This window comes from Altererythrobacter rubellus, assembly GCF_030284385.1.
Taxonomy (GTDB): Bacteria; Pseudomonadota; Alphaproteobacteria; order Sphingomonadales; family Sphingomonadaceae; genus Erythrobacter; species Erythrobacter rubellus.
Genome location: NZ_CP127221.1, coordinates 340888 through 453744 on the forward strand (window position 1 = coordinate 340888; position 112857 = coordinate 453744).

A 112857-nucleotide genomic window follows, 5' to 3' on the forward strand; every position below is an offset into this window, starting at 1 on the left:
GGCCGGGAAAATCCGATTTGCTGTCGGCTAGACGGGCGGAGGCGAGCGTCAGGGACATACGCTCTTCGTCCATTGACCAGCGTCTTCGCCACGCGCGCACTTGCGTCGCATGCCGGCTTCGACAGCTTGCCATTGCCCATTGGAAAACCTGACGCCAAGGCGCCATTGGACACCTGTAACGGAGTGGTTTTCCACCTCGTCGGCCGTCACAATCAGAATGCGCATCGAGCGATTGCCTGGATGGCGAACCTCGTGCACATCGGCATCGTTGCGATCGAGACCAAACTGTTCGAGATAGAATTCGGCAATGTCGCGCGGCTTGTCATAAGTGATGCCATAGCGCTCAATTGGCGTGAATGCGTCTTGAGGCGGGACCGCCCCCTCCTCTGGATTGCTGGCTGAAAGTGCAACTGCACCACCCACAAGAAACAAAGAGAACGCCAGCGCTGAAACTGACTTTGCTGAAATCTTCATAAATTCCCCTCCAGTTCATCAAGTGCTAGGGCGATCATACGCTCGGCTTCATCCTGGTTTCGCATTTCCACAAAAGCATCGCCAATAAACGCCTGCACTAACAGCTTGCGCGCTACATCCGGCGCGATGCCACGCGCCGCCATATAGTATCGCGCCATCTCGTCCATTTGGCCGATCGCAGCGCCATGCGCGCATTGCACATCGTCTGCGAAAATTTCGAGCTCCGGCTTGGTGTTGGCGGTGGCACCCTTTTCCAGCAACAAAGCGCGGAAATTCTGCGCCGCGTCGGTCTTTTGCGCACCCTTCACCACATCAATGCGGCCCAGGAAATTTCCGGTAGAACGGCCCCATTGCACAGCGCGCACAGTCTGGTTCGATGTGCCATTGGGCCTTGCGTGGATTGTGCGCGTGACAAATTCCTGGGTCGCATCGCCGCCGCCCACTGTCACGCCGCCGAACTCAAAATGCGCGCCGTCTTCCAGCGTCACTTCAAGCTCGAGCCGTGCGTAAGGACCCGCCGCGTTCAATGCGAACATCGCATAACGCGCGCCCTTGCCCAGATGCACACGCAAGCGTTCCACTCCAGCCGCGACAATGCGCGTGTCTTCGCGCTCTTCGCCCGCTGCGACGGTCAATTCCCGCCAGTCGGTCAGCGTGGATAGCTCTGCATCCCGAAGGTAACCCGCGTCGGCATAGCGCCATGCCTCTTGCGAGTTGGTAGGGCGTTCAAGGGTTGCCGCTTCAGGCATCGGCCATCACCACATCATAACCCTCTTCTTCAAGTCTGAGCGCCAGCTCAGGCCCGCCGGTCTGAACGATCCGGCCCTTGGCAAGAACAGACACCTTGTCCGGCTTCACGACGTCAAGCAGGCGTTGATAATGCGTAATCAGCAGCACGCCCTTGGCAGGATCGCGCATGATCGCGTTGATCCCTTCACCCACAACACGCAGTGCATCGATGTCCAAACCGCTGTCGGTTTCATCGAGCACCGCAAACTTGGGATCAAGGATGCCCATCTGCACCATTTCCGCGCGTTTCTTCTCTCCGCCGGAAAAGCCGACATTCACCTGCCGTTTCAGCATCTCCATATCCATGCGCAGCAGGCCTGCCTTCTCTTTGGCGAGCTTCAAGAATTCGCCGCCCGAGAGCGGTTCTTCGCCGCGCCCCTTGCGCTGCGAATTCAATGCCTCGCGCAGGAACTGGACATTAGATACGCCGGGTATCTCGACCGGATATTGGAAGCCCAGGAACATGCCGGCCGCCGCGCGCTCATGCGGTTCGAGCTCGAAGAGATCTTCCCCGTTGAAGGTGACGGACCCTTCGGTCACTTCATAGCCTGGCCGGCCGCCCAGCACATAGGCGAGCGTCGACTTGCCAGCGCCATTGGGCCCCATAATGGCGTGGATTTCACCGGCGGCAACTTCAAGCGTTAGCCCGTTCAATATCTGCTTGCCGTCAATCTCGGCGTGGAGGTTCTCAATTTTCAGCATTGGGTAACGAAACTTCCTGTTGAGCTTGCTGTTCAGGTTGATCAAGCGGCGCCTGGGATGGCGCATGGGTGGTGGTGTATCGTGCGAGCCTTTGTTCACGATGACGCAAACTGTCATCAACGAAGCGGCCGCGCTGCACGTGGATATAGCCAATCGTGTCGAATGCCCGGGTCACATCTTCGGGTGTGAACAGTTCTTCACGGCCACGACGCTCCATCATCCGGTTAGAGGCCTCGATCGATTCCTGGTAAACCTTCGTGCAACGCGGAAGATCGCTGCGGTGCTGCTGCTCGAAATCCGGGAGCCCGCGCGCAATACGATTGCCGTAGTTGAGGCAACGCCGATAGTCTTCGACAAATGGCGTGATCGCCACGTCATAGGCCAATTCCCAGGTCTCGCTGATCACCGCGTCCTGCGCTGGCACGGCGGTCGCCGCCTGCAATGACAGCGCAACAACGGCCGAAGACAAAAGCATCAGAAGACCTCCATGAACTGCGGAAAGAAATAGATCGAGATCGCTGCAAACAGCACCATCATGAACTTGCCCGGGATCGAAAATCCTCGTGTCAGATTCATCACCATCATCGAAAGTGCAGCCAATTCCGGGACCAGGAAGAACAAGATCTTCTGCATGTCCGGCGCATACAGGTCATTAAGTCCAGGTATCATTCGTCGCCCCCATTTTGCTCGTTGGTGCGACCCGATGATTGCGTGTTGTCGTTGTGTCGATCTTGGCGCGGCGTAGAGCGCTCGAAATGTTCGCGGCGCGCATCACGCTTGTCCGCAATCCGCATGCGCATACCGGCGCTGATCCGCTCGAGCACAGCGTCCATATTCTCCAGGATATCCGAAGCCTTGATCCGCATCACGCGGATATTGACCACCTCCAGGCTTTTGTCGCGGCGCTTCGCGATGGCATCGTTCTGCCCCTCTTCGTCAATCGCGATCGCCATGCCGAGATTGTGGCAATTGAAATCGACAATCGCGCTGCCAACCACGGCAAAGCGTTTGAAGGTGTAGCGGCCAAGATCGGCCTTGGCGAAGCGCGCGGCGAGCGCCTTGTGCGCAGGCGAGGCAAACCGCTTCATCTCGCGCGCTTGATCGTGCAGCGCATCGAGACGCTTCTCCGAAATCTCCCAGCCGCGGCCCTTCTTCTTGAGATTGGGCGCGTCGGTGGCGGGTGCATCAGATAGCTTGAGGGTTCTTCGTTCAGTCACCCCACACTCCCCTCAAGCGAAATCGCAAGCAGCTTTTGCGCCTCGACGGCAAATTCCATCGGCAGCTCTTTCAGCACGTCCTTGGCAAAGCCGTTCACGATCAGTGCCACCGCCTCTTCTTCATCCAGCCCGCGCTGCATCGCGTAGAACAGCTGGTCGTCGCTGATCTTACTCGTAGTCGCCTCATGCTCGATCTGAGCTGAGGGGTTCTTCACTTCGATATAGGGCACGGTATGCGCGCCGCATTCCGATCCGAGCAGCAGGCTGTCGCATTGCGTGAAATTGCGCACCCCATCGGCATTGGGGCCAACCCGCACCGATCCGCGATAGGTGTTGTTAGACTTGCCCGCCGAGATGCCCTTCGAGATAATCGTCGAGCGCGATCCCGCGCCGTTATGTATCATCTTGGTGCCGGTATCGGCCTGCTGGTAATTGTTGGTCAACGCCACCGAGTAGAACTCGCCCACACTGTCTTTGCCATTCAATACGCAGGAAGGGTATTTCCACGTCACCGCGCTGCCGGTTTCAACCTGAGTCCAGCTGATCTTGGAACGATCGCCCTGGCACAGACCACGCTTGGTGACGAAATTATAGATGCCGCCCTTGCCCTCTGCATCGCCAGGATACCAGTTCTGGACGGTCGAATATTTGATCTCCGCATCTTCCATTGCGACCAGTTCTACGACGGCCGCGTGCAACTGGTTCTCATCGCGCATCGGCGCGGTGCAGCCTTCGAGATAGGACACGTAAGCGCCCTTCTCGGCGATGATCAGCGTACGCTCGAATTGGCCCGTGTTTTCGGCATTGATGCGAAAGTAAGTGGAGAGTTCCATCGGGCAGCGCACGCCCTCTGGAATGTAAACGAATGTGCCATCTGAAAAGACCGCGCAGTTCAATGTCGCGAAGAAATTATCGCGCTGCGGCACAACCTTGCCGAGCCACTTCTTCACCAGGTCTGGATATTCCTTGATCGCCTCGCTGATCGAAAGGAAGATTACGCCCGCCTTTTTCAGCTCTTCACGGAAAGTGGTCGCCACAGAGACACTGTCGAACACAGCATCAACCGCAACCTTCTTCGCACCCTTTACGCCGGCCAGAACCTCTTGTTCGCCGAGCGGGATACCAAGCTTGTCATAGACCGCCTTGATATCGGGATCGAGATCGTCGAGCGAATTCAGTTCCACCTTCTTGGTCGGTGCGGCGTAATAATAGGCGCCTTGATAATCGATCTTGGGATAGCCGACCTTGGCCCAATCGGGCTCTTCCATGGTCTGCCAGAGACGGAATGCCTTAAGGCGCCATTCGAGCATCCATTCAGGTTCACCCTTCTTGCCCGAGATAAACCGTACGGTATCTTCGGTCAGGCCTTTCTCGGCAAACTCGGTCTCGATGTCTGCCGACCAGCCGTGCTCATAGTCCGCCGCTTTCGCCGCAGCATCGCGAGCTTCGCGATCTTGAATGTCAAGTTCTTCGCTCATGCTATCTCTTCAATTCGGGTGAGGCTCGTCAGCGAAATGTCTGCCAGAGCGCCGCGCAAAGCATTGTTGATCTTCGGCCAATGGGGTTTGACCGAGCAATTGTGGTCCATCGCGCAATAGGGCCCTTCGATGCACGCGGTCAGCGCAATCGGGCCTTCGACCGCTTCGACTATGTCTGCCACACTGATCGCGGCGGCAGGGCGCGCCAACTGCAAACCGCCGCCGGCGCCGCGCACCGATCGCAGCAAGCTTGCGCCAGTCAGTTTACTGACGACTTTCTGCACTGTCGGCCCAGGGATTCCGGTTTCCGCAGCCAATTCTCCTGCGGACACGCGACCGCCGCCACAATGACGCGAAGCGGCGCACATGATGACCACGGCGTAATCAGCTAGATTGGACAGTCGCATACTAATCCTATGAAAATTGGACTGATTCGTTCCAATTTGGGAGATAGGGGAGGAATTCTGCAGATTCAACGCCAAAACCTTAGTTGCGAGTCATTAGCGCTTAGCGCTAGGCCTACAAGCGGGCTCCCGCAGCCAGACGACTAATGCTTCGGCCTCGACAGGCCTGACGCACCTTGTCATAGGCGCATCACCATGTTGTTTCGTCTTCTGCGCCCCGCCATTTTCGCTTTAGATTCCGAATCAGCTCATCGCATGGCAATCGAGGGGCTACGCCTGATGCCGCACCGCGCACCCGCAAGAGCCGGGCAACTGGCCGTGGAGCTTGCAGGAGTCGCCTTTCCTAACCCGGTGGGCGTCGCTGCAGGCTTCGATAAGGATGCCGAAGTCCCTGACGCGCTGTTGGGGCTGGGATTTGGCTTTGCAGAGGTTGGCTCCATCACGCCGCGGCCGCAGGCGGGTAATCCCAAACCGCGCCTGTTCAGACTGGTTGAAGACAGGGCTGTGATCAACCGGATGGGGTTTAACAATAGCGGTGCAGAAGCGGCACTGAAAAGGCTGAAAAGGCGCAGAGGGCGGTCGGGCGTTGTAGGAATCAACATCGGCGCGAACAAGGACTCTGATGATCGCATCGAAGATTATGCGATCATGACACGGATGATGACGCCGCACGCAAGCTATCTGGCGGTAAACATCTCCAGCCCCAACACGCCGGGACTGCGCGCGCTGCAGGACGAAGGCGCATTGACCGAATTGCTGGACGCCGTGATCGAAGCGCGCGGCGCGGTGTCCGAAGCGGAGCCGCCACCTATCTTTCTTAAAGTAGCGCCTGACCTGGAGCCGACCGATATTGACGCAATCGCCCGGATCGCTCTCGACAAGAAACTAAGCGCGCTGATCGTTTCGAACACGACGATATCGCGGCCAGAGCTGCGCTCGCACCACGCCGGCGAAGTCGGCGGGCTTTCTGGAGCACCTTTGAAACCGCTGGCGACTCAGCGCGTGCGCGATTTCCGTTCAGCGACCGGCGGCACGATTCCGCTGGTTGGCGTTGGCGGCATCGCCAGTGCAGAGGATGCGTGGGAGCGGATCAAAGCGGGCGCGAGCCTGGTCCAGCTGTATAGCGCCATGGTCTATGAAGGGCCGGGCCTGGGCGCGAAAATTGTTCGCGGGCTGGAGCGTCTGATGAAACGCGAAGGCTATTCCACCATTGCCGAAGCGGTCGGAAGCGAATAGCCAGCCCGTATGAGACCCAATCGACTGACAGCGCTGATCGCGCTTTCGCTAATGGCCTCTTGCACAGGGGCATACTCCTCGCCGCTGGAAATGACTTTCCACGCACCGGACGTGGCCGAACAAGGCGCTGTCAGTGCGGCTGATCCGCGCGCGCAAGCAGCAGGTGAAGAGATTCTCGCTAAGGGTGGAAGCGCGACCGATGCTGCAATCGCAGTGATGCTGGCACTTACAGTGGTTGAGCCGCAAAGCTCTGGAATAGGCGGTGGTGGATTTCTGCTCCGCGGAGCCCCTGATGGCAAGGTCATTTCCTACGACGGCCGCGAAACAGCTCCGGCGGGTGCATCGCCCGAATGGTTCTTGAACGAAGACGGTTCGCTGCCGGGATTTCGCGAGTCAGTTGAGAGTGGTTTGAGCGTCGGCGTGCCGGGCAATATCCGCATGGCTGCACTGGCGCATAACAATCATGGCAAGCTTTCTTGGGCTGAATTATTCGAGCCCGCGATAAAGCTGGCCCGCGACGGTTTCGGGATGAACGAGCGGATGTACAACTCGCTCAACCAGCGCCCTGAATTTGTAGCAGGAACGCAGGCAGGGCGGGACCTTTATTACGATTCCGATGGCAAAGTCTTGCCCGCAGGCTCCTGGATCAAGAATGAAGCGCTGGCGCAAGCTTTTGAACGGATTGCAAAGCAAGGCTTCCAGGCTTTCTACGGAGCTGAGCTTGGCGAAGAAATTGTGGCAACCGTCGCTTCCGCCACTCCGAGCGAAGGCGCAATGACAACCGAAGATCTGGCCGGTTACGAACCCAAAGTGCGCGATGCAGTATGTGGCAGCTATCGCCGCTACCGGGTGTGCAGCATGGGGCCGCCCAGTTCTGGCGGTGTCGCTGTGATCCAGATGCTGGGTCAGCTGGAGCGGTTTGATTTGGCCGCCTTGGGCGTTGAGAATCCTGTCACCTGGCACCTGTTCCTCGAATCCCAACGGCTCGCCTATGCCGACCGGGAAATCTATATGGCCGATTCCGACTTCGTGCCGGTGCCGGTCGCCGGGCTGATCGATCCATCCTACATTGCGCAACGAAGCGCGCTGATCGATGCGTCAATGCGCGCCGAGAGCGTTAGCCCGGGCAAGCCCGAAGGCGCGGACATCGCCTGGGCGGATGGTGACGAACCTGAAGAGCGCGGCACATCTCACTTCTCCGTGGTTGATCGCGCCGGCCATATGGTCAGCTATACCTCAACCATTGAAAGCTCTTTCGGTTCGGGCCTGATTGCCCATGGCTTCTTCCTCAATAACGAGCTGACCGACTTCAGCCGCGCTCCAGAGGTGGACGGAAAGCCTGTCGCCAATCGGGTTGAAGGCGGCAAACGCCCGCGCAGTTCCATGTCGCCTACGATCGTTTGGGACCCGGATGGCGAACCTTTCATGATCGTTGGTGCAGCAGGCGGCCCAACAATACCTGTGTCGACAACCCGGGCGATTATCGGCGCGATCGACTTTGGCCTGACAGCTGAGCAGGCGCTCGCCCTGCCCTTCACAATGGCCTTTGGCGACCGGATCATTTTTGAAAGCGGCACTTGGCTGGAAGATCAAACCACGGCATTCGAAGCGCTTGGCCATAGCCAGTTGATCGCGCGACCCGCCCCGATCAAAGTCAACGCGATTCTGCGCGAGAATGGCAGTTGGGTTAGCGTGCGCGACCCCAGAATCGAAACCCTGTTGATCGTACCCTGATGCGGCTTGGACTTGCCGCTACATTTGCAGGACTTTAGAGCAGCAAAAACAGATATAACAAAACAACCTTCCCCTGGAGCAGGAGCAAATCAGTGGCGCTGGCCGAAATCGATAGTGCAAACACTCTGGTTGAACTCTTTCTGTCGCGAGCCGACGAGAAAGGCGATGCGCCGTTTCTGGCCGCGAAGAAAGATGGTGAATGGATAACCAGGAGCTGGCGCGAAACAGCTGAGCAAGTCTGCTTGATCGCCGAAGGCCTACGCAGGCTGGGCCTCAATGATGGTGACCGCGTCTGCATCGTCAGCGAGAACCGGCCGGAATGGTGCATAGCCGATCTGGCGATCATGGCTGCGGGCTGTGTGTCGGTTCCAACCTACATTACCAACACCCCGCGCGACCATGCGCATATCTTTGATAACTCGGGCGCGCGCGCTGTGTTTGTCTCGACCGAGAAGCTGCTCGCTCCGGTTCACAATGCAATCCAGTCCACCGGCCTGATCGAACATGTGATCGGGATTGAAGACCTTCGCCGCCATCAATCGGGGCCGTTCGACTATCACGGCTGGGACACATTGACTTCGGGCGATGCCGCTGAAGCGCGTGCCGTAGTGGATGCGCGCATGGCCGGTATCGGACGCGATACAACCGCGTGCATCATCTACACCAGCGGAACCGGCGGCGCACCGCGCGGTGTGTTGCAGCATCATGGCGCGATCCTGTGCAATGTGGCGGGCGCGGCTGAAATCCTGCTCGAAGATTTCGGAATCAAGGATGAGCGTTTCTTGAGCTTCCTTCCTGCAAGCCACGCCTACGAACACACAGGCGGCCAGTTCCTGCCGATCGGGGTGGGGGCGGAAATCTATTATTCCGAAGGGCTGGAGAAGCTCGCCAGCAATATCGAGGAAACCCGCCCCACGATAATGGTCGTGGTCCCGCGTCTGTTCGAGGTGCTGCGCACGCGCATCATGAAGACGGTCGAGAAGCAGGGCAAACTCGCAAATTACCTGATGGATAAGGCGCTGATGATCAGCGAGGGTGATCGCAAGCGCAAACGCGACAAGCCGATGGACTTCCTGATCGAGAAGACCCTGCGCCCCAAGATTCGCGCGCGGTTCGGCGGACGGATCAAGGCGATGGTGTCAGGTGGTGCGCCGCTGAACCCTGATGTCGGCAATTTCTTCGAAGCCATGGGGCTCACCATGCTTCAGGGCTATGGCCAGACCGAAGCCGGGCCGGTTATCAGCTGCAATCGCCCCAAGACAGGGCTCAAGATGGACACTGTCGGGCCGCCCATGCGCGGGGTCGAGGTGAAGATTGCCGATGATGGCGAGATCCTGGTGCGCGGTGAGCTGGTGATGCACGGTTACTGGCGCAATGAGGCCGAGACTGCCCGCACAATCGTGGATGGCTGGCTGCATACGGGCGACATTGGCCATTTGGACGAAGCCGGGCGGATCGTGATCACTGACCGCAAGAAGGACATGATCGTCAATGACAAGGGTGACAATGTCGCCCCGCAAAAGATCGAAGGCATGCTGACACTGCAGCCCGAAATCGCGCAAGCCATGGTGAGCGGTGACAAGCGGCCCTATGTGGTCGGTCTGATTGTGCCGGATCCCGAATGGGCGGTCGAATGGTGCAAGGCAAATGATGAAAAGTTCGACATGGCCACGTTGCAAGACTTGCCCGCATTCAAGAACGCAGTCCGCGCCGCGGTTGATCGTGTAAACAAGGATCTGTCAGTCATCGAGAAGGTGCGGCAATTCGCGTTTGCGGATGAGGGCTTCACAATCGAAAACGAAGAAATGACGCCGAGCATGAAGATCCGCCGTCACAAGATCCGCGATCGCTATCAGGAGCGGATCGACGGGCTGTATCGGGGTTAGTCGCTAACGTCTGATATTGGGTTGAAAGCGGACGTTCGAGCGGCTCTCTAAGATATCCGGAGTTGGTTCGATTGCAGAAAGTCCGATTTCGGTGGCATTGAGAAGCGGAGCAGACATCCGGCTAACCGCCAAGTAGCAGACATTGAACGGCCGCAATGACCGACGATTTGCATTGTGCGGCCCGCGCCCTATGCTTTGAGCTCATCCCATGCAGAGAGACGCACTCTGGCTCGTTGAGCGAGCATGCGAACATTTGCCTGAAAATACATGGACGCAGCAGCTTCAGACATGCAACCAAGCAACGACCTACCGATTGATCCGCCCATAATTGACCTACCCATCGAAACCCATGACCAGGGATTCTATGATGGCTTCAGCCGTGAAGTGACGATCCCGGGCAAGATCATAGTCTCACTGCTGATCATGTGGGCGATCTTTTTCCCGGTGCGTGCCAATGAGACTTTGAGTGCCGCGAATGAGAATATCATATCGAGTTTCAGCGGATGGTATGTCTATCTGGTAGCGCTGCTGATGGTAATCGCACTGGTCCTTGCTGCGCTGCCGCAATCGGGGCGTTTGCGGATCGGGACGCCCGGTGACAAGCCCGAATTCTCTCGCTTCTCATGGTTTGCCATGTTGTTTGGCGCCGGGATCGGGATCGGCATGCTAACCTACTCGACAGGCGAGCCTCTGGCACATTTCTCTAACAATCCGGAGATCATCCGTGGCGCTATCGAAGCGAGTTCTGCAGAAGCCGTTCGGCCGGCCTATGTCTACACCTTTCTGCACTGGGGCTTTGCGGCTTGGGCAACCTATGCGCTGGTCGGGCTGGCGATTGGTTATGTCTCCTATCGCCGGGGATTGCCCCTAACAATCCGTTCTGCACTGGTGCCGCTGTTCGGAGAGCGGTTGTCCGGCACTGCAGGCCACGTGGTTGACGTGGTTGCAGTAGTCGCCACGATATTGGGTGTCGCGGTGACCATGGGTCTGGGCGTAGAGCAATTTGTGGCAGGTCTTTATCGGGTCGGAATGGGCGATTGGCTTGTCAATTCGGAGGGGACGGCGAGCACAATCGCGATTGTTGCCGCCCTGCTGGTGCTGGTGGGTGCGTCAACAATCAGCGCGTTGTCGGGCGTCGGGCGAGGCATCAAGTGGCTTTCGAACCTCAATATGGGTTTGTCGTTCTTGTTGCTCGCCTTGTTCGTGATCGTTGGTTCCGATCTGTACGGGTTGGAGCTGATGTGGACTGGACTGACCGACTACCTTGTTGCCCTCCCTGCCAAGACACTGACGCTGTTTGCGAGCGACGGAAGCCAAGTGTCGGAAGAGCTGATGCAGTGGCAACTCGACTGGACCATCTTCTATTGGGCTTGGTGGATCGCTTTTGCGCCATTCGTCGGCATGTTCATTGCCCGGGTGTCACGCGGCCGTACAGTGCGCGAATATGTTCTTGGCGTGATCATGGTTCCCTCGCTGATGTGCTTCTTCTGGATGGCGATTGTTGGCGGCACCGCGATCGATCTGGAGTTGAGCGGTGCTGCGCAAGGCGCGATTGCCGAAGCGGGCATTTCTGACCAGCTATACGCAACGCTCGCAGTGCTGCTTGATCCGGCCGCAGCCCAGATCGTCTCGATCCTAGTTGTGGTGTTGCTCATGACTTACCTCGTAACATCTGCGGACAGCGCGATTCTGATCGTCAACACAATCAATGGTGCTGGCGAGGATGAAGGGCAGCGCCGCTATCACATTTTGTTTTGGGGTGGGGCGTTGGCGTTTATGGTCGGCAGCATGCTCGTGCTGGGTGGAATTGATGCGATCCGGATAACGATGATGATCGGAGCATTGCCATTCTCATTCGTGCTCGCATTAATGGCTATCGCGATCATTAAGGCGATCATCTTCGACCTTATCCGCAAGAAGCACGGTGTTCCGACAACCGCAGAGGCTTGCGAGGAGTGGGAAGCAGCCAAGTAGAGGTAAATGATTAAAATCACTGGGACTTAGCCATTCCATAGTACTGATTTCTAGATATTTGAGTATTCTTGGTTATACTATAAAATATACAATGGCTTATATAGTGTAAAATAATTATAGATTACCTCGACTTGATAGAACTGTGTAAATATTTGAATAATATTTGAATCGAAGATTCAATGTTGCGTTAGGGCAACATTGGAATTATTTCTAAAAAATATCTCTGCCGCTGCTGTGGTGGAATCCCCCGTGCATTGCTACCGCGGGCATCCAGAGGCATGACTTCATTCTATTTCCTTCCGTTTTGATCGCGAATATTGGCGATGTGCGTTTCCGCGCATCCCTTTCGTGCGTCCAATCGGGTAAAACAAAGGGGCAGCAATAATGAGAAAATTCGCAAGCAGTGTATCGCTTGGCGCGGTTGCAGTTGCCATGGCCACGCCAGCCATGGGGCAAAATCAGACACAGCCAGAACAGCAAGAGACACAGCAGCGCACCAGCGGTGTTCCGGTAATCGTGGTTACCGCGCAGCGCCGCAGTGAAGACCTGCAGGACGTTCCAGTCTCTGTCCAGGCGCTTGGACAGGAAGGTCTTGAGCAGCTCAATATCGATACGTTTGAAGACTATCTTGAGCAACTTCCGACTGTGACCGCTGGCGGTTCCGGGCCGGGTCAGAGCACCATCTACATCCGCGGCTTGGCTTCAACGACACCAAACCTCACAACCGCTGGCGTTGCCGGCCTTGCACCAAACGTCGCACTTTATCTCGATGAGCAGCCGCTGTCTCAGCCAGGCCGCAACCTGGACGTATATGCGGCCGATCTGGAACGGATCGAAGTTCTGTCCGGTCCGCAAGGCACGCTGTTCGGCGCAAGTTCGCAAGCCGGTGTTGTGCGCCTGATCACCAACAAGCCAAGCCTGTCGGGTTTTGATGCCAGCGCCTCGGCTGGCGTCTCGTTCACTAAAGGCGGTGAGACCAGCTACAAGGCCGAGGCCATGGTCAACGTGCCGGTCACTGACACGATTGCGCTGCGCGGCGTAGTCTATCTCGACGATCAGGGCGGCTACATCGACAATGTGGCTGGCACTCGCAATGCCGGCGAGAGCGGACGTTTCCGTACCGCGGGCACCGTGCGCGACAATGGCGTGCCGGTCAGCGCAGGTCGCGCCGGTTTCCAAGCCGGGGCGGACCTTTCGGCTGTCAATCTGATCAACGCCGACAATGCGTCGCTTGTTGAAGAGGATTTCAACGACACCCAGTACTCCGGTTTTCGCGCCACTGCACTCTGGGAAGTGACGCCTGATTGGAAAGTCACTTTAGCGCACTCACGTCAAAGCGTTGAGAGCGACGGAGTATTCTTCGCCGATCCTGAGCTTGATGGTCTTGATGATCTGGAAATCCAGCGCTTCGAAGACGATCGTATCGAAGATGATTTCTCCAACACCAGTTGGACCGTCGAAGGTCGCTTGGGCGCGCTCGATATTGTTTATAGCGGCGCATACACTGACCGGGAAACGCAGCAGAAGGTCGACTACTCAGACTATCTGTTTGTCGGCCAATACCTGCCATACTACATCTGTGACACAGCCGTAGTCTATTCCGGCTATGTGACCAATGCTCCGGCTGATCCGACCTGTCAGGCACCAAACCTGTTCGTCGCATCGAATACGGATACCACTGTGTTCACGCAGGAATTCCGCGTCAGCACGCCGCAAGATGCGCGCATCCGCGCAACCGCGGGCGCGTTTTATAGCGATCTGGAGCTCAAGGAACTCAATGACTTCGCCTATCCCGGCTCGCAATTTGTGCGCGGTTCGGATGGCGTGACGACTGGCTTCCTGCCCAACTTCCCGCTGACCAACACAAGCGCGGCCGGCGGCGGCAATTCGTCGACTGGCTATTTCCAGGAAGCTGGACCATTTCCGACTGGTGTGATTTTCCGCAACGATATCCGCCGCACGGACGAGCAGCTGGGCATCTTTGGTGAAGTTGCTTTCGATATCATTCCGGATAGGCTCACGCTCGCAGGTGGCGCGCGCTATTATGATATCGAGGTTGGCCTGGAAGGCAGCGCGAACTCGTCCTTCTTCAACCTTAATTCTGCTATTTTCGGTCCCAATGCGGGTGCGGCACCTGGCACAGGGGCAGATGCCCAGCTTGCTGGTACCAACATCAGCGCTCAGTTTGAGCCAGACAATGCGGTGGGTGCGCCCGACACGGCTTCGACTGATGGTTTCATATTCAAAGGCACGCTCACATACACGCCGAACAGCGACCTGATGTTCTACGCGACCTATTCGGAAGGCTTCCGCCCTGGTTTGCTCAATCGTCCAGGTGGTGCAAGCAACGGCGCAGGCTTTACCGTGCCTTATGCGCTCGATACCGATGAGGTGAAGAACTATGAAATCGGCTGGAAAACCGATCTGGCTGACGGCCAGCTGCGATTGAACGGCAGTGCATTCTTCGTTGATATCAGCCGCCTGCAGACCACTATCTTCGATCCAAGCATCACTAACCTGTTCTTCTCGGACAATGCGGCCGACGCCGAGATTATGGGTGTGGAAGCAGACTTCACCTTCGCACCTTATGCGGTGCCTGGCTTGACCGTAGCCGGTGCATTTTCTGTTCTCGACACAGAGATCACGGATGTGCTTACGCCAACCAATGACGTTGTTGTCGGTGAAGAACTCGCCTTTGCACCGTCATTCCAGGGCAACATCCGCGTGCGCTATGAATGGGATCTCAGCAACACGCTGGAGGCCTTTATACAGCCGCAAGTGTCGCATTCGGCATCGAAGTTCACGGACATTATCGAGATCAACAAGCTAGAACTGGAAAGCTACACTGTGTTCGATCTTTCGGCTGGCGTTAAGAGCGGCCCGTGGAAGTTCAACGTCTACGGAGAGAACCTGTTCGACACACGGGCACAGATTTCTGGCAACTTCGTGTTCGACCGCGCACGCATTTCCACCAACCGTCCGTTGACAATCGGCATGAGCGTCAGCTTCGACTACTGATCCAGCAGTTTGGCATAACGAGCGGTGGGGGTGAGCCTGGACGGGTTCACCTCCACCGTTTTGCTATGTAGGGACAAGCAATGGCAACACGCGAAGAACAGCTCAAGGCAGCCCAAACGGCATTGCAAGCCAGCGAGTTCGCAAAAGGGCTGGCTCTAGCTGAAAATCTGCTGGCAGAGCAGCGGAGAGATCCAGAAGCGCTGTATCTTGCCGCTGTCGGAAGTCGCTATCTCGGTAAACATAGTGATGCTGAGAAGCATCTTGGTGCTCTCCATCAGGCAATGCCCGAATATGGGCGCGCGTGGCAGGAAGAGGGGCACCTGGCACTCGCCCTTGGGGACAAGACCAAAGCGCTGGAGGCTTTTGCCCGGGCAACGCGCTTCAATCCGGCGCTAACCGCCAGTTGGCGTGAACAGGCCAAGCTGCTGAGTGCGGCAGGTCGCAATGCCGAGGCGGCCGCAGCCAACGCGCAGCTGGAGCGGCTTTCCTCGCTCCCGCGCGAGCTGATCGCGGTGACCAACCATCTTCACGAAGGGCGGCTTCTGAGAGCAGAAGAAATCTGCCGCCATTTCCTGCGCAGCAGTCCCAAGAATGTCGAAGGGATGCGACTGCTCGCCAAGATCGGAATTGAACTTGGCATTCTCGATGATGCCGAATTCCTGCTCGAAAGCGCAGTCGCGTTCGAGCCTGACAACATTCAGCTCAAGCTCGACTACACCGATGTGCTGCGCCGCCGCCAGAAGTTCGGCAAGGCGCGAGCGCAAGCTCAGGCGCTGCAAGATAGCGACCCCGGCAATCCCATTTTCCAGTCGCAACTTGCAATCGAAAGCATGCAGACCGGTGATTACGATCGCGCATTCGAACTGTTTGACGCAGTGCTTGAGAAGCTGCCGCGAGATCCGGCAACGCTGACGAGCAAGGGTCACGCACTCAAGACGTTGGGCCAGACGGATGAGGCGATCACGAGTTACCGCGCGGCAGTTAGTGCGAAGCCTGATCACGGTGACGCCTATTACGCGCTCGCCAATCTCAAGACTTACAAGTTCGAGAATTCAGAGATTGACGCGATGCGCGCGCAAGCTGCGCGGCCTGATCTTGCCTTTATGGACCGGGTCCACCTGTCCTTTGCGCTTGGCAAAGCGCTGGAAGATCGCGAAGACTACGAAGCGAGCTTCAAGCATTATGATGAAGGGAATGCCTTGAAGCGCGCGCAAACCCGCTACAGCGCCGATGCGATGAGTCGCGAGCTGGCGGCACAGAAATCGGCATGCACAGCAGACCTGTTCGCAAAGCATGAAGGCGTGGGATATGATGCGCATGATCCGATATTTATCCTTGGCCTGCCGCGCGCAGGCTCGACATTGCTCGAGCAAATCCTTGCCAGTCACTCGCAGATCGATGGCACGCTCGAGCTTCCCAATATCCTCGCGCTCGCGCACCGGTTGCGCGGACGCAAGGCAGGCCAGTCACGGTACCCGGAAATCTTGCATGAACTCACGGCTGAGCAACTTACGACTTTCGGTGAGCGATTCATCGAGGAAACGCGTATCCACCGCCAAGGCGCGCCATTCTTCATCGACAAGATGCCCAACAATTTCAGGCATATCGGGCTGATCAATCTGATTCTGCCGAATGCAAAGATTATCGACGCACGCCGTGATCCGATGGATTGCTGTTTCTCCGGCTTCAAGCAGCTTTTTGCCGAGGGGCAGGAGTTCACTTACGGCTTGGAAGAGGTTGGCCGGTACTATGCCGACTATGTCGATTTGATGGACCATTGGGATGCGGTTCTGCCAGGCAAGGTCTTGCGCGTGCAACATGAAGATGTGCTCGACGATGTCGAAGCGCAGACGCGCCGCATGCTCGATTTTATCGGTGTCCCGTTCGAGGATGCCTGTCTTGAATTCCACAAGACTGACCGCGCTGTTCGTACCGCGAGCAGCGAACAGGTGCGCCAGCCGATCAATCGCAAGGGGCAGGATGCCTGGAAGCCGTTCGAGCCTTGGCTTGAGCCGCTTAAACAGGCTTTGGCCGGAAGGCATTGACCACACTCGATCACTCACGCGCATCAAGGAATATTTTGATGCTGGCCGATAAGGGCGTTATCTGGCCGGAATGATTGCATCTGCTCTTTCAGTGCGCGCATTGCTCAGCGCGATCTTCATCCTGATGGCGGGCAGCGGGTTTCTCTCAACGCTTGTTGCAGTTCGTCTTGAGAGCGCGGGCGTCCCTTCGCTGATCATTGGCCTTGCAGCGACGAGCTATTTCACCGGACTAACTCTCGGATCACTTAGGGTTGAGCCGCTGATCGCGCGCATCGGGCATATTCGCGCCTTCGCTGCATTTGTGACGATCTTTTCTGCCAGCAGTCTGACCTATGCCATCATTGAACAGCCAATTGTCTGGGTCGTGCTGCGCTTTATCGATGGCTTTGCCATGGCCGGCGTGTTTGTTTGTCTTGAAAGTTGGCTCAATCGGCAAGCGACACCTGCCAACCGGAGCACGGTGCTCGCCTCCTATATGATCGCGTTATATTGCGGGCAGGCTGCTGGTCAGTTCCTGCTCAATTTGGGCGACAATGCACCAGACCTTCCCTTCATGATCTCGGCAGTTTTGCTCTCCATCGCATTGCTGCCAGTGCTGCTCACTCGCATGGAGCAACCGCAGGTGGAGGCGTTCACGCCATTTTCCATCCGCAAGCTCTATACAGCTTCTCCGCTCGGGATCGTTGGAACGCTTGCCACCGGCGCAATGTTGGGTGCATTCTACGCCATGGGCGCGGTCTACGTTCAGCGGATTGGAATGGATCTGTCGCAGGTCGCGCTGTTTACGTCATGTGTGATTGCAGGCGGAGTAGCGCTACAATATCCGTTGGGAAGACTTTCCGACAGGTTTGACCGGCGGCGCGTGATTATCGCATGTTTTGCCATAGCCGCGGGCGTTAGCGCTACGATCGCAGCATTAAAGCTGCCAACCGTCGGAACCATCGCAATGGGCAGCATCTTTGGCGGCTTCGCTTTTGCGCTCTATCCGCTCTGTGTCGCGCATTCGAACGACCATCTTGAAGAGGAAGAACGCGTGGGCGCGAGCAGCGGCCTGGTGCTGACATACTCCGCCGGCGCGATGGCTGGGCCGATGATTGGGTCAAGCGCGATGAGCGCGTTCGGTCCGGCCGGTTTATTTGCGATGATCGGCGTACTTGCGGCTGGCGCAGCGATTTTCGGTATCTGGCGCACCGTGGTGCGTTCGGCTGTTCCGGCAAGCGAACAGCAGGTCTTCCAAAGCCTGCCGCGAACAACACCCATGGTCGCCGTGCTGGAGACAGAGGGCAATATCGAGGGTTCGAAATCTCGCTAACTGACATTAGTATGGGAAGCTTCGCCACCAATCTCAGAGGTTTGGGCGATTGAGTTCGCCTCCCGAAGGCGGTCAGTCGGCCTGCAGAATATTCAGAGCCGAGCCGGAATTTCCGCAATTGGTACGCTGTCCTGCCGTTGGGACGAACTTCCGCAATTGGGTCGTTAGCAGACCTTTGCCTCAGGCCGCTTCGGCTGCCTCGATATATTCGGGATAGAACGCCGGTTCGCGGTCTGACCAGCCTGGCGCGGTGGCGGCCGCTTCGCTCAGGGACTGCAGCAGCTCCTTACGACACTCCGGGCGAATCTGCGGCAAGGCAGCGGCCGCGCAGAAAGCGCTCGGCAGCCATGAGCGGACATCCGCGCCCAGCAGGCGCTCATAGAGAAAGCGAAACGCGGAGAAACATGTGATGCGTTCTTGCGAGAGGTCAAACGCTGCGAGGCGCACCAGCTTGCCGATAAAGGCTTCGGTGTCATTGATGGTCGCTTCGTGCGGGATCGTTTCGCGCAACGTCTTCAATTCCTGATAGGCGACATACTGGCTACGGATCGCGGCGGACTCGCCTTCGTTGCGGGCCCACAGCTTGAACGCATCCTGACGGCCAAGCCCGATATCAAGGCTGCGCTTGATGTAGCGTTGCTCACCAGCGGAAAAGCTCGCGAATTCGCGCATTTCGTTGATCGTCATCGATGCAGTGCCGGTTACGGCCATGGCAAATGCTCCCGTGTTGCAAGGGGCAGTTTCGCCGAGTGTGGTTAATTATCGGTAAATATACCTAGATTACTTGTGCGGAGTGGGGCGTTCTTGTTGTGTTTGCAATGCCGCCCACACCAAGCGCGCCTAGATCAATCCCGCAAGCGGGCTGGAAGGATCGGCATACATGCGCCGCCCCATCCGGCCTGCCAGATAGGCTTCACGGCCAGCCTCCACTGAGAGCTTCATCGCGCGGGCCATACGGATCGGGTCTTTCGCTTCGGCAATCGCGGTATTCATCAATATGCCATCGCAGCCCAGCTCCATGCCTACCGCCGCATCGCTCGCCGTGCCAACGCCTGCGTCGACCAGCACCGGCACATTCGCGCCTTCAACGATCAGGCGGATCGTAACCTGGTTCTGAATACCCAGACCTGAGCCGATCGGTGCGCCCAATGGCATCACTGCCACCGCGCCCGCGTCTTCCAACTGCTTCGCGGCGATCGGATCATCAACGCAGTAAACCATCGGCAGGAAGCCCTCCTTGGCGAGCACCTCGGTCGCCTCCAGGGTTTCCTTCATATTGGGATAGAGCGTGCGCGCTTCGCCCAGCACTTCGAGTTTCACCAAGTCCCAGCCGCCCGCTTCGCGCGCCAGGCGCAAGGTGCGGATCGCATCATCTGCGGTGAAGCACCCGGCGGTGTTGGGCAGGTAAGTGACCTTCTTGGGGTCGATATAATCGGTCAGCATCGGCGCCTTCGGGTCGCTGACATTCACCCTGCGCACTGCCACGGTGACGATCTCTGCGCCTGCCGCTTCAACCGCTGCGGCGTTTTGTTCGAAATCCTTATACTTGCCAGTCCCAACGATCAGGCGAGACTTGAATGTGCGGCCCGCAACCGTCCATGTATCGTCCGCTGCCTGAGAGCCGCCACCCACGAAGTGGACGATCTCCAGCACATCTCCATCATTCAACGACGCCTGCTCCAGAGTTGATCGCGGCGCGATTTCGCGATTGCACTCGACCGCAACCTTGGCCGGCTCAAGTTCGAGCTCGCGCACGAGGTCCGCAATAGTGGCCGCTGTGGTCTGGCGTGGTTCGCCGTTCAAAGTGATTGTCTTCGTGTCGCTCATGTCTGCGCGACATAAGCGTCATTGCTGCGCTGGCAAGTGGCTTCGCATATTAAGAAAGTGGCCCGTGGCAACCAGGGCCACACCGATCATGGTGAAGATCACTTCATAGAAGCCGTGCGGCATCGCCAGGGCGCCGCCCATAAAGGTCAGGCCCACCATAGCCATAACGAAGGGTGCAGCGCGGCGATGACGCAAGGCGCCCCAGCCAATCGCAACTGCCGCGATAATCAATGCAATCGCCAGACCTACGCGATGGATTTCCGGCGAAAGCAGGAAGTGGCTGCCGGCGCCCAACACCGAAACGACCAGAATCGTCAGCACGCAATGAAGCAAGCACAGGCTGGAAAGCCAGATACCAGCGCGGTCCATCCGCTGCCGAATCGAGATGCTGTACTCAGTCATACTGTGGAGTGCCATCTATGTTATGGTGTATCATCTTTCAAGTCGCAGTTTTGGCAGGCATGCCGATTTCTCAATTGGTGTTGCATCGTTTGGACTTGCACTTTGATGCCGTGCTGCGCAGTTAGCGGGTATGGCGAACTCTGCTGCACCTGTTCCGGAAAGCGATTATTCTCGCGCCGTCAAAGGGCGGCCGCTGGTGCTGGCCAAATGGCTTTACGTAGTGGCCTTGATGGTCATCATCATTGTCATGGTAGGCGGGATCACGCGCCTCACGGAAAGCGGGCTATCCATCACGCATTGGAGCCTCGTCACGGGCATTTTGCCGCCGCTGACCGATCAAGCGTGGCAGGCAGAATTCGATCTCTACCGTCAAACCGGCGAGTATCGCTTCGAAAGCGGGCCTACGGGAATGGATCTGGCTGCATTCAAGTTCATCTATTTCTGGGAATGGTTCCACCGCATTCTGGGGCGGCTGATCGGGCTCGCCTTTCTGCTGCCAATGTTGTGGTTCTGGATATGCCGGGCAATTCCTACCGGTTACAAGGGGCGGCTGCTGGCATTGTTCGCGCTGATATGCGGACAGGGCGCGCTGGGTTGGTACATGGTTGCATCGGGCGTTGGCACTGATCTCACCGATGTCAGCCATTTCCGGCTATCAGCGCATCTGCTGACAGCGCTGTTCTTGTTGGGCGGTTTGGTATGGACCGCGCGTGACTTGCAGATGCTCGGGCGCGATTCAACCGCGCAGCCTGCTGGTCTGACTGGTGCCTCGACGATCATAGCCGCCATACTGTTTATCCAGTTGCTGCTTGGCGCGTGGGTGGCGGGGCTCAATGCGGGACATGCCGCCTATGACTGGCCCCTGATGAACGGGCAGTTCCTGCCTCAGCCAGACCTGTCGCGCGGCTGGCTTTGGGCGCTGACACATGATCCATTCCTGCTGCATTTCCTCCATCGTTGGTGGGCCTGGGTGGCGGTGGCGGCGCTGGTGTGGCTCGCGCGGCGTATACGCAAGAGTGATCGCCCGGCTTCAATCGCAATCCACAGCGCATTCGGGACAATGTTCCTGCTCGGCATCGCAACCGTACTTACCGAAGTCTCTCTGTGGGTGGCAGTGTCGCACCAATTGGTCGGCGCCCTGGTGGTTGCGAGCGTTGCCTGGGGCATGCATTCGGACGGTCTGCGCAAAGCACACAAGGCATGAGCGCGCTTATTTACTGCCCCTTCCCTGATCGCGAAGCAGCGCGTGCTGCGGCCAATACCTTGTTAGATAGGAAACTGATCGCCTGCGCCAATCTATTGGGTGAAGTTGAATCCATTTACAGTTGGAATGGTGAACGCGGCGATAGTTTCGAGATTGGCGCACTATTCAAGACTAGCGCTGCTTTACTTGACGACGCGATACAATGTTTGGCCGAAATGCATCCCTATGATACCCCTGCAATCATGGGTTGGCGTTGTGTTTCCGTTTCGGAAGCAACTGCAGCATGGCTCGGCGAACTAGATCGAGGGGGTTAGTTCTCATGACAGGGGTTTCGCGGCGCATTGCGCTGGGTGGCAGCTTTGCCGCGCTGATTGGTCTGGCTGCTCCGGTTATGGCGACTTCCTAACTGCATGTGCCACGAGAACCAATGCGTTTGAGCCGGACACTGATCCGCGGCCTTTCGGATGGTAACAGGATTGAGATCAGGCGCGACTGGCAAGTTGCGTTTGCTTCGCAAGGTAGCGGGCTTGCGATCATAGGGCATCAGGGCATCAGATCAACGTTGAAGTAAGCGTGCCCGCGATGCTTGAGCCGATCGCAACGATCGAACGGAACCGCGTAACCGATGGCAGCAAGGAACGGCGCATCAACAACACAGCAAGAGCAATTGCGCGCCGCGCTTGCACAAGTGCAGGCCGCCGGCAATTCCTTGCTTGATCGCCTGCCACGCGACCTTTTCTTTCCGCGCAACAACGGCTTTGCGGACAGGCGCCCGATCACTCTGCCTGACGGGCGCAGCGGAGTGTTCGAAGTAATCTATTCAGTCACGTCCCAGCCATTGAGTGGGCTGCTTGATCGGGCTGAAAGACAGGTTGTGACGCGGATTGGCGACACCGAACAAATCTCGTCCGAGCACTGGGAGTTGCGCGCAATCTGACACTCAGGGAGGTGGTGGTATTATTTTACCTCCCCCGAAAGGTGCGGTTTTGCTTGACTTGCGCGCCTTCACGCGACATTTGCGCCATGTTCTCGCAACCGCAGCATAAGTTGTCAGTGCGATTCGAAGCCGCGGCATTTGGTTGCGACTTGTTTTATTTAGGAATGTGAACCCATGAAGGCGCTTAACAAGCAGACTCAGTCGGCAAAGCCGGCAGAGGTCGAAAAGAAATGGCACCTGATTGATGCAGACGGGCTGGTTGTTGGCCGCGTCGCTTCGATCATTGCCAATATCCTGCGCGGCAAACACAAGCCGAGCTACACTCCGCATGTTGATTGCGGTGACCATGTGATCGTCATCAATGCCGACAAGGTGAAATTCACCGGCAAGAAGATGTCTGATAAGGTCTATTACAAGCACACCGGCCACCCGGGCGGTATCAAGGAAACCACTCCGGCGAAGGTCCTGGAGGGCCGTTTCCCAGAGCGCGTGCTTGAAAAGGCTGTCGAACGCATGATTCCGCGCGGCCCGCTCGGCCGTCAGCAGATGCGTGCACTGCACCTCTACAATGGCACCGAGCACCCGCATGACGGGCAGCACCCTGAAGTGCTCGACGTTGCTTCCATGAACCGCAAGAACAAGGTCACCGCATAATGGCTGACGAAACCAAAAACGAAACCGTTTCGGATCTGGCGGATCTGAAGGAAATCGCTGGCGACGCACCAGCAGGTGATGCAGCCGAGATCGCAGCTGTTGCTGAGGTTCCATTGCGCGAGCAGGAACTCGATCAGTATGGCCGCGCATATGCAACTGGCCGTCGTAAGGATGCGGTTGCCCGCGTCTGGTTGAAGCCGGGCACTGGCAAGGTGACCGTCAACGGCCGCGATCAAGAAGTGTACTTTGCACGCCCTACGCTGCGCCTGATCATAAACCAGCCGTTCGCGATCACAGAGCGTGAAGGCCAGTACGACATCGTCGCTACCGTGCGTGGTGGCGGGCTTTCGGGCCAGGCCGGTGCGGTAAAGCACGGCATCAGCCAGGCTCTCGCCAAATATGAGCCTGCACTGCGTTCAACTGTGAAGGCCGCTGGCTTCCTGACCCGCGACAGCCGCGTGGTCGAGCGTAAGAAATACGGCCGGGCGAAAGCACGCAAGAGCTTCCAGTTCTCGAAGCGCTGATTCCCAGCTCTTTGGCTCAAAGCAAGAGGGCGGCCTGTTCAGGTCGCCCTTTTTTGTTTCTGCGCTCAGAGAGCAAAATCGCGTTTTTCAACGTCGATCAAACCGGTCTGGTCGATCCGCAAGACATTGTAGGATGGCGGTGCGCCTTTGCGCAAACGCGTTGATAAGGTGCCAGCCCCGATCATCCGCATGGCGAAATTGTCACGCGAGCGGATCTGGTCAAACGGGAAATGAACGTGCCCCGTCAGCACAACCGTTGCGCCCGCTGCGGCCAGCTTCTTGAACGCCAGGTCTCCACGAATTGTCGGATTTTTCGCCCCGTCGCGCTCTGGCAAAAGCGGGTGATGGCACGCGATAATCTTGGGTCTGGGGTCATCGCGTAATTCTGCTAGCCGGTTGAGGGCTACATCGAGTTTCTTGCGTGTGACAACCCCGTCAGACCATGGCCAGCGCATTTGTGCGGGCACATTGGTATCAAAAGGCACGATCAATGCGTGCTCAAGCTCTAGCTCGGCCCCTACCGCCTTGTCCAACGCGCCAAAGCGCGCAAATGGACTGCGGAAGCGCTCCCACAAATTGTAGTAGGGCATGTCATGGTTGCCCGGCTGCAGCATGATGGGGGTGTTGAGGCCAGCAAACCACTCAGCCGCCACTGCATATTGCTGATGTGTCGCGCGCTGAGTGAGGTCACCGGTGCAAACAAGCGCGTCAGGCCGCTCTTCCCGCACTGCATTCTCGAACCAAGCCATAGCCGCGCGGTCCTCGACGCCGAAATGCGTGTCACTGACATGGAACAAAGTGGTGCTTGCGTGAATTGGCATAATCCCACGCCTAGCAGATCGGCAGCGCGGGTGAAGATGCTAAACGCGGTCCGTCAGGATCAGCCAGGCTGCAATCGCGTTGAGACCGGTATAGGCAAGATACGCCCAGGCGAGCCCAGGCCAGCCGTTCGCTGCGATTAGCAAAGCTGCCAGCAGAACAAGGAATTCGGTCACCAAGGTTATCCGACCGCCGAGCTTGTGAACAATCCATGGCATTTGCCCAAGCAGTGGGTGGCCGCCCTCAAGCACCGCCTTATGCAGCGCGAAATTGCCAATCCCCATTAGAAAGATGAACACTAAAGCCATTGTCACATTGTTACGTAATCACCCGTCGGTTGGAAATAGCTGTGCGTCGGTTGGTTTATGCAATCGGTCCGGCCACCCTCGCACCGATCGGACTGCTTGCTTCCATCGTCGAGCTTGCGCTGATGCCTCCTCAGCAGCTGGTATAACACAATCACACAGCGCGGGCTCACCCCCTTTTTATGCTCGGCTGTGAAAGGAGGATAGCATGAGACAAGGCATACTTGCAGCGGCAGGTGTTGGCGCGATGTTGATCGCAGCCCCTGCCTTGGCTGGCGCTGACAATCAGACCAGCCAGTCCAATGTCACCTACGAGGATTTGGATCTTTCGACCGAAGCTGGTCAGAAAGAGCTCGATCAACGCATCACAATCGCGGCACGCAAGACTTGCGGTTTGGGCAGAGACACGACCGGAACCCGCACAGTATCGCGCGACCAACGCCGTTGCATCGCATCGGCCTAGCGCCAAGCGAAAAGCACCCTGGCGGCAGTAATTGAAGAACAAAGGCGGGGCGGCTGACCCTGCCAAACAGACCTGCACAATTCTGTGCAGACTAGCGGCCTGAACCCATACCAGTCCCGGGGTTCAGGCCGCTTCTTTTTTGAGGAACCGCAAGGAGAGCCTAGCGGCCGGCCATCGCCTTTACTTTCGGCAGATATGTTCGGCCGATCCGCAAGGCATCGCCGTTTTCCAGTTCAGCTGACCACACCCCCAAACCATCATGGCACAAGCCCCGAATACGGTCCTTGCGCAGAATCGTTGAACGGTGGATGCGGATGAATTCGGTTGGGTCGAGCCGTTGCTCCAACCCGGCGATAGTTTGCAGCAAGAGATAGCTGCGTTCGCCTACATGCAAGCGAACATAGTCTCGCTCGGCATCGATCCGGCTCACTTCGGTTACCGCGATACGCAACAATTCAGAGCGGTGCGGCACCCAAAGTTCTTCGAGCCATTCGCCCTTGCTTGCGCCGTTATTGCCACGACGCGAAGCCGCGCGTTCGATAGCCCGCGCAAGCCGATCCGATGCAACCGGTTTCAACACATAGTCGATTGCATCGAGATCGAACGCTTCGACGGCGAAGTGATCATGCGCGGTGACAAAGATTACTGCGGGGGGATTGCTGTATTTGGCAAGCTCCTTCGCTACTCCCAACCCGTCAAGTTCCGGCATGGTCATATCGAGCAAGACCAGATCGGGCGACAGCTTCTCGGCCAAGCGCAGCGCGGCGGCGCCATCGCTAGCGGTGCCAACAACATTGATAGTCTCGACCTCGGCGCAAATCACTTGGATGCGCTCCACCGCGAGTGGCTCGTCATCGACGATCAATGTGCGCAGCGGCGCTTCGGGGGATTCAGTGTCTGCCATTGCGGGTCAACGGTATGCGCATTTCGGTGCGATAGCCACCAGGAACAGGGCCGGATTCGAGCACAATGTCCGAACCAAAGCGAGCCTCCAGACGGTCACGGACATTGGCCAGACCAATACCGAAACCGTGTTTGGCGCTCTCGGGAACACCGGGCCCATCGTCGCGGACAACGATAACAAGCCGGTCAAATTCTTCGCGAGCTTCAACCGTGATCGTCACAGGGCGGTTCACTGGCGAGACCGCATATTTGACGGAATTCTCGATCAATGGCTGGAGGATCATGCCGGGCACTCGAGCGTCGGCAAGATCTGCCGGCAAATCGAAGATGCTCTTGAGGCGCTCGGGGAAGCGAACAGCCTCGATTTCAAGATAGAGCTGCTGCAAGTCGAACTCGTCATCGAGCGGAACGTCGCAGGTCGGATCGTCAGCCAGACTATGGCGATAGAAGCGCGACATGGTCTGGATCATTTGCTCGGCTGCTTGTGATTTGCCTGTCATCACCATGGATGACAGCGAGTTCAATGTATTGAACAGGAAGTGCGGGTTGACCTGATAGCGGAGTGATCGCAGCTCGGAAGCCTTCGCAACTTCGCGGAATTCGCTCGCGCGCCGTTCCGCCACGCGCACTTTCTCGCTGGTCAGCAGGGCCAGATATATCGAGCACCATGCCAGCATCAGAAAATAGCGGCTGAAGGCGATATCTGCGAGCGGTCCAATAAACGCGAACAACCCAAGAGACGCTTGCTGCCGCTCAAAATAGGCATCGCGTTCCTTGAGAAGGTTCGCTTCCACGTCAGCTCGTGCGATCGCCTCTGCTTCGCTTTCTTCGCTATATTCGCTTTCATCCAGCTCATCGTCGCCACCGATGATGTCGATGAACACTTCCTCCATCCGCTCATTCATGGTTGAGAAGACAAGATTGTTCATCTGCGCCAATACAAGCGCAGCAGGGAGCGAGAGAATCAGCGCCGCAGTCACTTTGGCCCAGAGCGGTTTCGCATCAAAGAAACGCAAGAACAGCCACAAAGCGATAGTTACAGCCACGCCGCCGATCACGACGATAGCGCGCAACACCATCATTTCGCCCGACATGCCGAAGCCAAGAATCTCCCAGCGAAGCGAAGCCAAGGCGTAATAAACCGCCCACAAGACGATGATGGAAATCAAGACCAGCTTGAATGGAACCCTCACGGGCTTGCTTTTTGCGACTTTACTCATTGGAATCGCCACTACCCGCGCCCGTTCGGAAAGGCGAATCCGTCATCGGGCATGATATGCCGTTCATCGAAAGTTCATCGAGTCAGCAGGTTTTGCCGATCAGCTGTTTTCGAGCAATTTTTCCTTTGCGATCCGTGCCTTCCACTGCGCCGGTGCCAATTTGTGGACGTTGGTCCCATGACTATCGACAGCGACGGTCACAGGCATGTCTTTCACGGTGAACTCGTAAATCGCTTCCATGCCGAGGTCTTCAAATGCAACCACTTTGGCCTCTTTGATCGCGCGGCTGACGAGATAAGCCGCCCCACCAACCGCCATCAGATAGGACACTTTGTACCTGCTGATGACTTCAACCGCGTCATGTCCGCGCTCTGCCTTTCCGATCATGGCAAGCAGACCGAGATCGAGCATCATCTCGGTGAATTTGTCCATGCGGGTCGCGGTGGTCGGGCCAGCTGGGCCGACGACTTCGCCCATGACGGGGTCAACCGGGCCGACATAATAGATGGCGCGGCCCTTGAATTCGACCGGTAGCTCTTCGCCCTTGTCCAGCATGTCCTGAATGCGTTTGTGGGCCGCGTCGCGCCCGGTCAGCATCGCGCCGTTCAAGAGCAAGCGATCGCCGGCTTTCCAGCTCGCAACCTCTTCGGGGGTAAGATTATCGAGATCAACCCGCTTGGCTTCGCTATCAGGCGTCCATTCAACCTTGGGCCAAGCGTCCAGATCGGGTTGCGGCAGAAAGGCCGGGCCAGAGCCATCCATAGTCACATGGGCATGGCGGGTGGCGGCGCAGTTCGGGATCATCGCCACAGGCTTGCCCGCTGCGTGACACGGCCAATCAAGAATCTTCACATCGAGAATAGTCGAAAGGCCGCCCAGGCCCTGTGCGCCCACGCCTTGCGCGTTGACCGCATCGAAGATGTCAATCCGCAGCTGTTCGATATCGTTCTGGGCCCCGCGCTGCTTCAGCTGCGCCATGTCGATCGGGTCCATCAGACTTTGTTTGGCCAGCTTGATGCAATGCTCTGCTGTGCCGCCGATCCCGATGCCCAGCATGCCTGGAGGACACCAGCCCGCGCCCATCGAGGGGATCTGTTCGACCACCCAATCGACGATATTGTCCGATGGGTTCATCATTTTGAACTTGGACTTGTTCTCGCTGCCGCCGCCCTTTGCAGCCACATCAATGCTGATAGTGCTGCCCGGGACCATCTCTATAGAAAGCACGCAGGGTGTGTTGTCGCGCGTATTGCGCCGCGTGAACGCCGGGTCAGCCAGAATCGAAGCGCGCAGCTTGTTTTCAGGGTGATTGTACGCGCGTTTTACGCCTTCATCGACGACATCCTGCAGGCTCTTGGCCGATTCGAGGCGGCAGTTCTGGCCCCATTTGATGAAAACATTGACGATGCCCGTATCCTGGCAAATCGGGCGATGCCCCTCTGCGCACATCCGGCTGTTCGTCAGAATTTGGGCGATCGCGTCTTTGGCGGCTCGCCCTTGTTCCACCTTGTAGGCTTCACCGAGCGCCTGAATGTAATCCATCGGATGATAGTAAGAGATATACTGCAGCGCGTCCGTGATCGTTTCAATCAGATCGTCTTCGCGGATAATTGTCATGTCGCTCATCGAAGCTGTGCTCCTGTCGGTCGATTCCCGTACCCTTTGGCTCCGTGGCACTTCTAAGTCCATCATCCAATTGCAAACAATAGCGCATGAGTTGCAAAGAACTTGGCTGACGAGCGCACAAAGGCTAGAGATGTTTGACGTAGTGTATTGTGTATGTAATACAGCCGGTGAATGCCATGACAAAGACTGATTCCTCCGCCGCCCGCAGGGCAATGATTGACAGCCAGCTGCGCACCAGCGGCGTGAACGAGCCGTTCGTAATCGCGCGAATGGGCAGCGTTGCTCGCGAAGATTTCGTGCCAGCCGGCGCCAAGTCCATTGCCTATATGGACCGCGCGATTCCTCTGGGTGATGGCGCATTTCTCGCCGCACCTATAGTTCACGGCAAGATGCTAGCCGAAGCGCGTCCGGGCCTGGATGACAATGCGCTCGTGGTCACGAGTGGCTCGGCCTTTCTTGCTGAGTTGGTCAAGCCATTGGTCGGCAAGCTCGACACCAAATCGGTCAAAGAGATTGTCGACGGCAAGAAGGGTCGCAAGACCTATTCACTAATCCTGATCGATGGCGCGATCGAGGAACTGCCCGATACGCTGGCTAAGCGCCTCAAAGATAATGGCAGGATCGTAACCGGTGTGGTTGAGCGCGGCGTCACCCGCCTCGCAACAGGGCGCAAAGTGGCTGGAAACGTCGTGCTACAGCCGCTTGCCGACATCGGAATTCCCGTGCTGCACGCTTTCGACAAACCCAAGGAATGGAGCTTCTAATCTGATGATGCGGAGCAAGACCTGCCGGCGCACAGCCGCGTTACTCGTTCTAAGCTCCGCAATGGTTCCGGCCACTGCGCAGGCTGATACGCTGCGCGAAGCATTGGCGGCAGCTTACGAAGCAAACCCTTCATTGGAAGCTGCGCGCGCGCAGCAGCGCGCAACCGATGAAGATGTCCCGATTCAAGCATCGCGAGGCGGCATTGATGTCAGCGCGGTCGCCAATCATATCGAGTTCACCAAGGTCTCGCCCAACAGCTTCACTGCGCCCGAGCGGCGTTTTTCGGCTGGATTGGATTTGACGGTCCCGATCTACTCTGGCGGCGCGGTCAATAATGGCATCAAAGCCGCCAAGGAACGCGTGGCTGCAGGTCAGGCTGATCTCCGTGGGACGGAAAGTTCGGTTTTCAGCCAGGTGGTCGCGGCCTATATGGATGTGCTGCGCACTGAAGCGCTGGCTATGCTTGCCGGCAACCAGGTCGAAGTGCTCACGATCAACCTTGAAGCGACCAATGACCGTTTCGAGATCGGCGAGCTTACGCGTACCGACATTGCGCAATCACAATCGCGGCTGGCCCTGGCGCAAAGCGATTTCCGCAATGCACAAGCAAATCTGATTTCTGCACGCGAGACATATATCCAGCTGATAGGTCGAGCGCCGCAGGATCTTCAGGCGCCGCCACCGCTGCCAGGCTTGCCCGATACTGTGGGTGAAGCTGTGGTCACCGCGCTCGACAACAACCCCGATCTGATCGCGGCAAAGGAACGTGCGGACGCGGCGGGCTATGATTCGGAAGTGGCGGGTGCTGGCCGCCTGCCGACGATCGGCGGCTTTGTGAATTACGACTATACCGATTTCTATGGCACTTTGGGCGGCCCGATCTCAGCCAATTTTGCGCAGGATGAAACCACCGCCAACATCGGTGTTCAGGTGACTGTGCCAATTTTTCAGGGTGGTCGCCCCGCAGCTCAGCAACGTCAGGCCTTTGCACGCGAGACCGCTGCTCTTGAGAACGTGATCGCCACAGAGCGTAGCATCATCGCGCAAACTCGCGCCGCCTATGCCAGCTGGCAAGCGTCGCGGGCGGTGATCGAAAGTTCCGAGGCGGCGGTTTCCGCAGCCGAACTCAGTCTGGAAGGTGTGCGGGCCGAAAACTCGATAGGCAATCGTACGATTCTGGACGTTCTCAACGCCGAGCAGGAATTACTTTCTGCCCGCGCGCAATTGGTGACAGCCCGGCGCAATGCCTATGTCGCGGGATTCAGCGTGCTGGCGGCGATGGGCCGGGCTGAAGCACGCGACCTCAATCTCGATACTGGCGGCGTTCTCTATGATCCTCAGGTCAATTACGACCGGGTCAGGAGCAAGATCTTCGATTGGCAGCGCGACCCGGAGCCAGAGGCAAATTCAACCAGAACCGTTGACATCCCGGCTGCTGACGCGATGATTGGGCCGCCTGATGAATCGGGTGACGTCACAAATTATTGACGTCACAGAGACCTTGGGCCAACTCGGCAGTTGAGAAATCAGGGGTGTACGGCGCAATGGCGCACAGCAATAACGAAGCATCGGTCGAAGAAATTCTTGAATCAATCAAGAAGGTTATCGCGCGTGACAATCGCGAGATTCCACCTGCTGTGCGTATCCCGGAAGAAGGTGGCGCGATTGCGGACGAGGATGATGTCCTCGATCTGGGCGAAATGGAGTTCGCCGATGACGGCGAGATTGCTGACACTTCGCTGACGACGGACGCGGTCCAAAAATCGATGCGCGACAATTTCGAAGCGCTGGCGATGCTGGCAGAGCCCGGTGCAAGACCACAGATCGTCCGCTCGGGCGAAACATCGCTCGAAGGCATGGTCCGCGATATGCTGCGCCCGATGCTGGCCGAATGGCTCGACACAAACCTGCCTGGAATGGTCGAAAAGATGGTTCAGGCCGAAATCGCCCGGATTGCCGGCAAGCGCCGCTAGCCAATCCGGCAACGCATCAATGCCTGATCGCAGCCCTCTGGATGACGCCCGACTGGGCCTCGCAAAGCTAGGCGGCGAAACGATCGACCGGCATGTCTTTTTGTGTGCGATGAGCGAAAAGCAGAAATGTTGCGCGCGTGAAAAAGGTGTGGCCTCGTGGCAGTTTCTCAAGCGCCGATTGAACGAGCTGAAATTGGCCGGGCCCAAACGGATCAATCCCGAAGGCCGGCCTTGCGGTGGGGTTCAGCGCACCAAGGCAGATTGCCTGCAGGTTTGTGCCGCCGGGCCCATCGCTGTAGTCTATCCCGACCGCGTCTGGTACCACTCGGCAAGCCCTGACGTGCTGGAGCGCATTATCCAGGAACATCTGGTTGGCGGAACGCCAGTCGAAGAGTTCCGGCTTTCGAACGACTGACCGCAGTCGCCATCAACCTTCAACGTGGGCTAGTCTTCGTCATGTCTTGGCAGGTTGTTGTCGACCGATGCGTCATGACCGGTGCCGTTTGACAGGAAAACCAACCCCATCAATGCACTGGTTAGCAGCATGGTGAAGCCGATCCCCAAAGCGACGGCGATGTAGAAATGGATCGAGACTGCACCGTTGAATTTGTAGAGTAGCGCGATTGCAATCAGCACCACACCCACGGTCAGCATGAACATGAATCGCATGATCCGGTGGTAGCGTGCCCAGGCGTATGCGGCGTTCTCGGGATCATCAAGCGGCGATTTACTGACCATGTGCTGCGACATGGGGCCTCGCAAGCCGCGATGCAATGTCCATTGTGAACCGATAGATTCGCCTTTTCGCAAAGAAGGTGGCATGTTTTACAAGGAATAAGACAAGAGAGGAGAAAACCCATGACAATCGCGCGGATCATTGAGGGACGCCGCGGCGCCGAAGTCATCTCCTGCGACTCAAACGACACTATGCGAGAAGCCGTCGCCCTGCTCGCAAAAAAGCGGATTGGCGCTGTGCCTGTGATGCGCGGTGGTTCGGTTGTCGGGATATTTTCCGAACGTGATGTGATCTACAAGCTGGCGAACGAGGGTGAAGCCTGCCTCAATCGCCCACTCACAGATGTGATGACTGCGCCGCCCATCACCGTCGAAACAACAAGTCTGATCAACGAAGCATTGGCGCTGATGACAAGGCGCAGGATCCGTCACCTCCCCGTAATGGAGAACGGTGCCATGGTCGCGTTTATTTCGATCGGCGACCTAGTGAAATACCACACCGATGAGGTCGAGCACGAGGCAGAGGCCCTGCGCGAATATATCCAAACCGCCTGATCGGGCGCGCGGAGCTTGCTGTTTGGGCATTCGCACCCTAAATTTGCTCCATCATGGCTGAAACACTCACTCTGACACCGGCTGCGGCAAAGCGCGTATCCTGGATTGCCGAGAAGCAGTCCAAACCCGCAATCCTGCGCCTTTCAGTCGAGGGGGGTGGATGTTCAGGCTTTCAGTACAAATTCGATCTGGCTGATGCCGCCGAGGAAGACGATTCCATCAGCGAGACCGCTGGTGTGAAGTTAGTGGTTGATCCGATCAGTCTTGATCTGGTTTCCGGCAGTGTGGTCGACTTCGTAGAATCTCTCGGGGGTGCGGCCTTCAGAGTCGAAAACCCACAAGCGGCGGCGGGTTGCGGCTGCGGGTCCAGCTTCGGGATATAGGGTTTGGGCCTTTGTGGTCAGCAGGATCACTCGCAATAAAGGTGTTTGATCGCGCGTGATCTTCGGGCACTAGTCGCCTCATGAAAATCGCGACCTACAATATTAATGGCATCAAAGCGCGGCTGCCGCGGTTGAAGGAATGGCTCACGGAAACCCGGCCAACCGTCGCATGCCTGCAGGAAATCAAAAGCATGGACGAGAATTTTCCGGCCCATGAATTTGAAGACGTTGGCTATCACGCAATCTGGCATGGTCAGAAGAGCTTCAACGGTGTCGCCATTCTGGTCGACAAAGAAGCTGGCCTTGGTCAACCCGCAGAGGTTCAGCGCGGCTTGAGGATCGACGGCCCGAACGATGGCGAGGGCGAACAGGCCCGCTATCTTGAGGTCGATGTTGGCGGTGTACGGATTGTTTGCATTTACCTGCCAAACGGCAATCCGCAGCCTGGGCCGAAATTTGACTATAAGATTGCCTGGATGGCGAAACTGCGCGAACGCATGGCGCAAATCTGGGCTGAGGAGGTGCCAGCGGCTGTGCTGGGCGATTTCAACGTTATTCCGGAGGATAATGACGTCTGGGCAACCAAGGCCATGGCCGAAGATGCGCTGATGCAGCCGGAACCTCGTGGGGCCTATGCACGTCTACTAGCCTATGGCTGGACGGATGCGCTGCGCACCCACAATCCGCGCGGTGGCGTTTGGACATATTGGGATTATCAAGCGGGCGCATGGCAGCGAGATCATGGATTCAGGATCGATCACATTCTGCTCAACCCGGAAACTGCAGACAGGTTGGAGGCTGTAGGAGTCGATAAGGACCATCGCGGGCGCGAAAAAGCCAGCGACCATGCACCTGTTTGGGCAGTGTTGCGGGACTAAAGCGCTCAAAAACTAAAAGGGCCCGCCTGTTCCCAGACGAGCCCTCTCAATATTATGAATGCGGGAATTCCTCACCGATAGAAGATATGCTGGTTGATTGTAGCGCGGGCCGTTTTCTTCCGGCTCCAGCTTGGACTCACATATTTCGCGTGGAAATAGAGCGCGTCTTCAGCCTCTGATTCCCACATACCTTCATGCGCGATGCGAGCGATTGCCTTCGCGCGTTTCCAAGCTTTCGAGCCTGTATTGATACGGGGCATAGCACCGCCACGAACGAATGAGAATTGGGCGCGCTGATAAACAACGCCGCAATAGCTTGATGGAAAGCGCGAACTGTCCGCGCGGTTGATCACAACTTGTGCCACAGCCAGCTGACCGGAAAGCGGCTCGCCGCGCGCTTCAAAGTAGATCGCGCCGGCGAGGCAGCGCATCTGCTCTGACAGTGTAAAATCGGTTTCAGTTTCGGAAACAAGTTCCCGCAGCGAACTTGCGCGGGTTTCAGAGGAAACCTCTTCGCTCGGCTCGGCGAGTGGCTGAACCACTTCTTGTGCGACGAAAACAGGGAATGATGCCGGTTCGGCATCAGCAGCGACATCGATGGCCACCGCAGCCTCAGGATCCGTGTCCTGAGCTAAAGCGCTTGAAAGTTCAGCACTTGCGAATGTCAGGGTGAGAGCCGCTGCCGCAGCAGCAATCCCGAGCCCATGGCTCCTTCGGGTCATATTGTCCGTTATTTTAAGCGGTGAGCTAGCTCCGTCGCAGGCTGGGACCGATACCTTTTGGTATTCAATAAGTGGTCCAATTTCATGGCCTGCCGGCCGCCCCCCGTCTGCGTGCTAGCGAGCTCGACCTCATTGCCGAGTATACGCCGCCTACGCGCCTAGAAGCTGGCGGGGCAAATAGGCGACTTTCCACGGAGGTCAAGTTAACGCGGCAAGGATGCGATGAACTGTGCGCCATCAGCGATATCTGCCTCCAAAACCCAGGTATCGGGGTCTTGTTGCTTGCGTCGCTCAATGTATTCGAAAATTTCTTTATGGTTTTCAGGGTTTTGCTGCTTTGCAGCAAGAAACGGTCGCGAACCATCCAATTGCGGCATCTTTTCGAAAAGAACTGCATTCTCACCGCGATAGAAAGTTAAGATAAGGATCGTTCCGGCATCTCTTTCGCCCTTGGCGGTAACCACTGCGAAACCTCCGGCGGCCTCGACCAGGCGAATAATGGCTGAAACTTCCAGATGTGCTGGTAGGCGCGCGTCCAAAGTGCTTAATCCGCCCCCGCCGAATATCCTGGCAAGCCGGACAAGGCGATGCGTGATCGCATGAATGTGCCGGTTCCGCGGCCGATTTCCTCGCCCTCTGCATCGATCAACCGCGATTCAGCCACGAAAACGCGGCGTTTCCCACTGATCCAGAGCCCTTCGGCCACCACTTCGCCCGACCGCACAGGCTTGGTGAAGTGCAGGTTGAACGAGGTAGTCAGAAGAAAGCGATCCGTCGTGCGGGAATTCGCAGCGTAGAACGCCGCGTCATCGAGCATCTTGAAATAAATGGTGCCATGTGCAGCGCCAGCCGCATGAAAGACACTTTCGTCGATCTGGAATGTAATCCGTGAACGACCTTCACCGGGGATCTCGAGCCGAGAGTTGAATGTCTCGTTGATCGGTGCGGAAGCGTATAGGCGTTCCAATGCGCGATAATGCAAGTCGGCGCCTATGCCGACGCCCCCTGCTTTGGCGCGCCCCTCAGGCGGCATCACGCTCTAGATGGCTGGCCAGAAGCGCATACATGGCTTCCGTATTGGGCGCTTCGATCAAAGCCTCACGCGTATGTTCATCACGCGCCAGACGCGAAATCGCCGCCAATGCATGCAGGTGAGCAGCACCGGCATATTCTGGCGACAATAGTCCGAACACCAGCTCGACGGGCATGCCGTCTGCCGCTGCGAAATCAACAGGACTTTCCAAGCGCAACAAAACCGCCACAGGGCGCTTCACCTTCAAAGAGCGAGCATGTGGAATCGCAACGCCATTGCCGAAACCGGTTGAGCCGAGTTTCTCGCGCTCTTCCAACCCTTCAAGCACATCGGATGCGTTCGCATTATAGCAAGCCGAAAAAAGCTCGCTCACGCGCTCAAGCACCAAATCTTTGGATTCCAGACAGGCAGCAGCAATCGCCTCTGGAAGTAATTGAAAATTCACATTCATTTTAAGCTGTTTTCAACCCGATATTCTATTTCAGCGACTTCAAAATTCGGTACACATCCCATGCAGGATGAATATTTCCAAATGGTGTTCATCTTCTTCAGGCTGACCGCTGTAAACTAGCGGTTCACCCCTTAGCGCGGCTCAACCCACCCGATCGAACCGTCGGATCGGCGATAAACCATATTGTGACGCCCGGTTCCAGCATTTTTGAAGAATAGCGCGTTGGTGTCTCGCAAGTCGAGCATCATGACAGCATCAGCTGCACTGGCCTCGGGAATATCAACACTCGTCTCTGCAATGATCGGTGGAGCATGATGAAGGAGCTCCTCCTCACCCTCGTCACTGGCAAAGATGGTGTAGCCAGCCTCTTCGAACGTATAGGCTGCGGCTTGTTCGGCACGGGCGAAATCGGCTTGCTCATGGCGGTCATTCAAGCGCCTTTTGTAACGGCGCAATTGTTTGTCGATCTTGGCAGACGCCGCGTCCAGAGCCTGATGTGCATCAGCTGCATCGGCATGTGCTTTTAGAATCAGGCCCTGCATAACGTGCGTGACAATATCGCATGCGAACATGCCAGCAGGCGCTTTGCCAAAGGTGACATGCGAAGAGATAGCACGGTCAAAGTACTTCTCGACTATCCCGCCCAGCCGGCTGTCCACATGCTCCCGCAAGGCATCGCCGGTTTCGATCTGATGGCCCGATACGCGAATATCCATATGTGGGATCTCCTCAAGATTGGTAGGGGACATAACCCCCGGTACTCAATTCAACCAGATCGGTTTTTCGATCCGTTCGAGAAACTTCTTGTGGCGTGCAACCTCGGCATCACTCGCCGCATGCGGCCTGGCCTCGCGCCGCGGTCCAGATGCTTTGGTCGGGCGGGTTGAATCTAGTGCGGCGACACGATCACACTGGCTGTCAGCCGCCAGTTCCAAACCGATCTGGCGCCCACCCATCAGCTCTACGTAAACCTGAGCCAGCAATTCAGCGTCAAGCAGCGCGCCGTGCTTCACGCGGTGGCTGCGATCAACGCCATAACGCGTACACAGGGCATCAAGTGATACTTTTGCGCCCGGGTGGCGTTTGCGCGCGATGGCAACGGTGTCGACCATTCGGTCCATGTTGATAGGTTCGCGACCGATGAGCTTCAGCTCGTTATTAAGAAAGCCAAAATCAAAGCCCGCATTGTGCGCAACCAGCGGTGCATCCCCCAAAAACGCGATCAGTTCATCGATCTGCGCAGAGAAAAGCGGTTTTGTTTCGAGGAAGGAAATCGACAATCCGTGCACCGCTTCAGCGGCAGCAGGCATATCGCGTTCGGGATTGTAATAGGCGTGGTAGGTGGCCCCGGTCGGCACCCGGTTGATTATTTCTACACATCCCATTTCAACCATCCGGTCACCCGAATCAGGGTCCAGGCCGGTGGTCTCTGTGTCGAAAACAATTTCCCGCATTGGTGTTACTATCGGACTCGCATTCTGATTTGGCAAGCGATTCCGGAACACGGGCAGAGCTTTATCTCTCCGCACTCAATTGTGCGATCAGATCGGTAACCGCAGCTTCAGTTTCAGCCAGAGTAACGCCAGTATCGATCACATGGTCAGCGCGCTCGCGCTTCTCTATATCAGGGGTTTGCAGTGAAAGAATATGCGCGAACTTCTCAAGCGTCATCCCTTCACGGCCAAGCACTCGCTTTCGCTGGATTTCGGCCGGCGCCGACACAACAACAATCGTATCCACGCTTTCATGGCCGCCCTTTTCGAACAGCAAGGGAATGTCGAAGACCACCATCGGCGCACCGCCGTGTTCGATCATGAACTCTATGCGTTTGGCCGCGACAGCAGGATGGACGATCGCCTCCAGCCGGGAGAGGGCATCTGGGTCCCCAAAAACTAGCTGACCAAGGGTGTCACGCTTAACCCCCTTGGGACCGGTTGATCTGGGAAAAGCAGCTTCGATGGCCTCGAGCAACTCGCCACCCGAACCCTGCATGGAACGGACTTCTTTATCGGCGTCAAACACAGGCACACCGTGTCGCTCGAACATTTCTGCGACTGTCGATTTACCCATTCCGATCGAGCCGGTAAGACCTATGATGAGAGGCTTTGTCATCGCGTTAGAAGCTCCCGAAGCTGCGCATCGTGCTCGCGCGGCGCGGCTTGCCCGAAGAACTTCTCGAATGCAGCCGCTGCCTGCCCGATTAGCATATTGAGACCGTCCAATGTTTGATGTCCGGCGGCGCGGGCGTTCCTCAGGAGTGCAGTATCGAGCGGATCGGTCACGATATCATAGGCAATCGCACCTGGTGGTGCGTGGCTCCAATCAAATGCGAGTTCGGATTGCCCGCGCATACCCAGTGCCGACGCGTTGACCACCAGATCCAGGCACCCATCACGATCATCGAAGGCAAAGTCGGTCGGCTCTGCAAAATGATCGAGATGTACTGCGTGATGCTGGCCCTTTGGAGCAACCTCTTCGAGAATAGACCTTGCCTTGTCGGAGTTGCGTCCTGCAAGAACTATCGTGAAGCCTTGTCCGGCAAGGCCGGCAACAATGGCCCGAGCCGCACCACCTGTGCCCAGAACACGAGCCATCCGAAAATAGTGTTCTTGCGATAATTCGCCACGGAGCGGTTCAAGGAATCCGACCGCATCGGTGTTGTAACCGATGAGCTGGTCACCTTCACGAACCAGAGTGTTGATTGCTCCGATTTGTGTAGCGACCGGGTCCAGCCGGTCAGCCAGATCAATCGCAGCCTGTTTATGTGGCATCGTAATGTTGCAACCCCGCCATTCAGGGTCACTGCGGCGCGATTTGATGTAATCGCCAAGTTTATCGCTCAACACATGCTGGGCACGATAGGTCGGTGCAGCCCCCAATTTTTCGAGCCAGAAATTGTGGATTGCAGGAGACTTTGAATGAGCGATTGGGTCGCCAATGACTTCAGCATAGGGCTTGATCATGAAACCAACCCACCCAGGTCGCGCAGTGCGCCAAGTACACCCAGCAGCGGCATTCCGAGTACCGTGAATTGATCACCGTGGATCCGTTCAAACAATTGCGGGCCCATGGCTTCAATCCGGAAAGCGCCTGCGCAATAGCCGATCTCTGGCCATTCAGCATCGAGATATTGCTCGATAAATTGCTCGCTTAATTCGCGCACATGAAGCTCGGCCAGAGATGTAGTGCTCCATTCACACGTATCATCGCGCACGATCGCAGCGCCGCTATGTAGCTCCATGACCTTACCTGAGAAGAAACGCAGATGCTCGGCTGCCTGTTCGCGACTTTGCGGCTTGTCGAAGCGCTGCCCGTCGCACACGACCAGGCTATCACTGCCCAACACCAGCCGTGCGGCATTGTCTGCCGCCACAGCTTGGGCCTTTGCAACACTCAGAGCCTCGGCAATCTCCTCCGGGGAACAGCCGGAAAGCGCCGCTTCGACGGCGCGCTCATCTATATGTGCCGGCATGGCTTCATACATGACCCCTGCTGCATCCAGCATCGCCCGCCGTGACGCACTTTTGGAGGCCAGGATGATCATATCGCGCCTTCACCACTTTCATCCGGCGCTGCCGCTTCGTCTTTCCGCTCTTGCATGAACCGGATCACCGCCGCTGCTGTCTCCTCAATCGAACGCCGGGTTACATCAATCACGGGCCAACCATTGTCGGCAAACATCCGCCGCGCAAACTGCACCTCTTCGCGCACCCGCTCATCATCGACATAGGATGTCTCTGTTGCTTCGTTGAGTGACAAGAGCCGGTTGCGACGCACCTGGACCAGCCGTTCCGGAGCGGTCGTCAAACCCACCACCATGGGGTGACGAAGCCCGAACAAAACCTTTGGCGGCGGCGATTCAATTACCAAGGGGATGTTCGCAACCTTATACCCGCGATTGGCAAGGTAGATGCTTGTTGGCGTTTTCGAGCTGCGCGATACACCAGCCAGAACAATGTCCGCTTCTTCCCAATCTTCCCAGCCAATCCCGTCGTCATGGGCAATCGTATAGTGAATTGCATCGACACGGCCGAAATAAGCTTCGTCCATCAGGTGTTGGCGGCCAGGCCTGCCATGCGCCTCTTCACCCAGCTGCACCTCGAGTGCGGCGGTTACCGAATCCAACACGGGCACGGCGGGCAGACCGATCTGGCGACAGTGCTCCTCCAGACGCGCTCGTGTGTCTGGATTGACCAGGGTGAACAGGACCAGACCGGGGCTATCCACCAGCGAAGGCACAATCCGGTCCAGGTGCTGGCGCGAGCGCACCATCGGCCAGAAATGATGAACAACCTCGGGAGTGTCGAATTGCGCCAATGCCGCCTTGGCGATCATCTCCAGTGTTTCACCGGTCGAGTCAGAGACAAGATGTAGGTGCATGTTTGCTATTCCGGTTGAATACGATCTCTGTCGATTAGAGCTCTGTGGACGAAAACCGGCATAAACCACGGGAGAAGTCTGAGGACAAGTTCGTGGAGCCAATCCATGCCCGCCATCAAGTGTTTCACCAAGGGGTCTGTAAACATCTAGCTAGAGCTGTCCCCAGCCTGTTGATAGCAAGCAAAAGTTTGACTCGACTCCCGCAGAGTCGCGAGTCGAGGTCAATCACAACCTTTGCAATAACGGGAGAAATTGGGCAGGAGTCACTTGTTCCCGATATTCACAGGGCCAACAGATTCTACAATCTTTATATATAATATAATTATAGTTGATTGGACTTAGACCTATGCCTGGTTTGCTTCTCGATACTTTACGCGGTCATAAGGCTTCCCGACCACCTATGTGGCTGATGCGCCAGGCTGGGCGCTACCTTCCTGAGTATCGCGAATTGAGAGCGGAGAAAGGCGGTTTTCTCGATCTGGTGTATGACAGCGATGCGGCTGCGGAAATCACGATCCAACCATTGCGCCGGTTTGGGTTTGATGGTGCAATCCTGTTCTCCGATATCCTGATTGTGCCACATGCGATGGGCCAAGGGCTGGAGTTTCTGGCTGGCGAAGGACCCAAACTTTCGCCGCGCTTGCTTGATGCAAAGCTTGAGAGTTTCACGGCGCAACCCGAGCGTTTCGAGGCAATTTACGAGACGGTATGCAAGTGTCGCGCGATGATCGGTGATGATGTGACCATGCTGGGCTTCGCGGGAAGTCCGTGGACGGTCGCGACTTACATGGTGAATGGCGAAGGCAGCCGCGATCAGCACGCGACGCGCGAGCTGGCTTACACGGATCCGGCCCGTTTCCAGTCGATCATTGATGCGATAGTAGATGTCACCATCGGCTATCTGCGTGGTCAAATCGATGCAGGCGCTGAAGCAGTGCAATTGTTTGATAGCTGGGCTGGCAGTCTGGCGCCTGACCAGTTCGAACGCTGGGTAATTGCGCCCAATGCGACAATCACCGCAGCAATCAAACAATCGCATCCTGACGCGCCGATTATCGGTTTTCCAAAAGGCGCCGGTGCAAAGCTGGCGCAATATGCCAAGGAAACCGGTGTCGACGCGCTGGGTCTGGATGAAACGGTTGATCCGGTCTGGGCAAACAGGGAAGTTCCACAAGGCATGCCGGTGCAAGGCAATCTTGATCCCTTGATGCTGATGGCAGGCGGCAAAGCGATGACCGATCGGATCGAATTCATCATCGATACCTTTGCTGACCGCCCGCATATCTTCAATCTGGGTCATGGCATCGGCCAGTTTACACCGATCGAGCATGTTGAGCAGTTGGTTGCCGCGGTTCGCGGCGCTTGAACCAAATGCGGGGGTGACGGACCGATGAGGGATACCTACATATCCATGCGATGCAGGACATCATTGCTGTGACTTACCTTTGGCTCAAGGCCGGCCATATCATCTTCGTGGTGTTCTGGATGGCTGGCCTGTTCATGCTCCCGCGCCAGCTGATCTATGTGCATCCTTCAGCGCCGGGATCAGAGGAAGAAGCGCTATGGGTCAAACGTATGGACCTGCTACGCAAGATAATCCTGACGCCGAGTATGATCATTGCTTGGGCGTTTGGGCTGCTTATGAGCGTCCAGCTGGGCTTGTTTAACGGTTTACCCGGATTAGGGTGGTTACACGCCAAAATCCTCTTTGTTGTCCTTCTGACGGGCTTTCACGGGTATTTGATCGCGCAGACGAAGAAGGTTGCCAAGGGTCAGCGACCTTTGAGCGAAAAGCAGCTTCGCATGATTGGCGAGTTGCCAGGGCTGCTGCTGGTTATCATCGTAATTCTAGTGGTGGTTTTTCGTGCTATGTAAAATCGGTAACAATTCCTGATTGACGATAGCGTGGCGCAATTCTATCCCGAACTCATCTAACCGGCATCAAGGCATCGCGTTCAAGCGACGCCAAGGTCTGCTTTCTCCAAGCCCAAACGCCTCCGGACCCAAACGAGGCACTGACCTGTCGGCCAACATTTTCCAACACGGACAAGAATCGAAATGCATCTTAAAGACTTGAAAGAAAAAACCCCGGCCGAATTGGTCGCGATGGCGGAAGAATTGGGCGTTGAAAGCGCAAGCACTATGCGCCGTCAGGATCTGCTGTTCAGCATCCTGCGCGAGCTTGCTGAAGATGACGAATACGAAGAAAAAATCATGGGCATCGGCACGATCGAAGTGCTGCAAGATGGCTTTGGATTTTTGCGCTCGCCCGAGGCAAACTATCTAGCTGGGCCGGACGATATCTATGTCTCGCCTAACCAAATACGCAAATGGGGTTTGCGCACCGGGGACACTGTCGAAGGTGAAATTCGCGCACCCAGAGAAGGCGAACGCTATTTCGCGCTGACAAGTCTGACTACCGTCAACTTTGACACGCCGGACGCAGTGCGCATGCGCACCAATTTCGACAACCTTACTCCGCTCTATCCCGACAAGAAGCTCAACCTCGATCAGGTTGACCCGACAGTCAAAGACAAGTCTGCACGAGTGATCGATATTATCGCGCCCCAGGGCAAGGGCCAGCGTGCATTGATCGTGGCGCCGCCACGTACGGGTAAAACGGTGCTGCTGCAGAACATCGCAAAGGCGATCACGGACAACCACCCCGAGGTTTTCCTGCTGGTTTTGCTGGTTGATGAGCGACCCGAGGAAGTTACGGACATGCAGCGCAGCGTTAAGGGCGAGGTGATCTCCTCTACCTTTGACGAGCCTGCCAATCGCCACGTCCAGGTCGCTGAAATGGTGATCGAGAAGGCGAAACGGCTGGTTGAGCACAAGCACGATGTTGTCATCCTGCTCGATTCGATCACACGTCTGGGCCGTGCCTACAACACGGTGGTTCCAAGCTCAGGCAAGGTTCTGACCGGTGGTGTGGATGCCAACGCATTGCAGCGCCCGAAACGTTTCTTCGGCGCTGCGCGTAACATCGAAGAAGGTGGATCGCTGTCCATCATCGCAACCGCGCTGATCGATACCGGCAGCCGCATGGACGAAGTAATCTTCGAAGAATTCAAGGGCACCGGTAACTCGGAAATCGTGCTTGATCGCAAGGTTGCTGACAAGCGCATCTTTCCGGCGCTCGATGTCGGCAAGTCCGGCACCCGCAAGGAAGAGCTGCTGGTCGACAAGGACAACCTCTCGAAGATGTGGGTCCTGCGCCGTATTCTCATGCAGATGGGAACAGTCGACGCGATGGAATTCCTGCTCGACAAAATGAAGGATTCGAAGACCAACGAAGACTTCTTCGAAACCATGAACCAGTAATTTCTAGCAGATTCAGGGCGGGTTTTCAGCAGCGAGAGCTCGTTAACCCGCCTTCATAAGCTCCAACTGCGCGCCCATCATTTCCCAGACCTTGTTCACCGCTTTCAGTGGGCGCACCATTACCTTGAAATCGGTGATCAAACCCTCGTCGTCAAAGGTTATCATGTCGATGCCGTTGACCTGAATACCGTCCATCTCTGTCTGGAATTCGAGCACCGCGGTGTTCCCGTCCACAACTTCGCGCAGATATTGAAAACTGTCATTGCCGAGCGTTTGTCCGGCGGCGGTTAGATAGGCAACGACGATCGGGCGCCCTTTTTGCGGTGTGTGTACAACCGGAGAGTGAAACACAGCGTCTTCGCGCATGACGTTTGTTAGGGCGGCTGGTTCACTTCCACCTTCGATCACTTCATGCCAGCGTTTGAGGCCTTTGGCAGCCGGGCTCATGACAGATGCTCTGCAAAAAATGCTTTGGTGCGGCCATCAGCCAGCTGAGCGCCTAGTTCATCTCGCCGGTTTCCACTCTCGGTTGCGAAACCGTGGTCCAACCCTTCATAGTCGTACAAGGTCACGCGTGGATGGTCATCAAGACCTGCGTGCATTGCGGCCTGCGCTTCGGGGCCAACGAAATGGTCAGCGGTTGGAATGTGTAATAGCAATGGGTTGGCTATTGCGTGTTTTTCACCCAGCATCTGGTCGATCATCACACCGTAGTAGCCGACAGAAGCATCAATGTCCGTCCGTGCGGCGGTCATGTAGGCAAGCTTCCCTCCAAGGCAGTACCCCACACAACCAACCTTGTTCACGCCGGCATCTCTACGGATCCAATGTATTGTTGCCTCGATGTCCTTGACGCCATCGTCCGGATTATATTTTCCAAAATAATCAAGAGCTTCGTTAAACTCCGTCTCAACGTCAGGGTCGAGTTCGAGTCCGGGCTTCATACGAAAGAACAGATCAGGTGCAACCGCCAGATATCCTTCCGCAGCCCAGCTATCGCATTTGCGACGAATGCCCTGGTTCACGCCAAATATCTCCTGGATCACAATAATCGCTGCTTTAGCTGTGCCTTCAGGACGCGCGACATAGGCGTTGAAATCTGCATCGCCGGCAAGAGTGGAAATTGTAGCCATATCGGACATTTGGGCGCTGCTCCTTTGATTCTTGGTGAAAGCGGCTTATCGCTTGGCAAGCGGGTTTGCCAAACCCAAATTTGAGAGGATGCTCGCCTGATAAGCGCGAGGCAAAGGAGGAATCGCGATGAAGGTCAATATCGAGATCGACTGCACACCCGAGGAGGCGCGGGCATTCATGGGTCTGCCCGATGTGTCGGAGGCAAACAGCGTCTATGTCGACAGCCTGACGAAGGCGATGAAGGGTGTCTCGAGCCCAGACCAATTGCAGGATTTTGCCAAGCACCTTGCGCCGATGGGGCAGATGGGGATGCAGATGTTCCAGAATTTCATGAGCGGCGGAATGGGCTCTGCGGGTGACAGAAAGAAACCTAGCGACGACTAGGATCGGTGCAGCCGCAAATGACTGACACAATTTTTGCATTGTCTAGCGGTGCGCCGCCGGCCGCAATCGGCGTAATCCGCATCAGCGGCCCTGCAGCCGGAACCACCCTTGAATCGATGGTGGGTCGCGACATCCCGGCGCGCAAGGCAAGTTTGGCGAGGTTGCACGCTGTGGATGGCACTGTGTTGGATGAGGCCTTGGTATTGTGGTTTCCGGGTCCAAAAACAGCCACCGGCGAAGATCTGCTGGAATTGCATTGTCATGGCGGGCGCGCAGTAGTTGCTGCAATTGAGAGCGAGCTTTCCTCCTTCAAAGGTCTTCGTAAGGCTGAACCTGGAGAGTTCACTCGCCGCGCTTTTGCAAACGGACGGATAGATTTGGCCGAGGCGGAGGGCCTGGCTGATCTGCTAAGCGCGGAAACCGAGCTCCAGCGCAGCGCAGCTATGGCAATGGCAGGAGGAGGGTTGTCGCGGCAGGTTGAAGAATGGCGCGATGCGCTCCTGCGTTTGGCGGCTGAAGTCGAGGCTGCGCTCGATTTTTCCGACGAGGCTGATGTAGGCGGCCTTGCAGATGATTTTTCCGCGCGCGTACAGCTGCTTTCCGATCAATTGGATGATTTTCTGCAGCGTCCACGTTCTGAGCGGTTGAGTGAGGGGTTTCGTGTTGTGTTAGCGGGGCCGCCAAATACAGGGAAATCCACTCTTTTCAACGCGTTGGTTGAGAGTGAGGCCGCTATAACCTCGCCGATTGCGGGCACAACGCGTGATGTGATTGAACGGTCTGTGGCGATCAGCGGTGTACCCTTTACCTTTGTGGACACTGCGGGCCTTCATGATGGTGGTGACGATGCAATCGAAGCAATTGGCATCGACCGTGCGCGCAGCCAGCTGAAAAGTGCCGATTTGGTGTTGTGGTTGGGGCCTGATCACGAGGAGCCGAATGGTGCTTGGGGGATTGAAGCCCAGGTGGATAATCCAACGCATTTGGTTAAATCGGCGCCCATGTTTCAGGTCTCTGCTCTCACAGGAGAGGGGGTGGGTGAACTCAAGTCAGGATTGCTCGAACTCGCTCGAAATACATTGCCCAAACCGGGAGAGGCGGCTCTCAACGCGCGTCAGCATAACCTTCTTCAAGATAGCCACGGGGCTCTGTTAGAAGCGCATGACTCCACAGATCCGCTACTGATTGCCGAGAGTTTGCGCCGTGCACGCCTCGCTTTTGACCGTTTGATCGGGCGGGCTACAACAGAGGATATGCTCGACGCGCTGTTTGGGCGCTTCTGCATCGGAAAATAATCGAAGCAAAGCCCAGGTGTTTCACGTGGAACATGTCGTGCGACCATACCGAGGATGGTTAGGGCCGAAAGGGCTTTGACCCCGAGGTATACCCGGAGTATCGGGCGTCTCATGCGAAACTATGATGTACTCGTTGTCGGCGGCGGTCACGCCGGTGTCGAGGCGGCCTGCGCGGCGGCCCGTATGGGCGCGAGCGTTGGTCTGGTGAGTTTTGATTTGAACGCGATTGGGGCGATGAGCTGCAACCCTGCGATCGGAGGGTTGGGTAAAGGCCATTTGGTTCGCGAAGTTGACGCGCTCGATGGTGTGATTGGTCGCACTGCTGATGCGGGCGCTATCCACTATCGCATGCTCAATCGATCGAAGGGTAGCGCGGTTTGGGGCCCTCGTGTGCAGGCCGATCGCAAATTGTTCAAAGCCGCAGTCCAACGCGCGGTGAAGGCGCAGGCCGGGCTTGAGTTGATCGAAGGCGAGGCTGCATCGCTTGTGCTGCAGGGTGGCCGGGTTGGTGGTCTCAATCTGAGCGATGGAACCGTGCTCACGGCTCCAACAGTCATTCTCTGCACCGGGACATTCCTTGGTGGTACGCTGTTTCGCGGGGAAGAGCGGTTTGAAGGAGGCCGCATAGGCGAGAACTCAGCTCAGGAGCTTGCCAGACAGTTGCGCGCCGCCGATTTGCCGATGGCTCGGCTGAAAACCGGAACACCTCCGCGTTTGGATGGACGCACCATCGATTGGGCACGCCTGGAAGAACAGCCGTCGGATGCAGATCATTGGACAATGTCGCCGCTCGTTGAACGCCGCGCCAACCCCCAGATTTTCTGCGCGATCACACGGACGACCGAGGCCGCGCATGATGCCATCCGGGCCAATTTGCACAGATCGCCCATGTTCACAGGTGCTATCGGCGCAGCGGGCCCACGCTATTGCCCGTCCATCGAGGACAAGATTCACCGGTTTGGCGACCGTGACGGCCATCAGGTTTTTCTGGAACCCGAGGGGATCGACACACATCTCGTTTATCCCAACGGGATAAGCACATCTCTGCCGGTTGATGTGCAACTCACGATGCTGCGCGCGATGCCAGGCCTGGAGAAGGTCGTTATGGAAGTTCCTGGTTATGCAGTGGAATATGACCACATTGATCCCCGGGCTTTAACAGCGGACTTGCAGCTTCGGGCCATTCCCGGACTCTACTGTGCAGGGCAGATCAACGGTACGACGGGCTATGAAGAAGCGGCCGCACAGGGGTTGGTTGCCGGACTGAATGCGGCGGGTAGTATGCTTGGCCAGGAGCCCCCGCAACTGGATCGCGCGAACAGCTATATTGCGGTGATGGTTGATGATCTGACACTGCATGGCGTCACAGAGCCCTACCGTATGCTGACCGCTCGTGCGGAGTACCGGTTACGGTTGCGCGCTAATAATGCGTCGACGCGATTGACGCCGCTGGGCATTACTGCGGGTTGTATTGGAGATACGCGGCGCAAGTGGTTTGAGGATCGCGAGGCGCGCAGAACCGATCTGGCGCCGTATTTTGACGTGATGATCCCAGCTAAAGCGCTGAGCGACGCTGGTCTCAATGTCCGCCGTGATGGAGGGGACAAGCCGGTTAGTGAGTGGTTGAGGCATGATGGTGTTGGGTTGGGTGATCTGAGCACCTGGTTGACCGCTGATCTGGATCCAGAGGATGCGCTGATCGCCGAGATGGCGGAGGATGCGACCTATGCACCCTATCTGGCGCGGCAAGAGGCGGAACTGCGGGATTTGCGCGCAAGCGAGGCTTTGACTCTCGGTGGCGACTTCCCATTCGGAGATGTGCCAGGCCTTTCCAACGAAATGGTTGAGCGGTTGATGGCTGCCAAACCGCCAAATCTGGCGGCTGCCGGGCGTGTGCCTGGGATAACCCCTGCGGCGCTCTCTGCATTGCTCGTCCACGCGCGGCGCAGGCAGGTGGCGGCCTGATGGAACAGGTTTTGCGAGACGAGACTTCTGCCCGAGCTTTCGTCGAAGGCTTAACCGATGCGGCAGGAATGTTGCGTCTGGAAGCGTTAAGCGCTGCACTTATCAATGAGAATCAGCGTCAAAACCTCATTTCGAGGCCATCAGAGGCCCAAATGTGGGTCAGGCACATAGCAGACAGTGCCCAGCTCCTGCGTCTTGTTCCACGTGAAACACCCTCCAGGCCGTGGCTCGACCTGGGCACAGGAGCGGGTTTTCCTGGCCTGGTGATCGCAGCACTGCGGCCGGAGTGGAAGATTGTGCTCGTCGAATCCCGTGCGCGCCGCGTTGAATGGCTCGAACACATGGTGCGCGAGCTTGATTTGGGTAATTGCCGCGTCGAGGGTCGACGTTTGGAGCTTGTCGAGCCCTTCAAAGCATCGGTTATTTCGGCGCGTGCCTTTGCGCCATTGGAAAAACTCCTCAGCTTGTCCGCACCCTTTTCCACAAAGGCAACCACCTATCTGTTGCCGAAGGGGCGTTCGGCGGCGCAAGAACTTCAAGCGATGCCTCGAAAGATTCGCGGGATGTTTCACGTGGAACAGTCCTTGACCGATGAGGAAGCGGGGATCATCGTAAGCAAATAACTGCAGAAAGGCAGGCGAGGCGGATGATCACAATTGCGATAGCCAATCAAAAGGGCGGTGTGGGCAAGACCACGACGGCGATCAATATCGCGACGGCTATGGCCGCAATCGGCTGGCGCACGCTGTTGATTGACCTTGATCCCCAAGGAAATGCCTCAACCGGGCTGGGTGTGGGTGTCGAGGCCCGCAAGGCATCGAGCTATGATGTTTTGGTGGAAGGTCTTCCCCTGGCAGAAGCTATGGTGCCAACCAGCATTCCCGGGCTCGACATTGTTCCGGCGACTGTCGATTTGAGTGGTGCGGAGGTTGAGCTCGTCTCCATGGACGAACGTACGTCCCGTCTCTCCGCTGCACTGGCCAATCACCGCGGGCATGACATCTGCTTTGTCGATTGCCCTCCGTCGCTTGGTCTTTTGACATTGAACGCGCTTTCAGCCGCCAACACGCTGATGGTCCCGCTTCAGTGTGAATTCTTTGCTTTAGAAGGGCTTAGTCAGCTTTTGCAGACCGTTGAGCAGGTTCAACAGCGGTTCAATCCTGGCCTCGGAATTGTCGGTGTGACACTGACGATGTTTGACCGCCGTAACCGTCTGACCGATCAGGTGGCGGAAGATGTGCGTGAATGCCTGGGTAAACTGGTGTTTGAAACGGTCATCCCTCGAAATGTGCGCCTTTCCGAGGCACCCAGCCACGGTCTGCCAGCCTTGGTCTATGACCATGCCTGTGCGGGCAGCCGCGCCTATATCGCTTTGGCGCGAGAATTGATCGGCCGCCTGCCCGAAGAAAGGAAAGCCGCGTGAGCGATTCCACCGATCCTATCCGTTTTTCGGTGCCGCAGCGCAGCGCTGCGGACCGCAGGAAGAAACTGGGGCGTGGGCTTGGTGCGTTGATGGGGGAAGCCCAGCGCGAGGAGCCTCTGGCACAGCCGGCAAACACTGAATCCTCCGAAAATCCATCTAATTCAGAAGGTTATGCGAAGAATGGATTGAGCTCCATCCCGATCTCTTCGATCGAACCTTTGCCTGGTCAGCCGCGGAAGCGCTTCGATGAGGGGGCACTTGAAGAGCTGGCGGCTTCGATTGCCGCGCGCGGTGTTATCCAACCGATTATCGTTACCGCCAAAGGTGGAGGGCGCTTCCAGCTCGTGGCGGGTGAGCGTCGCTGGAGAGCCGCTCAGAAGGCGCGCTTGCACGAGATTCCCGCCTTGGTCCGCGAGCTGGACGAACGTGAAGTCATGGCGTTGGCTTTGATCGAGAATATTCAGCGCGAAGATCTCAATCCGGTCGAGGAAGCACGCGCTTATCACCGGCTGAGTGATGAAGAAGGTCTGACACAGGCTGAGATCGCGCAAATGGTTGAAAAATCACGCAGCCATGTAGCAAATTTGCAGCGTTTGCTTGCCTTGCCAGAGGGCGTGCTGGGCCTGGTAGAGGCAGGTGAGCTCTCCATGGGGCATGCCCGTGCATTGATCGGCCATGATGACGCGGCGAGACTGGCTAAACAGGCGGTTCGCGACAAGCTGAGTGTGCGCGAAGTTGAAGACCTGGTGCGCGGCGACATAGCGCCCAAGGCACGCAAATCGACCAAACGCACTACGCGCGATCCCGTCAAGGACGCGGACATTGCAGCTGTACAGGCGCATCTGGAAGAGTTCTTGGGGCTGACTGTGCGGATCAAGACCGATGCGGACCCGCGCAAGGGCGCAGTCACAATCAAATACCGCACACTCGATCAACTCGATCTGATCTGTCAGCGGCTAACCGGCGGTGATATCTGAAGTAATCCAAGTCGCGCCGCGCAACTTTGCCACATTGGCTGACTGATCGAAAGTTGCGCCGCGCAACTTGAGTGCCAGAAAACCCTTAAATATGAGCTATTTAGAGATTCTCGTTAAATGCGGTTGGCAAGCAGCCGCGCCAGTTGCTCGATCCCTGCGGCATCCTCAGGCTTGAACCTGGCTGGTTCAGGGGAATCCAGATCGATAACCGCGACAACTTGATCATTCCGGACAACCGGCACCACCACTTCGGACAGGCTGGCAGAATCACACGCAATATGTCCGGGGAATGCGTGCACATCCTCGACAAGCTGAGTCGCGCCTGTTTTCGCGGCGGTCCCGCACACGCCGGCGCCCATCGGAATGCGGATACAGGCGGGGCGGCCAACAAACGGGCCGAGGACGAGCTCGCCTTCACCATCATCGTTCTCCAACACCCGATAGAACCCAGCCCAGTTCAGTCCGGGCACAAACTCCCATATGAGGGCGGCTATATTCGCCATATTGGCAATGGGGTCACTCTCGGTCGCGGTTAGCGCATCCGCAGCGTTACATAGCTGTCGGTACCGCTCGTTGGCATCGAGGTTCTCGTCGGGTTTGAAATCATACATCGTGGGAAGCGATCTAAGCGGAGCCGGTCAAATAGCAAGGCCCGCGGCTGATCCGGGTGCCATGTCTGTTGAATGTAGCCTATTGCCGCTCGCATGGACCGGGCTTATGCCTGACACCCATGAGCATTCTCAAAAAGATCCTGATCGCCCTCCTTGTCATTCTTGTGCTTCTCGGCGCGGCCCTCTGGTGGGTATCACGCGGAAGCCCCGCCGAGCTTTCGATTGAGGCGGTTGCGGGAACCGACCCGACCCTGGAGGAACCCAATCCCGAATCCGTCCCTACGGTGCAGATCGCCAAACCGGTGGGATGGGATGATGGCGACGCGCCGAACGCAGCAGAAGGTCTGGCGGTTGGACGCTTTGCCGAAGGGCTTGATCATCCGCGCGTGCTTCAGGCGCTGCCGAATGGAGACGTTCTCGTCACGCTTACGCAATCACCCAAAAGCGAGGAAGATGGCGGCATCATGGCCTGGATCGCCGATTGGTTGATGACCCGTGCAGGGGCTACCGGAGATTCTGCCAATGAAATTGTGCTGCTGCGTGATGGGGATAATGACGGTATCGCGGAGATACGGCGCACAATTGCTAATGAAAGTAATGGTTTGGACTCACCATCGGGCATGGGGTGGCATGATGGTAAGCTCTATGTCGCCAACCACAATGCTTTGCTGGCGTATGACTATGAATTGGGCGCAGATAGCGTAACCGGTGAGCCGACCAAGCTGATGGATCTGGCACCTGGTGGCGGCCACTGGATGCGCAACCTCGAGCTAAGCGAAGATGGCACGCGCATTTATGTCGCGGTTGGTTCGGTATCCAATATCGGCGAGCAAGGCATGGAGGTCGAAGAAGGCCGCGCCATGATTTGGGAGTATAATCTCGAAACCAATCGTCAGCGCCAGTTTGCCGGCGGATTGCGCAATCCTAACGGCCTAGCGTTCAGCCCCTGGTCGGGCGAACTCTGGACCACAGTGAATGAGCGCGACATGCTCGGAGGAGATCTGGTGCCAGACTATCTGACCAATGTGCCGATTGGCGCCCAGTACGGCTGGCCGTGGGTTTATTGGCGCACCAATATCGACGAGCGTGTCAAAGCTCCGCGTCCAGCATATCTTGCTGAATATGCGCGCAAGCCCGAATACGCGCTCGGCCCCCACGTGGCTGCGCTGGGTCTTGTGTTTACGCAAGAGGGGCACAGGATGGGCGAGACATTCGCAAGCGGGGCATTCATTGCGCGCCATGGTTCGTGGAACCGCAAACCACCATCGGGATACGATCTGGTCTATGTCGCCTTTGATGAACTCGGCAATCCAGAAGGTCTGCCGGTTCCAGTGCTGGACGGGTTTCTGAATGAGGATGGCACCACCAAAGGCAGACCGACCTGGGTCGAATGGGCGGGCGACGGATCACTGCTGATGACTGATGACACGGCCGGGATTATCTGGCGAGTTCATGCACCCGGAGCGGAGCCAGGAGCAGGTATTGCGCGACTTCAATCAGACTCACTACCGCCCCGCCGCCAGTTGACGGGTGATGCCCGGGCATCCTTCAATGAGGAGGATTACGCGCGCGAAGTTCCCGCTCAGTAAGAGAGCGGGCTAAAGCTTCTTCCCGGCTCGACCCGCCAGTTCGACGACGAATTGCCAAGCGGCACGGCCGGACCGCTGCCCGCTCTGCATTGCCCATTCAAGCGCCTCTTCTTCGCTGAACTTCAACTCCAGCGGACCGGCATAGGCGCTGACCATCTCGATATAGGCACCTTTGCTGCATGGATGGAAACCCACGGTCAGTCCAAAACGATCAGCCAAAGCAAGCTTGTCATCGGTTGCATCGCGGCGGTTGAGCGGGCTTTCGTCAGAGCCGGAGTTTTGCTCGCTTGCCTGACGCGCGAGAATGGCGCGGCGATTGGATGTGACGGCGAGCCGGCAATTGCTCGGCCTTGCCTCTACGCCGCCTTCAAGCCAGCTTCGCAAACGGCGCGGACCAACAGTGTCTTCCTCGGCAAAACCAAGATCATCTATAAAGATCAGGAACTGGCGCCTTTCGCCGCCAAGTCGACTGAACAGTTCGGGCAATGAATCAAGCGCATCAGGTGCGACTTGTACAAGCCCCAGGGCCATGGACGAACCATCCTGCACCCGACGTGCAGCGGATCGGACCAGCGCGGATTTTCCCATTCCGCGCGTGCCCCATAGCAGCATGTCATGCGACGCCTTGCGCCAAGCCAATCGGTCGATGTTCTCGAGCACCAGCTCTTTCTGGCGGTCAATTCCACGAAGATCATCGAGATCGGGCGCAGTGATCTTCTCGAGCTCGCGCGCGTTCTTTCCGTCCCAGACATAGGCTGGCATTGTGCGCCAATTGATAGCTGCCGGGGCAGGCGGAGCTATTCGCTCTAACGCATTTGCAATGCGAAGCAGCGCGTCATGATCGGGGGCTTGGTTGTTGTCCACGCACTAACACTTAAACGGCGAAGGCATCGGCTGAAAGGCTGTAAAGCAATTCAGCGCCGCCTGTAGCGGCGGCCCTCTGACCCATTGCCTCCGGAACGATGCGATCGAGGAAGAATCGGGCTGTGACGGGCTTTGTCTTGGCAAGCGCTGGCGCTGCGCCGCCTGCAACGGCTTTCGCTTGCTTTGCAAGCTGCCATCCGGCGACCGCAACAGAGAGCATGGTACAAAACGGCACGCTGCCAGCCAGGCGATCATCCAGACTTGCCTCTTCACTCATCCAGCTGGCGACAGAGGTGCAATCTTGCGCTAGCGCGCGCAATTGCGGCTCGTCAGCCGATTCCGCGAGGATGTCGGCGATAAGTGACTGCACGACGCCGCCCCCCTCGAGCCCCAGCTTGCGCGTGACCAGGTCGGCCGCCTGAATACCGTTGGTGCCTTCGTATATCGGGGCAATCTTGGAATCGCGCCAGTGTTGTGCCGCGCCGGTTTCCTCGATGAAGCCCATTCCCCCGTGCACCTGCACGCCCATTCCGGCGACCTCGATGCCGATATCGGTGCCCCATGCCTTGACCAAAGGAACAAGCACTTCCGCGCGCAGCTTGGCTGCGTTGTCGCCGATCGTCCCGCGATCGACCTGACCCGCACAGTAATAGAGGAGTGCGCGTGCCCCCTCGGTCAGCGCTTTCATACGCAGCAGCATGCGGCGTACATCTGGATGCTCGATAATCGCCACAGGAGTTTTGTCGGGTGATCCGGCGCGTGCCGACTGGACGCGATCCGCCGCGTATGCAATCGCTTGCTGGGTCGCGCGCTCACCGATCTGCACACCCTGATTGCCAACATTGATGCGCGCATTGTTCATCATTGTGAACATTGCCATCAGCCCGCGGTTTTCCGCGCCGACAAGTTCGCCGATACATTCACCATTGTCGCCATAGCTCATCACACAGGTGGGTGAGGCATTGATACCGAGCTTGTGCTCCAGGCTGACGCAGCGCAGATCGTTCTTCGGGCCGAGACTTCCATCATCCTTCACATGGTATTTGGGCACAAGGAACAGCGAGATACCGCGCGAACCCTCGGGTGCGTCAGGCAGCCGCGCGAGCACCAGATGGATAATGTTCTCTGCCAGTTCGTGCTCACCCCAGGTGATGTAGATCTTCTGGCCCTGGATCAGATACTTTCCGGCATGTTCGCCGCTTTCGATGGGGGTGGCGGTGCTACGCAGTGCGCCAACATCACTGCCTGCCTGCGGCTCGGTCAGGTTCATTGTACCCGACCACTTGCCGCTGACGAGATCGGGCATGTATTTCGCTCGTTGCGCGTCAGATCCGTGATGCTCGATCGCTTCGATTGCTCCCACACTCAACATGGGCAGCAGGTTGAATGCCATATTGGCGGAACCTAGATTTTCCAGCACATTGCACGCCAATGTGAAGGGCAGGCCCTGGCCCCCGAATTCCTCTGGCGATGCGATCGCGTTCCAGCCTTGCGCGACATATTCGTCATAGGCCTGCTTGAATCCGTCGGGCAACCGGACCACACCATTCTCAAGCTTCGCCCCTTCCAGATCTCCGATCCGGTTGAGCGGCGCGAACTCGCCCGCGGCGAATTGGCCAACACCTTCGACAATTGCTTCGACCAGATCGGCCTCGGCGGAGGTAAAGCGTTCAGTCTTGGCGAGCTCTTCGATCCCGGCATTAACGCGGATTGCGAGCAGCTGGTCCTGGGTGGCGGGCTTGTAAGGAGTCACGTTGATTGCTTCCTTTTGTTCGGGAATCTCTTGGCAATTTGCAGTACCCCCTATAGCGGGCAGGCATGGCCGGTAACAAGAACGCTACGGAAGTGCTGCGTGCCGATGCGCAAGGCATCGCGCGTGCGGCTGCGATTCTGGAACGTGGCGGGCTTGTAGCGGTTCCCACCGAGACGGTTTACGGGCTGGCGGCGCGAGCAGACAGCCCTGATGCTGTGGCTAAGATTTACCAAGCCAAGGGGCGGCCCGGCTTCAATCCGCTGATTGTCCACGTGACCGGCGCTGAGCAAGCGGGGCGTTACGCGGCGGTCAATCCGAAAGCGCGCGAGCTTATAGATGCATACTGGCCGGGCCCGCTGACTTTGGTGTTGCCAATTCGCGCGGACTGCGGACTTGCACCTGCTGTTACGGCTGGACTGCCCACATTGGCGCTGCGCGCGCCAGCGCACCCCGTGATGTGTGAACTGCTGGGGGTGCTCGACTTTCCAATGGCAGCACCGTCAGCCAATCGCAGCGGATACATCAGCCCGACCAGCGCTCAACATGTGCTTGAAACGCTGGACGGGCGGATTGATGCGGTGATTGACGGGGGGGTATGCGAAGCAGGTTTGGAGTCGACAATTCTGGCGGTGCGAGCAGATGGTTCGCTAGACGAATTGCGTCCGGGACCCATCCGGATCAATGGCCTGCATGGCACATTCAGTGAAAGGGCTGATGCGAGTATTGAGGCCCCGGGCCAACTCGCCAGCCACTATGCGCCGGGCAAGCCGCTGCGGTTGAACGCAGACGCCGCTGATTCAGGCGAATTCCTGATCGGGTTCGGCGGAATTTCGGGCGATTGCACGCTTTCGGCCTCGGGTGATCTCGATGAAGCCGCCACGCGGCTGTATGATTGCCTGCATCAGGCTGCAGCCAGCGAGCACCCCCGGATTGCCATAGTGCAAATACCCAATGAGGGCATTGGCGAAGCCATCAATGATCGATTGCGGCGCGCAGCCACCCCGGCCGGGTAGTCAATTTCCTACGGGCGTTGCAGCAGCTTCGCCCAGCGCCGGATTACTTTCCAGCAGCGCCTGAATTTCGGAATGGATGTCACGCGCTTCGCCACATGCGCGTTCGCTCCCGTCGCGGCAATCTTCCAATCGGTCTTCATAGCGCCGGTTAAGCTTGCCGAGCTCTTCTTCGGCCTTGCGAAGCTCGCGTCCGCGCTTTTCGTCGGCTTCGGATTGGCTGGTGGTCGCCAGATCGACGCCCTTGCTCGCGACACGGACAGGTGCCGTCACTACATCAGCCGCCGCTTTGACGAGGCATCCGCCAAGCAGAGACGAGGAAAGGGTTAGGGCCATAAGATAAAGACCACGCATGAGGGGGCGTCTCACACGCGCTCGATCGAATGTCTAGCAAAAGCTGGCCGCGCTTGCGGCTAAGCGCGCTGCATTCCGTATTACCGATGCAATACACGAAGGGACACAGTTCAACCGCACAACGGCAAAGGGCCACCCTTGCGAGCAGCCCTTTGTCGGTCCAGATATGCGATTGGTCGATGAACCTTGCGGATCAATCTTCCTCATCTGTCTCGTAATATTGCGGCGCATGGGTGCGTAGCACGTCGAGGATTTTCTCAAGCGCAGTCGGCTCGTCAGTTTCGTCCATCGCCGCCAGTTCGCGAGCGAGCCGGCTGGAGGCCGCTTCAAAGATCTGGCGCTCCGAATAACTTTGCTCGGGCTGATCTTCGGGGCGGAACAGATCGCGTGTTACCTCAGCGATCAATACGATCTCGCCGGAGTTGATCTTCGCTTCGTATTCCTGCGCGCGGCGTGACCACATTGTGCGCTTGACCTTGGGCTTGCCTTTCAGCGTTTCCATAGCCTCTTTCAAGGTCGTGTCAGACGACAGCTTGCGCATGCCGATTGATTCTACCTTGTTGGTAGGAACGCGCAGGGTCATGCGTTCCTTCTCGAAGCGCAGTACATAGAGTTCGAGCTGCATCCCGGCGATTTCTTCATTCTGAAGCTCGATAACACGGCCAACACCGTGCTTGGGATAAACAACATAGTCGCCTACACTAAAGGCGAGGGCCTCGTTTGCCATGCAAAATCCTTTCTACTGGCACGATCCAAACAGGCAGTCGAAGGAACCTGATCGGGCCTGCCGGGGCAGGCGCCGCGTTGGTGCCTATCGATGTTTGCTGTTGGCCGAGCCTTCCTATTTTCACCCGAGCGCCGGGACCAATCCGGCGTGGTTGATCAATTGTGTAACACAATTGGAACAAAATTACGAGTCGCAACCTATTCGGTGCGAAACACGCGCATATCTGGCCGGATTGTCAGGTTTTCAGCAGCCAGGGCACTGATCGCGAATCAGTCGCCCTCGCCGGGGGCTTCAGTGAAATATTTTTCAAACTTGCCCTCTTCACCCTTGTGATCATCGGCGTCAGCGGGCGGCTCTTTCTGACTGGTGATATTGGGCCATTCCGCAGAAAACTTGGTGTTGAGCTCGAGCCATTTTTCGAGGCCGTCTTCTGTGTCAGGCAGGATCGCTTCCGCGGGGCATTCCGGCTCACACACGCCGCAATCGATGCATTCGGAGGGATTGATGACGAGCATATTCTCGCCCTCATAGAAGCAATCGACAGGGCAAACTTCAACGCAATCGGTGTATTTGCATTTGATGCAGGCCTCGGTGACGACATAGGTCATGTGGCGGAATTCCCTTGCAGATTATGTTGCACTTTCGCTGCTAGTGGTTTTTCGCCGCTCCGGTCAAGCTCCCGATAATGAGAGCGGGCCTTTTCAGGCGAGCCGCGTTGTTCGGGCAGCTCGAGAACCTCGATTATCTTGACCTGAGTGCCAAGCATGAAGGTAAGCACGTCTCCGACGCGGATCTCCTCGCTGGTGCGGGTAATGTGCCGGCCATTGTGGCGCATGTGTCCGGCATCGACCATGACAGAGGCGCGACTGCGTGTACGTGCAATGCGTAAATAGACCAGCAGGCGGTCGATTCGCATGCCTCTGCAGGCACCTTCGCCCATTAACCGAGCAAATCCCTCAGCGCATCGAACGCGCCGCTTGCCCGGGCAGGTTCATGAGCGGGCTTGCGCGGTGGTTGGGCGCTGCGGACTTGTGGCTTGCCCTGATTGCTGCTGCGCTTACCGCGCTTACCCTGCTCCCCGCGATTGTGCTGCGTCCGCCGTTGCGGATTTCCGCCCGGGCGTCTCGGGCGCCAATTCCAACTATCGGGCGTGGCCGGGCCTGATACCCCCTCGGCCAGCGCTGGTGCAGCAAAGCGCTTGAACCCTGCGCTTCCCAGCAAGCGCAGCACATTGTCTGCTTCAAGCCCGATCGAGATTGGCAATGCCGTGTCAAAGAAGAAACGCTTAGGCGGTTTGCCGCCTTCAGGCGTTGCCTTGGCGCGCGCATCGAACGCGGCGCGCACAATCTTCTCCGCCAGATCGACGCGGATCATCTGTGACCCGGCGGGGCGGTATCCGGCTGGTGCTTGTTTCACATCTTTGAGCACTGGCAACATCGCTTCGTTCAGCGGCTGCTTGTCTACCCCGAGCGCGTGCAGCAGCTGACGGGGTGCGGGTTTGAGCAAAGCATGTGCGAATATATCAAGCGCGCCGAATACCACACCCAGCTTGCGCAGAAAGGGGCGCATTTCCTTGGGCAGATGCTGCAAGCCCGCATCTTCGCGCGTCACCACCCCGTGGCCGGCAATAACGGTGTGCAATAAAGCGCGCGCCTCTGACCCGGCGGCCGGGTCCTGAGCGGCCGCAGCCAGCTTGCGCAAGGGCTCGAGTGGCTCAAGTCTTATGTCTAACCAGTTCTGCAAAGCCGCCTCAAAACTGAGCCGCGATGCCTCCGGCAGCGCGCTCAATTCGCGCACAAATGCAATTCGGGCGGTTCCGAAGTCGTCGCTCAGCTCGATAGTGGCCAGCTTGTGCTCGCCCCACAGAATCGCGCCATTGCCGATCGTCAACTCGCCTATGCCGTCACCGGCAAGCCATTGGGCACGCTGCGCCAACAGCGCCGGCAAAGCCTTTTCACCCGCAGCGAGCAACATCTTGCGATCGGCAACTGTCGCATCCGGTGCGACCGCAAACCGAAAGCCGTCCAGCCGACCAATCAGCTCACCGTCGACTGTAAGCGTGCCATCAGGGGCGAGTTCGACCGGCAATGCACTTCCATCCTGGCCCAGCGATTTCATCAAAAGCGACGTCCTTCGGTTTACAAATCTCTCTGTCAGCCGCGCATGCAGCGCATCCGACAGTTTGGCTTCGACTGCGCGCGCGCGAGCAAACATCTCGTCACGCGCCAATACCCAGTCCGGCCGCTGGCAGATATAGGCCCAAGTTCGGATCGCGGCTATCCTTCCTTGCAAAGTGTCGATGTCTCCCTGCATGCGATCAAGCTCTGCAATGCGTGCGGCGACAAAATCGGCGCCGAGATAGCCTTCGCGAAGATCCTGCCACAATCTTTTGACGAAACTGGCATGGACGCCCGCACCCACGGAGCGGAAATCGGGCAGCGAACAGGCTTCCCAGAACCGGCGGACAGATCCGGCACCCTTAACGCTGTCAGCAATCGGATCTTCAGACAGCCGTTTCAAGACGGCCAAGTCGATCGCTTCCGGTGCGGGCCGAAGCTCTGGCTCATCAGGCTTCATTTCCAGGTCGGCGATCAGGGTTGCGAGATTGTCGAATCGTGGCTCGGCCTCGCGCCAGAACAAATGCGTCAATGGCGCGAAGCGATGCTCTTCGATCGCATAGATCTCTTCATCGGTGAATTCGGCGGGCGTGCCCTTGCCATCGCGCATGCCCGAGAGCGCTCCGAAAGTGCCGTCGCGCTGATGCCGCCCGGCGCGGCCTGCAATTTGCCCCATTTCGGCAGGGGTCAGTCGGCGTTTGCGTTTGCCATCGAATTTTGAGAGGCCCGCAAAGGCAACATGGTGCAAATCGAGGTTCAATCCCATGCCGATTGCGTCGGTGGCGACGATGTAATCAACCTCACCATTCTGGAACAATTCAACCTGCTTGTTTCGGGTTTCCGGTGAAAGCGCTCCCATCACCACTGCGGCCCCGCCTCTGAACCTGCGCAAAGCCTCTGCCATGGCGTAAACCTGGTCGGTGCCGAATGCGACGACCGCGCTGCGTGGCGGTAGCCGCGACAATTTGCAGCTTCCGGCGTGGCTGAGCGTCGAAAAACGAGGTCGCTCGACCATTTCCGCGCGCGGAATAAGTTTTCTGACCAGGGGTTCGAGCGTTGTCGAGCCGAGAATCATGGTTTCCTCGCGGCCGCGCGCGTTGAGCAAGCGATCTGTAAAGATATGCCCGCGTTCCGGGTCAGCGCCGATCTGCGCTTCATCGAGTGCCACGAAGGCGTGCGGACCGTCTTTCCCCGCTCCCAGCCGATCCATGGCCTCCGCGGTGCAGCAGAAGTACCGCGCGTCGGGCGGTTCAATCCGTTCTTCACCGGTGATCAGGGCGACCGCCTTGTCACCTTTGATTGCACGAACCCGATCATAGACTTCGCGCGCCAGCAACCGCAGCGGAAATCCCATCATGCCCGAGGAATGTCCGCACATCCGTTCGATCGCCAAATGGGTTTTGCCGGTATTGGTGGGCCCGAGAACCGCCTTGATGGTGCTGTCGCTCACAATGCCCTTAGTGGCATCGCGCGCGGGCCGCGGCAACCGCCTGATGCCCACGCCGTGCCGCTTCTCAACACTTCGTCGCCTTGGGGACTCATCTGGTCGATGATTAAGGCGCAATTTACTTTGATCTGCGAGAAATCTTCGCCAATAAACCGAACAGGGACGTTCGATTGGGATGTAGCGCTGTTTTGGCGCCATCTGGGAGTTGAGATCAATTGGATCACATGCGCGACATGGGCAGCGGTGATGACAAGCCACTGGGCGATCCGTCCTTAGGCGCGTTCGATCCTGAAGAGCGGATGCTTGACTTCGGTGAAGCCGGTTCTGCTCGTGCGTCACGTAAGTCGTCAGACAATGCCAAAATCGTCTTGAAGCGTGTCAGTGGTTGGCGATCTCGCTATGAAGAATGGCGCGATGAAACTTCGCGCAAGCTAGAGCGGGTAGATCTCGCTCCTGACCTGGCGCAGAATATCGGAAGCGGAACCTGGTTTCGCGGTCTTGGCACGATGCTTGGCCTAGGCGCGGTCGCGCTATTGTTGTGGCCAGACTTCGCACCGCTCGAGGCAAGGCCTGCCATGGCGCTGGACGAAGTGGCGCTAGACGAATTTCGCAGCCACATGATCATGCCCTTGGCGCTTGGCGCTGACAGCGGGCGTCAGATGGGCGCCGGGCCCAAGGTCCGCGCGCTTGAGGCGGCACCAGAACGCCCTCAGATAGAGCTCGTCGCGACATTGGGGCGCGGAGACAGTTTTGACCGTATGCTTCAACGTGCCGGATTGAGCTCTGCCGATGCGTCGCGCGTGCAGGAGCTGATCGGCGGCGCCATCGAGATGGAAGAGCTTACTGCCGGCACCCGCTTTGACATTGTGCTGGGTCGCCGCGTGGCAGAGGGTACACCGCGGCCACTCGATGAGTTGTCCTTCCGGGCCAAGTTCGATCTTGAGTTGCGGGTAGAAAACAACGACGGCCGCCTGTCTTTGCGTCGCAACACAATTCGCGTCGATGACACGCCGCTGCGCATTCGCGGCACTGTCGGGCAGAGCTTGTACCGTTCAGCGCGCGCCGCAGGCGCACCTGCTAGTGCGGTGCAGGATTTCATCAAGGCGCTGGATGGCCAGATTGACCTCAACCGCAGCGTCCGTTCGACCGACGAGTTCGACATGATTGTTGCTTACCGCCGCGCCGCAACGGGTGAGCGGCAGGCAGGCCAGGTGCTCTATGCGGGGATTGAGCGCGATGGTGAACCCAAGACGCAGCTGATGCGCTGGGGAGAGGACGGCATTTTTTATGAAGCATCCGGCGTTGGCGAGCAGCGAAACGGATTGATCGCGCCTGTGCCGGGCAGGATCACCTCCGGCTTCGGGATGCGTCGTCATCCGATATTGGGGTATCGCCGTATGCATTCCGGCATCGATTTCCGCGCCCGCCATGGCACGCCTATCGTTGCTGTCTCGGACGCGCGAGTGAGCGCGGCGGGGCGAATGGGTGGTTGTGGCAACGGGGTGCGGCTCGATCACGGCAATGGGCTGTCGACCCGTTACTGCCATATGAGCCGGATCGCCGCCAGCCGCGGGCAAAGTGTCCGGCGCGGTCAGGTTATCGGCTATGTCGGATCAACCGGTCTCTCGACCGGCCCGCACTTGCACTATGAAATGTATCGGGGTGGACGCGCGATAGATCCGCGGGGAGTGCGGTTCGTCCGTCGCGCTCAGCTTGAGGGCCGTGAATTGGTCGACTTCCGGGCCGCCTTGGCGCGTCTTAAAGAGGTTGAGCCGGGCGCTGCTCTGGTGGATCTCGAAATCCGCCCTGAAGAAGTGGCGGAACCGGAGCGTGAGATCGAAAAGCTCGATAATCCGCTTCAAGTCAGCTGAGGCTGGGCGTTGATAGATTGCTAAGCGATAGATAATGCGGCAACACTCTGGCCTATGAGTGGATCGTACCCGAATGTGCGCATGCGGCGCACCCGAGCCAGCGGCTGGGCCCGCAATATGTATCGCGAAACCGTGATGACGCCTGCGGACCTGATCTGGCCGTTGTTTGTCACTGAAGGCAGCGGCGTGGAAGAGCCGATCGCAACGCTCCCCGGCGTATCGCGTTGGTCGATTGACGGTATCGCGGCTCGTGCGAGGGAGGCGGTCGAGCTGGGCATTCCGTGTGTTGCGCTGTTCCCTAACACGCCCGCGGACAAACGCAGCGATGATGGGGCAGAGGCGCTCAACCCGGACAATCTGATGTGCCGAGCGATCAAAGCAATCCGTGATGCTTGCGGCAGCGATATCGGCATCCTCACCGATGTCGCGCTCGATCCTTATACGGCGCACGGGCAAGACGGGCTAATCGATGCCGCAGGGTATGTCGTTAATGACGACACTGTAGCCGTGCTCGTCGATCAATCGCTCAATCAGGCAGAGGCAGGCGCGGACATCATCGCGCCATCAGACATGATGGATGGCCGGGTGCATGCGATTCGCTTGGCGCTGGAGATGAACGGGCACCCAAATGTCCAGATCATGAGCTATGCTGCCAAATACGCCAGCGCATTCTACGGCCCGTTTCGCGATGCGGTGGGTTCAAGTGGGCTGCTCAAAGGCGACAAGAAAACCTACCAGATGGATCCGGCCAATAGCGACGAAGCGCTGCGCGAAGTTGCGCTGGACATTGCGGAAGGCGCCGACAGTGTGATGGTGAAGCCCGGCCTTGCCTATCTGGATATTATCTACCGCGTGAAGCAGGAGTTTGGCATTCCCGTGTTCGCCTATCAGGTGAGCGGCGAATATGCGATGATCGAGGCCGCGCAGGCTGCCGGTATCGGGGACCGTGATGCGTTGCTGATGGAAAAACTGATCGCCTTCAAGCGCGCCGGTTGCAGCGGAGTGCTGACCTATCATGCGCCGGTGGCTGCGCGCATTCTCAATTGCTGACATGAACGAAGGATTCCAGCACGAAACCGAGCGGTTGATCCTACGCGATTGGCGCGAGGACGATTGGCTCCCGTTTTGGGAAGGCACCAATACGCCCAATGTGATGCGCTGGCTTGGCGGGGTGTGCGACGCGGAAAAGCGGCAGGCAGCGCAGGACCGGCTTTTGTCCTACACTCTGGACCACGGGCACACCTTCTGGTGTGTCGAGCGCAAGGATGACGGTGCCATTCTGGGTTTTTGCGGGCTCAAGCGCTGCAATCAGAAGGGCGGCCCGATCGGTATGATGGAGGTCGGGTGGCGGTTGAGAGAAGACGCCTGGGGCAAAGGCTATGCCAAGGAAGCAGCGGTTGCGTCGCTTGATCTGGCTTTTGAACGTTTCGGCGCGGATGAAGTGATTGCGCTGACCGTTCAAGGTAATGCGCCAAGTTGGGGGCTGATGATCAAGCTCGGCATGGTGCGGCGCGAAGACCTTGATTTCGAGAACGCCGATTTCACGCCCGATACTCCCCTGATCATCGTCTACTCGATTGATCGTGCAAGCCGGGAAGCGCAGCATGCCTGATATCGTAATCGAAACCGAGCGGCTGATTCTGCGCAAGATCGAGGAAAGCGATGCGGCGCTTCAGTATGAATTGCTCAACACGCCAGCCGTGATGGAATGTTTGGGCGGCGTCAAAGAGTTCCACGAGATCGAAGCGAAGCACGCCAAATCAATGAGCTGGTTTGCACGTGAAGGCTTTGGTTTCATGATGTTGATCGAGAAGTCGACCGGAGAGCTGGTTGGCCATTGCGGGATGAAGCGGGTCGACAATCCGCTCGCGCCCAACGTTGGTGATCACGAGATCGGCTGGCTGGTGCGCGAGGACCGCTGGCGGCACGGTTATGCCAATGAATCCATGCGCGCGGTGATCAATTGGGCGTTTGACAGTATTGGCGTGCCATATCTCGTTGCGATCACGAGTGAGCGCAACGAGGCCAGCTGGCGTTTCATGGAGAAGCTGGGCATGGAGCGTCGCAAGGATCTCGACTTTGATGACCCTGCGTACGATCCGCGTGATAACCCGGCGATACAATATTCGCTTTCAAGAGAGCAGTGGGAGACAAAATAATGTTCCGGCCCGGCGTAAACATCATCCCGATCCACGGTAAAGTGCCGCATATTCATGACACCGCTTTTATCGCTCCAGGCTGCACCATCATCGGCGATGTCACGATCGGCGCGGAGAGCTCGATCTGGTACAATTGTGTGTTGCGCGCCGATGTCAGCCGGATCGAGATCGGGCAGCGGACCAATATCCAGGATGGCACGGTATGTCATTGCGACCCGCCGCGCCCTGGTGATGAAGAGGGCTCACCTCTGATCATAGGTGATGACGTACTGATCGGGCATATGGCGATGGTGCATGGGTGCACGATCAAAGACCGCGGCTTTGTGGGCCTTGGCGCAATCGCCATGAACAAGGCTGTGATCGGCCATGATGCCATGCTGGCGGCGGGCGCGATGCTGACCGAAGGCAAGGTGATGGAAGACCGTATGCTGTGGGCGGGGCGCCCGGCCAAGCCTATGAGAGAGCTATCCGATGCTGCGATTGCCGGCATGCGGATGGGCGTGGCGCACTATGCCGAGAATGCCAAGCACCACGCTATCGCGGTTTTTGAAGCCGGACTGAAATAGCCGCTTGGCTAGTCAGATTTTTCGTCTTTCCGGTACTTTTCAAACCATTTTATCACCGAATCGGTTTTCGTGGCCAGCTGGCTGGGTGACATTGTCAAATCGCCATGGCTCCCGCCCGGCGTCACCAGCAACGCAGTGTCGACGCCGAGAACTTGCAGCGCGCCGTAGAATTGTTCGGCTTCGCTGCGGGGGGTGCGGTAATCCTCTGCAGCAACCAGGACCAGTGTCGGCGTCTTGATGTTAGCGGCTGCGGCCAGTGGAGAACGGCGCCAATAGTCGTCAGCGCGTTCCCATGGCTGCCCCTTCATCCAGTACTTGCCGAAGAAGGCATAGCCATCGCTCATCAATGCCATGCTGGTCCAGTTGATAACCGGCTTGTTCGAAGCTGCCGCCGCAAAGCGATCGGTCTGGCCCACGATCCACGCGGTCAGGATGCCGCCGCCCGAACCGCCTGTAACAAACAGGTTCTCAGGATCGGCGTAACCCGCAGCGATTGCAGCATCGACTGCGGCCATCAGCTCATCATGGTTCGAGATTGGGTAATTACCTTCGATCCGGTCAGCGAAGGCGTGGCCGTATCCGGTCGAGCCACCGGGGTTGGTAAAGAGTGTTGCATACCCTGCGCTGCCATAAAGCTGATAGTCGGTGCTGAAATGCGCACCATATGCCGCGTAGGGACCACCATGAATTTCCAGCACCAGCGGCACGCGCGTGCCCGGCTCGTAATCGGGCGGCAGGGTGATCCAACTAGGGATTTTGGTTCCATCCGCGGCTGTGACATCCAACTCGATCGTCTGGCCCAGCGTCTTTCCTGAAAGCCAGGTTTCATTGAGCGCGGTCAGTTGGCGCGGATTGCGTCCGGCCAACACAGAGACATCGGTCGGCCGTGTCGCGCTGCCAGACGTAAAGGCCAGCGTGCCCCTGCTGGACACGCTCCATTCGCCGCCCACATAGGGCCGGGAATATCCCGGCGTTGCGACCCGTGCATTCAGGCGATCAACATTGCCTGTGAGCGATATCTTTGCGACGCGGTAAACACCCTCATCCTCGAAACCGGCGTAAAGCCCGCCATCGGTCCATTCCAGACTGTCAAACCCGCGATCAAAACCGGCCGCCACGCGACGCTTGCCGGAACCATCGCGGTTCATCACGTAAAGCTCGGCTTGCTGATACGCCATCGCGCGATCATCGAACCCTAGGTAAGCGATCTGGGTTCCGTCGGGGGAGATTTGCGGTGCGAAATCCGGACCATCGCGTGTGGTCAGGGCGTTGATATCGCCCGATGCCAGATCGATCGCGTAGATCTCGCTGTCGACCCCGGCCAACTCCCAATCGTCATCGCGATTTCCGCTGATCAGGATCGTCTTTCCATCTGGCGACCACTCCAAAGCACCCGAGTGGTGCCGGTCTCCACTTGTCAACTGGCGCGGTGCGCCGCCCTTTGCCAAAACAACGAAGATCTGCGTGAAGCCCGGTTTGAGATAGCCCCCGCCATCGATGCGATACGTTACCGCATCTGTGATGCTTGGTGGTGCCTTCCATTCCGCACCCTCGGGCTTGGCGGGCGCGCTGCCCAGGCTAAGCGGCTTTCCGGGCACGCGAGCTGTGTAAGCGATCTGGCTACCGTCGGGTGACCAACTGATGCCGCCGGGGCTCTCGGGCAAAGCCGTGATGTTTGCAGCCACTCCGCTGTTCATCCACCGAACATGCAACTCGGGTCCGCCGCCGCTCTTGGTCGAGATATAGGCCAGGCGCGATCCGTCTGGCGACCAGCGCGGGCTGAAATGCGCGCCTGCGCCCGTGACCAATGGAGTCTCTGCGCCGCTTGCAAGATCGATCAACCAGATCGAGCGCACAGCGCTGTCGGTCATAATATCATTGGCCATGCGGACATAGGCAATCTGGCGGCCATCAGGGCTGATCTGTGGGTCGGTTGCGATTGTCAGGTTGAACAGATCCGCACCGGTGAAGTGCGCAGGTGGTGCCTCGGCCTGATCGTCGGCTGCCAGCGTAATGGCTGGAAGCGCCAGCAGCGCCGCGGCAGCGAAGATTTTAAGTGAACGCATGATGAGGGGCCCCTTGGTCGAAAGAACTAAGGGGCGCACTCATGCATATCTGCGGACTTAATGCCAGCGAAGAAAGGTTACGATTTGTCGTCCTTGCCGCCGTCCGCGCCACTACCGGCATCGGCGTCGGGCTTCTTGCTTGACGAAGCCTTCCTTGCAGCCGGCTTCTTCTTGGCAGCGGGCTTGCGCTTCGGCTTGGCTTTGGGCGGCGCGGGCGTCAGCTCGAAATTCGGTTTGCCGTCCTTTATCGTGACATGCACTTCGCCGCCTTCGACAAGTTTGCCGAACAACAGCTCTTCCGCCAGAGGTTGCTTGATCCGATCTTGCAACAAGCGGCCCATGGGGCGGGCGCCGTAGAGCTTGTCATAGCCCTTGTCGGCCAGCCAGCCGCGCGCATCCTTGTCAAACTGGATGTGCACGTTCTGCTCGGCAAGCTGCAATTCAAGCTGCAAGATGAACTTGTCGACCACGCGGGCGACCGTACTCTTGCCCAGATAGGCAAAGGGCACAATCGCATCGAGACGATTGCGGAATTCAGGGGTGAACATTTTCTTCACCGCTTCATCGCTCGCGTCTTCCTTCGACACATCGCCAAAGCCGATGCCCTGGGTTGCCATCATAGCTGCACCGGCATTGGTGGTCATGATCAGCACAACATTGCGGAAGTCGACAGTCTTGCCGTGGTGGTCGGTCAGACGGCCATTGTCCATCACCTGCAGCAGGATGTTGAACAGATCGGGGTGCGCCTTCTCGATCTCGTCGAGCAGCAGCACGCAATGCGGGTTCTGGTCGATCGCATCGGTAAGCAATCCGCCCTGATCGTATCCGACATAGCCCGGAGGCGCGCCGATCAAGCGCGAAACGCTGTGGCGCTCCATATATTCTGACATATCGAAGCGTTTCAGCTCGATGCCCATGATGCTGGCGAGCTGGCGCGCGACTTCGGTCTTGCCGACCCCGGTCGGGCCGGAGAACAGGAACGAACCAATCGGCTTGTCCGGATCGCGCAGGCCAGCGCGTGACAGCTTCATCGCAGTTGAAAGCCGATGGATCGCTTCATCCTGACCAAACACGACGTGCTTCAGATCACGCTCAAGGTTCTCGAGCGCTTTCTTGTCATCCTTGCTGACCGATTTCGGCGGGATGCGCGCCATTGTCGCAATGACGGACTCGATCTCTCGTGCGGTGATCTTCTTTTTGCGGCGGCTGGGAGGGACCAGCATCTGCATCGCGCCAACTTCATCGATCACATCGATCGCCTTGTCGGGCAATTTGCGATCGTTAATGTAGCGCGCCGACAGCTCGACCGCTGTCTTCAATGCGTCCGGTGTGTATTTGACCTTGTGGTGATCTTCGAATGCGGTCTTCAGACCTTTCAGGATCTTGATCGTCTCATCAATGGTCGGCTCGTTCACATCAATTTTCTGGAATCGACGCAGCAACGCGCGGTCCTTTTCAAAGTGATTGCGAAATTCCTTGTAGGTTGTGGAGCCCACGCAGCGGATCGCGCCTGAAGACAAAGCCGGCTTCAACAGGTTGGAAGCATCCATCGCACCGCCGCTGGTTGCACCAGCGCCGATGACCGTGTGGATTTCGTCAATGAACAGGATCGCGTCGGGCATCTGTTCAAGCTCTGCCACGACCTGCTTCAAGCGTTCTTCAAAATCACCGCGATAACGCGTGCCAGCGAGCAGCGCGCCCATATCGAGCGAGTAGATCACTGCATCCAGCAGCACTTCGGGAACGTCGCCTTCGACGATCTTGCGGGCCAGGCCTTCTGCAATCGCGGTTTTACCCACGCCCGGATCGCCGACGTAAAGCGGATTGTTCTTGCTGCGGCGGCACAGGATCTGGATCGTACGGTCCACTTCCGGTCCGCGACCGATCAGCGGATCTACCTTGCCGGCCTCAGCCTTGGCGTTAAGGTTAACGGTAAACTGGTCGAGCGCGGTTTCTTTCTTTGCACCGCCTTCTTTGGCTTCTGCTGCGCCATCCTGTTGTGGCTCTTCCGATCCAGCCACACCTTTGCTTTCAAGCTGCCGTCCGCCTTTGCCAATACCATGGCTGATATAGCTAACCGCATCCAACCGGCTCATATCCTGCTGCTGCAGGAAGTAGACGGCGTAGGAATCGCGTTCACTGAACAGCGCCACCAGCACATTCGCGCCGGTTACAGTGTCTTTGCCAGATGATTGCACATGCAGGATCGCGCGCTGGATCACTCGCTGGAAACCCGCGGTTGGCTGTGGATCAGCGCCATCTTCGGTCTTCAGCGACTGGTATTCCTGGTCGAGATATTGCTTCACGACTTCGCCCAGCTCGGCCAGATCCACCCCGCAAGCGGCCATGACTTGCGCTGCATCTTCATCATCAATCAGCGCGAGCAGCAAATGCTCCAGCGTGGCATATTCATGCCGACGCTCGGATGCGTTTCCGAGGGCATTGTGCAGCGTTCTTTCGAGGTTCTGGGCAAAACTTGGCATGTGAGCACTCTATAGTGGGGGTGGGCACCTCTCCCTTGAAGGAGAGAGTGAATTGATGTGGTTAAGCAAACCTAGGCGATTGGCCGTAATATGGGCGCGATTTGCGAAATTGCGAATCCAGAACGCGCGCGACCGGCTCATGGGTCCGATTTCTTGAAAAGCGAGTCAGCCGCACTGCGGTGAGCTGCAGCCTTGCTGTGATGTTCGCGCACACGCACAATCTCCGCTTCGAGAATGGCGATCCGCTGTTCCAGCTCGTCTTGAGAATAAGGCGAGAGGTCTTCGCGCGCGAGCTTGCTCGCAGCATCGCCCTTGGGGCGCGGAAGATCATCCAAGTCCATCTAATGCTAACATCGCAATTTGACTGGCTTGCTGTCAATGGAGAGGGTCGCTACTTCCCGTCGCAAACAGGCGTTGCGTGGCGAAGTGTCGCTTTGCAGACACAGCGCCGGATGCGGCGCAAGACAAACAAGGGCTGATTGAGCGATGGCGGGTACCAAGGCGGGTGAGTTGCAGGTGACAATGCAAGCTGTCGGGTTCGATACGCCGGGCGGACCAGAGGTCTTGACGCCGCGTGAAATGCCTCTGCCTGACGTCAAGCCCACAGATGTGCTGATCCGCGTTGCCTATGCGGGGGTCAACCGGCCTGACTGCATACAACGCGCAGGCCACTATCCGGCACCTCCTGGCGCGTCGCCGCTGCCGGGGCTGGAAGTGGCTGGCGAAGTAGTGGCAATCGGCAGTGAAGTTCCTCAGGGAATGCTTGGCCAAACAGTCGCCGCACTGACACCAGGCGGCGGATATGCGGAATATTGTGCTGCGCCCTGGGGCCATTGTTTGCCGGTGCCGTACGGCATGCCACTTGTAGAGGCGGCCGTGCTGCCCGAAACTCTCTTCACCGTTTGGCATAATGTGTTCGAGCGCGGGTTTCTGCGCGATGGCGAGACGCTGCTGGTGCACGGCGGTACGTCGGGCATTGGCACGATGGCAATCATGCTGGCCAAAGCGTTCGATGCCAAAGTTGTCGTGACTTGCGGCGATGAGGCCAAATGTCAGGCGGCGCGAGAAATTGGAGCCGATTTGGCGATTAATTACCGCGAAACCGATTTTGTCGACGCCGTGAAAGAGTTCACAGGCGGCAAAGGCGTAAATGTCGTGCTCGACATGGTGTCAGGTGACTATGTGCCGCGCAATCTCAAATGCCTGGCCGAAGACGGCCGCCATGTAACCATTGCGGTTCTCGGTGGGCCCAAGGCAGAGCTCAACATGGCGTATGTGATGATGCGGCGCTTGACGCTGACGGGTTCGACATTGCGACCGCGCTCCGATGCATTCAAATCCGCGCTGTGTGACGAGATCGCGCAGACCGCGTGGCCGCTTTTCGCTTCGCGCGAGTTAAAGCCGGTGATGGATGAAGTTTTCCCGCTGTCTGACGCTGCTGCTGCGCATGCACGGATGGAAGCCGGCGAACACATCGGCAAGATCGTGCTAAAGGTAGCGCACGATCAATAAGCCGCCTTGAAATGGGTGAATATACCTGTCTTCCAGATGTCGCAGTTACCCCAAACAGTCATCAAAATGTGAATCGATTGTAACAATATACTGCCATAGCTCCTGAGCGAAACGCCTTGTTTGGGCCAAGATCGAAGGAGTCCCCATGAACGATCTCGCATCCTCAGCATTCCCCTTGCCTTCAGTTGACAGCGACTTGGGCTCCATTGCCAAACTTCCCACGCGCCGACTGCAAACGCCCGAGCCGGAAGGGATCAAGCGGCGCAAGTATCGGGCCATCTGGATCAGCGATGTGCATCTTGGCACCAAAGGCTGCAATGCAGAGCTGCTGATCGACTTCCTCGACCATACTGACAGCGAAACGATGTACCTGGTCGGAGACATCATCGACGGCTGGCGATTGAAGAAAAAGTTCTATTGGCCAGCAGAACACAACGATATCTTCTGGCGCATCCTCAAGCGCGCGCGTCGCGGCACACGGATCGTCTATATTCCAGGCAATCATGACGAGATGTTCCGTCAGTTTACCGGACTGAACTTTGGTGGGGTCGAGATCCGCCGTGCGGCGTTCCACGATACTGCTGATGGCCGCCGCCTGATCGTGTTGCATGGTGACGAGTTCGATGCGGTAATGCTCGCACACCGTTGGCTCGCCTTTGTCGGGGACACGCTTTACCATGTGATGATGGGCCTGAACCATTGGGTCAACAAGGCGCGCCGCGCCTTGGGTTTGCCTTACTGGTCGCTCTCAAAAATGGCCAAGCACAAGGTCAAGAATGCGGTCGAGTTTATTGGCCGCTACGAAGAAGTGGTGGCCAAAGCTGCGGCTGAGCGCGGCGTTGATGGCGTGATTTGCGGCCACATCCACACAGCCGAATTTCGTGAATTCACCCACAGTGGCAAGACTATCGAATACTGGAACGATGGCGACTGGGTCGAGGGCTGCAACGCCTTGGTCGAGCACTTCGACGGACGGATGGAGATTCTCAACTGGCCTCAAGAGATCGCGGCGCGCGACGGCCAGAGCGACCCCCGTGTTCACAGTGAGCAAACAGAGCTGGAGGCAGCATGAACGCATTTGGTGCCTTAACCGGAGACAGCTTTGTCGCCGCCTCCCGCTCACCGCACACGATCACGATTGTCACTGACGCATGGCATCCGCAGACGAACGGTGTTGTTCGTACGCTTTCGACCACTTGTGACATCCTGCGCGGCTGGGGACATGATGTTACGGTAATCTCGCCTGACAATTATACTTCAGTACCATGCCCGACTTACCCTGAAATCCGCTTGGCAATCACCTTGCCGGGCGCAGTCGGACGCCGGTTGGCGTGGCTCAACCCCGACGCAGTGCACATTGCATCCGAAGGTCCACTTGGCCTTGCTGCGCGCAATTATTGTGTCAGGCGCGGTATTCCCTTCACCACCGCGTATCACACGCAGTTCCCCGAATATGTCGCTCGGCGCACGGGCATGGATCCCGATCGAATCTGGCCGTTCATCCGCTGGTTTCACAAGCCGGCGCAACGTGTGATGGTGGCGACCCGCAGTATACGCGCCCAGTTGCGAGAACGCGGGCTACACCAGCTGCATCACTGGAGCCGCGGCGTTGACCTGGAGTGTTTTACACCCGATGCGCCGCCACCGCCCGAGTTTCGCGATCTCGAGGGGCCGATCCTGCTCTACGTCGGGCGGGTAGCCGTGGAAAAGAATATAGAGGCATTCTTGTCTTGCGACTATCCGGGAAGCAAAGTTGTGGTCGGAGACGGCCCCGCGCGGGCTGAATTGGAAGCGAAGTTTCCGAAAGCGACATTCATGGGAAAACGAACGGGGCGCGAATTGGCTGGATGCTATGCCGGTGCTGATGTGTTTGTCTTTCCCAGCAAGACAGACACATTTGGCCTGGTCATGATCGAAGCGCTGGCTTGCGGTACGCCGGTGGCAGCATTCCCCGTTGCCGGACCGGTTGACATTTTGACCGAAGAAGTTGGCGCGATGTGCAATGAACTCGCGCGAGCTATTGATGTTGCCCGATATTCTGACCGCGATGCCTGTGCGCGTCTTGGCGCCAGCTACAGCTGGGAAACCGCCGCGCACCAGTTCGTATCTGGCCTCGTGCCGTTGGAAGAGGAGGGATCGGCTAGCGCCGAAGTTCTGCTTGCCTGAAGGGCCCGCCTAATTGGCTTGCCGAATCCGCCGATTGCCCCTATCTACCCTCATGCAACGGCCGCTCCGAAAGGGGCGGCCCTTCTATTTTTACGCCCGATTTGTTCGGTGCGGGAATTCTTGAGGAACATTTATCATGGCCCAACCGAAACCGTTGATGCCGCATGCGACTGCCACTTGGCTGATTGACCACACCGGCCTGTCTTTTGAGCAAATCTCAGAGTTTTGCGGCCTTCATATCCTCGAAGTTCAGGCGATGGCCGATGATCTTGCGGGCAGCAAATACACTGGTCGCGATCCGGTCCACTCCGGCGAGCTGACCCATGAGGAAATCGCACTCGGCGAGAAAGATCCGACATACGAATTGCAGATGCAGAAAGCACCGGTAGAAGTGACCCGCACCAAGGGCCCGCGCTACACTCCAGTGTCGAAGCGTCAGGACAAGCCGGACGGTATCGCATGGATCCTGCGCAGCCACCCGGAAATGTCCGATGCACAGATTTCAAGGCTGATCGGCACCACGCGTAACACGATCAATGCGATCCGTGACCGTACCCACTGGAACATCCAGAACATTCAGCCGAAAGATCCCGTGACGCTCGGCTTATGTTCGCAGCGCGAGCTCGACGCAGTGGTTGCCAAGGCCGCTAAGCGCGCTGGGATCGAGGCGCCCGAAATCACCGAGGGCGACAATCGCAGCGACAAGGAAAAGCTGATCGAGGAATTGCGTGCTGAACGTGTGGCGTCTGAAAAAGCCGCCAACGAAGCTGCGCAGGAAGCCGAAGCTGAAGCATGGCTTGAAGCCAAACGCGCCGCTGAAGAAGGCGAAAACGCGGATGGCGCTGAATAAGGGCAATCCTGCCTGAAATCGGGGGCGATTTTCCTTGTGCCTTAGGGTGGCTTACATCATTCTATTGACATGAGTGTTAGTAACCCCGCGGCCTATAATCACCCTACGCCGTGGGACACTGTTTTTGAACCGGTAACTCTGCCGGCCATGTTTGTGCGCACGGCAAGGCAGCGCGGGGATGCGCCGTTTCTGCATTTCCTTGGCCGTACCTATTCCTACAAATCTGTTCTCGCCGAAGCGGATGTGTTCGCTTGCCGCCTGCGCGCGCTTGGGATCAAGAAGGGTGACCGTGTAGGGCTGTTTCTCCCCAATGTGCCGATCTATGCGAGCGCCTATTACGGAGCGATGATGGCCGGTACTGAGTTGATGTTCCTCGACAAAGAAGATTACACCAAGCTTGCCCCCGAGGGCGAACCAGGCGAGCTTGCAGTGCATGGGCCGCAAATCATGCGCGGTTACTGGAATCGCGAAGAAGCCTCGGCCGAAGTGTTGATTGAGCGCGAAGGCAAAGTCTGGTTGCGAACCGGCGATGTTGCGGTGATCGACCAGGATGGGTTCCTGCAAATCGTTGACCGCATCAAAGACATGATCGCAGTGGGCGGGTTCAAAGTGTTCCCGAGCCAGGTCGAACATGTAATCGTTCAAAACGAAGCGATCAAAGAAGCGCTCGTGATCGGTGTGCCGAATGATTACCTGGGCGAAATGCCGCGCGCGTTTGTGACGCTGAACAAGGGTGCGATGGCGACGGCAGAGGAGCTCGCCAGCTGGGTCAACGATCGCGTAGGCAAGCATGAGCGGGTCGATCTCGTGGTGATCCGGGACGAACTGCCCAAGACTCTGATCGGTAAGCTGGATCGCAAGGCCCTGCGCGCCGAAGTCCTCTGAGGCCGCCCACCCCCAACACACGCCGAAGTCCTTCAGGACTGCTTGAAATCAAGAATCAAATGAAAAGGGCGCCCGAAATGGACGCCCTCAATCTTTCCCAAACTTGGATGGCCTTAGTTGACCAGGCCGAGCTTTGGTTCGCCATCCTCAGCCTTGGGTTGGTCACCCGTAGGTTGGTGCGCCGGCTTTTGCGAAGCGGCAACCGCATCGTTCGCCTTTGTGCCATGTGCGAAACGGCCATCGACTTGCGCGCCCTGTTCAATGGTCAAGGCCTCATACTGCACATCACCGTGAATCTGCGCGCTACGGAGCACGACCAATTCGCGGGCGCGGATCGAGCCATTGACCTTGCCAGCCAGGCGCGCGGTTTCGGCCACGACTCCGCCGGTGATCTGGCTCGTTTCGCCCTGAACCAGCGAAGAGCATTTGATGTCGCCTTCGATCGAACCATCGACATGCAGGTCTGCCGATGCTTCGACATCACCTTTGATTCTGACGTCTGATCCGATCACGGAAAAGGTCGAACTGGAGCTGCTGCCGGCCATCGAACTACTCGTTGCTGCCGGCCGCGTCGGGTTCGCGGGCTTCTTTGAGAACATCTTGCGCGGTCTCCAGGAAGGGGCGCGGATTGACCGCGCGATCATTGATGCGCACCTCGAAATGCAAGTGCGGGCCGGTGGAACGGCCAGTTTTGCCGAGCTTGGCGATCGGATCGCCAGCCTTGACTTCATCGCCAACACGCGAAGTGAAAGCGGAAAGGTGGGCGTAGCGTGTCATAACGCCGTTACCGTGGCTGACTTCCACAACATTGCCATATCCCGACTTGCGACCGACGAAACTAACCCGTCCATCGGCTGCGGCATAGATTGGTGAGCCCCGCGGACCCTTGAAGTCCAGGCCGCGATGCATCGCGCCGCGACGAGTGAAGGGATCGCGGCGATAGCCAAAGCCAGACGACATACGGGTCTGGCTCATATTGGTTGGGCTGACTTGGGGGATAGCGTCCAAACTGGCCTCGAGCGCAGCCATCCGCGCAAGGCTCAGGCCCAAGCGTTCAAAACGCGGGTCAACTTCACCGCTGGCCGAAGTCGCGAGAATTTCAAGCGGACCACCCAATGCCTCGCGTTCCGCGCGGCGCAACGTTGCCTGTGGATCTAGGCCGAGCTTCTGCATTGCATTTGCGGTGCGTTCTGCACGGCGGTCAGCAAATCGGGTCAAGCGTTCAACAAAAGCGAGCTGGCGCGCTTCGATCTCTGCAAGGCCGCGCGCTTCCGGGATCAGGGCGCCAACTTTCTCGATAGTTTCAGCCGCCTCGCTTGAGGAATCGGATACGGTTTCGCCTTCGCGAATGTCTTCTGGCAGCATCGGCTCAATGGCTTCAAGGAACTCCTGCCGGGCCTTCAGATCTTCAACCACGCCTTCCAGATCACCGCCGTAGGCGGCCATTCGCTCTTCCTGTGTGGCGACATGCGCTTCGCGTGCGAGGAGCGATGCCCGATCCGCAGAGGCGCGATATTGTGTCCACGCCATGCTTGCCATCGAGATACCCCATCCGACCAGCAAGGCGAGCGCGACTGATGCTGCGGCCATCTGCACGCGCGATGATATCTTGATAAAGCGGACTTGACCCTCTGACCGCATGAAGAATTCACGGTCCGGAAACCATCGACGCAAGCGGTTGCCCCACCCGCTAGCGGATTGTTCGTGTTGCAATGCGACCCCTCTTCGTGGTGCTGCTTTAATTACCCTGTGCGATGCCTAAGGTCGCTAGACACAAAGGTCGAATCATTTCTTTACGTGCGGGTCGAGTCGAAATGAAGCTGCGATGAATCGACCCCATAAGGGGATTCCTTAAAATCCCTGCGTCGCAAGTTTACCAAAAAGCCGCAGAATTCTGTCTTTATAGCCCCCTAGGATTCGCTGACTGACAGCGTGGTGTCACGCTGCTATTGCAAGCAGGATGGCTACTAAGATTGACCCTGGAACGGCGGATTTTGCCAGCCTTGTCGAAGGCCTCGCGCTCAAAGGGCGCGCGGCCCAGCGCAAACTTGCGGCGCTTTCGAGTGCGGCAAAGGCTGACGCGCTGATGCAATCAGCCGCCGCCATTCGAGAAGACTCTGCTGCGATCCTCTCCGCCAATGCTCAGGACGTGGCTGATGGCGAGGCGCGAGGACTAACTGGTGCCATGCTGGACCGCCTCACCCTTGATCCAAATCGGTCAGAATCGATGGCCTCCGCCCTCGAGGCCGTGGCCAGCTTACCCGATCCGGTGGGCGATATTATCGACAGTTCAACTCGGCCGAATGGTCTCGAGATCAGCCGGGTTCGTGTTCCGATCGGGCTGATTGGCATCATTTATGAAAGCCGCCCGAATGTGACCGCTGACGCGGCTGCACTCTGCCTGCGATCCGGCAACGCAGCGTTGCTACGCGGAGGCAGCGAAGCGGCGCATTCGAACAGAGCCATTCACGCCGCCTTCGTCCGCGGGCTGACCGCATCGGGTCTGGCTCCGGAAATCGTGCAGCTGATGCCAACCCAGGATCGCGAAGCTGTTGGCGCGATGCTCAGGGCGGCTGGCCTGATTGACATGATTGTGCCCCGCGGGGGCAAAAGCCTTGTCGAGCGGGTACAGAACGATGCGCGGGTACCAGTGCTGGCGCATCTGGACGGCATTTGTCACACTTACGTTCACTCGGCAGCTGATCCGGCGATGGCGCGCGAGATCGTAGTCAATGCCAAGATGCGCCGAACGGGCATTTGCGGGGCGATGGAGACATTGTTGATTGATGTCAGATTCACAGCAGCGGCCGACCTCGTGCGGGCCTTGCTTGATGCGGGCTGCGAAGTCCGGGGTGACTTGCGTGCTCAGTCGCTGAATACTCAAGTTGTCTCGGCGAACGACAGTGACTGGGGCACGGAATATCTTGGCGCGGTTGTCTCGGTCGCAATTGTTGACGGGCTTGACGCTGCAATGGCGCATATCGCGCGTCACTCTTCCAACCACACCGAAGCGATCATCACAGATGACCCGGGCGCGGCCGAACGCTTCCTCGCCGAAGTCGACAGTGCGATCGTAATGCACAATGCATCGACCCAATTCGCTGATGGCGGCGAATTCGGACTTGGCGCGGAGATCGGCATTGCCACCGGGCGTCTTCATGCGCGCGGTCCGGTCGCGCTAGAGGGCCTCACCACCTACAAATGGCAAGTCCGTGGTAGCGGACAGGCAAGGCCATAAGTCCTGCGCAGCATGACCCCCATCCGAACAGGCTTGCTGGGCGGCAGTTTCAATCCCGCACATGGCGGGCATCGCCGGATCACGCGCTATGCGATGGATGCGCTGGGGCTGGATGAAGTTTGGTGGCTGGTCTCGCCTGGCAATCCGCTCAAGCCGAAGAAAGGCATGGCGCCGCTTCCGGCACGGCTCAAATCGGCGGCGGATCAGGCGCGAGGCGTCCCTATTGTACCGACAGCGATCGAGCGGGATCTTGGAACACGATATACCGTCGATACACTCAGGGCGCTGACCCTGCGCTACCCCAAGCGGCAGTTCGTGTGGTTGATGGGATCAGACAATCTTGCGCAGTTTCACCTGTGGCGCAAATGGCGCACCATTGCCCGAACAATGCCGATTGCGGTCATCGCAAGGCCTGGCTATAACGGTGCTGCTTTGGCGAGCCCCGCCATGGCCTGGCTCAGGCGCTATCAGGTTCCGAACGCCAGCTTCTTCAACGGGGGCAATGGGAGCGCACCGGCACTGGTGTTATTGCGTTTTGATCCCGATCCACGTTCAGCCACGGCGATCCGCCGCGCTGATCCGGACTGGGCTTTGCGCTATGCCGGAGCTCCTCCTCGCGATCCACTGACTCATCGCCTGGTGCACGCCGGGCCAGAGGCTTGGGAAGAGGGGGGCTCATGATAGAGCGCATCAGCGTTCCATCTGATCCAGTGCGCATCTTCGCACCTGTTTCCATCAACCAATTGACATTGGGGAGTATCGCAAACGCCTATGAATCAGGCGCAAATATCCACGGCTTCTGCCGAAACCGCCAGCCAGGGATTGCAATCCATGGCTAAGTCCGATCTGTCTTCTGACGCACTGCACAAACTCGTGCTTGGCCAGCTTGATGATGACCAGGCACAGGAATTGGTCTCGATCCCGCTTGAGGGGAAGAGCTCGATAGCTGACCATATGGTGATCGCGTCGGGTCGCTCGACCCGTCAGGTCGCCGCGATGGCGCAAAAACTGGCAGAGAAAATCAAGCAGCAGGGCTTTGGCTCCGCGCGCGTTGAAGGGCTCCCGGCGGCTGACTGGGTGCTGATCGATGCGGGTGATGTGGTCGTGCATCTGTTCCGTCCGGAGGTCCGCAGCTTCTACAATCTGGAGCGCATGTGGGGCTTTGACGAAGCAAAACCGGCCGCAGGCAACGCCTAACGTTTGAACTGCGTGGGCGTGGGAAGTCATCCCGGCGCAGCGCATTCGCGAATTTCTGATCATGCTTCTTCACGTCATTGCACGCGGCAAAATTGCTCGGTCCCCGGAGGCAGAACTTGTGGCCCGATACGAGAAGCGATTGCAATGGCCGGTCAAGCTGACCGAACTGCCCGAAACTGGCGGGCGAATTCCTGAACCTCAAACACCCTGCAAAACCGTGCTGTTGGATGAGCGCGGCAAGAATCTGACGTCAGAAGAATTGGCGTCGATCATGGGTGGCTGGCGCGATGACGGCATGCGCGAAGCGCGCTTTGTCCTGGGCGCTGCCGATGGCCACAACAAGCAGGAGCGCACCGAGGCCGATCTGCTTCTCGCCTTTGGCAAGGCCACATGGCCGCACCTGATGGCGCGGGCAATGCTGATGGAGCAACTCTATCGCGCTACGACAATTCTTGCAGGGCACCCCTATCATCGGGCAGGGTGAGGGCATGCCCGCTGATAGCCCCAACCTTACGAAGCTGCTGCTCGTTGGAGCAGGCGCAATCACCATCGGCTGGGGCGCATTGGCGGCACAAGAATCGCTGAATATCAGCGCGGCCACGGCATCGGTCGAGGGATTCGGCAGTACAGAGGATGCGCGACAGGCGCTTGAACGCGCTCAAGCCACCGCAGAGTTCGCTCAGCAACGGGCCGTGAAATTCAGTCAGGAAGCAAGCCTTGCGACCGCAGAAATTGACCGGCTGGCGAAGGAAAGCGCGGCGCTGGCTGCGCAGATACAGCAAAGTGAAGCGGATATTCTCGCAGCGTCTGCGCAACTTGCGATTCTCGCGGATCAGCGCGCTGTGCTCGATGCGCGGTTGGCCAAGCGGCAACAGCCGCTGGTTAGATTGACCGCAGCGATCCAGAACATGGCACGCAGGCCCATTGTGTTGTCGGCGCTGCAACCAGGGTCACTGCGCGACACAGTCTACGTACGCGCTGTTCTCGAGACAACCTTGCCACAGATCCGCGAGCAAACCGCCAGCCTACACAGTGAAGTGGAACAAGGCCGCGCGCTCGAGAGTGAAGCTGCTCGCTCGCTCGCCGAGCTTCAGGCAAGCGAGACCGATCTGCAGAACCGCCGCAACGAGCTCGCGGCACTAATGCGGCAACAGCAAGAGGCTTCGCGCAGCAACAGCGCGCTGGCGCGCCGAGAAGCGCAACGCGCCTTGGCTTTGGCAGAGCAAGCGCGAGACCTGGATCAACTGGTCGGCGAGCTCGATCGCGCTGGATTGGTCAGAGAAGAACTCGCAACGCTTGCCGGGCCGATCATGCGGCCCGCACGTCCCGAGGCCTCTCGTGTGATGCCCACCACTAACGCGACGCCGCGCGCGCAGGAAACGTCACCACCTGCTCAATTCCAGCTTCCGGTTCACGGACGGACGATCACAGGCTTCGGTGAAGAAGGTGACGCGGGAATACGAAGCAATGGCATTACCATTGCGCCCGCAAGCGGCGCACAAATAGTTGCGCCGGCATTAGGGCGGGTGTCCTTTGCCGGCGTATATCGTGGATTCGGGCGAATCGTGATTATCGAGCACGAAAATGGCTGGACCAGCCTGATAACCGGACTGGCACAAACCAGCGTAAACACCGGTGTGCAGGTGATTGGCGGCGCGCCAATCGGCACTGCGGCACTTAGGCAGCCAGAGATTTCTTTTGAACTGCGCGAGCGCGGAGAGCCGATTAACCCTCTGAGTTTGCTATAAGAAATTCCTGGAGGACCGGCGTTGTACGCCCGCTTTCAGAATAGTTTTGGCCATTGGAACGAACCATTGCGGGACGGATCGATATCATCATCTGGCGTTCAGCTGCGCTGCGCGATAGAACAGAGCGATAATATTGGAGACAATACCGATGAGAATTGCTGATCTGCTGCGCAGCGCCGCTCTGGTTACAGCTGTGGCATTGATCCCGGCTACCACTGCCGGAATGGCGCAGATTGACGGGCGTGCAGGCCCGCAGTTTGCCAAGCTTTTTGCAGCATATCAGCAGGTCAAAGCCAACTATGTCGAAGAAGTTGAGGATGACCAGCTTATCCGCGGCGCAATCAACGGCATGCTCGGTTCGCTTGATCCGCATTCTGCCTATGTCGATGGCAGCGCGCTGCAACGCCTGACAACCATGATCGACGGAAACTATTCGGGGCTTGGCCTTTCGGTCGTACTTGATGAAGGCGCGGTCAAAGTCGTTTCGCCGTTCAAGGGCAGCCCGGCTGACAAGGCGGGCATCAAGGCAGGTGACTTCATCACCCATCTCGATGGCGAGCTGATCTACGGCAATGATCTTGATACATCGGTTGCGCGGATGCGCGGCGCAGAGGGCACGTCGATTGAACTCACTATCTTCCGCCCGGGACGCGACGAGCCGATCGAGGTTTCCGTGACGCGCGGCGTTATCGAGTTGGAGCCTGTGACCTACGAGCTCCAGAGCGGCAATATCGGCGTGATCTCTGTCAATGAATTCAGCACAAATGTGGGCCGTGATGTCTATGCCGCATGGGAAGCTTTGCAAAGCGAGGCCACGGGCAAGATGTCAGGTCTGATCCTTGACTTGCGCTCCAACCCCGGGGGGTCGCTTGATGAAGCCGTGGGATTGTCAGACCTGTTCCTGTCCGAAGGCCGGATCGTGTCCCAACGTGGTCGCGCTCGCGGTGAGAGCGTCCATTACGATGCGGACGAGCTGATCAACTATCGCCACCTGCCGCGCCGCGAAGCGCAGAAGTATATCGGCGAGATCGCTTCCGACATGCCCTTGATCGTACTGATCGATGCAGGTTCTGCATCAGCTTCAGAGATTGTAGCGGGCGCGCTGCAGGATCATCGCCGCGCTTTGGTGATGGGTGAGCGCAGTTTCGGCAAAGGCAGCGTGCAATCGCTTCTGCCCCTGGGTCGTGATTCCGCCATCAAGCTGACAACGGCGCGCTATTATACGCCGGCCGGAAAGTCGGTTCAGGAAGGCGGCATCACGCCTGACATCAAGGTTCCGCAACTGTCCGATCCGGATCTGGAAAAACGCAATAAATATCTCTTGCGCGAGAGCGATTTGCGCGGGCACCTCGTCAATGATCTGGGCGTTGAAGATGCCAAGCTTGAAGTCGATACAATCGATGATCCGCGTTTCCAGCTGACCGCAGCAGAGCTTGAAGAGCAAGGCGTGAAAGACTTCCAGCTGCATTATGCGCTGGAAACCTTGCGTCGCACGACGCGCGCGACGGTGGCTTTGCGCAACACTGTGGCGTTGCGCAATTAATTGAGCTAGCGCGCTCTTCATGAACCATCTGGAAGCGGAAAAGCCGGGCGAGATTTTTGCGCAGCACTTGGCGTTAAGTGTGCCTGCGCTTCTTTTGGGCGGTGCGTATCTGTCGCAATATGGATTCGGGCTTTATCCGTGCGAAATGTGCTGGTGGCAGCGCTATCCGCATTTTGTAGCACTGGGCCTTGCATTTTTTTCATTCCTTGCGCCGCCGCATCGGCTGTGGATCGCATTGGCGGGACTTGCGATTTTCGTTTCTGGCGCGATCGGGGGTTTCCATGCCGGAGTCGAGTATGGCTGGTGGGAAGGGTTGAGTGCTTGCTCGAGCGCAGTCCCGACCGATGTTGATCCGATGGAAGCGATCATGAATGCGCCCATCATCCGGTGTGATGCGGCGCCATGGGATCTGTTCGGCATCTCGCTTGCTGGCTGGAATTTTATCGTGTCGTGCGGAACCGCAGTGCTGGTCTGGTCGCTTATGGCAAAGAGCAACAAGAAGGCCTAAATAGAGCGTATGACCAAGGATGAACTTGATTGCATGATCCGCGTTGACCAGGCCGGCGAGTTCGGCGCGACGCGGATCTATGAAGGGCAGCTGGCGGTAATGGGCGAGCGTGGGCCGCATGCTCAGGAAATCGTCCATATGGCCGAGCAGGAAAAAGTTCATCGCGAGAAGTTTGACGCGCTGATGGCAGAGCGAGGTGTCCGCCCGACTGCCTTGCAGCCGTTTTGGTCGGTGGCGGGCTATGCATTGGGCGCGGGCACGGCACTGCTCGGTCCCGAAGCGGCCATGGCCTGTACAGCTGCGGTCGAAGAAGAGATCGACAAGCATTATTCGGAACAGCTCGATCGGCTGGCGGAAAGCGGCAAAGATCCCGAGCTTGCGGAAATGATCCATCAGTTCCGCGAAGAAGAGCGCGAGCATCGCGACACCGCACTGAAATATGGCGCGGAGAAAGCACCGGCCTATCCATTGCTTTCCGGCGCAATAAGGCTGGGCTGCCGGGCTGCGATAAAGTTGGCTGAGCGTATTTGATCGTGATCAAGGCGCGCGCACGCGCTTCATATGCTATTCAACTGAACCGAGCTGTAACTCTCGGTACGAATACGATGAAGGACTGAGCGATATGAAACGTCTGGCTACTCTATGTACAATCGGCTTTGCGGGCATGGCTTTCGCCACCAGCCCAGCTGCCGCGCAGGATGAGGCGGGCGACCGGGTTAATATGGTCATCGCTTATGACGAGAATGAATGCCCCGAGCCATCCAATGATGAAGAGATAGTCGTCTGCCAGATTTTGGTTGAGGCCGAGCGCTATCGTATCCCCTCCAATCTGCGCACCAGCTCCAGTCCCGAAAATACACCTTGGGCTGAACGTGTCGAACGGTTCAAGATGATCGGCGCCTTTGGCGCCATGTCTTGCAGCCCCGCCGGCGCGGGAGGGTTCACCGGGTGCACGCAGCAAATGATCGATGCAGCCTACGCCGATAAAGAGGCGAGCACGCGGGTGCGATTCAGCCAGCTGATTGAACAGGCGCGCCAGGACCGGCTCTCGAACATCGATGTTGACGCGGCCGCCGAGCAGGATCGCGTCGAGCAAATCGAGCGTGAATATCTTGAGCGGCTTGAGCATGAAAGGCAGCAGGCCCTACCAGGCGAAGAAAACGAGGCGCCTTTGCCAGGGTTAGTTCCTGAGAATTTAGAGGGCGCGCCTGAGGAGCTAAATAACGGCTGACCTCCTCTAAAAAAAGCAAGGTTTCGCTGCCCCATAAAATTCTGGCCGTGCTTCAGCACGAAAAATTATAGCCCGGCCGATAGGGTGAATGGCCTAGGCGGCGGCTGATTATACACGCCATGTTTTTCTGCGAGATGGACAAGGGGGGGGCTCGGGAACCATCCGACGACCTTCTCATTTTTGATATAGACTTTTCTTTGACGGCCTTGGTAGACTCGGATCCCACCGCCAAGACGGCCGAAGCCAAAAGAAATTAAAAGGATGGAGGTAAGGGTGAACAAAGGTAACAAGGGACGCCTTTTCATTAGTTTAATCGGTCTTGGCGGTCTTGCTGCCTGCTCTGGCGGAGAGCCTGCCATCGACGGTCGATACGAGAATCGCGACGATTTGCCTTCAGTTTTGGTTCGCGACCTGGATGTCTACAAACTGGTTGGGGGTGAAGAATATGTTCGTGTCCCCGTGGCAGACTCCTCAATCTGGGGCGAGACAGAAAAGATTTATCAAGGCTCGACTGATAAAATCGCATTCGACATTATCATCTACTACCGGGGTAATAATCTTTTTTATAAGGCTCTGGGCGCTCTGGCCCGCGATGAGGAAGGCGAATTGAAGCCCGCAGATTTCGACGTTCTAAAATCCGCGGTAGACAAGACTTCCAGCATCATCTTTGAGTTTGGTTACTCTGGCGAGCTGGGTGGCGCAGAGCAATTCCTGCCGCTGCGCAATGTTTATGTAGAGCCCTCATCTTACTCTCGAATTCTGCGGGGTAAGGATAACCTGGGCAAGGATTTGGTCATATTCGAATATACTGGTGTCGTCGGCGAGGTCGTTCCAAGCGTCTTTGAGAAAATAGATACCGTCGACGTTAAGTGGAATGACGCAGATCCAGAGTATGGATACAATTATTGAGGCGGAACGCGGATGCCGCAATCCAACACCCGGGCGAGCCCGATCAAACAGCTATTGTTCGCGTGGAGACCTTTAGGCGCTGGTATTCTTCTTGGCGCCTCAATTTTTATCTCCTCGTGTACTGAACAATCGGCCCAGGAACTCGCAACGAAGACATGCGGCTCCGAAGCGGGTCGCGACGCTTTTCGCGGCTTTGTAACGCAAACTGCCCTTGCGCGGGATACCACCCCCGATGGCGTTGCGCGCCTGATCGATATTACCCGCCATGCGTCATCGATTGCAGATGAAGACCTTAGACCTCAGTTTAGTGATGCGCTTTCATCGCTCTCTAACTTATCAGGCCGAGCAAACTTCTCTGACAACAACGTAGAAATAATTATCAAAGAGGTCACGGAGCGGGGCGTATCGGAAAATGGTGAGATCTTGTGCTGGGCTTCAATTGACGTGCGGCCCGGGGTGCCTGGAACAGAGGCCCTTGAAGGTTTGGCGGATGCTTTGTCGCTAGAATATGATCTTTCACTGCCGGCTGTGTCTCAAATTACTTCTCTGCCGATTTTCTATGCTATCTCCGATAGCGAACCAGTGCGGGTTATTGATGCTGATCTTTCTGCCCGGGATGCGGGGCGTATTGGGGGTTTGATTAGATTGGTTGAGGGTGCGCCAATTGTGCTCGCACCCGTTGAGGCTCAGAAGGCGCGGCGCGAGGCCTATGAGAAAGAGGTGCTCGACGCGCGCGGAGCTGTATTGAGTGCAACCTTGGCCGAGGAAAGGTATCGCTTGGCCGTTTCCAAGAATGCCTTGAACGATCTCTGGGCGGAATTGGATGAGGTCGCTCGCGATAAGTTATCGGCCCAACAATCCTTGTGGGTTAGGCAGCGCGATGCCCGGTGTGACTTGAGCTCGAAGGAGGCCGAGACCGATCCAAATCAGCGGGAAATGATCAAGGTGCGTTGCTTGGCTAATGAGAATGAGAGGCGGATTGGCGTCTTGCAGCGATATTCCAATTGGTGATCTATAAATCTGCTCGCGGTTAGGCTCTTTTGCCTCTGAGCTCTATTGTGGCCATATCCGTGCACTCCAAATAATATTTTTGTCCTATGCGCTTATCCTACGATCGCCCAAATAGTGTGCCGCGTGACACTGGCTGGCAGTGGTCTTTACCGGGTGACTACCTAGTCGCACCGACCCGAGCTTAGACTGAATAATACTCGCGATACCAATCGACAAACTTCTGCACGCCTTCTCGCACATCGGTTTGAGGGGCATAGCCGGTTAAGGTGCGAAGAAGCGAATTATCCGCCCAGGTCGCCGGCACGTCACCCTTTTGCATGGGCATGAAATTTTTGATGGCCGTGCGCCCACAAGCCGTCTCGATCGCTTCAATGAAATCGACCAGCCTGACTTTGTTGCCATTGCCGATATTTACCACACGGTGGGGCGCATTAGGGGATAGGCTGTCGCCTTCAATTGCTCGGCTGCGTGCGTCAGGGGCCTCGGGCGGCTGATCGATCAGCAATTCTATGCCGCGAACCAGATCGGTTACGTAAGTGAAGTCACGATACATATCGCCTTTGTTGTAGACCTCTATAGGTGCGCCCTCGAGAACCCCTTTGGTGAATTTGAAGAAAGCCATGTCTGGCCTGCCCCACGGCCCGTAGACTGTAAAGAAGCGAAACATGGTGGTCGGGATGCCATGCAAATGCGCGTAGCTATGTGCCATCGCTTCGTTTGCTTTCTTGGTCGCCGCATAAAGCGTCATCGGGGCATCTGCTTTGTCAGTTTCCGCGAAAGGGATTTTCTCGTTGGCGCCGTAGACAGAGCTGGTTGAGGCCATGAGCAGGTGTTTAACTTCCAGCTCTCGCGCCACCTCCATCACGTTGAATGCGCCGAGCAGATTAGCGTCCACATAGGCTCGCGGGTTCTCTAGACTATATCTGACCCCAGCTTGAGCAGCGAGGTGTACGATGACCTCCGGCTTTTCCTCAAGCGCGATGGCACGTAAACGGCCATAGTCTTCGAGCATATTCTCTTCACGGCGAAAATGCTCGTGCTGCGATAGCAATTGGTGGCGGCGCTTTTTGAGCGCCACGTCGTAATACGACGTCATGCCGTCATATCCAACGACACGGTGGCCCGCCTGCAGCAGGGCCTCGCTCAGATGGAAGCCGATGAACCCAGCGGAGCCGGTGACTAAGATCCTCATAACCGTATAGTATAGGTAATCTGAGCGGGATGAAAGGCCGCCTAATTTCGTGTCATGGCTTGAAGTTGAGCCCGCCCAAAGGGCTTCAGTTTTTTAGCTAGGAATTTGGTCCCACTTGCCTGTTCGCACTGATTTAACGAGCTTCGCACCGCAGTCCTTGCACGGAGCAGCCCAGGACAAACCATCATGCTTGGCCTTATTTCTATTCGGCCTGTGCCGTCCAGCCGGGCAAAACAAAAGCTTTCTAAGCAGCATCCCCGAAGCGTAAAACAACTTTTCAAATATGCAATGAAAATCATTCTACATTTAAAAAGATGAGGCCTGCATTCTTACAATTTGAGTGCGTTACCTTTGGCGCTTGTATGAGGCCCAGGTAAGCCCAATCTTAATGATATAAATCACAACCCAAGCCCCTAAAGTGTCGCCAACAATGGTGGCAAATAGGCTGGGGGCAAGATCTTGATTGGCGCCAGCGATTAAAAGCGCACTTCTTATGGCAAGCGCGTTAAAGAAGGCGGCGGCTAGAGAAAGCATCAAAAGGCGCGATCCGTTCAAATTTGCTAAATCACCGCTTAGCGAAACCGCGCGAGCCATAATAGAGACCCCCACCGGCGCGCCAATAGCTGTGAATGAAGCGAGCAGAAAGTGATCGATCCAGCCTAAAGCGAATGGATTAATCACTATTTGCGCTAAAAAGATGAAGGGCACAGACCAAAAGCCCAATACCAAGAAGGCAGCCAGTCTTACGAACGCAGGTGGGTAAAAGAACCAGGTATTCCCACTAATCGCGAACTCGTAACTATCGATCGTCGTTAGCGAAACGACCATGGCTAGGTGCATCAGAAAAAACACGAAACCGAATGAGACTATTTGCTTGTAGCTCAGGGGGCGATGGTCATTGGGAACCCAAAAAAAGCGCTTAACAAAATGCAAATTAGATCCTCTTCAATCAATAATGATCGGATCAATCTACCTAGACCATAGAGCCCCGGTTAATGAAAAGTCATGGACTACCCAAGGCGCTAAAGACGGCTTCTGCACTCGGAGTAAAGGAAATAAATCGCTTGCGACCGTCGTTTGGGTCACTCGAAATGGAGACTAGCCCTTTTTCCTTAAGGCTCGTTAGGATGCGATACGAAGTGGACCCAGACTTGCCTTCGAGCAAGTCGTAAACATGCGAGACAGTCAAAGTCTCTTCGCTATCCTCCAGCGCTTTTAGTTCAAAAAGCAGACGCTCCTCATCTCCGGTCAAAGTTCCTAAAGGCGGCAGGCGGCGTAGCGCCACAAGCAAATTAACCAAATTCATAAAAGCGCTCGCGAAAACATCTTTGACCCATCGAATGCTAGCTTTCGAAGCTGATCTCGTCAAATTTGGCGTAAACATTCTGCTGCCCATCTGCGCCATTTCCCTCCAGGCTTATAGCTAGAATGCTACAATCTTCCGGTATGTTTAAGGATGACCGGTAAGTCGTCATCCGCGCAGCGGACGGCAGTGTTTGCTCCCACACCCTGCTTGATGCGGTGGTGGTTACACAATCCCCGCGCCAAGCAAGGCGTGCGCCGCTTGCGCCATCAAAATTCACCCGCTGCGTCAATGTATAGGTTTGACCGCCCTTCACTGGAATGTGCCGCCGTACGACTGTCCCGCGCGCCAGTGGACGAATTGTGACCTGTACGCCGCCGTTCATGTCGAGTGAGGCTTGTATGCCATTATCCTCAAACAACTCCCAGGCAAGAAGACCAAGCCGCTTGTCTAAGGTGGTCTTATTTGGCGCGCTTTCAGAAAAGGCGCCTGCGTCAAAGTCAGCCCACACTGCCTCGGCATAATCCATAGCCCCCTCCCAGTCTCCATCCTGAGCAGCACGGTATATGATGCGGGCAATGCTTTTTTCATATTCTTCGGCAGACAGCGCAACTGCGATTGGAGCCGTGAGGTCAATGACATCCTCCAGGGCCGCTTCGCGCGAGGCTAGATTGAGAAAGCCTGGCATCCAGCGCGCCTGGCGATTGACGTAACCCACCATGGCGTCTCGGACATCTTGATATTGTAAAGCATCAACCATTACCGGCTGCAGTACGGGGCCAAGCTCAGGCGTGACCGACATGGCTGCATCATAGTGACGAAGAATGGCTTCGAAATCATTGTCAGCCGCCGCGCGCTCTAGCAGCCAAACTTGAGCCGTTGTGTCGCGCCGCGACACCTTGCTAGCGAGCGACATCGCTGCAAACGCCTTCTGCGCATCACCCGCCGAACTCTCATTCATGCCGATGATCCTCAAGGAGGAGCGGCTTAAAGGGTTGCCGATCAGGCTTTGTATTGCGCGGCTCGTATCCGCTGCGTCAGAGACATACTCTTCAGCTTCCCGGCTTTTATTTTTTACAACTTTTGCAAGAGCGATGGCGTCATCTGGATCGCGCTGAAGAGCTAACTCTGGATCAGACACCCTCAGGTTGGCTGAGAGTGCAAACTGGTAGGATTGCCACGCAGCAAAAAGCGAAATCAGCCCAAGTAGCTGAATTTTTGCTATGCGAGACAGCCCCATCAACACTATCCACGCGCCTCTGCGTGCTCTTCACCGTAGCGCTTGCCATAGCCATAGCCATAGCCATAGCCGTAGCCGTAGCCGTAGCCATAGCCGTAGCCACTCGATCCACTGCCAACCTTGCTGAGGACAACGCCAAAGATATGTGCGTTGACCATTTTAATCCGCTTGACCGAAGCCCTGATGCCACGGACAGCAGCGCCCGCAGACTGGACGACATATACAACGCCCTCGACCGCGCTTGCGATGAGGGGAGCATCCGTCATGCCAAGAACGGGCGGACTATCGATTACGATATGATCAAACTGCGCGAGGCCTTCTGTAACAAATTGCGCTAGCCTGTCGCCGCTTAGTAATTCAGCTGCGCTTGGCGGCACGGGTCCCGCTGCGATGATAGATAGGTTAGGGCTGCTAGTTTCCTGCACCAGCGTCGACCAGTCCCCATCTCCTGCTAGATAATTGCTGAAGCCCTTCTCATTTGTCTTCTCAAAAAAGGCGTGAATGGACGGGGACCTCAAATCTGCATCTACCAGCAAAACCCGCTTGCCGGTGCGCCCCAGGACAGTTGCCAGGGCCATCGCGCTTGATGACTTGCCCTCACCCGGCCTCGTACTTGTCACCGCCAGCGATTTGGGGAAGCCGTGATTGGTTGAGAAAGCCAGGCTCGACCTAATTGAGAAATAGGCATCGTAGTAATTGGACTTGATGTCCTGCAGCTCCACAAAGACGTCATCTTCTTCCACTTTGGGCGTGATGCCAAGTAGCGGCAATTTAAGCAGGGCCTCAACTTGCCCCGGCTCTCGCACGCCTTCGTCAATCTGCTCCAGCGCGAAGGCTGTCGCGCCTGCAAGGCCAAAGCCAAGCAGTAAAGATATAGCGAGATTGATAATGAGGACAGGCGACGATGGCTTGTCAGGTGCAATTGCGGGCTCGACGACCGCGATATTATTAATACCAACCGTCCCCGCAACACCGATTTCCTTATAGCGCTGCAGCAGCGCGTCATAGAGCTCGCGGTTCGTATCCGCCTCACGCTGGAAGTTGGCGTACTGAATATTCGCTCTGTTTTGCGTATCTAGCTCTTGTTTTAGACCCGCGACTTCAGCCTTGAGTTTTTGCTCGCGCTCCAAGGCCTCTCGATACTGCTGCGTACGCGTTGAAGAAATGCGCGCCGTCTCTTCGGCAATCGCGCTATCGATTGCATCGACTTGCTCTTTGAGTTCGATGACTGCCGGAAATTCAGGCGCGAACTGGACGGAGAGACGCGCATATTCTGCCGCAGCCTGCGTGCGCTGCTGCTTGAGATTGGAGAGCGTCGCGCTGCCCACCGCCTCCGCAGTATTTTCGCCTGTAGAGTTAAGGCGAGACTGCGCAGCAATTCTTGCCGTTGTCGCCTCGTTAAGCTCGCGAGCCAACTGCTCAAGGCTCGCGCCTGTCAAAGTGCGATTGGCTATTGCTCTGCCATTAGGGTCGCGGATTTGGTCAAGCGTGACAATGCCTGTCTGAGACCCGTAGACAACCACTTGCTTTTCTGAATCTTCCAGGCGCTCCTTAAGCGTTGCTAGCCGTTCTTCAAGAAAATCGCGCGCGTCAGCTGTTGAGGCAAACTCTCTTTCCATGCTGAGATCAACAAAGGCCGAGGCCCATTTATTGGCTATCCGCGAGGATAGCTCAGGATCGCGGCTTGTGTAATTGATATCAACGAGCTTCGACATTCTAATTGGCGCGATCTCGACATTGTTGCGCAGGACTTGGACGACTAAGCGCCGGCGCTCCTCGTCCATTTGCGCTGTGCTTTTGCCTTCGTCTTCCTGTTCGAGAATGTCGGGATTAATGCCGTGCGCCTCAAGAAAGGCTGCATTGTCATATAAATTTAGCTCTGATGCGACGCGCTCGGCGAGCGGCCTTGCCTCTAGGAGCTCATATTGCGTCGCATAAAACTCCATGTCCTGGCCCGGCAATTCTGCCTCCAGGCCATCGACATTGGTGATCTGTTTTTGCTGCCTGTCTATCTGAAGCTGCGTTGAAGCGGTATAAAGTGGGGCCATCAGCAAGGTGACAGTCACGCCGAGAATGACGCAAGCCGCAACGATACCAGCCATCAGCCAGCGCCACCGCACAACCGTGTGCCAATACTGTATTAGTATCGGCGGAAGCTGGAAGCCCTCGTCTTCGTCATGCCCCTGCAAATTACTCCCGCGCGGGTCGCGGTAGCCGTCGCTTTCAAATTCATTCATTACCTGAGAAGCCATGTCTTTTGCCGCCTAACGGTTGCTGTCGAGGAGCAGAACGGCCGGCGCCAGGAGCGGCGTCGCTGCCAGGAAGTCACGGAAAATCCGCCTGCTGTTTGAATCGCCTACAATAACGATGTCACTCGCGAAAATTTCCGGGTCGCCATACTGGCCCTTCTCAATCGCGCGCACGTCGTAAAGTGCAGCATAGTCCTGGTCGCCCACTGTGCGTAAGACCACGACCTCACCCTTCTTGGAAAATTCTGTCCAGCCTTCCGCGGACGCAATCGCTGTCATAAGCGTCATCCGGCCAACGATTGGATAGACGCCCGCCCTTTTAACTTCCCCGCTGATGGTGACGGTCTGACTGAAAATCTCTTTCAGATTGACGGTTATTTGCGGGTCTTTGATGAACCGTCCGCGGAAGCGGTCAGCCATCATCTCGCCCACTTCGCCTGGCGTTTTGCCTGCCACCTCGAGTGTGCCAATAAGGGGGAAGGTAAGCCGCCCGCTTGCGTCAACCTGTATTTCCTTTTTGGAAAGCTCCTCGCTGCCAAAGACGTCGATATTAAGAACGTCAAATGGCCCCACTCTATAGGCCCTCTCATTGGCAGAAAGATCCGCCACCGTGGGCTCAGGCAAGGCATTGCCTTCAACCACTTCCAGTCCCGGCGCGCCGCCAATATCCGTAGACGTCGACGCGCAGCCGCTAAGGGCAATAGCAAGCGGCGCCAGCGCAAATTTGAGGAAAATAGTCAGCTTCATGAAGCTTCTGGCTTTCTTTTGTGAGTGTTGTCCGTTTCCGGGCTCCAAGCCCATACCGCAGCAATGGCGAATAGGGCTGAAAGGATTGGGGTGCGCAAGGGATAGTCGCTGAGACTGGCAAAGGCCAGCACAAGAATGACGATGATGCCGCACTTGCGCAAATGGCCTGCGACGCCGCGTGCCGCAAGGGCAGACTTGGCGCCAAGCGCGAACATAATGAGCGCAGCCAACGCCAGCACAGCGCCCGGTATGCCTGACGTCAGCGCAATATCTATCCAGTCATTATGCGCCTGATTGAAATAGCCTGGGATAAGAAGTTTGGGCGGCTCGTGTATTTGATAGATTGGCACAAAAGAGCCTATCCCCGAACCCCAGGGCATATATTGAGGGATAAATTCAAGCATACTCTCCCACACCGGCATGCGCAGCTCATTTTCGGTGCCCGCAGCCATCCTGTCTAACGCCTTGTCGCGTGCCAAAAAGACCGATCCTGCCGCCATGCCAGCTGCAATAAGCGCGCCTGCGCCCGCCTGCATTGCGCCGCTAAGCGCAAAACCCTTGCCGCCTGCATCCCTCGAGAAACGCATAAAGATAAGGCAAGAGAACCCTATAAGGCCGACGACAAGGCCCATCCTTGAGCCCGTCACCATAATGAGCGGAACGAGCGCTATCATTCCTGTGGCCGCGACTAGGCGGACAGGCCTTGTATGCTTGGTATAAGCGCTGGCGCAAAGCGCGAGCGCTGCGATCATAGGGAACATTGCCCCTAGCATCGCTGCCTGATGATTGCGATTGGCAAATAGCCCTGCCGTTTCTGAGGACACTCTATAAAAGCGCACATCTGTGCCGGCCGCCTGCAATACCCCAACCATACCGCTGACAAGGCAAAGCAAAATAACGAGCGCGAGAAGTCGCACTCGATCCTTCTCATTAAGCTGCACGGCAAGAAGAAGCGCGGCTAATGGAACGCTCATCGCGTAAAGCGCATTCCATGTCCCCTCAGGAAACATGCTTAAGGGACGCCACTGGCCTTCAAGCCCCGCAACCTGATCTATCTCGGCGATAATCTCGCGGCCAGGAAGCGACTGCCAAACCCCAGGAGGCAGGGGCATAAGGTGAAGCGCTGTAAGTACCAGCGAGGCGAGCGCTAAAAGCAGAAGGGGGCGATAGGCGCGCCAATGCTCTGAGGTAAAGTTTATTAGCGCAAAGCCCGCCGCCAGAATTGCCGCGGGGCGCAAAAGCATAATGTGCGGCGTGTCATAGCGAGACGTTCCGCCCGTAACGAAAATGAGCACTAAGAGTACCGTGAGCACGCCAAGGGGGATGCTCCAATCTCTCAGATTGAGAAGCGAATAGGTGCGCCTGACACTACGAGATCCTGACTTCGACACTTAAAATTTAGTCGCCCGATATATCAGCCCATAAATCATCTGAAAAAACGCATTTTTAAAGGCCATGAAGCCCTTCCTGCGCGCCTCAAATTTTTTGGCAGCCGCGCCGGCGAAGGTCAACCTGCTTTGACACGAATTTCTATCAGAACCCCTCACCCTTTAAGGCGTCGGTTCGAGGACTGTCTTCGAGGCGCGGGTTCAAAGAAAAAGGGCGGCGCCTCGCAAGGCCCGCCCCTCTTTCAATAAAATCCGTAAGGCTTACGGACTTACTGGCTCATCATCATCTGTTACGGCAATGATGATGCCTGCAACAGCGGCTGCTCCCACGAGAATCAGGACTGTGGAGATGCCAGCCAGTTCGTTTTCATCTTCTGCAGGTGCTATCGCCCGAGCAGTAGAGATTTCCGCCATCGCTGGCGTAATAGCGAGCGAAAGAACCGCTGCTGCTGCAAAAAATTTCTTTACCATTTTCAAATTCCTCAAAAAGCGATTCTTCTCATAAATGAAACAGTACAACCCTTTTGCTGCAATGCAAGCACATTCTGGGACGGCACCCCCGTTAATGACTTGCTGGCCGCAAAAAGGTTTACACCGTAAGCGTCCATAGACCTTGGTTATGACGATTTAATTAATAAACCGCTCAATCAGGCTAAAAAGGGGGCAGGCTACAAAAGGGGGGCAGCCTTTAAGCCGGCCAGCCCCCTTGTTTTGCGATCAAGACCAAGAGCCTTAAGAGCTTACGGGGTCGTCATCGTCATCATAATCGTCGTCATCATCGTCATCGTCGCCATCAAGGGCGATAAAGATGGTGGCGGCTAGACCCACAGCGCCTGCAATGGGAAGCAGCAGGTCGCGAAATCCGCTTTCGCCCTCCTCTTGCACAGCTGCCTCGGGTGCAGCTGGCTCATTAGCCACCTGCGCAAGAACCGGGCCCACCGCTAAAGAAAGGACTGCCGCTGTCGCAAAAAGGCGTGATATCATTAGGTAAAATCCAAAAATCTCGAAAAAAGTAATGCGCCGGCTAAGTGCGTAAGCGAAATTAGTCAAGAGCCACCCAAGCTCCCCCTCATATTGGCTGCGGCTTGAGGGCGAGGTTGTTTTTGCGCGAGCCGCTAGGCAAGCGCCCGTGCAATAAATATGCGCATGGGGTCTGGACCTGCGCCTCTTCCACTTCTAACTGCAGCCAGGCAAAAATAATCACCAACGCCCTATTTGAAGATATAGCTAACCGACGCGATGATAAACTTTCTTGTCAAAATTTGGGGCCTGATAGCGCTCTGCCCGAGGGGTATACACAAGCGCAGCGGCTCAAAAATTAGGAAGCATAAAGACACCTACACGTCTGCTTGCCGCTCCTGCGGCAGGCCCATGATCCGTGTCGCTAAACGCCGCTGGAAACTGATCGACGAAGCCTAAATGGCAAGCGCCTTGAGAGCCAGGCGATTGCAGTGACTGCGCCTTGGCAAAAATTTGGCTTTCGTAAAAGTAAGGCGGCGCAGAGCCAGATTTAATGGCGCCTCACTTCGCCCCGATCCCACCTAAAACCACTCTGATTGTCTTAAGCGCGATGAGCAGGTCCAGCCACAGGGACAGGTTTTTAATATAATAGAAGTCAAGCCTGAGCTTGGCGTGCACTTCATCGACATCAGCTACATGCCCCTGATTGACCTGTGCCCAGCCCGTAATTCCTGGGCGCACGATATGCCGATAGGCGTAGAAGGGTATTTGCTCTTCGTACCAATTCGCGAGCTCAGAGGCCTCAGGGCGCGGACCAATCCAGCTCATCTCGCCCTTGAGGATATTCCACGCCTGCGGCAATTCATCGAGGCGGGTCTTTCTTAAAAAACGCCCCACGCGCGTGATCCTGTCATCACCATCGCGCGTCACTGCATCTAATCGGCGAGCATCATCACTGTCTTCTACAGACCTCTCGTGCATGGTTCTGAACTTGACCATCTTAAAATATTCGCCGCGATGACCAAGCCGCTTCTGATAAAATAAAATTGGCCCCCGCCCGTCCAATTTGATTAGCAAGGCGATCAGGCTAAGGGCCGGCAATAAGAATGGCGCGAGCGCAATCACAGACGCGACATCGATGACTCTCTTTGCCAACCGGTAGGGTATGTTGGGTATGAGCGAGCCTAATTCATTTTCACGCAAATGACTGATCCGCACCTCGCCCGTAATTGCCTCTTCAATCAGGCGGTAGTGGTAGACGGGGACACCTCTAAGGGCTGCCTTGGCGAGGAGGCGCGCCCACTCATCGCCTTGCTCGTGGTGCAGGTCTGCCACGATGGACCCGCTGATGAGTTTGCTCTCGATCAGATCGTCGAGTTCCCTGGGCGACCCCAAACTCAAAAAGCCGGCTTGCTTTAGGAGGCGGCCAACATTGCCTCCCGGCACGACAAAGTGCCTCATTTTTGGATTGGCGTGGCGTATTCTTGCTGTCACGAGATAGCTGATGGCCAGTGAGCTTGCCGCGCAAATAAGGAGCAGGCTCCAAGGAATACTTGTCCTCAAGAAGGCATTCGCGCTTATCACTGCGCCAAAGGCGATTGAGTTGACGGGCAGGACATAGGATAAAATCCGCGCGCGAGAATAGCTGCGCAATTTTGCGATCACGAACCAGGCCGCCAGATTGGCAAGTAGGATCTGGGAAAGCCACAGCAGGTTTGCCGAAGTATCAAGTGGTATGCCGCGAATAGCAGACCAGGACACCGCAGGTATCACAACTCCTGCAGAGACGTAAAATGCGACCTGTTCTATGTTGGATAAGGCGGACCCAGTTTGGGCTGTTGCTAAATTGAGCGGGTTTCTCCTCATGAGCCCTTGGCCCTTCCAGACTTGAGCGACAATATCGCGTCAATTAAAATGACGCCTATCGTGGCCGCAATAACATCGACAGCCAAGTCCTGTAGGCTCGCATCGCGCCCAAGCAAGGGCCAGGCCTGCGCGCACTCGATGCCCGCGCCAAGTGCTAAGAGGGCGAGGATAATTGTTGCGGCGCGCGCGTAAGGAAATGCCAGGCGCGAGGCTAAGGCAAGACTAATAAACGCCGCGGCATGGAGTAAGACGTCACTTGGATTTCCCGGCAGGAGAGGGGGCTTGGGCATAAGCGCAAGCGTCACGCAGCCGCTTACCGCGCCAACAAGGGCAATGCGCCACAGCAATGCCCCTGGGTGCAGTGGAGCAAGCCTGCTCACAGGCTGCTCGCCCGCCTCACGCCATCAAGCGGCATTTTGACGCGCGTTGCTTGCCCCATGATGTCAAGCAGAAGCCACGCCCTTTCATTGGGGGCCAGTCCCTCAAATCTTCCGATAAAGCCCACAAAGGCGCCTTGTGCCACTCTTACAGCCTCGCCTACCTTATATGCAACGTGCGGCGATGTGACGACGCCCTCCACACAATTTGACTGTATCTCTTGAATTAAACGCGCATCGACCTGCTGAGGCGTGCCTCCAAAGCTCACCAACTGCGCCACGCCATGCGTCGACCTAATCGCGCGCCAAGGGCTTGAGGATGCATCTGCGCCAACAAAGAAGTATCCCGCAAAATAGGGTCTGAGTGCCTCGACGAAGCGCCCGCCTCTTCTCTGCGTATATCGCTCCATTGGCATGAAGATATGAAAGCCCTGCGCCTCAAGATTGCGCGCCGCAATGCGCGTCGCATTGGGCTTTGCCTTTGCAGCAAACCAATCTTGGTGCCTTGGCCCTTCCATTGCCTACCCGTGTCCTTTAATTTCTCGCCATTAAGAGCCGGCCTAAACCTCAAAGAACTCTCGCCTGCAAGCACTATCATTTCATTTTTGATAAAATTGTTGCAATTGATCAGGCCGAGTCTATTGCTCAAAATTGAGCAATGCAAATGCGATTGCAAAAGCCCTACCAAAACCTGCGTCAGGAGCAATGCGCTTCTTATGCCGTGCGGCAGCCTGCCTTAATTGCGCGCCAAACCGATAAATCGAAGGGTATGATGCCGTGACAAACTCGCGGCAACTCATGCAGGAGGACGCCAAAACGCGTGTCTTGCGCTTGATTGCAGAAAATCCTGAGGTCACGCAGCGCGAGCTGTCGCAAGCTGTGGGGATTAGTACAGGCAGTGTGCACTACCTCCTTAATGCCCTATTAGAGATGGGTCTCATAAAATTCGGTAATTTTAGCGCCAGCAAAGACAAGCGGCGCTACGCCTATATTCTAACGCCTCAAGGCATGGCTCAAAAGGCTGAACTTACGCGCCGCTTCTTGGCGCGCAAACTTGAAGAATACGAAGACTTGTCCCGAGAAATAGCAGCCCTCGAAGGCGAGCTCGCGGATAGCAGCGCAGGGCGTAAGGCTAAGGGTCTATCCAAGTGACTGAACTTATAACGCCTCTCATACTCTCTGGGGGTGCGGACACGCGCCTGTGGCCCCTCTCAACGCCAGAGCGACCCAAGCAATTCCTCAATCTTCACGGCGAAGGCACGATGATCGCTCAGACGATCCAGCGCGTTAACGATGAGAGCATGTTCACCTCGCCGATTGTGCTTGGCACTGCCTCGCACGAGGCCCACTTAAGGACAGCCATCTCTGAGGCTGGCGAAAAAACTGCCTCGATTATTTTAGAGCCCTGCGCGCGCAATACCGCGCCTGCCATTGCCTTAGGCGCCTTTTATGCAGGGGAAGATGCGCTTCTTCTCGTAATGCCAAGCGACCATGTCATCCGAGATAATGACGCCTTTCTTGCAGCCTTAAAGCGCGCACTGCCAGTGGCGATAAGCGGGCACTTGGTCACCTTCGGCATTGAGCCAACAGGCCCTGACACAGGCTTTGGCTACATTCGCGCAGGCGAAGCATTAGGCAGCGCACCTGGCGCATTTGATGTAGAGGCCTTTATTGAAAAGCCCGACGATGCGCGCGCCCGCGCTATGCTTAACGAGGGCGGGCATTGCTGGAATGCCGGCATCTTCCTTTTTAAGTCTGGCGTCTTTTTGGAGGAGCTTGAGCGGCATCAGCCGCAAGTTTTTGCCGCCGCAAAGGCCGCCATTGAGCGCGCCTCATCTTGGCGCAACATTACCTCGCCTCAGGCTGAAAAATTCGAAACCTCACCCTCCATTTCTGTCGACTACGCCGTCATGGAATTATCAGACAAGGTTGCTGTCGTGCCGATGTCTTGCGGCTGGTCTGATCTTGGCAGCTGGGATGCCCTGGCTGAGATTGGCGAGAAGGACGAGGCTGGCAATGTTATTGTTGGCGAAGTGCGCGTGAAGGATGGCTTTGGTAATCTCATTAAGACAACCGGTCCGCGCGTGAGCACCATTGGCATGCGCGATACGATTGCAGTTGTATCAGATGAGGAAGTTTTGATTATGCCTCGCGGCTCCTCGCAGCGTGTGAGGCATTTTGCCTCGTGATGCGCGGTGTTGGATATCCGATAGTTGGGGATATCAGCTACTCTCTTTACTTAACACATTGGATAGCAAACGATGTCACACGGCTTTTGCAATTGCCACAGCTTGTACAGTGGGGCGCGTACATCGGAACAGCTATAACCGGTGCTTACATCAGCTACAGACTGTTTGAACTGCCGGTGCGGGACAGATTGCGCGCCAAGACTAAGCCCTAACCTTGGTTGATCTTTGACGAGCGAGCCCATTACTGATTTCGGTCTGGGTAGATCGGGCCTGTGCCTGCACCTCGGGACGATATGGAACTTTTATGCACAATCGATTGATTGATCTGATCAAGGCCAAAAAAGCTGTAGTTGGTATTGTTGGTCTCGGCTATGTGGGGCTGCCGCTTGTCCTGCGCTTCCATGAAGTAGGTTTTCGCGTCGTCGGGTTTGATATCGATACGCGGAAGGTCGCGATGCTCAACGCCGGGCGGAGCATGATCGAGCATATTCCAAGTGATGGTCTCGCGCGCGCCTGCGCTGGTGGTTTTGAAGCGACCGATGATTTTGCGCGTGCGAGAGAGGTGGACATCCTGATTCTGTGCGTGCCGACGCCGCTAAACAAATTTCGGGAGCCCGACCTGAGCTATGTGATCAACACGGTGGAAAGCTTGATGCCCTATATTCGTGTCGGTCAGATGATGTCACTTGAAAGCACGACGTACCCCGGGACGACCACCGAGGAACTGGCAACGCGGATCTCTGCGCATGGCTTCACTGTGGGCGTAGATTATTTTCTCGTTTATTCACCCGAGCGGGAAGATCCGGGTAACCCCGGCTTCACCACTCGCACTATTCCCAAGGTGTGCGGCGGCGAGACCCCGGCTTGCCTTGCTACCGGCGTCGCGCTCTATGGTGAGGTCATCGACCAAGTTGTGCCGGTCAGCTCGACGCAGGTCGCCGAACTCACCAAGCTACTCGAAAATATTCACCGCGCGGTAAACATCGGCCTCGTCAACGAGATGAAGGTCGTCGCTGACAAGATGGGGATCAACATTCGAGAGGTGATCGACGCGGCGGCGACGAAGCCCTTCGGGTTTGTGCCTTATTATCCGGGGCCGGGTCTCGGAGGTCATTGTATTCCAATCGACCCCTTTTACCTCACGTGGAAGGCGCGCGAGTATGGCGTGAGTACGCGCTTTATTGAGCTGGCAGGCGAAGTAAACAGCGCGATGCCGGACTATGTCGTCGACAAGATCAAAATTGCTCTGAACAACCGCTTTAAATCTGTGCGCGGGTCGAAGATCCTCGTCCTCGGAATTGCCTACAAACCAAATGTCGACGATGTTCGCGAGTCGCCCTCGGTATTCATCATGGAACGGTTGCGTGATCTGGGCGCGGTCATCGACTACCACGACCCGCACGTCGCACGCTTCCCTAAAATGCGCGAGCATTTCTTCGATCTGGACAGTGTTGCCCTAAGCGCCGAAGCGCTCGCTTCGTATGATTGTGTGCTGGTTGCGACCAATCACCAACGTATCAATTTCGAGACCGTAAGGCAGCATGCGAAACTCATCGTTGATACGCGCGGCGTCTTTCGAGACAAAGCCGATCACATCGTCAACGCCTAAAAGTTGAGGTTCGAATTTGACCATCCAAATCCATCCAAGCAGTGTCGTCGACGAAGGCGCCATCATCGGCGACTTCACGAAAATCTGGCATTTCTGCCATGTCGAGCCGGGTGCGGCGATCGGCGAGAACAATAATCTCGGCCAGAATGTCTATATAGGTAACGATGCCGTTGTCGGAAACGGTTGCCGAATCGGCAATTCGGTGTCGGTCTTCGCTAACATCATCCTCGAGGATTTCGTTTTCTGTGCCCCCTTCATGGTGTTTACCCATATCTATTACCCCCGCGCTGGGATCACTAGGCGCGATGTGTTCACGAAAACCTATGTGCGCACCGGCGCGACGATCGGCGCGAATGCGACGGTGGTGCCGGGCGTCGACATTGGCCGGGGGGCGTTCATAGCGGCTGGCGCAGTGGTAACGACCGATTGCCGCGAATGGGCGCTGATGGTCGGTTCGCCCGCTCGTCAAGTCGGCTGGGTGTCAGCCTATGGCGATAAAATCCCGCTGCCGCTGGAGGGCGAGGGCGAGTGGCACTGTGAGGCAACGGGCGACCGCTATCGCTTGGAGGGCAAAACGATGCACCGCGAAGCTGGTGAGGTCGACATATTGGCCTATGTTCCCGGCCGGCCACTTGAGCGAATTTTGGCTGCACGCGACGGGCAGAAGCTCGTCGCCGGAGGATGACCGGAATGGACCTTTCCAAGAAGAAAATCCTGGTTACCGGTGCCGATGGCTTCATCGGGTCGCATCTGGTCGAGCATCTGGTCGCGCAGGGATTCGATGTCCGCGCATTTGTCCTCTACAACAGTTTCAACACCTGGGGCTGGCTAGATCATGCCTCGCCGGAAGTGCGCCGGTCAATCGAGGTAATCGCCGGTGACATCCGCGATCCCTATGGCGTGAAGGCGGCGATGCGCGGCTGCGACGTCGTGCTACACCTCGCGGCGCTTATCGCTATCCCCTACAGCTATCATTCGCCCGACACCTATGTGGACACCAACGTCAAAGGCACGCTGAACATCGTTCAGGCCGCGCGAGAGCTGGGCATTGAGCGCGTGGTGCACACTTCGACTAGCGAAGTCTATGGTACGGCGCTTTTCGTGCCCATCACGGAAGATCATCCGCTGCAGGGCCAGTCGCCTTATTCGGCAAGCAAGATCGGTGCCGATCAGATTGCGCTGAGCTTCTTCAGTTCGTTTGAGACGCCGGTTACGGTAATCCGTCCGTTCAATACCTACGGCCCCCGGCAGTCGGCGCGCGCGGTCATACCAACGATCATCACCCAGATCGCCTCGGGGATGCGCGAGATCAAGTTGGGTGCAACGCACCCGACGCGCGACTTCAATTTCGTGAAGGACACGGTGCGCGGCTTCGTGAGCGTTGCGGAGAGCGATGCGGCGGTCGGGCAGATTGTCAATGTCGCGAGCAATTTCGAGATTTCCATCGCCGACACTGCGGTGTTAATTGCTGAAGCGATGAGCGCTGACGTCGAGTTCGTTTGCGATGCCGAACGATTGCGCCCTGAAGCGAGCGAAGTTGAACGGCTGTTTGGATCATACTCTAAGGCACTTAAGCTGACGGGTTGGCAGCCCGAATACGGCGGGGGCGAAGGCTTTCGTCGCGGCCTAAGCGAGACCGCCGAATGGTTCACCAATCCTGCCAACCTCGCCATGTACAAGGCCGGACAGTACAATATCTGAGATGGTCGCGATCTCCAACGAAACTCGAGCAGCCGCAGGCATAGGGGCCCAGCTCGTCACCGCTGTCGAAAGCGTTATCGGCCCAGCGCCCAATTTTGTCGCGTTGCACGAACCTGAATTCGCAGGGCGTGAGTGGGAATATGTCAAGGATTGCATTGACACTGGTTGGGTGTCGTCGGTCGGCAGCTATGTCGATCGGATCGAGATGATGCTCGAGGAGTTGATGCAAGCTAAGGCTGTTGCATGCGTCAACGGCACCGCCGCGCTTCACATCTGCTATACGCTTGCGGGCATCGCCGCAGGTGACGAGGTGCTGGTACCCAGCCTGACCTTCGTCGCGACGGTGAATCCGATCCATTACATCGGCGCGATCCCGCATTTCGTCGACAGTAGCCCGGTGACGCTTGGCGTCGATGCCGGCGCACTCAAGGCCTATCTCGACGAGATCGCCGAGCTTCGCGGCGACCGCTGCTTCAATCGCGCCACCAACCGGCCGATCTCAGCGCTGGTCGTCACGCATATCTTCGGCCACGCCGCCGATATGGACGCGCTGGTTGAGGTTGCCGGCCGCTGGAATATTGTCGTCGTCGAAGATGCTGCCGAGGCGCTCGGCACCAGCTACAAAGGGCGGCCTGCAGGCTCGATCGGGAAGATCGCGGCGCTGAGCTTCAACGGCAACAAGATCGTTACAACGGGCGGCGGCGGCGCGATCGTGACTACAGATCAGGTACTGGCACAGCGCGCGAAGCATCTGACGACCACAGCGAAGCTGCCGCACCGCTGGCGTTTCGACCACGACGAGGTCGCGTATAATTACCGCATGCCCAACCTTAACGCGGCGCTCGGCTGCGCCCAGCTCGAACGGCTGGGCGATGCGATCGCGCGGAAGGCGCGGCTTGCCGAGGCTTATCGCGCCGCGATCGCGCCGATCGAAGGCGTATCGTTCGTCGATGCGCCCGACTTCAGCCAGAGCAATCACTGGCTGAATGCACTGACGCTCGACGGCGCTACTTTGGAGGATCGCGATGTCGTCCTCGGCCTGCTCAACGACGCCAACTATATGAGCCGCCCGATCTGGACGCTTTGCCACCGGTTGCCAATGAACGCGAGCTCCCCTTCTGCGCCGCTGCCTTTGGCGACGCGGTTGGAGTGCGAAGTCATCAACATCCCAAGCTCGGCTCAGCTGTCGGTCCTGCCATGACCCGGCTGAAAATTACCGCCGTCACCGGAAGCCGTGCCGATTTCGGCATCATGCGGTGGCTGCTTCAGGATATTGCAAACGATGCCGATCTGGAGCTGACGCTCATCGTTACGGGGACACATCTCGAGGTGGCGCATGGAAATACGGTCGACGAGATCGTGGCTAGTGGCCTGCCGATCGCAGCGCGCGTGCCGATCGCGCTGACCGACGACAGCCCGCGCGGGATCGCGCAGTCGATGGCCCTAGCGCTGACCGGCATTGCCAATGCGCTCGCAACGCTAAGGTCGGACCTTGTGCTGTTGCTCGGTGACCGATTCGAGATTATGGCGGCAGCCGAGGCGGCGATGCTGTGCCGCATCCCGATCGCGCACATCGCCGGCGGCGACGTATCCGAAGGCGCGATAGATGACGTCATCCGCCATGCGATCACAAAGATGGCGCACCTGCATTTTGTCACCAACAAAGAGTCGGCGGCGAGGGTGCGGCAGATGGGGGAGGAAGACGCCCGGATCTTCGTGACGGGGTCGCCCGCGCTCGATCATTTGCGACGCAGCCCGCTGGTACCGCGTGACGAGCTGGAGGTGCTACTCGATGCGCGGCTAGGGCAGCGTAATATACTTGCGACCTTTCATCCCGAGACGCTCGCCGATGATTTCGGGCTGACGCAGCTGGACGAAATGCTCGCGGCAATTGATGCGGTGTACGCCGTAGGCGACGCAATTTGGTTCACCAAGTCAAACGCCGACAGCGGCGGGGTCGAGATCAATCGCCGGGTCGAACAATGGTCGGCGGATCGCGATTGGGTGCGCGTCTATCCCTCACTCGGCCATACCAATTATGTGGCGCTTCTGGGGCTCGCCGATGTCGTACTCGGGAATTCGTCGAGCGGTCTATACGAGGCTCCTGCGGTCGGGACGGCGACGGTCAATATCGGCGGTCGACAGGGCGGGCGGCTGACCGCCAATTCGGTCTTCAACGCTGCGCCCGAGCGCACCGCTATCGTAGATGCCATCAGTCAAGCGCTCGCCTTTGACCGGGCGAGCGCGCGCAGCCCTTATGGGGACGGCCATGCGTCGGAGAAGATCATCACCGCGATCAAGGCCGCGCCACCGCGCGCGGAGTTGCTTCACAAGCGCTTCACGCCATTGTGTGTCTCGGGAAGCCTATGAAGCCGACAATCATCATCGCAGAAGCCGGCGTAAATCATAACGGATCGCTCGATCTGGCGCTGAAGCTGGTCGACGTTGCCGCCGATGCGGGCGCCGACATCGTCAAGTTCCAGACCTTCGACGCAAAGGCGCTGGTGACCGCGGGCGCGATGCGCGCGCAATATCAGGTCGACAATATAGGCGAGGACGGATCGCAGCTCGAAATGCTGCAGGCGCTAAGCCTCGACGAGGCGAGCCACGTTGCGATCGCCGACCATTGTCAGGCGCGCAATATCGCCTTCATGTCGACGGCGTTCGATTTCTGGAGCTTTGAATTTCTGAAGCGTTTCGACATGCCATATATAAAGATCCCGTCGGGCGACCTGACCTTTGGCCCGATGCTGCGGGCGGCGGGTGAAAGTGGGCGGCGCGTGATCCTGTCGACCGGCATGGGCAATCTGGACGAGATACACGACGCGCTGGCGGTGCTCGCCTATGGCCGGTTGAACCCAGGGCAGCCCGCCAATCTGGCGGCGATGCGCGAGCATTTGGCCAGCAATGCGGCAAGGGCAGCGCTCCGCGACTTCGTCACTGTGTTGCACTGCGTGACACAGTATCCCTGCCCTGCCGCCTATGCCAACCTTGCGGCGATGGAGACCATCCGCGACACATTCGAACTACCGGTAGGCTATTCGGACCATACGCTGGGGATCGCGGTACCGATCGCCGCGGTCGCCCGGGGGGCGTGCATGATCGAGAAGCATGTAACGCTCGACCGGACGATGGCTGGTCCCGATCATGCGGCTTCGCTCGAACCGGACCAGTTCGCGGAGATGGTCGCAGCGATCCACGACGTCGAGGTGGCGATCGGCGACGGGTTGAAATTGGCTAATCCAGTCGAGATCCACAATATCGCCGTCGCGCGGCGCAGCCTAGTTGCGGCGCGCCCGATCCGTGTGGGCGAGCCGCTCGTGGCCGATATGCTGACCGCCAAGCGCCCCGGAACCGGCCTGTCGCCGATGCAATATTGGGACGTGCAGGGCCAGCCGGCGCACCGCAATTATGCGATCGACGAGATGATCGAATGATGGGTCGGCCGCACTATCTTGTCATCGGTGCGGGCGGCCATGCGAGGGTTGTTGCCGATGCGCTCATTGCGGGCGGAGGTGAGGTGATCGCCTTCATCGACCGCGAGCCGGGCGCGGAGCTGCTCGGGCGCCCAGTGCTAAGCGAATCGCGCGATCTTGTGGAGTTCGACCGCGCGGCGATCCAGCTAGCGATCGGCGTCGGTGGAACGCGCGGCGGGGCGCCGGGCATCCTACGCGCGGGGCTGATCGAGCGCCTTTCGCGCGAGGGTTGGATGATTGCGGACGTGATCCATCCGGCGGCGGCGATATCGCCGAGTGCACGGTTGGGTGAAGGTGTCCAGGTATTGGCGCGCGCCGTGGTGCAGCCGAATGCGTTGATCGGCGACGGCACGATTGTAAATACTGCGGCGGTCGTTGAGCATGACGCGATCGTGGGCAGCCATTGCCACATCTCGATTGGCGCGATCCTGTCCGGCGGCGTCACCGTCGGCGCGAACAGTCATATCGGCGCGGGCGCGTGCATTCGCGAAGGCGTCACTATCGGGCGGGATGTCACCATTGGTATGGGAGCAGTCGTTCTTGGCGACTGTCCCGGCGGCTCGGTCTTTTTCGGAAATCCTGCACGCGAGGCCAATCGGACATGACTAGTTGGGAACACACGCTTGTTCTGGAGGGTCAAAAGCTGCGCGAAGTGTTGTCGGTGATCGACCGCAGCGGGCGTCAGATAGCGCTCGTCGTCGATAGCAAGCGGCGTTTGATCGGCACATTGAGCGACGGCGACATTCGGCGCTGGCTGATCGGTGGCGGCACGATCGACGATTTTGCGGGGGAGGTGTGCAATCGGTTGCCGCGCACGGCATTTGAAGGGGTCGGCCGCGCCGCACTGCGCAAGCTGCTGCACGATCATGGCGTTAATCACATGCCGGTGATCGCCGCCGACCGACGCGTTGTGGGCCTCGTCGGCCTTGAGGATCTGCTCGTCTTTCCTGAGCGCCCGGAGACGGTCGTCATTATGGCAGGAGGGCTCGGGTCGCGGATGGGATCACTGACGCATGAGACACCGAAGCCAATGCTGCCGATCGATGGACGCCCGGTGCTCCAGATCATCCTCGAACAGTTCCGCCGTCAGGGGTTCCGCCGCTTTTTGATAGCGGTCAATTATCTCGCAGACCGTATCACCGACCATTTCGGCGACGGTCGCGGCTACGATGTCGAGATCGAGTATCTGCGCGAGAAAAAGCGGCTCGGTACTGCGGGCGCATTGGGGCTAATCGAGCGCGCGCCCGAGCATCCCTTCATCGTCACCAATGGCGACGTGCTGATGAATGAATTTTTCTGCGACATATTAGACGAACACCGATTGCAGGCTTCTGACCTCACGGTAATGGTGCGCGATTACGAGATGCAGGTGCCCTATGGGGTCGTAGAGGAGAGAGGCGGCAACGCCGCGTCGATCGTCGAAAAGCCCGTGCATAATTTCAAGGTCAATACCGGCGTCTATTGCCTGTCGCCGGCTGTGCTGCGCCTCGTACTCAAGAACAGCTATCTCGATATGCCCGACTTGTTCAACGCTGCGGCCGCTACCGGCATGAAGGCGCGGATCCAGCGGATCAACGGCTACTGGATCGATATCGGCCGCGTCCCTGACTATGAGCGGGCAAAGATGGAAATCGGCCGGATCGGACTATGAAAGCCCGGGTCGCCGCTCTTATAACTGCGAGGGGGGGCTCTAAGGGCCTACCAGGGAAGAACATCAGGCTTCTCGGCGGCAAGCCGCTTCTTGCGCACAGCATCGAAGTGGCGCTCCAGAGTTCGATGGTCGATGCAGTCTATCTTTCGACTGACAGCAGAGAGATCGCTGATTTGGCTCGTGCGCATGGTTGCGAGGTACCGTTCCTGCGCGCCGCAGAACTTGCGACCGACGAGGCGACGTCGATCGACGTTGTATGTGATGCGCTCGACCGGTTGCCGCCGTATGAGATCTGGCTACTGCTGCAGCCAACTTCGCCGTTGCGTACGGCTGAAGATTTAGACGGCGTTGTCACAATGATGGAGCGGACTGGTGCATATAGCTGCGTGTCGGTGACCGAAGCGCAGGATCATCCATGGCTGACCTTTGCAATTGGCGACGATGGAGCGATGACGCGCTTCTGTTCCGACGATCCCATACACATGGCGCGGCGGCAGGACATGCCGCGTGCTTTTGTGCTTAACGGAGCGGTCTATGGTTTCCGACCCGACTGGCTACGGCGGGGACGGGTGTTTGTTGACGCCAAATCTTTGGCTTGGGTTATGCCCGCCGAACGATCGGTTGACATTGACGATCTGTGTGATTTCGAGCGGGCTGAAGCGTTATGGCTGACAGTTCATGGGTGCGACTAATTTAGGTATCGAAAAGCAAATATATCAAAATTCGATCGATACCGCACAATATGGCAGCCTAATTGATCTACACTTCTTTCCCCCTTGACTGATCTGGAGCGTGTTTATGTTTTACGCTTCCGCCATCCATTGGCGATTCTTCCCACTCCTTCCCGCAATTGAAAGCTAACATTAATGAAACTCACGCCCAGCAGCGCCGTCGATCTTTCGCGCTACAGTCGTCCGGCTCACGAACTCGAAACCTTCTACGGTCTGCCGCGAGATGTAAGATTTTGCGTCAAATGCAACATGTCGAACCAGCAGCCGATGTCGAGCAATGAGTATGAGCATGGCGCGCACTCGATCAAAACGACATTAAGCTTCGATGACGAAGGCGTCTGCCACGCTTGTCGCTTCAACGCGTTAAAGCAAGATGGTGAAATCAATTGGGATGAGCGCGAGCGCGAACTGATCGAACTTTGCAACCAGCACCGCAGGACAGACGGCAGCTACGACTGCATTGTCGGCGGTAGCGGCGGCAAGGACAGTGCAATGCAATCGCACCTACTGAAATACAGATACGGTATGAACCCATTAACCGTCACGTGGTCGCCGCACCTTTACACAGACATCGGGTGGAAGAATTTCCAGAACTGGCTGCACGTCGGCGGCTTCGACAATTTTCTCTACACGCCTAACGGCAAGATCCACCGGCTGCTGACGCGCAACGCGACGATCAACATGCTGCACCCTTTCCAGCCGTTCATTCTCGGCCAGAAGACCTTCGTTGCGAAGATGGCGGTGAAGCTCAACATTCCTTTGATCTTTTACGGCGAGATGCCCGGCGAATATGGCGAGAAAGTCTCGCACAAGACGTCGAGCTACGCCGCCGGCTCGGACGAGGTGGAAAGCGAAGGCTACAAGCTCGACTATTTCGGTGGCAAGGATGTGCGCGACGTGCTTCTGGGTGGCAAGTCGGTCGGCGAATATCTGGACGAAGGCATCCAGCTCGCAGATCTGATGAGCTATCTTCCCATGGATGCCGAAATCCTTGTCAAGAAGAACATCGACTGGAAGTATCTCGGTTACTATAAAAAATGGGTGCCGCAGGAGGCCTATTATTATGCTGTCGAACATACTGGCTTCGAGGCGAACCCGGTTCGCACCGAGGGCACTTATTCGAAGTACAACAGCCTCGACGACAAAGTCGATGGTTTCTTCTACTTCACGCGTTGGATCAAGTTCGGCGTCGGACGCGCAATGATGGACGCGGCGCAGGAAATCCGCAACCACCACATCACCAAGGAAGAAGGCCTTGCGCTGATGTCGCGTTATGAGGGTGAATATCCGGCGCGGTTCGAACGCGAATTTCTCGACTATATCGGCATGGCGCGGGAAGAATTCCTCGCACTGTGCGATACTTTCCGCTCGCCGCACCTATGGATGGTCGAGAATGGCGAATGGATGCTGCGCCACACGCCTTGGAAAAGGGGGGGGCAGCGCGCGTGAGCAACGTCCGCATTATCCCGCGGCTTGACATCAAGGGCCCCAACCTGATTAAGGGCATTCACCTTGAAGGGCTCCGCGTGATCGGCGATCCGCGCGAATATTCGCAGAAATATTACGCCGAAGGCGCGGACGAACTCCTCTATGTCGACATTGTAGCGAGCCTCTACGGCCGCAACAGCCTGCATGATATGGTCACTCGCGTTGCGGAGGATGTGTTTGTCCCGCTTACCGTCGCGGGCGGCATCCGTTCGGTCGACGACGTGCGGCAGATGTTGCGGTCGGGCGCCGACAAAGTCGCGATCAACACCGCAGCGACACACCGCCCTGAATTGCTTCGAGAGGCGGCCCAAGTTTTCGGCTCGCAATGTATCGTACTGTCGATCGAAGCGAAGCGGGTCGCTCCGGGCAAGTGGGAGGCCTATACCGACAATGGTCGCGAAAAGACGGGCCGCGATGTCGTCGACTGGGCGAGGCAGGCGGTCGAGCTCGGCGTCGGCGAAATCCTGCTGACCTCGGTCGACCGGGAGGGAACGCGCGCCGGCTTCGATCTCGATCTGGTTAACGCGGTGGCGTCATCCGTACCCATGACTCCGCTCATCGCCAGCGGCGGCATGGGCAAGCTCGAGGAAATGTCCCAAGTCGTCAATGGCGGCGCTTCGGCCATCGCCATCGCCGATATGCTTCATTACGGCCGTCAGACGCTCGGCACGGTCAAGGCGTCCGCACGGGACCAGGGACTAGAAGTACGGATATGATGACGAAGTCGGTTGCGATCGTGGACTAT

At 57.3% G+C, this 112857-nt stretch carries 120 protein-coding genes (2 of these 120 cut by a window edge); 66 read left to right on the top strand and 54 right to left on the bottom strand.

Features of this window, described 5'->3' with window-relative positions:
* The 9 genes in view from QQX03_RS01600 to QQX03_RS01640 are tightly spaced (each overlapping or abutting the next) and all read right to left on the bottom strand, a layout consistent with a single transcriptional unit that may run on beyond the window.
* Positions 1-58: the start of a cysteine desulfurase gene (locus QQX03_RS01600; RefSeq protein ID WP_285976137.1), read on the bottom strand. The gene continues 1169 nt to the left of window position 1, outside the view; the window shows 58 of its 1227 coding nt (coding positions 1-58); it begins with the start codon at positions 56-58; its stop codon lies beyond the left edge, outside the window.
* Positions 49-474, bottom strand: a complete 426-nt coding sequence (locus tag QQX03_RS01605) for a hypothetical protein (protein WP_285976138.1) — start codon at positions 472-474, stop codon at positions 49-51. Before QQX03_RS01605 ends, QQX03_RS01600 begins: the two co-directional genes overlap by 10 nt.
* On the bottom strand, positions 471-1223 hold the full coding sequence (locus tag QQX03_RS01610; RefSeq protein WP_285976139.1) for a SufD family Fe-S cluster assembly protein: 753 nt from the start codon (positions 1221-1223) through the stop codon (positions 471-473). Before QQX03_RS01610 ends, QQX03_RS01605 begins: the two co-directional genes overlap by 4 nt.
* Complete coding sequence (gene sufC / locus QQX03_RS01615; RefSeq protein WP_285976140.1) at positions 1216-1965, bottom strand: Fe-S cluster assembly ATPase SufC; 750 nt, start codon at positions 1963-1965, stop codon at positions 1216-1218. The genes QQX03_RS01610 and sufC overlap by 8 nt, the downstream gene beginning before the upstream one ends.
* On the bottom strand, positions 1952-2440 hold the full coding sequence (locus QQX03_RS01620; protein ID WP_285976141.1) for a hypothetical protein: 489 nt from the start codon (positions 2438-2440) through the stop codon (positions 1952-1954). The genes sufC and QQX03_RS01620 overlap by 14 nt, the downstream gene beginning before the upstream one ends.
* A complete protein-coding gene (locus tag QQX03_RS01625; RefSeq protein WP_285976142.1) occupies positions 2440-2634 on the bottom strand; it encodes a hypothetical protein in 195 nt (64 codons plus the stop codon). The genes QQX03_RS01620 and QQX03_RS01625 overlap by 1 nt, the downstream gene beginning before the upstream one ends.
* On the bottom strand, positions 2631-3182 hold the full coding sequence (locus QQX03_RS01630; protein WP_285976143.1) for a DUF559 domain-containing protein: 552 nt from the start codon (positions 3180-3182) through the stop codon (positions 2631-2633). Before QQX03_RS01630 ends, QQX03_RS01625 begins: the two co-directional genes overlap by 4 nt.
* Positions 3179-4660 carry a Fe-S cluster assembly protein SufB gene (sufB, locus tag QQX03_RS01635; RefSeq protein WP_285976144.1) on the bottom strand — a complete coding sequence of 494 codons (1482 nt, stop codon included), beginning with the start codon at positions 4658-4660 and terminating at the stop codon, positions 3179-3181. The genes QQX03_RS01630 and sufB overlap by 4 nt, the downstream gene beginning before the upstream one ends.
* A complete protein-coding gene (locus QQX03_RS01640; RefSeq protein ID WP_285976145.1) occupies positions 4657-5067 on the bottom strand; it encodes an RrF2 family transcriptional regulator in 411 nt (136 codons plus the stop codon). Before QQX03_RS01640 ends, sufB begins: the two co-directional genes overlap by 4 nt.
* Positions 5068-5259: 192 nt before the next feature.
* Here QQX03_RS01640 and QQX03_RS01645 point away from each other — a divergent pair, with 192 nt between their 5' ends.
* The 7 genes from QQX03_RS01645 to QQX03_RS01675 all read left to right on the top strand — a co-directional run bounded on the left by QQX03_RS01645 (position 5260) and on the right by QQX03_RS01675 (position 18269).
* Positions 5260-6300 carry a quinone-dependent dihydroorotate dehydrogenase gene (locus QQX03_RS01645; protein ID WP_285976146.1) on the top strand — a complete coding sequence of 347 codons (1041 nt, stop codon included), beginning with the start codon at positions 5260-5262 and terminating at the stop codon, positions 6298-6300.
* 9 nt (positions 6301-6309) lie between these two features.
* Positions 6310-8034, top strand: a complete 1725-nt coding sequence (gene ggt / locus QQX03_RS01650) for a gamma-glutamyltransferase (protein WP_285976147.1) — start codon at positions 6310-6312, stop codon at positions 8032-8034.
* Between the two features lie 92 nt (positions 8035-8126).
* Positions 8127-9920 (top strand): AMP-dependent synthetase/ligase, encoded by a 1794-nt coding sequence (locus QQX03_RS01655; RefSeq protein WP_285976148.1) that lies wholly within the window; start codon positions 8127-8129, stop codon positions 9918-9920.
* Positions 9921-10208: 288 nt separating this feature from the next.
* Positions 10209-11894, top strand: a complete 1686-nt coding sequence (locus QQX03_RS01660; protein ID WP_285976149.1) for a BCCT family transporter — start codon at positions 10209-10211, stop codon at positions 11892-11894.
* Positions 11895-12278: 384 nt separating this feature from the next.
* The gene (locus QQX03_RS01665; RefSeq protein ID WP_285976150.1) at positions 12279-14912 is read left to right on the top strand and encodes a TonB-dependent receptor; all 2634 of its coding nucleotides are present in this window, start codon (positions 12279-12281) and stop codon (positions 14910-14912) included.
* A gap of 80 nt (positions 14913-14992) precedes the next feature.
* Positions 14993-16957 (top strand): tetratricopeptide repeat-containing sulfotransferase family protein, encoded by a 1965-nt coding sequence (locus tag QQX03_RS01670; protein ID WP_285976151.1) that lies wholly within the window; start codon positions 14993-14995, stop codon positions 16955-16957.
* 70 nt (positions 16958-17027) lie between these two features.
* Entirely contained in the window at positions 17028-18269 is a 1242-nt protein-coding gene (locus QQX03_RS01675; protein WP_285976152.1) for an MFS transporter, read from the top strand.
* 180 nt (positions 18270-18449) lie between these two features.
* On the opposite strand, the gene QQX03_RS01680 is transcribed toward QQX03_RS01675, so the two are convergent.
* From QQX03_RS01680 to QQX03_RS01690, 3 genes are all read right to left on the bottom strand, one after another.
* Positions 18450-18980: a hypothetical protein gene (locus QQX03_RS01680; RefSeq protein ID WP_285976153.1), complete on the bottom strand. Its 531-nt coding sequence runs from the start codon at positions 18978-18980 to the stop codon at positions 18450-18452.
* 129 nt (positions 18981-19109) lie between these two features.
* On the bottom strand, positions 19110-20096 hold the full coding sequence (gene thiS, locus QQX03_RS01685) for a sulfur carrier protein ThiS (RefSeq protein ID WP_285976154.1): 987 nt from the start codon (positions 20094-20096) through the stop codon (positions 19110-19112).
* A gap of 18 nt (positions 20097-20114) precedes the next feature.
* The gene (locus tag QQX03_RS01690) at positions 20115-20498 is read right to left on the bottom strand and encodes a MerC domain-containing protein (RefSeq protein ID WP_285976155.1); all 384 of its coding nucleotides are present in this window, start codon (positions 20496-20498) and stop codon (positions 20115-20117) included.
* 130 nt (positions 20499-20628) lie between these two features.
* Between QQX03_RS01690 and QQX03_RS01695 the strand changes: the two genes are divergently transcribed.
* From QQX03_RS01695 to rpsI, 5 genes are all read left to right on the top strand, one after another.
* Positions 20629-21702: a COX15/CtaA family protein gene (locus QQX03_RS01695; RefSeq protein ID WP_285976156.1), complete on the top strand. Its 1074-nt coding sequence runs from the start codon at positions 20629-20631 to the stop codon at positions 21700-21702.
* On the top strand, positions 21699-22016 hold the full coding sequence (cutA, locus tag QQX03_RS01700) for a divalent-cation tolerance protein CutA (protein WP_285976157.1): 318 nt from the start codon (positions 21699-21701) through the stop codon (positions 22014-22016). Before QQX03_RS01695 ends, cutA begins: the two co-directional genes overlap by 4 nt.
* A gap of 311 nt (positions 22017-22327) precedes the next feature.
* Complete coding sequence (locus QQX03_RS01705) at positions 22328-22639, top strand: hypothetical protein (protein WP_285976158.1); 312 nt, start codon at positions 22328-22330, stop codon at positions 22637-22639.
* A 174-nt stretch (positions 22640-22813) separates the two neighbouring features.
* A complete protein-coding gene (rplM, locus tag QQX03_RS01710) occupies positions 22814-23293 on the top strand; it encodes a 50S ribosomal protein L13 (protein WP_285976159.1) in 480 nt (159 codons plus the stop codon).
* Positions 23293-23817: a 30S ribosomal protein S9 gene (gene rpsI / locus QQX03_RS01715; protein WP_285976160.1), complete on the top strand. Its 525-nt coding sequence runs from the start codon at positions 23293-23295 to the stop codon at positions 23815-23817. Before rplM ends, rpsI begins: the two co-directional genes overlap by 1 nt.
* A 65-nt stretch (positions 23818-23882) precedes the next feature.
* Here rpsI and QQX03_RS01720 read toward each other — a convergent pair whose 3' ends face one another.
* Positions 23883-24638, bottom strand: coding sequence for a metallophosphoesterase family protein (locus QQX03_RS01720; RefSeq protein WP_285976161.1), 756 nt, complete (start codon positions 24636-24638; stop codon positions 23883-23885).
* 39 nt (positions 24639-24677) lie between these two features.
* A complete protein-coding gene (locus tag QQX03_RS01725) occupies positions 24678-24944 on the bottom strand; it encodes a hypothetical protein (protein WP_285976162.1) in 267 nt (88 codons plus the stop codon).
* 205 nt (positions 24945-25149) lie between these two features.
* Between QQX03_RS01725 and QQX03_RS01730 the strand changes: the two genes are divergently transcribed.
* A complete protein-coding gene (locus QQX03_RS01730) occupies positions 25150-25404 on the top strand; it encodes a UrcA family protein (RefSeq protein ID WP_285976163.1) in 255 nt (84 codons plus the stop codon).
* A gap of 160 nt (positions 25405-25564) precedes the next feature.
* Here the strand turns inward: QQX03_RS01730 and QQX03_RS01735 are convergent, their stop codons facing one another.
* From QQX03_RS01735 to QQX03_RS01745, 3 genes are all read right to left on the bottom strand, one after another.
* Positions 25565-26308 carry a LytR/AlgR family response regulator transcription factor gene (locus QQX03_RS01735; RefSeq protein WP_285976164.1) on the bottom strand — a complete coding sequence of 248 codons (744 nt, stop codon included), beginning with the start codon at positions 26306-26308 and terminating at the stop codon, positions 25565-25567.
* Positions 26295-27527, bottom strand: coding sequence for a sensor histidine kinase (locus QQX03_RS01740; protein ID WP_285976165.1), 1233 nt, complete (start codon positions 27525-27527; stop codon positions 26295-26297). Before QQX03_RS01740 ends, QQX03_RS01735 begins: the two co-directional genes overlap by 14 nt.
* Positions 27528-27626: 99 nt before the next feature.
* On the bottom strand, positions 27627-29153 hold the full coding sequence (locus QQX03_RS01745) for a fumarate hydratase (protein WP_285976166.1): 1527 nt from the start codon (positions 29151-29153) through the stop codon (positions 27627-27629).
* A gap of 176 nt (positions 29154-29329) precedes the next feature.
* Between QQX03_RS01745 and QQX03_RS01750 the strand changes: the two genes are divergently transcribed.
* The 4 genes from QQX03_RS01750 (at position 29330) to QQX03_RS01765 (ending at position 32306) form a co-directional block, all read left to right on the top strand.
* On the top strand, positions 29330-29917 hold the full coding sequence (locus tag QQX03_RS01750; protein WP_285976167.1) for a protein-L-isoaspartate O-methyltransferase family protein: 588 nt from the start codon (positions 29330-29332) through the stop codon (positions 29915-29917).
* 61 nt (positions 29918-29978) lie between these two features.
* Positions 29979-31406, top strand: coding sequence for a TolC family outer membrane protein (locus QQX03_RS01755; protein ID WP_285976168.1), 1428 nt, complete (start codon positions 29979-29981; stop codon positions 31404-31406).
* Between the two features lie 56 nt (positions 31407-31462).
* The gene (locus QQX03_RS01760) at positions 31463-31891 is read left to right on the top strand and encodes a DUF2497 domain-containing protein (RefSeq protein WP_285976169.1); all 429 of its coding nucleotides are present in this window, start codon (positions 31463-31465) and stop codon (positions 31889-31891) included.
* A gap of 19 nt (positions 31892-31910) precedes the next feature.
* Complete coding sequence (locus tag QQX03_RS01765; protein WP_285976170.1) at positions 31911-32306, top strand: (2Fe-2S) ferredoxin domain-containing protein; 396 nt, start codon at positions 31911-31913, stop codon at positions 32304-32306.
* A 29-nt stretch (positions 32307-32335) separates the two neighbouring features.
* Here QQX03_RS01765 and QQX03_RS01770 read toward each other — a convergent pair whose 3' ends face one another.
* A complete protein-coding gene (locus tag QQX03_RS01770) occupies positions 32336-32629 on the bottom strand; it encodes a hypothetical protein (RefSeq protein WP_285976171.1) in 294 nt (97 codons plus the stop codon).
* A 120-nt stretch (positions 32630-32749) separates the two neighbouring features.
* Here QQX03_RS01770 and QQX03_RS01775 point away from each other — a divergent pair, with 120 nt between their 5' ends.
* From QQX03_RS01775 to xth, 3 genes are all read left to right on the top strand, one after another.
* Positions 32750-33181, top strand: a complete 432-nt coding sequence (locus tag QQX03_RS01775; protein ID WP_285976172.1) for a CBS domain-containing protein — start codon at positions 32750-32752, stop codon at positions 33179-33181.
* A 53-nt stretch (positions 33182-33234) separates the two neighbouring features.
* The gene (erpA, locus tag QQX03_RS01780) at positions 33235-33564 is read left to right on the top strand and encodes an iron-sulfur cluster insertion protein ErpA (RefSeq protein ID WP_285976173.1); all 330 of its coding nucleotides are present in this window, start codon (positions 33235-33237) and stop codon (positions 33562-33564) included.
* Between the two features lie 80 nt (positions 33565-33644).
* Entirely contained in the window at positions 33645-34442 is a 798-nt protein-coding gene (gene xth / locus QQX03_RS01785) for an exodeoxyribonuclease III (protein WP_285976174.1), read from the top strand.
* A gap of 71 nt (positions 34443-34513) precedes the next feature.
* On the opposite strand, the gene QQX03_RS01790 is transcribed toward xth, so the two are convergent.
* The 10 genes from QQX03_RS01790 to QQX03_RS01835 form a co-directional block, all read right to left on the bottom strand.
* Positions 34514-35164: a cell wall hydrolase gene (locus tag QQX03_RS01790; protein ID WP_285976175.1), complete on the bottom strand. Its 651-nt coding sequence runs from the start codon at positions 35162-35164 to the stop codon at positions 34514-34516.
* Positions 35165-35367: 203 nt separating this feature from the next.
* A complete protein-coding gene (locus QQX03_RS01795) occupies positions 35368-35703 on the bottom strand; it encodes a DUF1491 family protein (RefSeq protein WP_285976176.1) in 336 nt (111 codons plus the stop codon).
* Positions 35704-35708: 5 nt separating this feature from the next.
* The gene (locus QQX03_RS01800; RefSeq protein WP_285976933.1) at positions 35709-36197 is read right to left on the bottom strand and encodes a PaaI family thioesterase; all 489 of its coding nucleotides are present in this window, start codon (positions 36195-36197) and stop codon (positions 35709-35711) included.
* Positions 36187-36648, bottom strand: a complete 462-nt coding sequence (locus QQX03_RS01805) for a PTS sugar transporter subunit IIA (RefSeq protein ID WP_285976177.1) — start codon at positions 36646-36648, stop codon at positions 36187-36189. Before QQX03_RS01805 ends, QQX03_RS01800 begins: the two co-directional genes overlap by 11 nt.
* 131 nt (positions 36649-36779) lie before the next feature.
* Positions 36780-37364 (bottom strand): ribosome hibernation-promoting factor, HPF/YfiA family, encoded by a 585-nt coding sequence (hpf, locus tag QQX03_RS01810; RefSeq protein WP_285976178.1) that lies wholly within the window; start codon positions 37362-37364, stop codon positions 36780-36782.
* A gap of 45 nt (positions 37365-37409) precedes the next feature.
* Positions 37410-38102: a DNA polymerase III subunit epsilon gene (gene dnaQ, locus QQX03_RS01815; protein WP_285976179.1), complete on the bottom strand. Its 693-nt coding sequence runs from the start codon at positions 38100-38102 to the stop codon at positions 37410-37412.
* 61 nt (positions 38103-38163) lie between these two features.
* Positions 38164-38760, bottom strand: coding sequence for a dephospho-CoA kinase (gene coaE, locus QQX03_RS01820; protein ID WP_285976180.1), 597 nt, complete (start codon positions 38758-38760; stop codon positions 38164-38166).
* Positions 38757-39611, bottom strand: a complete 855-nt coding sequence (gene aroE / locus QQX03_RS01825; RefSeq protein ID WP_285976181.1) for a shikimate dehydrogenase — start codon at positions 39609-39611, stop codon at positions 38757-38759. Before aroE ends, coaE begins: the two co-directional genes overlap by 4 nt.
* Positions 39608-40192 (bottom strand): Maf family protein, encoded by a 585-nt coding sequence (locus QQX03_RS01830; RefSeq protein WP_285976182.1) that lies wholly within the window; start codon positions 40190-40192, stop codon positions 39608-39610. The genes aroE and QQX03_RS01830 overlap by 4 nt, the downstream gene beginning before the upstream one ends.
* Positions 40189-41037 (bottom strand): pyruvate, water dikinase regulatory protein, encoded by an 849-nt coding sequence (locus QQX03_RS01835; RefSeq protein WP_285976934.1) that lies wholly within the window; start codon positions 41035-41037, stop codon positions 40189-40191. The genes QQX03_RS01830 and QQX03_RS01835 overlap by 4 nt, the downstream gene beginning before the upstream one ends.
* A 337-nt stretch (positions 41038-41374) precedes the next feature.
* On the opposite strand from QQX03_RS01835, the gene hemE reads away from it, so the two are divergent.
* From hemE to rho, 3 genes are all read left to right on the top strand, one after another.
* Positions 41375-42394, top strand: a complete 1020-nt coding sequence (gene hemE, locus QQX03_RS01840) for a uroporphyrinogen decarboxylase (RefSeq protein ID WP_285976183.1) — start codon at positions 41375-41377, stop codon at positions 42392-42394.
* Positions 42395-42444: 50 nt separating this feature from the next.
* Entirely contained in the window at positions 42445-42903 is a 459-nt protein-coding gene (locus QQX03_RS01845) for a CopD family protein (protein WP_285976184.1), read from the top strand.
* A gap of 183 nt (positions 42904-43086) precedes the next feature.
* Positions 43087-44352 (top strand): transcription termination factor Rho, encoded by a 1266-nt coding sequence (gene rho, locus QQX03_RS01850; protein WP_285976185.1) that lies wholly within the window; start codon positions 43087-43089, stop codon positions 44350-44352.
* 42 nt (positions 44353-44394) lie between these two features.
* Here the strand turns inward: rho and QQX03_RS01855 are convergent, their stop codons facing one another.
* Entirely contained in the window at positions 44395-44799 is a 405-nt protein-coding gene (locus QQX03_RS01855) for a nuclear transport factor 2 family protein (protein ID WP_285976186.1), read from the bottom strand.
* On the bottom strand, positions 44796-45494 hold the full coding sequence (locus tag QQX03_RS01860; RefSeq protein WP_285976187.1) for a dienelactone hydrolase family protein: 699 nt from the start codon (positions 45492-45494) through the stop codon (positions 44796-44798). Before QQX03_RS01860 ends, QQX03_RS01855 begins: the two co-directional genes overlap by 4 nt.
* A 118-nt stretch (positions 45495-45612) precedes the next feature.
* Between QQX03_RS01860 and QQX03_RS01865 the strand changes: the two genes are divergently transcribed.
* From QQX03_RS01865 to QQX03_RS01890, 6 genes are all read left to right on the top strand, one after another.
* Positions 45613-45870: a DUF6489 family protein gene (locus QQX03_RS01865; RefSeq protein WP_285976188.1), complete on the top strand. Its 258-nt coding sequence runs from the start codon at positions 45613-45615 to the stop codon at positions 45868-45870.
* 17 nt (positions 45871-45887) lie between these two features.
* Positions 45888-47165 carry a tRNA uridine-5-carboxymethylaminomethyl(34) synthesis GTPase MnmE gene (gene mnmE / locus QQX03_RS01870; RefSeq protein ID WP_285976189.1) on the top strand — a complete coding sequence of 426 codons (1278 nt, stop codon included), beginning with the start codon at positions 45888-45890 and terminating at the stop codon, positions 47163-47165.
* A gap of 111 nt (positions 47166-47276) precedes the next feature.
* Positions 47277-49130, top strand: a complete 1854-nt coding sequence (gene mnmG / locus QQX03_RS01875) for a tRNA uridine-5-carboxymethylaminomethyl(34) synthesis enzyme MnmG (protein WP_285976190.1) — start codon at positions 47277-47279, stop codon at positions 49128-49130.
* Positions 49130-49753, top strand: coding sequence for a 16S rRNA (guanine(527)-N(7))-methyltransferase RsmG (gene rsmG, locus QQX03_RS01880; RefSeq protein ID WP_285976191.1), 624 nt, complete (start codon positions 49130-49132; stop codon positions 49751-49753). The genes mnmG and rsmG overlap by 1 nt, the downstream gene beginning before the upstream one ends.
* A 23-nt stretch (positions 49754-49776) precedes the next feature.
* A complete protein-coding gene (locus QQX03_RS01885) occupies positions 49777-50553 on the top strand; it encodes a ParA family protein (protein WP_285976192.1) in 777 nt (258 codons plus the stop codon).
* A complete protein-coding gene (locus QQX03_RS01890) occupies positions 50550-51530 on the top strand; it encodes a ParB/RepB/Spo0J family partition protein (protein ID WP_432762833.1) in 981 nt (326 codons plus the stop codon). The genes QQX03_RS01885 and QQX03_RS01890 overlap by 4 nt, the downstream gene beginning before the upstream one ends.
* Positions 51531-51643: 113 nt before the next feature.
* On the opposite strand, the gene QQX03_RS01895 is transcribed toward QQX03_RS01890, so the two are convergent.
* Complete coding sequence (locus tag QQX03_RS01895; protein WP_285976193.1) at positions 51644-52141, bottom strand: GAF domain-containing protein; 498 nt, start codon at positions 52139-52141, stop codon at positions 51644-51646.
* Positions 52142-52260: 119 nt separating this feature from the next.
* Here QQX03_RS01895 and QQX03_RS01900 point away from each other — a divergent pair, with 119 nt between their 5' ends.
* Complete coding sequence (locus QQX03_RS01900; RefSeq protein WP_285976194.1) at positions 52261-53730, top strand: PQQ-dependent sugar dehydrogenase; 1470 nt, start codon at positions 52261-52263, stop codon at positions 53728-53730.
* A 9-nt stretch (positions 53731-53739) separates the two neighbouring features.
* Here QQX03_RS01900 and QQX03_RS01905 read toward each other — a convergent pair whose 3' ends face one another.
* Positions 53740-54594, bottom strand: coding sequence for a DUF815 domain-containing protein (locus tag QQX03_RS01905; RefSeq protein WP_285976195.1), 855 nt, complete (start codon positions 54592-54594; stop codon positions 53740-53742).
* 10 nt (positions 54595-54604) lie between these two features.
* Positions 54605-56347 (bottom strand): acyl-CoA dehydrogenase family protein, encoded by a 1743-nt coding sequence (locus QQX03_RS01910; protein ID WP_285976196.1) that lies wholly within the window; start codon positions 56345-56347, stop codon positions 54605-54607.
* Between the two features lie 65 nt (positions 56348-56412).
* Here QQX03_RS01910 and QQX03_RS01915 point away from each other — a divergent pair, with 65 nt between their 5' ends.
* Positions 56413-57360, top strand: a complete 948-nt coding sequence (locus tag QQX03_RS01915) for an L-threonylcarbamoyladenylate synthase (protein WP_285976197.1) — start codon at positions 56413-56415, stop codon at positions 57358-57360.
* On the opposite strand, the gene QQX03_RS01920 is transcribed toward QQX03_RS01915, so the two are convergent.
* The 5 genes from QQX03_RS01920 to QQX03_RS01940 all read right to left on the bottom strand — a co-directional run bounded on the left by QQX03_RS01920 (position 57361) and on the right by QQX03_RS01940 (position 62005).
* Positions 57361-57711, bottom strand: coding sequence for a hypothetical protein (locus tag QQX03_RS01920; protein WP_285976198.1), 351 nt, complete (start codon positions 57709-57711; stop codon positions 57361-57363). It abuts the gene before it with no gap.
* 193 nt (positions 57712-57904) lie between these two features.
* Positions 57905-58438: a CarD family transcriptional regulator gene (locus QQX03_RS01925; RefSeq protein ID WP_285976199.1), complete on the bottom strand. Its 534-nt coding sequence runs from the start codon at positions 58436-58438 to the stop codon at positions 57905-57907.
* Between the two features lie 269 nt (positions 58439-58707).
* On the bottom strand, positions 58708-59046 hold the full coding sequence (gene fdxA / locus QQX03_RS01930) for a ferredoxin FdxA (RefSeq protein WP_285976200.1): 339 nt from the start codon (positions 59044-59046) through the stop codon (positions 58708-58710).
* The gene (locus QQX03_RS01935) at positions 59043-59354 is read right to left on the bottom strand and encodes a S4 domain-containing protein (protein ID WP_285976201.1); all 312 of its coding nucleotides are present in this window, start codon (positions 59352-59354) and stop codon (positions 59043-59045) included. Before QQX03_RS01935 ends, fdxA begins: the two co-directional genes overlap by 4 nt.
* A gap of 23 nt (positions 59355-59377) precedes the next feature.
* Positions 59378-62005 carry a helicase-related protein gene (locus QQX03_RS01940; RefSeq protein WP_285976202.1) on the bottom strand — a complete coding sequence of 876 codons (2628 nt, stop codon included), beginning with the start codon at positions 62003-62005 and terminating at the stop codon, positions 59378-59380.
* A gap of 221 nt (positions 62006-62226) precedes the next feature.
* Here QQX03_RS01940 and QQX03_RS01945 point away from each other — a divergent pair, with 221 nt between their 5' ends.
* The 5 genes from QQX03_RS01945 to QQX03_RS01965 are packed head-to-tail and all read left to right on the top strand — an operon-like array spanning position 62227 to position 66598.
* Complete coding sequence (locus QQX03_RS01945) at positions 62227-63873, top strand: M23 family metallopeptidase (RefSeq protein ID WP_285976203.1); 1647 nt, start codon at positions 62227-62229, stop codon at positions 63871-63873.
* A gap of 54 nt (positions 63874-63927) precedes the next feature.
* Positions 63928-64923: a porphobilinogen synthase gene (gene hemB, locus QQX03_RS01950; protein ID WP_285976204.1), complete on the top strand. Its 996-nt coding sequence runs from the start codon at positions 63928-63930 to the stop codon at positions 64921-64923.
* 1 nt (position 64924) lies between these two features.
* The gene (locus QQX03_RS01955; RefSeq protein WP_285976205.1) at positions 64925-65485 is read left to right on the top strand and encodes a GNAT family N-acetyltransferase; all 561 of its coding nucleotides are present in this window, start codon (positions 64925-64927) and stop codon (positions 65483-65485) included.
* Positions 65478-66032: a GNAT family N-acetyltransferase gene (locus QQX03_RS01960; RefSeq protein WP_285976206.1), complete on the top strand. Its 555-nt coding sequence runs from the start codon at positions 65478-65480 to the stop codon at positions 66030-66032. The genes QQX03_RS01955 and QQX03_RS01960 overlap by 8 nt, the downstream gene beginning before the upstream one ends.
* Positions 66032-66598, top strand: a complete 567-nt coding sequence (locus QQX03_RS01965; RefSeq protein ID WP_285976207.1) for a gamma carbonic anhydrase family protein — start codon at positions 66032-66034, stop codon at positions 66596-66598. The genes QQX03_RS01960 and QQX03_RS01965 overlap by 1 nt, the downstream gene beginning before the upstream one ends.
* Before the next feature lie 8 nt (positions 66599-66606).
* On the opposite strand, the gene QQX03_RS01970 is transcribed toward QQX03_RS01965, so the two are convergent.
* From QQX03_RS01970 to QQX03_RS01980, 3 genes are all read right to left on the bottom strand, one after another.
* A complete protein-coding gene (locus QQX03_RS01970; RefSeq protein WP_285976208.1) occupies positions 66607-68664 on the bottom strand; it encodes an alpha/beta hydrolase family protein in 2058 nt (685 codons plus the stop codon).
* Between the two features lie 77 nt (positions 68665-68741).
* On the bottom strand, positions 68742-71147 hold the full coding sequence (gene clpA, locus QQX03_RS01975; protein WP_285976209.1) for an ATP-dependent Clp protease ATP-binding subunit ClpA: 2406 nt from the start codon (positions 71145-71147) through the stop codon (positions 68742-68744).
* 137 nt (positions 71148-71284) lie between these two features.
* Positions 71285-71488 carry a DUF1192 domain-containing protein gene (locus tag QQX03_RS01980; protein ID WP_285976210.1) on the bottom strand — a complete coding sequence of 68 codons (204 nt, stop codon included), beginning with the start codon at positions 71486-71488 and terminating at the stop codon, positions 71285-71287.
* A gap of 145 nt (positions 71489-71633) precedes the next feature.
* Here QQX03_RS01980 and QQX03_RS01985 point away from each other — a divergent pair, with 145 nt between their 5' ends.
* The 5 genes from QQX03_RS01985 to QQX03_RS02005 all read left to right on the top strand — a co-directional run bounded on the left by QQX03_RS01985 (position 71634) and on the right by QQX03_RS02005 (position 76560).
* A complete protein-coding gene (locus tag QQX03_RS01985) occupies positions 71634-72659 on the top strand; it encodes an NAD(P)H-quinone oxidoreductase (RefSeq protein WP_285976211.1) in 1026 nt (341 codons plus the stop codon).
* A gap of 145 nt (positions 72660-72804) precedes the next feature.
* Positions 72805-73731, top strand: a complete 927-nt coding sequence (locus QQX03_RS01990; RefSeq protein WP_285976212.1) for a UDP-2,3-diacylglucosamine diphosphatase — start codon at positions 72805-72807, stop codon at positions 73729-73731.
* Positions 73728-74825 carry a glycosyltransferase family 4 protein gene (locus QQX03_RS01995; protein ID WP_285976213.1) on the top strand — a complete coding sequence of 366 codons (1098 nt, stop codon included), beginning with the start codon at positions 73728-73730 and terminating at the stop codon, positions 74823-74825. The genes QQX03_RS01990 and QQX03_RS01995 overlap by 4 nt, the downstream gene beginning before the upstream one ends.
* 136 nt (positions 74826-74961) lie before the next feature.
* Positions 74962-75675 (top strand): DUF1013 domain-containing protein, encoded by a 714-nt coding sequence (locus tag QQX03_RS02000; protein ID WP_285976214.1) that lies wholly within the window; start codon positions 74962-74964, stop codon positions 75673-75675.
* 69 nt (positions 75676-75744) lie between these two features.
* Positions 75745-76560 carry an AMP-binding protein gene (locus QQX03_RS02005; protein WP_285976215.1) on the top strand — a complete coding sequence of 272 codons (816 nt, stop codon included), beginning with the start codon at positions 75745-75747 and terminating at the stop codon, positions 76558-76560.
* A 113-nt stretch (positions 76561-76673) separates the two neighbouring features.
* On the opposite strand, the gene QQX03_RS02010 is transcribed toward QQX03_RS02005, so the two are convergent.
* Together QQX03_RS02010 and QQX03_RS02015 are read right to left on the bottom strand one after the other, a co-directional pair.
* The gene (locus QQX03_RS02010; RefSeq protein WP_285976216.1) at positions 76674-77105 is read right to left on the bottom strand and encodes a bactofilin family protein; all 432 of its coding nucleotides are present in this window, start codon (positions 77103-77105) and stop codon (positions 76674-76676) included.
* A gap of 4 nt (positions 77106-77109) precedes the next feature.
* Positions 77110-78234, bottom strand: a complete 1125-nt coding sequence (locus QQX03_RS02015; RefSeq protein WP_285976217.1) for a M23 family metallopeptidase — start codon at positions 78232-78234, stop codon at positions 77110-77112.
* Between the two features lie 274 nt (positions 78235-78508).
* Between QQX03_RS02015 and QQX03_RS02020 the strand changes: the two genes are divergently transcribed.
* From QQX03_RS02020 to QQX03_RS02070, 11 genes are all read left to right on the top strand, one after another.
* Positions 78509-79798 carry a glutamate-5-semialdehyde dehydrogenase gene (locus QQX03_RS02020; protein ID WP_432762839.1) on the top strand — a complete coding sequence of 430 codons (1290 nt, stop codon included), beginning with the start codon at positions 78509-78511 and terminating at the stop codon, positions 79796-79798.
* 12 nt (positions 79799-79810) lie between these two features.
* Complete coding sequence (locus QQX03_RS02025; RefSeq protein ID WP_285976219.1) at positions 79811-80479, top strand: nicotinate-nucleotide adenylyltransferase; 669 nt, start codon at positions 79811-79813, stop codon at positions 80477-80479.
* A 150-nt stretch (positions 80480-80629) separates the two neighbouring features.
* Positions 80630-80995, top strand: coding sequence for a ribosome silencing factor (gene rsfS / locus QQX03_RS02030; RefSeq protein ID WP_285976220.1), 366 nt, complete (start codon positions 80630-80632; stop codon positions 80993-80995).
* 61 nt (positions 80996-81056) lie between these two features.
* A complete protein-coding gene (locus tag QQX03_RS02035; RefSeq protein ID WP_285976221.1) occupies positions 81057-81479 on the top strand; it encodes a 23S rRNA (pseudouridine(1915)-N(3))-methyltransferase RlmH in 423 nt (140 codons plus the stop codon).
* A gap of 4 nt (positions 81480-81483) precedes the next feature.
* Complete coding sequence (locus tag QQX03_RS02040) at positions 81484-82743, top strand: murein hydrolase activator EnvC family protein (protein WP_285976222.1); 1260 nt, start codon at positions 81484-81486, stop codon at positions 82741-82743.
* 148 nt (positions 82744-82891) lie between these two features.
* Positions 82892-84286, top strand: coding sequence for a S41 family peptidase (locus tag QQX03_RS02045; protein WP_285976223.1), 1395 nt, complete (start codon positions 82892-82894; stop codon positions 84284-84286).
* A gap of 19 nt (positions 84287-84305) precedes the next feature.
* Positions 84306-84794 (top strand): disulfide bond formation protein B, encoded by a 489-nt coding sequence (locus QQX03_RS02050; RefSeq protein ID WP_285976224.1) that lies wholly within the window; start codon positions 84306-84308, stop codon positions 84792-84794.
* A 9-nt stretch (positions 84795-84803) separates the two neighbouring features.
* Complete coding sequence (locus QQX03_RS02055) at positions 84804-85325, top strand: demethoxyubiquinone hydroxylase family protein (protein WP_285976225.1); 522 nt, start codon at positions 84804-84806, stop codon at positions 85323-85325.
* A gap of 91 nt (positions 85326-85416) precedes the next feature.
* The gene (locus QQX03_RS02060) at positions 85417-86025 is read left to right on the top strand and encodes a hypothetical protein (RefSeq protein ID WP_285976226.1); all 609 of its coding nucleotides are present in this window, start codon (positions 85417-85419) and stop codon (positions 86023-86025) included.
* A 273-nt stretch (positions 86026-86298) separates the two neighbouring features.
* Positions 86299-86934, top strand: coding sequence for a hypothetical protein (locus QQX03_RS02065; protein WP_285976227.1), 636 nt, complete (start codon positions 86299-86301; stop codon positions 86932-86934).
* Positions 86935-86946: 12 nt separating this feature from the next.
* The gene (locus tag QQX03_RS02070) at positions 86947-87945 is read left to right on the top strand and encodes a lysozyme inhibitor LprI family protein (protein ID WP_285976228.1); all 999 of its coding nucleotides are present in this window, start codon (positions 86947-86949) and stop codon (positions 87943-87945) included.
* A 181-nt stretch (positions 87946-88126) separates the two neighbouring features.
* On the opposite strand, the gene QQX03_RS02075 is transcribed toward QQX03_RS02070, so the two are convergent.
* From QQX03_RS02075 to nusG, 11 genes are all read right to left on the bottom strand, one after another.
* On the bottom strand, positions 88127-89137 hold the full coding sequence (locus QQX03_RS02075; RefSeq protein ID WP_285976229.1) for an NAD-dependent epimerase/dehydratase family protein: 1011 nt from the start codon (positions 89135-89137) through the stop codon (positions 88127-88129).
* Between the two features lie 345 nt (positions 89138-89482).
* A complete protein-coding gene (locus QQX03_RS02080; RefSeq protein ID WP_285976230.1) occupies positions 89483-90070 on the bottom strand; it encodes a hypothetical protein in 588 nt (195 codons plus the stop codon).
* Between the two features lie 70 nt (positions 90071-90140).
* Positions 90141-90443, bottom strand: a complete 303-nt coding sequence (locus QQX03_RS02085; RefSeq protein ID WP_285976231.1) for a winged helix DNA-binding protein — start codon at positions 90441-90443, stop codon at positions 90141-90143.
* A gap of 37 nt (positions 90444-90480) precedes the next feature.
* Entirely contained in the window at positions 90481-91401 is a 921-nt protein-coding gene (locus QQX03_RS02090) for a hypothetical protein (protein WP_285976232.1), read from the bottom strand.
* 284 nt (positions 91402-91685) lie between these two features.
* On the bottom strand, positions 91686-93932 hold the full coding sequence (locus QQX03_RS02095) for a GumC family protein (RefSeq protein ID WP_285976233.1): 2247 nt from the start codon (positions 93930-93932) through the stop codon (positions 91686-91688).
* Positions 93933-93944: 12 nt separating this feature from the next.
* Entirely contained in the window at positions 93945-94676 is a 732-nt protein-coding gene (locus tag QQX03_RS02100) for a polysaccharide biosynthesis/export family protein (RefSeq protein ID WP_285976234.1), read from the bottom strand.
* Positions 94673-95920 carry an O-antigen ligase family protein gene (locus tag QQX03_RS11485; RefSeq protein ID WP_349665857.1) on the bottom strand — a complete coding sequence of 416 codons (1248 nt, stop codon included), beginning with the start codon at positions 95918-95920 and terminating at the stop codon, positions 94673-94675. The genes QQX03_RS02100 and QQX03_RS11485 overlap by 4 nt, the downstream gene beginning before the upstream one ends.
* A gap of 405 nt (positions 95921-96325) precedes the next feature.
* Positions 96326-96535 carry a hypothetical protein gene (locus QQX03_RS02110; protein ID WP_285976235.1) on the bottom strand — a complete coding sequence of 70 codons (210 nt, stop codon included), beginning with the start codon at positions 96533-96535 and terminating at the stop codon, positions 96326-96328.
* A 261-nt stretch (positions 96536-96796) separates the two neighbouring features.
* A complete protein-coding gene (locus QQX03_RS02115; RefSeq protein ID WP_285976236.1) occupies positions 96797-97048 on the bottom strand; it encodes a hypothetical protein in 252 nt (83 codons plus the stop codon).
* A gap of 537 nt (positions 97049-97585) precedes the next feature.
* Positions 97586-98785 carry a sugar transferase gene (locus QQX03_RS02120; protein ID WP_285976237.1) on the bottom strand — a complete coding sequence of 400 codons (1200 nt, stop codon included), beginning with the start codon at positions 98783-98785 and terminating at the stop codon, positions 97586-97588.
* A 481-nt stretch (positions 98786-99266) separates the two neighbouring features.
* Positions 99267-99785, bottom strand: a complete 519-nt coding sequence (gene nusG, locus QQX03_RS02125) for a transcription termination/antitermination protein NusG (protein ID WP_285976238.1) — start codon at positions 99783-99785, stop codon at positions 99267-99269.
* A gap of 259 nt (positions 99786-100044) precedes the next feature.
* Here nusG and QQX03_RS02130 point away from each other — a divergent pair, with 259 nt between their 5' ends.
* The 14 genes from QQX03_RS02130 to hisH all read left to right on the top strand — a co-directional run.
* Positions 100045-100419 (top strand): MarR family EPS-associated transcriptional regulator, encoded by a 375-nt coding sequence (locus tag QQX03_RS02130; protein WP_285976239.1) that lies wholly within the window; start codon positions 100045-100047, stop codon positions 100417-100419.
* The gene (locus tag QQX03_RS02135) at positions 100416-101456 is read left to right on the top strand and encodes a mannose-1-phosphate guanylyltransferase (protein WP_285976240.1); all 1041 of its coding nucleotides are present in this window, start codon (positions 100416-100418) and stop codon (positions 101454-101456) included. The genes QQX03_RS02130 and QQX03_RS02135 overlap by 4 nt, the downstream gene beginning before the upstream one ends.
* Positions 101457-101772: 316 nt before the next feature.
* A complete protein-coding gene (locus QQX03_RS02140) occupies positions 101773-103065 on the top strand; it encodes a nucleotide sugar dehydrogenase (RefSeq protein WP_285976241.1) in 1293 nt (430 codons plus the stop codon).
* A gap of 16 nt (positions 103066-103081) precedes the next feature.
* Entirely contained in the window at positions 103082-103750 is a 669-nt protein-coding gene (locus tag QQX03_RS02145) for an N-acetyltransferase (RefSeq protein WP_285976242.1), read from the top strand.
* Entirely contained in the window at positions 103747-104766 is a 1020-nt protein-coding gene (locus tag QQX03_RS02150) for an NAD-dependent 4,6-dehydratase LegB (protein ID WP_285976243.1), read from the top strand. The genes QQX03_RS02145 and QQX03_RS02150 overlap by 4 nt, the downstream gene beginning before the upstream one ends.
* A 1-nt stretch (position 104767) precedes the next feature.
* Entirely contained in the window at positions 104768-105967 is a 1200-nt protein-coding gene (locus tag QQX03_RS02155; RefSeq protein WP_285976244.1) for a LegC family aminotransferase, read from the top strand.
* Positions 105964-107136 carry a UDP-N-acetylglucosamine 2-epimerase gene (gene neuC, locus QQX03_RS02160; RefSeq protein WP_285976245.1) on the top strand — a complete coding sequence of 391 codons (1173 nt, stop codon included), beginning with the start codon at positions 105964-105966 and terminating at the stop codon, positions 107134-107136. The genes QQX03_RS02155 and neuC overlap by 4 nt, the downstream gene beginning before the upstream one ends.
* Positions 107133-108203: an N-acetylneuraminate synthase gene (gene neuB, locus QQX03_RS02165; RefSeq protein ID WP_285976246.1), complete on the top strand. Its 1071-nt coding sequence runs from the start codon at positions 107133-107135 to the stop codon at positions 108201-108203. Before neuC ends, neuB begins: the two co-directional genes overlap by 4 nt.
* Positions 108200-108847 (top strand): acetyltransferase, encoded by a 648-nt coding sequence (locus QQX03_RS02170; protein WP_285976247.1) that lies wholly within the window; start codon positions 108200-108202, stop codon positions 108845-108847. The genes neuB and QQX03_RS02170 overlap by 4 nt, the downstream gene beginning before the upstream one ends.
* Positions 108844-109893: a nucleotidyltransferase family protein gene (locus QQX03_RS02175; protein WP_285976248.1), complete on the top strand. Its 1050-nt coding sequence runs from the start codon at positions 108844-108846 to the stop codon at positions 109891-109893. The genes QQX03_RS02170 and QQX03_RS02175 overlap by 4 nt, the downstream gene beginning before the upstream one ends.
* On the top strand, positions 109890-110585 hold the full coding sequence (locus QQX03_RS02180) for an acylneuraminate cytidylyltransferase family protein (protein ID WP_285976249.1): 696 nt from the start codon (positions 109890-109892) through the stop codon (positions 110583-110585). Before QQX03_RS02175 ends, QQX03_RS02180 begins: the two co-directional genes overlap by 4 nt.
* Positions 110586-110759: 174 nt before the next feature.
* Entirely contained in the window at positions 110760-112073 is a 1314-nt protein-coding gene (locus QQX03_RS02185; protein WP_285976250.1) for an N-acetyl sugar amidotransferase, read from the top strand.
* Positions 112070-112828: an imidazole glycerol phosphate synthase subunit HisF gene (gene hisF / locus QQX03_RS02190; protein WP_285976251.1), complete on the top strand. Its 759-nt coding sequence runs from the start codon at positions 112070-112072 to the stop codon at positions 112826-112828. Before QQX03_RS02185 ends, hisF begins: the two co-directional genes overlap by 4 nt.
* Positions 112825-112857 carry the 5' portion of an imidazole glycerol phosphate synthase subunit HisH gene (hisH, locus tag QQX03_RS02195; RefSeq protein WP_285976252.1) on the top strand. The gene runs 612 nt beyond the window's last position, so 33 of the gene's 645 nt are visible here — the first part of the coding sequence; it begins with the start codon at positions 112825-112827; its stop codon lies beyond the right edge, outside the window. Before hisF ends, hisH begins: the two co-directional genes overlap by 4 nt.

Bases quoted from the DNA above. Each gene is read 5' to 3' on its own strand.
- QQX03_RS01675 (WP_285976152.1), top strand. From the start codon at position 17,028: ATGATTGCATCTGCTCTTTCAGTGCGCGCATTGCTCAGCGCGATCTTC.
- QQX03_RS01990 (WP_285976212.1), top strand. From the start codon at position 72,805: ATGAACGATCTCGCATCCTCAGCATTCCCCTTGCCTTCAGTTGACAGC.
- neuB (WP_285976246.1), top strand. From the start codon at position 107,133: ATGAAGCCGACAATCATCATCGCAGAAGCCGGCGTAAATCATAACGGA.
- QQX03_RS11485 (WP_349665857.1), bottom strand. From the start codon at position 95,920: ATGCTTTTGCGCCCCGCGGCAATTCTGGCGGCGGGCTTTGCGCTAATA.
- thiS (WP_285976154.1), bottom strand. From the start codon at position 20,096: ATGAGCGACACGAAGACAATCACTTTGAACGGCGAACCACGCCAGACC.
- QQX03_RS02035 (WP_285976221.1), top strand. From the start codon at position 81,057: ATGCTTCTTCACGTCATTGCACGCGGCAAAATTGCTCGGTCCCCGGAG.
- QQX03_RS01970 (WP_285976208.1), bottom strand. From the start codon at position 68,664: ATGCGTTCACTTAAAATCTTCGCTGCCGCGGCGCTGCTGGCGCTTCCA.
- QQX03_RS02005 (WP_285976215.1), top strand. From the start codon at position 75,745: ATGAGTGTTAGTAACCCCGCGGCCTATAATCACCCTACGCCGTGGGAC.
- QQX03_RS02045 (WP_285976223.1), top strand. From the start codon at position 82,892: ATGAGAATTGCTGATCTGCTGCGCAGCGCCGCTCTGGTTACAGCTGTG.
- erpA (WP_285976173.1), top strand. From the start codon at position 33,235: ATGGCTGAAACACTCACTCTGACACCGGCTGCGGCAAAGCGCGTATCC.
- rho (WP_285976185.1), top strand. From the start codon at position 43,087: ATGCATCTTAAAGACTTGAAAGAAAAAACCCCGGCCGAATTGGTCGCG.
- fdxA (WP_285976200.1), bottom strand. From the start codon at position 59,046: ATGACCTATGTCGTCACCGAGGCCTGCATCAAATGCAAATACACCGAT.
- QQX03_RS01665 (WP_285976150.1), top strand. From the start codon at position 12,279: ATGAGAAAATTCGCAAGCAGTGTATCGCTTGGCGCGGTTGCAGTTGCC.
- QQX03_RS01965 (WP_285976207.1), top strand. From the start codon at position 66,032: ATGTTCCGGCCCGGCGTAAACATCATCCCGATCCACGGTAAAGTGCCG.
- neuC (WP_285976245.1), top strand. From the start codon at position 105,964: ATGACCCGGCTGAAAATTACCGCCGTCACCGGAAGCCGTGCCGATTTC.
- QQX03_RS02110 (WP_285976235.1), bottom strand. From the start codon at position 96,535: ATGGTAAAGAAATTTTTTGCAGCAGCAGCGGTTCTTTCGCTCGCTATT.
- QQX03_RS01960 (WP_285976206.1), top strand. From the start codon at position 65,478: ATGCCTGATATCGTAATCGAAACCGAGCGGCTGATTCTGCGCAAGATC.
- QQX03_RS01805 (WP_285976177.1), bottom strand. From the start codon at position 36,648: ATGAATGTGAATTTTCAATTACTTCCAGAGGCGATTGCTGCTGCCTGT.
- QQX03_RS02025 (WP_285976219.1), top strand. From the start codon at position 79,811: ATGACCCCCATCCGAACAGGCTTGCTGGGCGGCAGTTTCAATCCCGCA.
- QQX03_RS01680 (WP_285976153.1), bottom strand. From the start codon at position 18,980: ATGGCCGTAACCGGCACTGCATCGATGACGATCAACGAAATGCGCGAA.
- rplM (WP_285976159.1), top strand. From the start codon at position 22,814: ATGAAGGCGCTTAACAAGCAGACTCAGTCGGCAAAGCCGGCAGAGGTC.
- QQX03_RS01750 (WP_285976167.1), top strand. From the start codon at position 29,330: ATGACAAAGACTGATTCCTCCGCCGCCCGCAGGGCAATGATTGACAGC.
- QQX03_RS01845 (WP_285976184.1), top strand. From the start codon at position 42,445: ATGCAGGACATCATTGCTGTGACTTACCTTTGGCTCAAGGCCGGCCAT.
- QQX03_RS02010 (WP_285976216.1), bottom strand. From the start codon at position 77,105: ATGGCCGGCAGCAGCTCCAGTTCGACCTTTTCCGTGATCGGATCAGAC.
- QQX03_RS02115 (WP_285976236.1), bottom strand. From the start codon at position 97,048: ATGATATCACGCCTTTTTGCGACAGCGGCAGTCCTTTCTTTAGCGGTG.
- mnmG (WP_285976190.1), top strand. From the start codon at position 47,277: ATGCGAAACTATGATGTACTCGTTGTCGGCGGCGGTCACGCCGGTGTC.
- QQX03_RS01725 (WP_285976162.1), bottom strand. From the start codon at position 24,944: ATGGCTTTAGTGTTCATCTTTCTAATGGGGATTGGCAATTTCGCGCTG.
- QQX03_RS01920 (WP_285976198.1), bottom strand. From the start codon at position 57,711: ATGCGTGGTCTTTATCTTATGGCCCTAACCCTTTCCTCGTCTCTGCTT.
- QQX03_RS01790 (WP_285976175.1), bottom strand. From the start codon at position 35,164: ATGACCCGAAGGAGCCATGGGCTCGGGATTGCTGCTGCGGCAGCGGCT.
- QQX03_RS01885 (WP_285976192.1), top strand. From the start codon at position 49,777: ATGATCACAATTGCGATAGCCAATCAAAAGGGCGGTGTGGGCAAGACC.
- QQX03_RS01660 (WP_285976149.1), top strand. From the start codon at position 10,209: ATGCAACCAAGCAACGACCTACCGATTGATCCGCCCATAATTGACCTA.
- QQX03_RS01645 (WP_285976146.1), top strand. From the start codon at position 5,260: ATGTTGTTTCGTCTTCTGCGCCCCGCCATTTTCGCTTTAGATTCCGAA.
- QQX03_RS02085 (WP_285976231.1), bottom strand. From the start codon at position 90,443: ATGAATTTGGTTAATTTGCTTGTGGCGCTACGCCGCCTGCCGCCTTTA.
- QQX03_RS01765 (WP_285976170.1), top strand. From the start codon at position 31,911: ATGCCTGATCGCAGCCCTCTGGATGACGCCCGACTGGGCCTCGCAAAG.
- QQX03_RS01705 (WP_285976158.1), top strand. From the start codon at position 22,328: ATGGCAGCAAGGAACGGCGCATCAACAACACAGCAAGAGCAATTGCGC.
- QQX03_RS01760 (WP_285976169.1), top strand. From the start codon at position 31,463: ATGGCGCACAGCAATAACGAAGCATCGGTCGAAGAAATTCTTGAATCA.
- QQX03_RS01695 (WP_285976156.1), top strand. From the start codon at position 20,629: ATGGCGAACTCTGCTGCACCTGTTCCGGAAAGCGATTATTCTCGCGCC.
- QQX03_RS01900 (WP_285976194.1), top strand. From the start codon at position 52,261: ATGAGCATTCTCAAAAAGATCCTGATCGCCCTCCTTGTCATTCTTGTG.
- QQX03_RS01640 (WP_285976145.1), bottom strand. From the start codon at position 5,067: ATGCGACTGTCCAATCTAGCTGATTACGCCGTGGTCATCATGTGCGCC.
- QQX03_RS01915 (WP_285976197.1), top strand. From the start codon at position 56,413: ATGGCCGGTAACAAGAACGCTACGGAAGTGCTGCGTGCCGATGCGCAA.
- ggt (WP_285976147.1), top strand. From the start codon at position 6,310: ATGAGACCCAATCGACTGACAGCGCTGATCGCGCTTTCGCTAATGGCC.
- nusG (WP_285976238.1), bottom strand. From the start codon at position 99,785: ATGGAAGGGCCAAGGCACCAAGATTGGTTTGCTGCAAAGGCAAAGCCC.
- cutA (WP_285976157.1), top strand. From the start codon at position 21,699: ATGAGCGCGCTTATTTACTGCCCCTTCCCTGATCGCGAAGCAGCGCGT.
- QQX03_RS01855 (WP_285976186.1), bottom strand. From the start codon at position 44,799: ATGAGCCCGGCTGCCAAAGGCCTCAAACGCTGGCATGAAGTGATCGAA.
- QQX03_RS01735 (WP_285976164.1), bottom strand. From the start codon at position 26,308: ATGGCAGACACTGAATCCCCCGAAGCGCCGCTGCGCACATTGATCGTC.
- QQX03_RS02070 (WP_285976228.1), top strand. From the start codon at position 86,947: ATGCCGCAATCCAACACCCGGGCGAGCCCGATCAAACAGCTATTGTTC.
- hpf (WP_285976178.1), bottom strand. From the start codon at position 37,364: ATGGATATTCGCGTATCGGGCCATCAGATCGAAACCGGCGATGCCTTG.
- QQX03_RS01955 (WP_285976205.1), top strand. From the start codon at position 64,925: ATGAACGAAGGATTCCAGCACGAAACCGAGCGGTTGATCCTACGCGAT.
- xth (WP_285976174.1), top strand. From the start codon at position 33,645: ATGAAAATCGCGACCTACAATATTAATGGCATCAAAGCGCGGCTGCCG.
- QQX03_RS02175 (WP_285976248.1), top strand. From the start codon at position 108,844: ATGACTAGTTGGGAACACACGCTTGTTCTGGAGGGTCAAAAGCTGCGC.
- rpsI (WP_285976160.1), top strand. From the start codon at position 23,293: ATGGCTGACGAAACCAAAAACGAAACCGTTTCGGATCTGGCGGATCTG.
- hemB (WP_285976204.1), top strand. From the start codon at position 63,928: ATGAGTGGATCGTACCCGAATGTGCGCATGCGGCGCACCCGAGCCAGC.
- QQX03_RS02100 (WP_285976234.1), bottom strand. From the start codon at position 94,676: ATGAAGCTGACTATTTTCCTCAAATTTGCGCTGGCGCCGCTTGCTATT.
- QQX03_RS01995 (WP_285976213.1), top strand. From the start codon at position 73,728: ATGAACGCATTTGGTGCCTTAACCGGAGACAGCTTTGTCGCCGCCTCC.
- QQX03_RS01895 (WP_285976193.1), bottom strand. From the start codon at position 52,141: ATGTATGATTTCAAACCCGACGAGAACCTCGATGCCAACGAGCGGTAC.
- QQX03_RS01625 (WP_285976142.1), bottom strand. From the start codon at position 2,634: ATGATACCTGGACTTAATGACCTGTATGCGCCGGACATGCAGAAGATC.
- rsfS (WP_285976220.1), top strand. From the start codon at position 80,630: ATGGCTAAGTCCGATCTGTCTTCTGACGCACTGCACAAACTCGTGCTT.
- QQX03_RS01730 (WP_285976163.1), top strand. From the start codon at position 25,150: ATGAGACAAGGCATACTTGCAGCGGCAGGTGTTGGCGCGATGTTGATC.
- QQX03_RS02075 (WP_285976229.1), bottom strand. From the start codon at position 89,137: ATGAGGATCTTAGTCACCGGCTCCGCTGGGTTCATCGGCTTCCATCTG.
- QQX03_RS02040 (WP_285976222.1), top strand. From the start codon at position 81,484: ATGCCCGCTGATAGCCCCAACCTTACGAAGCTGCTGCTCGTTGGAGCA.
- QQX03_RS01740 (WP_285976165.1), bottom strand. From the start codon at position 27,527: ATGAGTAAAGTCGCAAAAAGCAAGCCCGTGAGGGTTCCATTCAAGCTG.
- QQX03_RS01770 (WP_285976171.1), bottom strand. From the start codon at position 32,629: ATGGTCAGTAAATCGCCGCTTGATGATCCCGAGAACGCCGCATACGCC.
- QQX03_RS01775 (WP_285976172.1), top strand. From the start codon at position 32,750: ATGACAATCGCGCGGATCATTGAGGGACGCCGCGGCGCCGAAGTCATC.
- sufC (WP_285976140.1), bottom strand. From the start codon at position 1,965: ATGCTGAAAATTGAGAACCTCCACGCCGAGATTGACGGCAAGCAGATA.
- QQX03_RS01690 (WP_285976155.1), bottom strand. From the start codon at position 20,498: ATGACTGAGTACAGCATCTCGATTCGGCAGCGGATGGACCGCGCTGGT.
- QQX03_RS01610 (WP_285976139.1), bottom strand. From the start codon at position 1,223: ATGCCTGAAGCGGCAACCCTTGAACGCCCTACCAACTCGCAAGAGGCA.
- QQX03_RS01620 (WP_285976141.1), bottom strand. From the start codon at position 2,440: ATGCTTTTGTCTTCGGCCGTTGTTGCGCTGTCATTGCAGGCGGCGACC.
- QQX03_RS02150 (WP_285976243.1), top strand. From the start codon at position 103,747: ATGACCGGAATGGACCTTTCCAAGAAGAAAATCCTGGTTACCGGTGCC.
- QQX03_RS01860 (WP_285976187.1), bottom strand. From the start codon at position 45,494: ATGTCCGATATGGCTACAATTTCCACTCTTGCCGGCGATGCAGATTTC.
- sufB (WP_285976144.1), bottom strand. From the start codon at position 4,660: ATGAGCGAAGAACTTGACATTCAAGATCGCGAAGCTCGCGATGCTGCG.
- QQX03_RS02090 (WP_285976232.1), bottom strand. From the start codon at position 91,401: ATGAATGAGAGTTCGGCGGGTGATGCGCAGAAGGCGTTTGCAGCGATG.
- QQX03_RS01605 (WP_285976138.1), bottom strand. From the start codon at position 474: ATGAAGATTTCAGCAAAGTCAGTTTCAGCGCTGGCGTTCTCTTTGTTT.
- QQX03_RS02170 (WP_285976247.1), top strand. From the start codon at position 108,200: ATGATGGGTCGGCCGCACTATCTTGTCATCGGTGCGGGCGGCCATGCG.
- clpA (WP_285976209.1), bottom strand. From the start codon at position 71,147: ATGCCAAGTTTTGCCCAGAACCTCGAAAGAACGCTGCACAATGCCCTC.
- QQX03_RS01945 (WP_285976203.1), top strand. From the start codon at position 62,227: ATGCGCGACATGGGCAGCGGTGATGACAAGCCACTGGGCGATCCGTCC.
- QQX03_RS01980 (WP_285976210.1), bottom strand. From the start codon at position 71,488: ATGGACTTGGATGATCTTCCGCGCCCCAAGGGCGATGCTGCGAGCAAG.
- hemE (WP_285976183.1), top strand. From the start codon at position 41,375: ATGCCTGGTTTGCTTCTCGATACTTTACGCGGTCATAAGGCTTCCCGA.
- QQX03_RS01985 (WP_285976211.1), top strand. From the start codon at position 71,634: ATGGCGGGTACCAAGGCGGGTGAGTTGCAGGTGACAATGCAAGCTGTC.
- aroE (WP_285976181.1), bottom strand. From the start codon at position 39,611: ATGATCAAGCCCTATGCTGAAGTCATTGGCGACCCAATCGCTCATTCA.
- QQX03_RS02185 (WP_285976250.1), top strand. From the start codon at position 110,760: ATGAAACTCACGCCCAGCAGCGCCGTCGATCTTTCGCGCTACAGTCGT.
- mnmE (WP_285976189.1), top strand. From the start codon at position 45,888: ATGACTGACACAATTTTTGCATTGTCTAGCGGTGCGCCGCCGGCCGCA.
- QQX03_RS01755 (WP_285976168.1), top strand. From the start codon at position 29,979: ATGGTTCCGGCCACTGCGCAGGCTGATACGCTGCGCGAAGCATTGGCG.
- QQX03_RS02060 (WP_285976226.1), top strand. From the start codon at position 85,417: ATGAAACGTCTGGCTACTCTATGTACAATCGGCTTTGCGGGCATGGCT.
- QQX03_RS01935 (WP_285976201.1), bottom strand. From the start codon at position 59,354: ATGCGAATCGACCGCCTGCTGGTCTATTTACGCATTGCACGTACACGC.
- QQX03_RS01720 (WP_285976161.1), bottom strand. From the start codon at position 24,638: ATGCCAATTCACGCAAGCACCACTTTGTTCCATGTCAGTGACACGCAT.
- dnaQ (WP_285976179.1), bottom strand. From the start codon at position 38,102: ATGCGGGAAATTGTTTTCGACACAGAGACCACCGGCCTGGACCCTGAT.
- QQX03_RS02055 (WP_285976225.1), top strand. From the start codon at position 84,804: ATGACCAAGGATGAACTTGATTGCATGATCCGCGTTGACCAGGCCGGC.
- QQX03_RS02000 (WP_285976214.1), top strand. From the start codon at position 74,962: ATGGCCCAACCGAAACCGTTGATGCCGCATGCGACTGCCACTTGGCTG.
- coaE (WP_285976180.1), bottom strand. From the start codon at position 38,760: ATGACAAAGCCTCTCATCATAGGTCTTACCGGCTCGATCGGAATGGGT.
- QQX03_RS01830 (WP_285976182.1), bottom strand. From the start codon at position 40,192: ATGATCATCCTGGCCTCCAAAAGTGCGTCACGGCGGGCGATGCTGGAT.
- QQX03_RS02180 (WP_285976249.1), top strand. From the start codon at position 109,890: ATGAAAGCCCGGGTCGCCGCTCTTATAACTGCGAGGGGGGGCTCTAAG.
- QQX03_RS02050 (WP_285976224.1), top strand. From the start codon at position 84,306: ATGAACCATCTGGAAGCGGAAAAGCCGGGCGAGATTTTTGCGCAGCAC.
- QQX03_RS02095 (WP_285976233.1), bottom strand. From the start codon at position 93,932: ATGGCTTCTCAGGTAATGAATGAATTTGAAAGCGACGGCTACCGCGAC.
- QQX03_RS01925 (WP_285976199.1), bottom strand. From the start codon at position 58,438: ATGGCAAACGAGGCCCTCGCCTTTAGTGTAGGCGACTATGTTGTTTAT.
- rsmG (WP_285976191.1), top strand. From the start codon at position 49,130: ATGGAACAGGTTTTGCGAGACGAGACTTCTGCCCGAGCTTTCGTCGAA.
- QQX03_RS02155 (WP_285976244.1), top strand. From the start codon at position 104,768: ATGGTCGCGATCTCCAACGAAACTCGAGCAGCCGCAGGCATAGGGGCC.
- QQX03_RS01670 (WP_285976151.1), top strand. From the start codon at position 14,993: ATGGCAACACGCGAAGAACAGCTCAAGGCAGCCCAAACGGCATTGCAA.
- QQX03_RS01745 (WP_285976166.1), bottom strand. From the start codon at position 29,153: ATGAGCGACATGACAATTATCCGCGAAGACGATCTGATTGAAACGATC.
- QQX03_RS01800 (WP_285976933.1), bottom strand. From the start codon at position 36,197: ATGCCGCCTGAGGGGCGCGCCAAAGCAGGGGGCGTCGGCATAGGCGCC.
- QQX03_RS01865 (WP_285976188.1), top strand. From the start codon at position 45,613: ATGAAGGTCAATATCGAGATCGACTGCACACCCGAGGAGGCGCGGGCA.